Origin of the sequence: Algoriphagus sp. (assembly GCF_024305035.1) — a bacterium.
In the GTDB taxonomy this organism is placed as follows: domain Bacteria; phylum Bacteroidota; class Bacteroidia; order Cytophagales; family Cyclobacteriaceae; genus Algoriphagus.
On the sequence record NZ_JAMWZB010000003.1, the window covers coordinates 115,343 to 208,342 of the forward strand.

94 protein-coding genes and 1 pseudogene (1 of these 95 running past the window's edge) are annotated in these 93,000 nt (G+C 42.1%); 56 read left to right on the plus strand and 39 right to left on the minus strand.

Annotated features, from left to right (window positions below; translation table 11 throughout):
- Positions 1–1,161, plus strand: the 3' portion of a protein-coding gene (locus Q0L00_RS02325) for a TolC family protein (RefSeq protein WP_297335253.1). It extends 168 nt beyond the left edge of the window; only the last 1,161 of its 1,329 coding nucleotides appear in the window; the start codon falls outside the window, past its left edge; its stop codon occupies positions 1,159–1,161.
- A gap of 16 nt (positions 1,162–1,177) precedes the next feature.
- Here Q0L00_RS02325 and egtD read toward each other — a convergent pair whose 3' ends face one another.
- From egtD to Q0L00_RS02345, 4 genes are read right to left on the minus strand one after another with little or no spacing between them, the layout of a single operon-like run.
- Entirely contained in the window at positions 1,178–2,125 is a 948-nt protein-coding gene (egtD, locus tag Q0L00_RS02330) for an L-histidine N(alpha)-methyltransferase (RefSeq protein ID WP_297335254.1), read from the minus strand.
- 1 nt (position 2,126) lies between these two features.
- The gene (gene egtB, locus Q0L00_RS02335) at positions 2,127–3,281 is read right to left on the minus strand and encodes an ergothioneine biosynthesis protein EgtB (protein WP_297335255.1); all 1,155 of its coding nucleotides are present in this window, start codon (positions 3,279–3,281) and stop codon (positions 2,127–2,129) included.
- Positions 3,268–4,761, minus strand: a complete 1,494-nt coding sequence (locus Q0L00_RS02340) for a BCCT family transporter (RefSeq protein ID WP_363318495.1) — start codon at positions 4,759–4,761, stop codon at positions 3,268–3,270. Before Q0L00_RS02340 ends, egtB begins: the two co-directional genes overlap by 14 nt.
- A 9-nt stretch (positions 4,762–4,770) precedes the next feature.
- Positions 4,771–5,055, minus strand: a complete 285-nt coding sequence (locus Q0L00_RS02345; protein ID WP_297335256.1) for a DUF427 domain-containing protein — start codon at positions 5,053–5,055, stop codon at positions 4,771–4,773.
- Positions 5,056–5,242: 187 nt separating this feature from the next.
- Between Q0L00_RS02345 and Q0L00_RS02350 the strand changes: the two genes are divergently transcribed.
- The 4 genes and pseudogenes from Q0L00_RS02350 (at position 5,243) to arsB (ending at position 7,853) form a co-directional block, all read left to right on the plus strand.
- The gene (locus tag Q0L00_RS02350) at positions 5,243–5,575 is read left to right on the plus strand and encodes a metalloregulator ArsR/SmtB family transcription factor (RefSeq protein WP_297335257.1); all 333 of its coding nucleotides are present in this window, start codon (positions 5,243–5,245) and stop codon (positions 5,573–5,575) included.
- Positions 5,576–5,614: 39 nt separating this feature from the next.
- Positions 5,615–6,079, plus strand: a complete 465-nt coding sequence (locus Q0L00_RS02355) for a DUF6428 family protein (protein WP_297335258.1) — start codon at positions 5,615–5,617, stop codon at positions 6,077–6,079.
- Between the two features lie 115 nt (positions 6,080–6,194).
- On the plus strand, positions 6,195–6,806 hold the full coding sequence (locus tag Q0L00_RS02360; RefSeq protein ID WP_297335259.1) for a protein-tyrosine-phosphatase: 612 nt from the start codon (positions 6,195–6,197) through the stop codon (positions 6,804–6,806).
- A 1-nt stretch (position 6,807) separates the two neighbouring features.
- A pseudogene (gene arsB, locus Q0L00_RS02365) lies at positions 6,808–7,853 on the plus strand (ACR3 family arsenite efflux transporter).
- Between the two features lie 41 nt (positions 7,854–7,894).
- Here arsB and Q0L00_RS02370 read toward each other — a convergent pair.
- The gene (locus Q0L00_RS02370) at positions 7,895–8,320 is read right to left on the minus strand and encodes a response regulator (RefSeq protein WP_297335260.1); all 426 of its coding nucleotides are present in this window, start codon (positions 8,318–8,320) and stop codon (positions 7,895–7,897) included.
- Positions 8,321–8,816: 496 nt separating this feature from the next.
- Between Q0L00_RS02370 and Q0L00_RS02375 the strand changes: the two genes are divergently transcribed.
- The 7 genes from Q0L00_RS02375 (at position 8,817) to Q0L00_RS02405 (ending at position 14,288) form a co-directional block, all read left to right on the plus strand.
- Positions 8,817–9,653 carry an alpha/beta hydrolase gene (locus Q0L00_RS02375; RefSeq protein WP_297335261.1) on the plus strand — a complete coding sequence of 279 codons (837 nt, stop codon included), beginning with the start codon at positions 8,817–8,819 and terminating at the stop codon, positions 9,651–9,653.
- A 218-nt stretch (positions 9,654–9,871) separates the two neighbouring features.
- Positions 9,872–10,567 carry a ferritin-like domain-containing protein gene (locus Q0L00_RS02380; protein WP_297335262.1) on the plus strand — a complete coding sequence of 232 codons (696 nt, stop codon included), beginning with the start codon at positions 9,872–9,874 and terminating at the stop codon, positions 10,565–10,567.
- Between the two features lie 24 nt (positions 10,568–10,591).
- Entirely contained in the window at positions 10,592–11,410 is an 819-nt protein-coding gene (locus Q0L00_RS02385) for a ferritin-like domain-containing protein (RefSeq protein ID WP_297335263.1), read from the plus strand.
- Between the two features lie 192 nt (positions 11,411–11,602).
- On the plus strand, positions 11,603–12,451 hold the full coding sequence (locus Q0L00_RS02390) for an ABC transporter ATP-binding protein (RefSeq protein WP_297335264.1): 849 nt from the start codon (positions 11,603–11,605) through the stop codon (positions 12,449–12,451).
- Positions 12,448–13,293 (plus strand): hypothetical protein, encoded by an 846-nt coding sequence (locus Q0L00_RS02395; RefSeq protein WP_297335265.1) that lies wholly within the window; start codon positions 12,448–12,450, stop codon positions 13,291–13,293. Before Q0L00_RS02390 ends, Q0L00_RS02395 begins: the two co-directional genes overlap by 4 nt.
- A gap of 1 nt (position 13,294) precedes the next feature.
- Positions 13,295–13,681 carry a GntR family transcriptional regulator gene (locus tag Q0L00_RS02400; protein ID WP_297335266.1) on the plus strand — a complete coding sequence of 129 codons (387 nt, stop codon included), beginning with the start codon at positions 13,295–13,297 and terminating at the stop codon, positions 13,679–13,681.
- The gene (locus Q0L00_RS02405; protein ID WP_297335267.1) at positions 13,665–14,288 is read left to right on the plus strand and encodes a hypothetical protein; all 624 of its coding nucleotides are present in this window, start codon (positions 13,665–13,667) and stop codon (positions 14,286–14,288) included. The genes Q0L00_RS02400 and Q0L00_RS02405 overlap by 17 nt, the downstream gene beginning before the upstream one ends.
- Positions 14,289–14,359: 71 nt before the next feature.
- On the opposite strand, the gene dinB (Q0L00_RS02410) is transcribed toward Q0L00_RS02405, so the two are convergent.
- The gene (gene dinB / locus Q0L00_RS02410) at positions 14,360–15,550 is read right to left on the minus strand and encodes a DNA polymerase IV (RefSeq protein WP_297335268.1); all 1,191 of its coding nucleotides are present in this window, start codon (positions 15,548–15,550) and stop codon (positions 14,360–14,362) included.
- Between the two features lie 218 nt (positions 15,551–15,768).
- Between dinB (Q0L00_RS02410) and Q0L00_RS02415 the strand changes: the two genes are divergently transcribed.
- The 9 genes from Q0L00_RS02415 to Q0L00_RS02455 all read left to right on the plus strand — a co-directional run bounded on the left by Q0L00_RS02415 (position 15,769) and on the right by Q0L00_RS02455 (position 25,452).
- Positions 15,769–16,467: a LexA family transcriptional regulator gene (locus Q0L00_RS02415; protein ID WP_297335344.1), complete on the plus strand. Its 699-nt coding sequence runs from the start codon at positions 15,769–15,771 to the stop codon at positions 16,465–16,467.
- A gap of 97 nt (positions 16,468–16,564) precedes the next feature.
- Positions 16,565–19,222, plus strand: a complete 2,658-nt coding sequence (locus Q0L00_RS02420; protein ID WP_297335269.1) for a PQQ-dependent sugar dehydrogenase — start codon at positions 16,565–16,567, stop codon at positions 19,220–19,222.
- A gap of 58 nt (positions 19,223–19,280) precedes the next feature.
- Positions 19,281–19,889 carry a class I SAM-dependent methyltransferase gene (locus tag Q0L00_RS02425; RefSeq protein ID WP_297335270.1) on the plus strand — a complete coding sequence of 203 codons (609 nt, stop codon included), beginning with the start codon at positions 19,281–19,283 and terminating at the stop codon, positions 19,887–19,889.
- Positions 19,890–19,958: 69 nt separating this feature from the next.
- Entirely contained in the window at positions 19,959–20,321 is a 363-nt protein-coding gene (locus Q0L00_RS02430) for a DUF2116 family Zn-ribbon domain-containing protein (RefSeq protein ID WP_297335271.1), read from the plus strand.
- A gap of 24 nt (positions 20,322–20,345) precedes the next feature.
- On the plus strand, positions 20,346–20,765 hold the full coding sequence (locus tag Q0L00_RS02435; RefSeq protein ID WP_297335272.1) for a VOC family protein: 420 nt from the start codon (positions 20,346–20,348) through the stop codon (positions 20,763–20,765).
- Positions 20,765–21,049, plus strand: a complete 285-nt coding sequence (locus Q0L00_RS02440; protein WP_297335273.1) for a GNAT family N-acetyltransferase — start codon at positions 20,765–20,767, stop codon at positions 21,047–21,049. Before Q0L00_RS02435 ends, Q0L00_RS02440 begins: the two co-directional genes overlap by 1 nt.
- Before the next feature lie 446 nt (positions 21,050–21,495).
- On the plus strand, positions 21,496–22,773 hold the full coding sequence (locus Q0L00_RS02445) for an amidohydrolase family protein (RefSeq protein ID WP_297335274.1): 1,278 nt from the start codon (positions 21,496–21,498) through the stop codon (positions 22,771–22,773).
- Between the two features lie 54 nt (positions 22,774–22,827).
- Entirely contained in the window at positions 22,828–24,336 is a 1,509-nt protein-coding gene (locus tag Q0L00_RS02450) for a carboxypeptidase (protein ID WP_297335275.1), read from the plus strand.
- Positions 24,337–24,348: 12 nt separating this feature from the next.
- Positions 24,349–25,452 (plus strand): serine hydrolase domain-containing protein, encoded by a 1,104-nt coding sequence (locus Q0L00_RS02455; RefSeq protein ID WP_297335276.1) that lies wholly within the window; start codon positions 24,349–24,351, stop codon positions 25,450–25,452.
- A gap of 4 nt (positions 25,453–25,456) precedes the next feature.
- On the opposite strand, the gene Q0L00_RS02460 is transcribed toward Q0L00_RS02455, so the two are convergent.
- From Q0L00_RS02460 to Q0L00_RS02470, 3 genes are all read right to left on the minus strand, one after another.
- The gene (locus tag Q0L00_RS02460) at positions 25,457–25,846 is read right to left on the minus strand and encodes a response regulator (protein WP_297335277.1); all 390 of its coding nucleotides are present in this window, start codon (positions 25,844–25,846) and stop codon (positions 25,457–25,459) included.
- A gap of 164 nt (positions 25,847–26,010) precedes the next feature.
- Positions 26,011–27,642: a chaperonin GroEL gene (gene groL / locus Q0L00_RS02465; RefSeq protein ID WP_297335278.1), complete on the minus strand. Its 1,632-nt coding sequence runs from the start codon at positions 27,640–27,642 to the stop codon at positions 26,011–26,013.
- A gap of 39 nt (positions 27,643–27,681) precedes the next feature.
- Positions 27,682–27,960 carry a co-chaperone GroES gene (locus Q0L00_RS02470; RefSeq protein ID WP_092790829.1) on the minus strand — a complete coding sequence of 93 codons (279 nt, stop codon included), beginning with the start codon at positions 27,958–27,960 and terminating at the stop codon, positions 27,682–27,684.
- 224 nt (positions 27,961–28,184) lie between these two features.
- On the opposite strand from Q0L00_RS02470, the gene Q0L00_RS02475 reads away from it, so the two are divergent.
- Entirely contained in the window at positions 28,185–28,892 is a 708-nt protein-coding gene (locus Q0L00_RS02475; protein ID WP_297335279.1) for a hypothetical protein, read from the plus strand.
- 17 nt (positions 28,893–28,909) lie between these two features.
- On the opposite strand, the gene Q0L00_RS02480 is transcribed toward Q0L00_RS02475, so the two are convergent.
- From Q0L00_RS02480 to Q0L00_RS02520, 9 genes are all read right to left on the minus strand, one after another.
- A complete protein-coding gene (locus Q0L00_RS02480) occupies positions 28,910–29,851 on the minus strand; it encodes a sterol desaturase family protein (protein WP_297335280.1) in 942 nt (313 codons plus the stop codon).
- Positions 29,852–30,007: 156 nt separating this feature from the next.
- On the minus strand, positions 30,008–30,379 hold the full coding sequence (secG, locus tag Q0L00_RS02485; RefSeq protein WP_297335281.1) for a preprotein translocase subunit SecG: 372 nt from the start codon (positions 30,377–30,379) through the stop codon (positions 30,008–30,010).
- A 4-nt stretch (positions 30,380–30,383) separates the two neighbouring features.
- Positions 30,384–31,136 (minus strand): hypothetical protein, encoded by a 753-nt coding sequence (locus Q0L00_RS02490; protein ID WP_297335282.1) that lies wholly within the window; start codon positions 31,134–31,136, stop codon positions 30,384–30,386.
- Between the two features lie 29 nt (positions 31,137–31,165).
- Entirely contained in the window at positions 31,166–31,705 is a 540-nt protein-coding gene (gene lptE, locus Q0L00_RS02495) for an LPS assembly lipoprotein LptE (protein WP_297335283.1), read from the minus strand.
- On the minus strand, positions 31,689–32,981 hold the full coding sequence (locus tag Q0L00_RS02500; protein WP_297335284.1) for a sigma-54 dependent transcriptional regulator: 1,293 nt from the start codon (positions 32,979–32,981) through the stop codon (positions 31,689–31,691). The genes lptE and Q0L00_RS02500 overlap by 17 nt, the downstream gene beginning before the upstream one ends.
- Positions 32,978–34,456: a tRNA (N6-isopentenyl adenosine(37)-C2)-methylthiotransferase MiaB gene (gene miaB / locus Q0L00_RS02505; RefSeq protein ID WP_297335285.1), complete on the minus strand. Its 1,479-nt coding sequence runs from the start codon at positions 34,454–34,456 to the stop codon at positions 32,978–32,980. Before miaB ends, Q0L00_RS02500 begins: the two co-directional genes overlap by 4 nt.
- A gap of 68 nt (positions 34,457–34,524) precedes the next feature.
- Complete coding sequence (dinB, locus tag Q0L00_RS02510; protein WP_297335286.1) at positions 34,525–35,625, minus strand: DNA polymerase IV; 1,101 nt, start codon at positions 35,623–35,625, stop codon at positions 34,525–34,527.
- The gene (locus Q0L00_RS02515) at positions 35,609–36,850 is read right to left on the minus strand and encodes an anthranilate synthase component I family protein (protein ID WP_297335287.1); all 1,242 of its coding nucleotides are present in this window, start codon (positions 36,848–36,850) and stop codon (positions 35,609–35,611) included. Before Q0L00_RS02515 ends, dinB (Q0L00_RS02510) begins: the two co-directional genes overlap by 17 nt.
- A 63-nt stretch (positions 36,851–36,913) precedes the next feature.
- Complete coding sequence (locus Q0L00_RS02520; RefSeq protein WP_297335288.1) at positions 36,914–37,636, minus strand: YceI family protein; 723 nt, start codon at positions 37,634–37,636, stop codon at positions 36,914–36,916.
- A 114-nt stretch (positions 37,637–37,750) separates the two neighbouring features.
- Between Q0L00_RS02520 and Q0L00_RS02525 the strand changes: the two genes are divergently transcribed.
- From Q0L00_RS02525 to Q0L00_RS02555, 7 genes are all read left to right on the plus strand, one after another.
- Positions 37,751–38,266 (plus strand): gamma carbonic anhydrase family protein, encoded by a 516-nt coding sequence (locus tag Q0L00_RS02525; protein WP_297335289.1) that lies wholly within the window; start codon positions 37,751–37,753, stop codon positions 38,264–38,266.
- Between the two features lie 78 nt (positions 38,267–38,344).
- Entirely contained in the window at positions 38,345–38,866 is a 522-nt protein-coding gene (locus tag Q0L00_RS02530; RefSeq protein WP_297335290.1) for a hypothetical protein, read from the plus strand.
- Between the two features lie 101 nt (positions 38,867–38,967).
- Positions 38,968–39,681, plus strand: a complete 714-nt coding sequence (locus Q0L00_RS02535) for an alpha/beta hydrolase-fold protein (protein WP_297335291.1) — start codon at positions 38,968–38,970, stop codon at positions 39,679–39,681.
- Between the two features lie 22 nt (positions 39,682–39,703).
- Entirely contained in the window at positions 39,704–40,660 is a 957-nt protein-coding gene (locus tag Q0L00_RS02540) for a hypothetical protein (protein WP_297335292.1), read from the plus strand.
- An 18-nt stretch (positions 40,661–40,678) separates the two neighbouring features.
- Positions 40,679–41,797 carry a carboxylate-amine ligase gene (locus tag Q0L00_RS02545; protein ID WP_297335293.1) on the plus strand — a complete coding sequence of 373 codons (1,119 nt, stop codon included), beginning with the start codon at positions 40,679–40,681 and terminating at the stop codon, positions 41,795–41,797.
- A gap of 43 nt (positions 41,798–41,840) precedes the next feature.
- Positions 41,841–42,671 (plus strand): GMP synthase, encoded by an 831-nt coding sequence (locus Q0L00_RS02550; RefSeq protein ID WP_363318496.1) that lies wholly within the window; start codon positions 41,841–41,843, stop codon positions 42,669–42,671.
- 5 nt (positions 42,672–42,676) lie between these two features.
- On the plus strand, positions 42,677–43,870 hold the full coding sequence (locus Q0L00_RS02555) for a hypothetical protein (RefSeq protein WP_297335294.1): 1,194 nt from the start codon (positions 42,677–42,679) through the stop codon (positions 43,868–43,870).
- Between the two features lie 270 nt (positions 43,871–44,140).
- Here Q0L00_RS02555 and pyrE read toward each other — a convergent pair whose 3' ends face one another.
- Positions 44,141–44,785 (minus strand): orotate phosphoribosyltransferase, encoded by a 645-nt coding sequence (pyrE, locus tag Q0L00_RS02560; RefSeq protein WP_297335295.1) that lies wholly within the window; start codon positions 44,783–44,785, stop codon positions 44,141–44,143.
- 91 nt (positions 44,786–44,876) lie between these two features.
- On the opposite strand from pyrE, the gene Q0L00_RS02565 reads away from it, so the two are divergent.
- Positions 44,877–45,545, plus strand: a complete 669-nt coding sequence (locus tag Q0L00_RS02565) for an NUDIX hydrolase (protein ID WP_297335296.1) — start codon at positions 44,877–44,879, stop codon at positions 45,543–45,545.
- On the opposite strand, the gene coaD is transcribed toward Q0L00_RS02565, so the two are convergent.
- From coaD to Q0L00_RS02585, 4 genes are all read right to left on the minus strand, one after another.
- On the minus strand, positions 45,546–46,001 hold the full coding sequence (gene coaD / locus Q0L00_RS02570; RefSeq protein WP_297335297.1) for a pantetheine-phosphate adenylyltransferase: 456 nt from the start codon (positions 45,999–46,001) through the stop codon (positions 45,546–45,548).
- Positions 46,002–46,274: 273 nt separating this feature from the next.
- Complete coding sequence (locus tag Q0L00_RS02575; RefSeq protein ID WP_297335298.1) at positions 46,275–47,093, minus strand: DUF3822 family protein; 819 nt, start codon at positions 47,091–47,093, stop codon at positions 46,275–46,277.
- Positions 47,094–47,106: 13 nt separating this feature from the next.
- Positions 47,107–47,688 carry a hypothetical protein gene (locus tag Q0L00_RS02580; protein ID WP_297335299.1) on the minus strand — a complete coding sequence of 194 codons (582 nt, stop codon included), beginning with the start codon at positions 47,686–47,688 and terminating at the stop codon, positions 47,107–47,109.
- Between the two features lie 49 nt (positions 47,689–47,737).
- The gene (locus tag Q0L00_RS02585) at positions 47,738–48,247 is read right to left on the minus strand and encodes an NUDIX domain-containing protein (protein ID WP_297335300.1); all 510 of its coding nucleotides are present in this window, start codon (positions 48,245–48,247) and stop codon (positions 47,738–47,740) included.
- A 56-nt stretch (positions 48,248–48,303) separates the two neighbouring features.
- Here Q0L00_RS02585 and Q0L00_RS02590 point away from each other — a divergent pair, with 56 nt between their 5' ends.
- The 5 genes from Q0L00_RS02590 (at position 48,304) to Q0L00_RS02610 (ending at position 53,456) form a co-directional block, all read left to right on the plus strand.
- A complete protein-coding gene (locus tag Q0L00_RS02590) occupies positions 48,304–49,686 on the plus strand; it encodes an AAA family ATPase (protein ID WP_297335301.1) in 1,383 nt (460 codons plus the stop codon).
- A gap of 151 nt (positions 49,687–49,837) precedes the next feature.
- A complete protein-coding gene (locus tag Q0L00_RS02595; protein WP_297335302.1) occupies positions 49,838–50,233 on the plus strand; it encodes a DUF1573 domain-containing protein in 396 nt (131 codons plus the stop codon).
- 76 nt (positions 50,234–50,309) lie between these two features.
- On the plus strand, positions 50,310–51,056 hold the full coding sequence (locus Q0L00_RS02600) for a TerC family protein (RefSeq protein WP_297335303.1): 747 nt from the start codon (positions 50,310–50,312) through the stop codon (positions 51,054–51,056).
- A gap of 47 nt (positions 51,057–51,103) precedes the next feature.
- The gene (locus tag Q0L00_RS02605) at positions 51,104–52,849 is read left to right on the plus strand and encodes an ABC transporter ATP-binding protein (protein ID WP_297335304.1); all 1,746 of its coding nucleotides are present in this window, start codon (positions 51,104–51,106) and stop codon (positions 52,847–52,849) included.
- Between the two features lie 91 nt (positions 52,850–52,940).
- Entirely contained in the window at positions 52,941–53,456 is a 516-nt protein-coding gene (locus tag Q0L00_RS02610; RefSeq protein ID WP_297335305.1) for a UpxY family transcription antiterminator, read from the plus strand.
- A gap of 48 nt (positions 53,457–53,504) precedes the next feature.
- On the opposite strand, the gene Q0L00_RS02615 is transcribed toward Q0L00_RS02610, so the two are convergent.
- The 5 genes from Q0L00_RS02615 to ligA all read right to left on the minus strand — a co-directional run bounded on the left by Q0L00_RS02615 (position 53,505) and on the right by ligA (position 59,532).
- Positions 53,505–54,209 (minus strand): hypothetical protein, encoded by a 705-nt coding sequence (locus tag Q0L00_RS02615; protein ID WP_297335306.1) that lies wholly within the window; start codon positions 54,207–54,209, stop codon positions 53,505–53,507.
- A gap of 217 nt (positions 54,210–54,426) precedes the next feature.
- Positions 54,427–54,615: an exodeoxyribonuclease VII small subunit gene (gene xseB, locus Q0L00_RS02620; protein ID WP_297335307.1), complete on the minus strand. Its 189-nt coding sequence runs from the start codon at positions 54,613–54,615 to the stop codon at positions 54,427–54,429.
- Positions 54,612–55,922, minus strand: coding sequence for an exodeoxyribonuclease VII large subunit (gene xseA, locus Q0L00_RS02625; RefSeq protein WP_297335308.1), 1,311 nt, complete (start codon positions 55,920–55,922; stop codon positions 54,612–54,614). The genes xseB and xseA overlap by 4 nt, the downstream gene beginning before the upstream one ends.
- A 3-nt stretch (positions 55,923–55,925) precedes the next feature.
- The gene (gene dapA / locus Q0L00_RS02630) at positions 55,926–56,789 is read right to left on the minus strand and encodes a 4-hydroxy-tetrahydrodipicolinate synthase (RefSeq protein ID WP_297335309.1); all 864 of its coding nucleotides are present in this window, start codon (positions 56,787–56,789) and stop codon (positions 55,926–55,928) included.
- Between the two features lie 274 nt (positions 56,790–57,063).
- Positions 57,064–59,532 (minus strand): NAD-dependent DNA ligase LigA, encoded by a 2,469-nt coding sequence (gene ligA, locus Q0L00_RS02635; RefSeq protein WP_297335310.1) that lies wholly within the window; start codon positions 59,530–59,532, stop codon positions 57,064–57,066.
- A 129-nt stretch (positions 59,533–59,661) separates the two neighbouring features.
- On the opposite strand from ligA, the gene Q0L00_RS02640 reads away from it, so the two are divergent.
- The 4 genes from Q0L00_RS02640 to Q0L00_RS02655 all read left to right on the plus strand — a co-directional run bounded on the left by Q0L00_RS02640 (position 59,662) and on the right by Q0L00_RS02655 (position 64,867).
- Entirely contained in the window at positions 59,662–60,294 is a 633-nt protein-coding gene (locus Q0L00_RS02640) for a TetR/AcrR family transcriptional regulator (protein ID WP_297335311.1), read from the plus strand.
- Between the two features lie 63 nt (positions 60,295–60,357).
- Positions 60,358–62,418, plus strand: a complete 2,061-nt coding sequence (gene metG, locus Q0L00_RS02645) for a methionine--tRNA ligase (protein WP_297335312.1) — start codon at positions 60,358–60,360, stop codon at positions 62,416–62,418.
- Between the two features lie 390 nt (positions 62,419–62,808).
- Positions 62,809–64,299, plus strand: coding sequence for a PAS domain S-box protein (locus Q0L00_RS02650; RefSeq protein ID WP_297335313.1), 1,491 nt, complete (start codon positions 62,809–62,811; stop codon positions 64,297–64,299).
- Between the two features lie 157 nt (positions 64,300–64,456).
- Positions 64,457–64,867 carry a response regulator gene (locus tag Q0L00_RS02655; RefSeq protein WP_297335314.1) on the plus strand — a complete coding sequence of 137 codons (411 nt, stop codon included), beginning with the start codon at positions 64,457–64,459 and terminating at the stop codon, positions 64,865–64,867.
- A 19-nt stretch (positions 64,868–64,886) separates the two neighbouring features.
- On the opposite strand, the gene Q0L00_RS02660 is transcribed toward Q0L00_RS02655, so the two are convergent.
- Positions 64,887–65,789, minus strand: coding sequence for a YitT family protein (locus Q0L00_RS02660; protein WP_297335315.1), 903 nt, complete (start codon positions 65,787–65,789; stop codon positions 64,887–64,889).
- 241 nt (positions 65,790–66,030) lie between these two features.
- Between Q0L00_RS02660 and Q0L00_RS02665 the strand changes: the two genes are divergently transcribed.
- From Q0L00_RS02665 to Q0L00_RS02680, 4 genes are read left to right on the plus strand one after another with little or no spacing between them, the layout of a single operon-like run.
- Positions 66,031–67,458 (plus strand): circularly permuted type 2 ATP-grasp protein, encoded by a 1,428-nt coding sequence (locus Q0L00_RS02665; protein ID WP_297335316.1) that lies wholly within the window; start codon positions 66,031–66,033, stop codon positions 67,456–67,458.
- A gap of 10 nt (positions 67,459–67,468) precedes the next feature.
- On the plus strand, positions 67,469–68,449 hold the full coding sequence (locus Q0L00_RS02670; protein ID WP_297335317.1) for an alpha-E domain-containing protein: 981 nt from the start codon (positions 67,469–67,471) through the stop codon (positions 68,447–68,449).
- Positions 68,446–69,192 (plus strand): peptidase, encoded by a 747-nt coding sequence (locus Q0L00_RS02675; RefSeq protein WP_297335318.1) that lies wholly within the window; start codon positions 68,446–68,448, stop codon positions 69,190–69,192. Before Q0L00_RS02670 ends, Q0L00_RS02675 begins: the two co-directional genes overlap by 4 nt.
- Positions 69,193–70,050, plus strand: coding sequence for a transglutaminase family protein (locus tag Q0L00_RS02680; protein ID WP_297335319.1), 858 nt, complete (start codon positions 69,193–69,195; stop codon positions 70,048–70,050). It begins immediately after the preceding gene.
- A gap of 6 nt (positions 70,051–70,056) precedes the next feature.
- Here Q0L00_RS02680 and Q0L00_RS02685 read toward each other — a convergent pair whose 3' ends face one another.
- Positions 70,057–70,830, minus strand: a complete 774-nt coding sequence (locus tag Q0L00_RS02685; protein WP_297335320.1) for a hypothetical protein — start codon at positions 70,828–70,830, stop codon at positions 70,057–70,059.
- Between the two features lie 163 nt (positions 70,831–70,993).
- Between Q0L00_RS02685 and Q0L00_RS02690 the strand changes: the two genes are divergently transcribed.
- The 6 genes from Q0L00_RS02690 (at position 70,994) to Q0L00_RS02715 (ending at position 81,008) form a co-directional block, all read left to right on the plus strand.
- Entirely contained in the window at positions 70,994–72,220 is a 1,227-nt protein-coding gene (locus Q0L00_RS02690) for a PepSY-associated TM helix domain-containing protein (RefSeq protein ID WP_297335321.1), read from the plus strand.
- Positions 72,221–72,432: 212 nt separating this feature from the next.
- On the plus strand, positions 72,433–73,032 hold the full coding sequence (locus Q0L00_RS02695) for a diheme cytochrome c-553 (protein ID WP_297335322.1): 600 nt from the start codon (positions 72,433–72,435) through the stop codon (positions 73,030–73,032).
- Positions 73,033–73,422: 390 nt separating this feature from the next.
- Entirely contained in the window at positions 73,423–74,091 is a 669-nt protein-coding gene (locus Q0L00_RS02700) for a response regulator transcription factor (RefSeq protein WP_297335323.1), read from the plus strand.
- Positions 74,088–75,470: an ATP-binding protein gene (locus Q0L00_RS02705; RefSeq protein ID WP_297335324.1), complete on the plus strand. Its 1,383-nt coding sequence runs from the start codon at positions 74,088–74,090 to the stop codon at positions 75,468–75,470. Before Q0L00_RS02700 ends, Q0L00_RS02705 begins: the two co-directional genes overlap by 4 nt.
- 70 nt (positions 75,471–75,540) lie before the next feature.
- Positions 75,541–79,857: a CusA/CzcA family heavy metal efflux RND transporter gene (locus Q0L00_RS02710; RefSeq protein WP_297335325.1), complete on the plus strand. Its 4,317-nt coding sequence runs from the start codon at positions 75,541–75,543 to the stop codon at positions 79,855–79,857.
- Entirely contained in the window at positions 79,857–81,008 is a 1,152-nt protein-coding gene (locus Q0L00_RS02715) for an efflux RND transporter periplasmic adaptor subunit (protein ID WP_297335326.1), read from the plus strand. Before Q0L00_RS02710 ends, Q0L00_RS02715 begins: the two co-directional genes overlap by 1 nt.
- A 49-nt stretch (positions 81,009–81,057) precedes the next feature.
- Here Q0L00_RS02715 and ssb read toward each other — a convergent pair whose 3' ends face one another.
- Entirely contained in the window at positions 81,058–81,399 is a 342-nt protein-coding gene (ssb, locus tag Q0L00_RS02720; RefSeq protein WP_297335327.1) for a single-stranded DNA-binding protein, read from the minus strand.
- 283 nt (positions 81,400–81,682) lie between these two features.
- Between ssb and Q0L00_RS02725 the strand changes: the two genes are divergently transcribed.
- From Q0L00_RS02725 to Q0L00_RS02755, 7 genes are all read left to right on the plus strand, one after another.
- Positions 81,683–83,005 carry a polysaccharide deacetylase family protein gene (locus Q0L00_RS02725; RefSeq protein ID WP_297335328.1) on the plus strand — a complete coding sequence of 441 codons (1,323 nt, stop codon included), beginning with the start codon at positions 81,683–81,685 and terminating at the stop codon, positions 83,003–83,005.
- A gap of 131 nt (positions 83,006–83,136) precedes the next feature.
- Positions 83,137–83,394, plus strand: coding sequence for a hypothetical protein (locus Q0L00_RS02730; protein ID WP_297335329.1), 258 nt, complete (start codon positions 83,137–83,139; stop codon positions 83,392–83,394).
- A 47-nt stretch (positions 83,395–83,441) separates the two neighbouring features.
- Positions 83,442–83,639, plus strand: coding sequence for a hypothetical protein (locus Q0L00_RS02735; protein WP_297335330.1), 198 nt, complete (start codon positions 83,442–83,444; stop codon positions 83,637–83,639).
- 343 nt (positions 83,640–83,982) lie between these two features.
- The gene (locus Q0L00_RS02740; RefSeq protein WP_297335331.1) at positions 83,983–84,432 is read left to right on the plus strand and encodes a hydrogenase; all 450 of its coding nucleotides are present in this window, start codon (positions 83,983–83,985) and stop codon (positions 84,430–84,432) included.
- 106 nt (positions 84,433–84,538) lie between these two features.
- Positions 84,539–85,090 (plus strand): DUF4287 domain-containing protein, encoded by a 552-nt coding sequence (locus Q0L00_RS02745; RefSeq protein WP_297335332.1) that lies wholly within the window; start codon positions 84,539–84,541, stop codon positions 85,088–85,090.
- 1 nt (position 85,091) lies between these two features.
- A complete protein-coding gene (locus Q0L00_RS02750) occupies positions 85,092–85,571 on the plus strand; it encodes an effector binding domain-containing protein (RefSeq protein ID WP_297335333.1) in 480 nt (159 codons plus the stop codon).
- A 4-nt stretch (positions 85,572–85,575) separates the two neighbouring features.
- Positions 85,576–86,127, plus strand: a complete 552-nt coding sequence (locus tag Q0L00_RS02755) for a DUF4256 domain-containing protein (protein WP_297335334.1) — start codon at positions 85,576–85,578, stop codon at positions 86,125–86,127.
- 88 nt (positions 86,128–86,215) lie between these two features.
- Here Q0L00_RS02755 and Q0L00_RS02760 read toward each other — a convergent pair whose 3' ends face one another.
- The 8 genes from Q0L00_RS02760 to Q0L00_RS02795 form a co-directional block, all read right to left on the minus strand.
- Positions 86,216–86,908, minus strand: coding sequence for an HAD family hydrolase (locus Q0L00_RS02760; RefSeq protein ID WP_297335335.1), 693 nt, complete (start codon positions 86,906–86,908; stop codon positions 86,216–86,218).
- Positions 86,909–87,823 carry an alpha/beta hydrolase gene (locus Q0L00_RS02765; protein WP_297335336.1) on the minus strand — a complete coding sequence of 305 codons (915 nt, stop codon included), beginning with the start codon at positions 87,821–87,823 and terminating at the stop codon, positions 86,909–86,911. It lies immediately after the preceding gene.
- A gap of 147 nt (positions 87,824–87,970) precedes the next feature.
- The gene (locus Q0L00_RS02770) at positions 87,971–88,321 is read right to left on the minus strand and encodes an L-rhamnose mutarotase (protein ID WP_297335337.1); all 351 of its coding nucleotides are present in this window, start codon (positions 88,319–88,321) and stop codon (positions 87,971–87,973) included.
- A 3-nt stretch (positions 88,322–88,324) separates the two neighbouring features.
- Positions 88,325–89,638, minus strand: coding sequence for an L-fucose:H+ symporter permease (fucP, locus tag Q0L00_RS02775; protein ID WP_297335338.1), 1,314 nt, complete (start codon positions 89,636–89,638; stop codon positions 88,325–88,327).
- A complete protein-coding gene (locus tag Q0L00_RS02780; protein WP_297335339.1) occupies positions 89,635–90,399 on the minus strand; it encodes an SDR family oxidoreductase in 765 nt (254 codons plus the stop codon). The genes fucP and Q0L00_RS02780 overlap by 4 nt, the downstream gene beginning before the upstream one ends.
- Positions 90,377–91,240 carry an amidohydrolase family protein gene (locus Q0L00_RS02785; protein ID WP_297335340.1) on the minus strand — a complete coding sequence of 288 codons (864 nt, stop codon included), beginning with the start codon at positions 91,238–91,240 and terminating at the stop codon, positions 90,377–90,379. The genes Q0L00_RS02780 and Q0L00_RS02785 overlap by 23 nt, the downstream gene beginning before the upstream one ends.
- On the minus strand, positions 91,237–92,100 hold the full coding sequence (locus Q0L00_RS02790) for a fumarylacetoacetate hydrolase family protein (protein ID WP_297335341.1): 864 nt from the start codon (positions 92,098–92,100) through the stop codon (positions 91,237–91,239). Before Q0L00_RS02790 ends, Q0L00_RS02785 begins: the two co-directional genes overlap by 4 nt.
- A 26-nt stretch (positions 92,101–92,126) precedes the next feature.
- Positions 92,127–92,885, minus strand: coding sequence for an SDR family oxidoreductase (locus Q0L00_RS02795; RefSeq protein ID WP_297335342.1), 759 nt, complete (start codon positions 92,883–92,885; stop codon positions 92,127–92,129).
- Between the last annotated feature and the right edge of the window lie 115 nt (positions 92,886–93,000).

Here is a 93,000-nt window from a genome sequence, read left to right on the forward strand (position 1 = left end):
AAAGCTGCCCTCTTCGCACGTTTTCCCTCTGCGAATATCAATTCCAATTTTGCCCGACAAAATGGACAGCAATTTCAGCAGGTAGAAGGTGAAATCGTTGTGACCAATGTGACCAATGAAATTATTTCCGGCGGATTGAGCATGAATGTACCTGTATTCAATTCAGGAAGAAGAATTCTGGAGACACAGGCAGCAAAATTGGCACTACAGGCTGGAGAGAATGGATTGAAACGAGCCAGACAACAGGTGGTTTTTGATGTTGCTCAGCGTTATTTACAAGTTCTCTTGGATCAAGAATTGGTCAGAATAGCCACTGAAAATTTAGAAAACCAAAAGCAACAACTCCTGCAAATCGAGGGATTTGTCGATGCGGGAATACGGACCATTTCCGACCTCTATAATCAGCAGTCGGAAGTGGCTCGGCTGGAATCGGTATTGGTAGATGCGAAAGTCACCCTGGAGAACGATCGTTGGGCGTTCACAGAATACCTTCAGCTGGAGACGGGGACGATTCCTGAGTTGGAATCTGTGGCATTTGGGGATTCAGATGGATTTATTTTCGCAGAAGAAAGTTTCTCAGAATTAGTAGGGATGGCTGTAGAAAATCGGGTTGACCTCGATCAGCAAGCACTTTTGGTTCAAGCTGCTAAGAAATCCATTCAGGCATCCAAGGCGATGTATTATCCTCGGTTGAATGCGTACTTTAATTACAACACTTTCTTTACTTCCTTAGATGACAGAAGTCCCAGTGAACAACTCTTACAGATCTATCCCCAAAATACCATTGGGATTAGTCTTTCGATCCCAATTTTCAATAATTGGCAGACCAAACTCTCGGTTGTTCGAGCCCGCGTAACTTATCAAAATGAAAGTTTGCGAGAAGAGGCGTTGGACCGGCGGGTTTTCCAAGACGTTAAATTGGCTCACCAAAATTACCAAGCTGCACTTGAAAAGTATAGAAATGCAGCGGTTCAAGTCCACGCCGCTGAGGAAGCTTACCTAGCTGTGAATGAGCGATTTCGTCTTGGATTGTCTACCTTTGTGGATTTGGCTACTGCCAACCAGCAGCGGGTTTCGGCAAAGTCAGATCAGGCCCAAGCGGTATATTCGCTTTACTTTCAAGAAACCTTGATGCGCTTTGCCTTGGGAATAATGGAGTAAAAGGAAGAAGGAACGATTAATTCTGTGTGACTTTCATCAGAACCCAAGCGAATTGCTTTTCTGAATCGGTTACGATCGTGTCCATTTGATATCCAGATTCCACGGCTAGGTTTTCCAGCATGGGTAGATCGTATTTTTGGGAAATTTCAGTTTGGATCACTTCATCTTTTTCAAAGGAAATCTGTTCTCCATGGATGGTTACGGTTTGCTTTTCAAGACTAATTAAAAAGCTCTCAGAGGCTCCGGTAATGGGATGGTAAGTGGCATAATGGTCAAAAGACTTTAGCTCAAAGTTTCCATCAAGTTCCCGATTGATTCTTTTTAACAAATTCAGGTTGAATCGTTTGGTGATTCCACCTGGGTCATCATAGGCACCTCGGATGATGCGGGGGTGTTTTTTGAGGTCTACACCGAGCAAAAAATAATCCCCCATTTGTAAATGTTCCCCTACGAATTTTAAGAATTCGATTGCTTTTTCTTTTCTGAAATTGCCAATGTTACTTCCAGCGAAGAGGACAACTCGAGTATGGGTTCTGTCTTTAATCTCGGGTAGCGTTTGGAAGAAATCTCCGGGTAAAGGCTTGACCAATATACCTGGAATTTCTTGCTCAAAAAGTTGCTTATTCACTTTTAAAATACTTTCAGAAATGTCCAACGGCCAATAGGTCAGCTCACTGGTTTTAGCTTGGAGCTTTTTAACGAAATGAACCATTTTTCGACCATCTCCAGCCCCTAGTTCGATTAGATCCACAGGCTTATCTCGGAATAATTCGGCAATAGCCAGTGATTGAGTCTGAATGATGTTGAGTTCCGCCCGGGGTAGGTAATAACTGGGCATATCCATGATTTCCTGAAAAATTTTAGAGCCTTCTTCATCATAGAAATATTTTGAGGATAGGGTTTTTGGGTTCTGATGAAGTCCAGAGAGAACTTCGTTTAGGAAAGTCTGTGTCGTTGAAATCATTTTATTTGGCTAATCGGATTCCTGAAAATATCCATCGTGCTGCAGGATGGAAAAAATTACGATAAGTGGGGCGGGAATGGCCCTTTGCGGTGGCGACTGAAGCACCACGAAGCACCTGTTGATTGACCATAAATTTGCCATTGTATTCCCCCAGGGCACCAGGGGCTTTGGAAAATCTTGGATAGGGCAGATAAGCGCTTCCCGTCCACTCCCAAAGCTTCCCCCAATCGAATTTTTCCGAAGCTACTTCCCATTCAAATTCGCTGGGCAATCTACACCCTTTCCAAGCAGCAAAAGCCTGAGCTTCATAGTAGCTGATATGCTGTACAGGTAGATTTGGGTTTATTTTTTGAAGGCCGGAGAGGGTATAATGTTGCCATTCTCCTTGGATCAAATGCCAATAAAGTGGTGCTCTGATCGTTTCATTTCGAATAAAACTTAGTCCTTCATCCAGCCAATAATCAAAATTTTCGTACCCACCAGCTTGAATAAATTCCAAATATTCTCCATTGGTTACCAGTTGGTCGGAAATTTCAAAGGCTTCTAAAAAAACGCGATGACGTCCATGTTCATTGTCATACGAAAATCCCGAACCCTCAAAACCTACTGAGTACAATCCCTCAGGTATTTTTAAAAAACCACCTATTGAGGATTCGTTAGTTTGAAAGGCATCCCCATATATTGGAAAAGTGGGTTGGTATCCCAAAATGTATTTGAGGTCATAAATTAGTAATTCTTGATGCTGCTGTTCGTGGTTGATTCCCAATTCCAGTCGTTGGAGTATAGCTGGATTTTTAATGTCTTGGTCAAGCATTTTTTCAATAGCCTGACTGACGTAACGGCGATACTTCATGACTTCTCTCACCGGAGGCCTACTCATTAATCCGCGGTTAGGCCGAAGAACTCGTTTGCCAGCATGATTGTAATAGCTATTGAAAAGGAACGCAAAATCCTGGTGATAAATTTGATAGCCTTCAACAAAGGGAACAAGGATAAATTGCTCAAAAAACCAGGTGGTATGACCTAAGTGCCATTTGGGAGGCGAGACATCAGGGATAGGTTGAGGAATGAAATCCTCAGTTTCTAACGGCTCGCAGATCTCTTCGGTATGCTTTCTGGTGAGCTGAAATTGGTGGAGCAAATCAGCTGTTGTCATGAGAAGTTGAATTTAAGTTTTTAAATAAAAAGAAAAGAAGTGGTAAGAAAACCACTGCAAAAGGTAAAGAACTTAATATAAGAATAGTACTGATAGAAAGGAGCAATTGTTCGCTTCCATTCCATAAAACTAAGGCAGTCAGGACGAAAAATGCTATTCCCCAAAAGAAGCGAAATCGTTTTTTAGGTTCTCTTTTGCCTGAATCAAGGTACATGCTGAGGACAAATATGGCCGAGTCAATGGAGGTAATTAGAAAAGTAGCCAAGAAAAAAGAACTAAGAAACTGGGTTATTTTTGAAAAGGGCAATGCTCCAAAAAACATAAAAATGGAACGGTACACCGACTCCAAATCTTTTGCTGTGAGCGATTGATTTGCGATTAAGTCAAAGGCATGATTTCCAAAAATGGAAAACCAAAGAAAGGTGCCCACTGAAGGAATGAAGAGCGTGCCTAAAAGTACCTCCCGAATACTCCTACCTTGTGAAATTCGAGCTATAAAAATCCCGGTAAAAGGTGCCCAAGCCAGCCAAAATGCCCAATAAAAAACGGTCCAATTTTTCAGAAAGTCATTTGAAACAGACCATTGACCTAGGTTTAGACTCATGGGTAACCATTCGAGTAAATAATACCCAAGGCTTTGAGAAAATATTCTCAGTGTATCCAAGATCGGGCCTTGAATCCATGCAAAAGCTAAAAGGAGAATCCCACCGGCTATGTTGAGATTAGATAGTCTTTTAATTCCCTGTTTGATACCAAGCAAGGCCGAGAATGTAGCGGCAATACAAAGGAAAGCAAGCGGAATAAAAGCCCATTTGGCATCCCAAGTGGGACCAGCCCAAAATTGACCTGAGGCCAACAGTTGACGGCTTCCAAGACCAATTGAAGCCAAGGCACCAAAAAATGTGGTAACGATTATGAGAAAATTGATAACATCCCCTCCCCATTTATTTTTGAAGGAATAGCCAAGGAGAAGTTCAGAAAATAAGAAGCTTTTTTTTCCGCGATAATAAAACCAACCGACGAGTATTGCAGTCAATCCATAAAATGCCCAAGGAGTCAAACCCCAATGGAAGAAAGTGTACTCCAAGGCGAAAACCTCAGCAGAATGCCCGGAGACCCTTGGAGGATTATGAAGAAAAAAGACGGGTTCTTGAACTGCTCTGAGGAGTAAACCTGAACCCATTCCAGTGCTGTAAAGCATGGCGATCCAAGACCACAATCCATACTGGGGTTTGCCTTCACCAAGCTTCTTTTTACTGATAGGATGAATTGATAGAATAATTCCGATTACTACAGCTAAGAATCCCAATATCAAGTAGAGTGGACCAAAAATATCCATCAAATTAGATGTGCTCTCATTGATAAATTGAAAAAAACCAGGTCCCGCCCAACTAAAGGTGATGGCAACAACGAACAAAAACAAAACTACCCATGTAGCTAATCTTGGGGGTGGGGTACTTAAAATTTTTTGAAAATCCAATGGATCGTATTAGGATTGACTGACAGATACACCTTTCCAAAAGGCAATGTAATTTTTAATTTGCGCTGCAGCTGGTTTTGGGGAAGGGTAATACCAAGCTGCATCGGGGTTGACCTTGCCGTCTACCTGGATTTCATAGTAAGATGCCTCACCTTTCCAGGGACAGCTGGTTTGGGTATCCGATTTTTTAAAAAATTCGCGTTTGATCGAATCAGGGGGAAAATAATGATTGCCTTCGATGATGATGGTTTGTTCACTTTCGGCTAAGATTTGATTATTCCAGGTAGCTTTCATAAAGAATAAATAAGGATCAAGAAAAGAAAGAAGGAAAGGTTAAACGATCCGTGGAGATACAAGGTAAAAAAATCCTTTGGTAAATGGAACCTGTCTTTGGTTTTCAGACTGAATTAAAAAAAATGGGATCAGAGTTGGTTTTAAAAATTTTATCATCGTAATATTGCAATAAATATTTAGAAAGAAAATGGGAGTGACCCAAACACATCTTTTTACCGCCGAGCAAAATCAACTCGCCCTTATGGCAAAGGCAATTGCACATCCGGCAAGAATTGCCATTCTGCAGCATTTGGTCAAAACCCAATCCTGTGTCAATGGAGATTTGGTTTTGGAAATAGGTCTTGCCCAGGCGACCATCAGTCAGCACCTACGTGAGCTCAAAGATGCTGGGATTATTCAAGGGAGCATAGAAGGAACCCGCGTCAATTATTGCATCAATCCTGAAAATTGGAATGCTTTGAAATCCCTCTTTCAGGATTTCTTTGAAAGTTATCAGGCTTGCTGTGGGAATAACTGCTAAAAAAATTTGTATTCAATCATCGTAATAAAGCAATAAATCATGAGACTTTCCGAAGCAAAACAAATTCTGAATCAATCCGAAACGATCGCTTTCGAGCTACCCAATGGAGAATTGGTTCCCAGCCATTTTCACGTGACCGAAGTTGGCTTGATCAATAAGCACTTTATCGACTGTGGGGGGACTGTTCGTGAAGAACAAAAAGTCAATTTTCAACTTTGGAACGCTGACGATTACGATCACCGATTGCATCCCGAAAAATTGATAAAAATCATTGAGCTTTCCGAGCGAATAGTAGGAATTCCCGATTTGGAAATCGAAGTGGAATATCAAGGGGATACCATCGGCAAATATGGTTTGGATCACAATGGAGCCAACTTCCAGTTGACGACCAAAATGACCGATTGTTTGGCAAAAGACAACTGTGGGATTCCTGCTGAGAAGCCCAAAGTGAGACTTTCCCAATTGCAGGCTTCTAGCTGTGCACCGGGTTCGGGTTGTTGTTAATGTTTTTTACTCCATACCTGGGACTTGAAATCGAGCATGATTAATTAGTCACCCATTGCGATGACTGTCAACCCTGCGAGATTCCCTGTGACCATTGAAAAACAATTATATACTGATGAAACTATTTCCCCAACTGTCTGAGACGGTCCACCAAGCACTTGAACTGCCAATTGCGCAAGATCGAAAACTGCTTTTAAGCGTTTTGATTACCTATATCCAAGAGAAAATCAATCAAGGAGAACAGGTGAATTTGAATTTTATCTGTACACATAATTCTCGGCGCAGCCAATTTTCGCAGATCTGGGCTCAGACCGCAGCAGATTATTTTGGTATTCCCTCCAACTGCTATTCAGGTGGCGTGGAGGTCACCGCTTTTAATGTGCGAGCGGTGGAGTCCATAAAGCGAGCCGGATTTGAAGTGGTTCAATCAGATGAAACTGACAATCCGCACTTTCAGATTTTTTATTCCGAGAACAGCAAACCCATTTTGGCTTTTTCTAAAACCTATGATGATCCGGCAAACGAGGCGAAAAAATTTGCTGCTGTCATGACCTGTGATCATGCCGATGAAAACTGCCCTTATATCCCCGGGACAGAGCAGCGAATTCCCCTTCGTTATGAAGATCCAAAGGCGTTTGATGGGACAGAGGTAGAAGCTGACAAATACGATGAACGATCCTTACAGATTGCCTCTGAGTTGTTTTACGTTTTTTCTAAGATCCAATAAAATGAGCGAGTCTAAACGGTTGAGCTTTTTGGATTCCTACCTGACGGTATGGATTTTTATGGCTATGGGAGTAGGAGTTGGGTTGGGTTACTGGTTTCCGAGTACAGCTTTGGCCATCGAGTCTTTGAGCAGTGGAAGTACCAATATCCCCATAGCAATAGGTTTGATTGCGATGATGTATCCGCCATTGGCAAAAGTTGATTATCGTTTACTTCCGAAGGTGTTTCGAAACATTAAGATTCTGAGTATTTCTTTGGTTCTTAATTGGATTATTGGCCCTGTTCTGATGTTCGCCTTGGCTTTGATTTTTCTCCAGGATTATCCGGAATATATGGTTGGTTTGATCTTAATTGGATTGGCTCGCTGTATTGCCATGGTGTTGGTTTGGAATGATCTAGCGGATGGAAGCCGGGAGTATGGGGCGGGTTTGGTTGCCTTGAATAGCATCTTTCAAGTATTCTTCTATAGTTTTTATGCATGGATTTTCATCACGGTATTGCCTCCCTATTTTGGATTTAAAGGAGCAATAGTTGCTATTTCCATCGGCACAATTGCAGAGAGTGTTGCAATTTATTTGGGGATTCCTTTTTTGATGGGATTGCTTAGTCGCTTGATCCTGGTCAATATCAAAGGAGAGAAATGGTATACCCATTATTTTATTCAACCATTGCACCGATTACGTTGATAGCCTTACTTTTTACTATTCTGGTGATGTTTTCACTGAAAGGGGAATTGATCGTTGAGATTCCGGGCGATGTGTTGAGAATAGTCGTTCCCTTATTGATTTATTTTGCGCTGATGTTTTTGATTGGGTTTTTCCTGAGTAAATTATTCGGTGCAGCATATGATAAAAACGCAGCCATCGCATTTACCGCGGTTGGGAATAATTTTGAATTGGCCATAGCAGTTGCCATAGCCGTATTTGGTCTGAATTCAGGACAAGCTTTTGCAGGCGTAGTAGGTCCCCTTGTTGAGGTGCCAGCTTTGATTTTACTAGTCAAAGTTTCCTTTTGGCTAAGAGATAAGTATTATCCCATGGTAAATTAAAGGAATTAAAAGAGCCATTTTATAGGTAGAAAAAGGCTCTTTTATTCAATAGCCAGGTTACAATAGGTTAAAATTTTAGTGTAGTCGGCCACCAAAAGAGGTTTGGAATAGTAGTTTTTTACCCCTGGGTAGGTCAGTGCGCGCTCTCGATCAGATTTGTTGATCGAGCTACTGACAATAAAGATGGTGTAATGATTTTGAATGGATTTGGGTAGATTATGGAATAAATCCAAGAATCCCCAGCCATCCAAAATAGGCATAGTCAAATCCAACAATATTACAGATTTATAAAGTCGGGTATCTTCATCCATCGGATCGCGAACATATTCGATGGCATCCAGACCATCAAAAAAAGAATGGATGGTCAAATTTGGGTCCAAGGCGGTAAAAGTTTTTTTAAGGATCATTTGAAAGGAATGATCATCCTCAATAATTAATATTTCTTTTTTGATGTTTACTAAAGGCATGTTGGGGTGAAGCTGTGGGTGTCCGTTTAAAAATTTTGTTTTGAACTATTAATTTACTAGCTAAAAATTAAAATCCAATAGCAACTATTCCGAGAAGCGAGATGGAAGGCAAGAGTTCGATCAAAAAAAGACAGGAAACCCTAAGGGGTTTCCTGCTACAATGTCGGATCAACTAAACTAGAGAAAAGCCTTACTCTCCGTATGAGCAGTAAAACAATTTTCTTGACATTGTTAGCCTACTATACCGTAGGATGAAGGGGAAGGTTCCAACAATGAGGGGATTTATGATTTTAGGGCTATTTTCGGTTCAATCGGTCTATTTTCGGGATTAATAAAAACGTTCGTTTTGGCACAAAAACCCACTTTGAACGCATTTGAGGCGGTTTTTTCAAAATCGAACAGCACTTGTTTTTGCTAGGTTTGATTCTTCATTTGGGGACTTAGCTCGGGATTAAAATATTCTTTTGTTATTTTCAGTTTCAAAGGAAGAATTGCCATGAATCATTTAGAAACAAACTATGTAAGTCCCGATGGAGTTGAACTATTCCTTCAAGCCTGGATACCTGAAAAACCCAAGGCATCTTTGCTATTGATTCACGGTTTAGGCGAGCATAGTGGACGATATGAAAAGTTGGTCTCAGGACTATCAGATCTTGGGTTGGCGGTTTTCACCTTTGATGGCCGAGGACATGGCAAGTCCGACTTACCAACTCCTAGCGCCTATTTCACCTCTTATGAGTTGTACTTAAGTGACATTCATGCGCTTTTCGGAAAAGTAAAATCGTATGTTCCCGATGTGCCTGCTTTTATTTTTGGTCACAGTATGGGAGGAGGTATGGCTGCTGCCTATGCGCTTAAATTCCGTCCACAAACAAATGGGCTGATTCTTTCTGCACCGGCAATTCAAGAGGCAGAGGGTACTTCGGCGCTGTTGATGCTGCTTTCAGGGATTTTAAACCGGATTTCACCTCGACTCAAAGCCTTGGCATTGGATACCCTGGGTGTCTCTAGAATTCCCCAAGAGGTGGAGAAATATAAAAATGATCCCTTGGTCTATCAGGATAAGATTCCAGTGAGAACCGGCTATGAGCTGCTACAGATGATGCGTTACATTCAATCCAATGCCCGAAAAGTTGATTTTCCTTTTTTGATTATGCACGGGACTGCTGATCGACTGACTAATCCGAAAGGGTCCCAGTTGCTTTTTGATCAATCTGATTCTCAAGATAAAACGATTCGATTGTTTGAGGGGGCTTATCATGAGTTGCTCAATGATTTGGATCGAAATGAGGTTTTGGATTTGATTCTGAACTGGTTGAAGGTTCGGGTGTAAAAAGCTGCTAAGGATTTCTCTTTAGGTACCGGCAAAGTGTCTTTTCTACTTTTTTTAAGGCTTGCTTTCAATGTTCATAAATGGATTTTTCTGCAACTCAATCCAAGTGGACTCTTTTGTTCGTAATTCCTTATCAATCGACCTGCTTGGTAGATGCATGCACACTTAATTTTTGATGAACGTCAGAAGCAAAATCTTGTAACCTAAACACCAAAAAAATGAAAAATGAATTGATCAAATCACCGGGACTGGTGAAAAATGCAAATCGGCGCCAATTTCTTAAAAGGGGCACACTCTCAGTAGCAGCAGCTGGGCTATTATTGGTTGGCTGTAATGATGAAGATGATCCTATCCCGATGAATCCAGGGGTGAATTTGGGTTCGGGAGATATCGGGATTTTGAACTATGCCTATGCCTTAGAGCAGTTGGAGGCGGCATTTTACGCCGCAGTTTTGGAAGGCGGATATTTTGCCAATGCCAGTGCAGAAGAGAAGACCATTATGGGTGACTTGGAAAAACACGAACGTGCCCATCGGGAATTTTTCAAGGCAGCTTTAGGGAGTAACGCAATCGAAAGTTTGGAGGTGAATTTTTCTTCCATCGACTTCAATAGTCGAAATTCAGTTTTAGCCACGGCACGAACATTTGAAGATTTGGGTGTGGCCGCTTACAATGGTGCAGGCCAGTTTCTGGAAAGTCCTGATTTCCTATTGATCGCTGGAAAGATCGTTTCTGTGGAGGCGCGTCATGCAGCAGCTATTCGAGATCTGATCAATCCGGGGTCGGCGGATTTTGCCGGCGATGATTTGATTGATAGCAATGGATTGGAACGCACTCTTTCTTTCTCCGAAGTGTTGACCGCGGCGAGTTCCTTTGTGACGACACCGATCGATTTTAGCCAGTTGCCAAGTTAATTTTCACCGAAACAAAACACAGTTATGAACTTAATTAAATTATTAGATAAAATGTGTCCGGATACTCAAAATTCGGAACAAAAAGATATGTTTTTCACCAGAAGAGAGGCATTTAGACAGTTTGGTGATTTTGGAAAGAAAGTCGCACTCGCTGCGGTACCCTTGTCCATTCTATCTGCGATTCCTCGGGTAGCTAAAGCGGATACAGAAAGCTTGATTGGGGTATTGAATTATGCGTTGACTTTGGAGCATTTGGAATATCGATACTATCAATTGGGATTGGATTCAGGAGTGATCGAAGGGGGAGATTTGGCCATTTTTACCAAAATTCGGGATCATGAATTAGCTCATGTACTATTTCTGCAGGAAGTGATTAGTAATGTATTGGGAGGTGATCCTGTAGCAGAGCCTGAGTTTGATTTTACTGCGGGAGGGAACTTCTCTCCGTTTACTGATTACCCTACATTCTTGGCGCTATCTCAAGCATTTGAGGATACTGGGGTAAGGGCATATAAAGGGCAGGCGGCTAACGTGATGGAAAGCGATGTGGTGTTGACGGCCGCTTTGTCCATACACTCTGTGGAGGCACGTCATGCTTCTATGGTAAGGAGATTACGAACCAAAAAAGGACAGGATGATATTAAGGGGTGGATTACCAATGCATCAATTGGTTCGCTTCCGGCAGCTACACAAGCCATCTATGCCGGAGAGGATAACCTGACTCATGGTGGCGTGAATGTAGCCAGTCTCACGGGGATCGATTCGGCGGCAGTGGCTGAAGGGTGGGATGAGCCCTTGAGTATGAATGAGGTTTTGGGAATTGCTTCCTTATTTCTTGCCTAAGACTAGAATAAGTTGAGTTGGAGGTTTGGGATGTCATCTTTACTGGAGGTGGCATCCTTTTTTGTTGATACTCTTGCACAGTTTGTTCCTGTGGATTTGATTTTTTCAAAAATAAGTAGCGGAAAATTTTGGATGCTAAATTTTTAATAATATGTTAGTGTCATAATACACTATGACACTAATACATCAACTATGATCCGGATAGAAAATTTACATTTTAGATATCCTAAAAAATCGCCCTTGTTTTCAGCCTTGAGCTGGGAAATTCCCACAGGGAATATCGTGGGGCTCTTGGGAAAAAATGGGGCCGGCAAGTCCAGTTTTTTGAGAGTGATTTCTGGTCTTCTTTTCCCTCAAAAGGGAGCTGTTATTGTGGAGGAGTATAGTCCTAAAGAACGTCAGCCGGAATTTTTAAAGGAGGTGTTCTTTGTTCCAGATGAATGCTACTTGCCAGCCAGTCTGACACCCTTAAATTATGAAAAAATAACAGCTCCTTTTTACCCGCGCTTTGATTCGGACCGATTTAAGAGTTTGTTGGGTTTATTTGAAGTGGGGGCCAAAATCAAGATAAAGGATTTATCTTTTGGTCAGCAGAAAAAAGTTGTTCTAGCTTTTGCCTTAAGCTCAGGTTGCTCCTTGATTTTATTGGATGAGCCGACCAATGGCTTGGATATTTCATCCAAAGCTACTTTTAGGAAAGAGTTGGTTTCTGTAATCAGAGAAGATCAGACCGTGGTGATCGGGACTCATTTGGTCAAGGACCTGGAGAATATCCTGGATCGGGTGGTGATATTGGATCAAGGTAGAATCAAGCTGGATGCGAATCTTTCAGACCTGGCTGATGGCTATTATTTCGGGATAGCGCCACAAGCTCCCCGTGAAGCTATTTTTGTGCAATCTACTACTTTGGGTGTACAATACATTGAGCCAAGAGAGTCGCAATCCCATTCTTCGGTTAATCTAGAATTGCTTTTTCAAGCGGTCATCAAGGGAAGCGATTTCCCCCTTCTTTCTTCATACTCTAATTCTTTTTCCCTATGAGCAGTCCACTATTTGAGTTGAAATTTTCCCGCATATTCTCCTTGCTGAGGTATGATTGGACGGTATACAAATGGATTTATAGCACGCTGATAGCAACGACAATTGCTATTTTGGTGATTTTATATTTGGTGGTTCTTTACGCAAATAGTGGCTACATGACCCTAGAGTCAGGGTTTGTTCAGGGGCTCTTTTTCTCTGGATTCTTTGTGCTTAGTTTGCTTTGGACGGGAAATAGCTTTTGGCCTTTACGGAATAGTCGCAGAGCAAGATCATATTTACTGCTTCCCGCCTCCAATTTGGAAAAGTATCTTTCCGAGTTTGTGATTAAAGTTTTTGGATTGGGGATAGTCTATCCCTTGGTGTTTTGGGTAGCTTCCAATATGGGTTTAGGCTTATTCCGAGCATTGGGTCCAATGACTTTACCAGGGATTCAACTGAACTATATAGGCTTTTTATCCTTCACGGAATTTTGGGTCATCAGGGATCTTGGTAGCCAATTGAATACCGTCAAAGTAATCGTAATTGGGCTACTTGCCATGATTCCTTCTTTAATGTGGGTGGGGAGTCTGATTTTTGGAAAATATAATTTACTGGGGATGCCTTTGGTTTTGTTTATTTCCTATTTGATTTTAACGGGTACATCCCTTGGACTTTCCTGGATGATGAATCCTGGCACTTTGATCAGAAATGGTCAGTCGACAGTAGAAATGCTGAAATTTGATCAACCGGAGATTTTTGCAGAAACTCCGCTATTTCTTTTGATGTGCGCCATTTGGATTTGGATGGCGGTTATTCTGTCCTATATCGTGGGCTATGTGAAACTGACCGAAAAGCAGGTATAAAATGAATTTTAGCGAACATAAAAATATCTTCCTGCAGATTCGGGATTGGATGGTCGATCAGATCCTTACCGGTAAACTATTGCCCGGAGATAAAATCCCTTCCGTGCGTGAACTTGCCGCTGATATCGAAGTCAATCGCAATACGGTCATGCGTAGCTATGCGCTAATGGAGGAGGAGGGGATTCTGGAAAACAAGCGGGGGATCGGCTTTTTCGTGTCTTTAGATGCCAAGTCAACACTTTTGAATATTCAACGCAAAGAATTCTTTACAGAAACGTTGCCCCCCATCCTTCATCAGATTCAAGTTTTACGCCTCGACTCAACAGATCTTAAATCACTACTAGCAGTTATCCATTTTAATGACAATAAACATGAAGAAGAGCAATAAATTGATTTTTGGTTACCTCGGTTTTTTGTGGGTTTCCTTGGCACTTACCCTAGTGGTGTCCTTCACTTTAACTCCTCAATTTTCCTTTGTAGACGAGGTTCGATCGAAAAAATTTCAATTATCAGAAGAGTTTTCGGCGGTGAAAATTCAAAACACGAGTTACCTGAAAATTGAACTATCAGATTCTACGTATCTGGAATACATCTCCATCCATGGAGGTGATGTAAAACCACCAAAAACAGATCCTATCAAAAACTATCGAGTCAGCAATGACACCTTGTATATCGATCAGCTGCAGCAGGGCGAAAATGGAAGTTTTGCACTGCATGTTAAAAATCTGAGTCAGATTCTGGTCTCTGATAAAAGTAGGGTTTATCTAACTGATCTGACCTTGGACTCATTGTCTTTTGAAAGCCCTGATCATGAACTGCGCCTAGCCAGTCTAGATAGCGGGACGATAGACTATCGCTCCGGCCAACTTTTTCTCAAAGGCAGTATTGGGGAGTTGACCGGAAGACTCAAAGATCAGGCATGGCTGAATATTCCCAGTAAAATCGGAAAGCTTGACATTGACAAAAGTGAAAGCGCTTCAATTTGGGTGGATTGATGGATTGTGTTCGGATGGGTGGAAGAGGTGGGAGTAGGGTTTTGTTCCATATCTTTAGACTTCCGACTTGCTTACACCTCCATCCCATTAAAGGGGTTAAATCGTCTTCTTCCTACGCCCATGGCCACGGCTCGGCAGACGGTTTTGTCACCATATTTGACATTAAGTCGGTCTAGCGCTTGGTAAAGGTTGATTTGCTCTTGGCTGTCTTCGAAAAGTTTGATCTGGTAGTTGCCATAGACCAGGCTACTAAAGCGCACGCCGATCAGACGGATGAGCATACGTCGGCTGTAGAGCTTGCGAAAGAGTTCCTTCACCACGGGCAGGATCGTATGATCCGCAGAAGTGTAGGGGATGCGCTGCTGCATGGTATGTGTCTCAAAGTCCGAATAACGAATCTTCACACTCACACAGGCGGTGAGTTGGCCTTTCTGACGAAGCTTGGAGGCGAGTTGCTCGGTCATCGCCACCAGCGTGGCTTCCAGCATTTTCACGTCAATGGTATCTTCTTCGAAGGTATTTTCGGAGGATACCGATTTGGCCTCAGAGTAGGGGATCACTGGATTTCGGTCAATGCCGTTGGCTTTCTCCCAAATCATCTTTCCGTTTTTTCCAAAGGTCGCTTCCAAGAGTTGGGAAGGCATCTGCTGGAGTGTGTGGACTTTTTTGACGCCCATGTTGTAAAGGGTTTGGGAAGTTTTTTCTCCGATCATAGGGATTTTTCGTACCGAGAGTGGAGCCAGAAATGGTTTTTCTTGTCCCTTGGGTACTTGTTTTTCGTTGTTAGGCTTGGCCTCTCCGGTAGCCACTTTGGAGACGGTTTTGTTTTCGGACAACCCCATGGAGATATTCAGTCCACTCTCTTTGATAATTCGCTGTCGGAGTTCATGGGCAAGCTTGAAGCAACCGAAAAAGCGGTCCATACCCGTCAGATCCATGTAGAATTCGTCGATGGAGGATTTCTCGAAAAGGGGGACGGATTCTTTGATGATCTCGGTGACCTCATGTGATTTTTGGCTGTATTTTTCAAAATCTCCTTTGACGATGATTGCCTCAGGACAAAGCTGCCTTGCCGTTCGCATCGGCATGGCCGAGTGTACGCCGAATTTTCGCGCCTCGTAACTGCAGGAAGCTACCACACCCCGGTCACTCGAACCTCCGATCAGGATGGGTTTCCCATCGAGCCGGCTGTCAAAAAGCCGCTCCACCGACACAAAAAACGTATCCAAATCCATATGCGCAATACTCCGCTTCCCTTCCATTGCTTTTTGTTAATTATTTTGACATTTTAATGTTTATAATTTAATCAAAAAGATTAGATTTGGAGAAGGATTATTGATGGAAGTGGCGCAAGTTGTCATGATAAAAAAGATAGGATTTCGTTAAGATGCCCTTCACCTCGCTCAGGCGATAGGTTATCTGCTCGCCGAGCTGTCTAAAAAAAATATTAAAGCCATTCACTCAAAAGTGTTACAAAATGATGTGTCTCAATTTGAATATTAAATTCCTCCGAAAACGGAAAAATCTCACCCAAGAATCCCTCGCCCAAGCATTGGGTATCTCCCGATCCAAGCTCGCGGGATATGAGTCAAACATTAATCCTCCGATCGAGACTTTGGTTAAGCTCTCCGATTACCTTGGGATATCACTTGACATTTTGCTCAAAGAAGAGCTCAGCAGCTACTCAGAATACAAGCTCCGCGAACTGCTTGAAACGGATCAGTTTTTAAGAGGGCGGAAACTTCGAATTTTGTCCACTACGGTTGATGAGCAGGGACGCGAACTCATCGAAGTGGTTTCCCAGCGGGCGAAAGCGAGTTACTTGGCAGGATTTTCCGATCCGGAGTTTATCTCAGAACTGCCTCGTTTTTCATTGCCTTTTCTCCCCATGGATAAAAAGCATCGGGTCTTCCAGGTAGACGGAGACTCTATGCTGCCGATTCCCGATGGTGCTTGGATCATTTGCGAATATGTGGATGACTGGATGGCGATCAAAGACGGGGAGCGCTACGTGATCGTCACCGAGCAGGATGGAGTCACCTTCAAAATCGCGTATAATCGCATTAAGGATCAGGAAAAATTATTGCTCTGCTCCTCCAACCCGATTTATCCCCCCTTCGAAGTAGCGATTGAGCAGCTGAGAGAAGTGTGGCGGTATCGCTTGGCGATGAGTGAATGATTTTACGGAATCGTTTCCATTCAATTCCACTATCGGTTCATGACTTTTGCTTCAGCATGTATATCTTGAAGGCTAAATAAACCTAAAACTTGCTTTCATGAATTTTGGTCGATTTTCAGGATTTTTTGTCCTGCTCGGATTGCTTTGGAATTGCTCCCCAAAAGAGGTTGATCCCTTTGCTACCATCAAACCCGACGAGACTCGCTTTACCAAAGTGACTTTGGTCGAAAAGCTCAACGAACCCATGGAGCTCGAAGTCCTCGATAACGGGGATGTGCTTTTTATTGAACGTGCTGGTAAACTTAAATTATACGAAGCCGAAACAGGGGAAACCACAGTAGTTGGCGAACTGGAAGTCTATCTGGAGCATGAGGATGGGCTTTTGGGCCTAGCTAAGGATCCTGATTTTGAAAAGAACCGCTGGATTTATCTTTATTATGCTCCTTTGGATTATTCTCCAGATGTTAACCGACTTTCCCGATTTGAATTTGTGGATAATAGGCTAGATCTCACCTCGGAGAAAGTGATCTTGGAAATCCCCGTTTTTAGAGGTTGTTGTCATTCCGGCGGTTCGATTGAGTTTGATGCCGATGGATTACTTTTTCTTTCTACCGGAGATGATACCACGCCATTTGAATCGGATAATTACAACCCAATTGATGAGCGGCAAGACCGTCCTGCCAATGTGGATGCACAAAAGACCTCGGCAAATACCAATGATCTGAGAGGAAAGATCATTCGGATCAAACCTGAAGCCGATGGATCCTACAGTATTCCTGAAGGCAATCTCTTTCCCCCAGGTACTCCCAATACCCGGCCGGAAATCTATGTGATGGGCAATCGAAACCCTTTCCGCATTTCTATCGATCAGCATACTGGCAATCTATTTTGGGGAGAAGTGGGGCCCGATGCGTCAGTGGATTCGTTAAAAAGAGGTCCCAAAGGTCATGACGAAATTAATTTGGCTCAAAATCCGGGCTTTTATGGGTGGCCTTATTTTGTGGGGAACAACAAATCGTATTGGAAATATGATTTTGATACCCAGGAGAGCTTGTTTGAATTTGATCCTGGTGCACCGGTGAATACCAGTCCCAATACCACTGGATTGGAAAAATTACCACCTGCTCAATCCGCATTGATTTGGTATCCTTACGATGAGTCGGAAGAGTTTCCCATGCTGGCTACAGGAGGTCGAAATGCCATGGCCGGGCCGGTCTATCATCGTGAGGATTTTGAGCAATCACCAGTTCGCTTTCCAGGCTATTACAATGATAAACTTTTCATCTATGACTGGATGAGAAACTGGATTTTCACTGTTTCCCTGACGGAAAATTACGAATACGATACGATGGAGCGTTTTATGCCCGCGACTGTTTTTGACAAGCCTGTGGATATGCAATTTGCTAAGGATGGGTCACTTTACGTGTTGGAGTACGGGACCTACTGGCGTGCCCAAAATGATGATTCGGGTCTTTACCGGATTGAATTTGCTCCAGGCAATCGTCAGCCGGTTGCTCGGGTCTCTGCCAATAACCGAACAGGTGCAGCACCACTGACCGTAGAGTTTTCATCCGAGGGTTCAATGGATTTTGATCCTTCCGACAGTCTTTCTTATTCTTGGGATTTTGGCGATGCCAATGCGAGCAGTCAGGATGCTAACCCCACTCACACCTTTGAGAAACCGGGTACCTACACTGTGACATTGACCGTCACAGATCTAGAAGGGGAAAAAGCAACGGCCTCGGTCGAAATTCAAGTCGGAAATGAACGCCCTCAAGTATTTATCGAGTGGGCGGGAAATAGTAGCTTCTATTTTGAAAATGAATCAGTGAATTACTCTGTGCAGGTTTTGGACCGGGAAGATGGGGAAATTGATCCAGAAAAGGTGGATTTCTCTATTGATTACATTGCGGGAGGATATGATCTCATTCAAGCAGGTCACCAGGAGGAGCAGGTTTCGGTTGGGGAAAATTTCATCACCCAAGCGGGCTGCAAGGCCTGTCATGCCATCGCCAATGAATCTGTGGGACCGACTTATGAGGAAGTTTCCGCCAAATACAAAGGTCAAACCGATGCCAAAGATTATCTAATCGGAAAGATCCGAAATGGTGGTGGTGGAGTGTGGAGCGATGAGCGCATCATGCCCGGTCATACCCATTTACCGGAAGATCAGGTAGGAGAGATGGTTGATTTTATTTTAGCGCTGAAAGATCCAGCGTATGGCAGGGAAGTTTTGCCTTTAGAAGGTGAGTTCATCGCCGATCAAAAAGAGAAACCGGAAGGTTACTATTTGATTCAGGCAAGTTATACCGATCAGGGGGCAAACCAAATTGGCTCGCTTCGAGGAAATGTCCAATTGCTGCTTCGGCATCCGGAAGTCAAGGCTGTGACCGCCGATCGCTTTGAAAACACGGCTAAAGCTAATGCGGACGGACTCAATTTTGTGAAATTTACCGAAAAAGGGTCTTGGATTGCTTTTGATCAGTTGGATTTAAAAGGAATCAAAGAATTGGAATTGATGGTGAATCCTGCTGGGATTAAAGGAGTAATTGAAATTCGTGAGGGAGGACCTAAGGGAACTTTACTTGGTCAGACCGAGGAATTGACTCAAGGCAATCGAAAAGGCTATTTTCCGGTAAAAGTGCCAGTAGAGACTAGGGGAGATTTCATGGATCTTTATTTTGTTTTGAGAACCGAATCCGGAGTTTCCATTTGGAATACCTTTAACCTGGATCGGGTGAAGTTTGTAAAATAGGATAACAGGGAACTTTCGAGTTCCCTTTTTTAGTTTTCATCCGACTAATCTAGAAATCATGAAAGCGTTTTGGGATGAGCGATACGCCGCAGTGGAATATGCATACGGGAAGGAAGCCAACTTGTTTTTGCAGGCCGAATTATCTGAATTAAGCCCTGGGAAAGCACTTTTTGCAGCAGAGGGAGAGGGGAGAAATGCCGTGTTTGCAGCCACTCTCGGATGGGATGTCACTGCTTTTGACATCAGTGAGTTTGCCAAAGGCAAAGCAGATCGATTGGCAAAAGAGAAAGGTGTGGGTCTTGATTACCGGGTGGGTACTCTGGATGAGCTGGGTTTTGAGGAAAATTCATTTGACTTATTGGTATTGATTTTTGCCCATTTTCCAGTGAGTTTCCGCGCTGAAATCCATCAAAAGTTGGTCAGCTTATTGAAGCCTGGGGGCTTGGTGATTTTGGAGGCCTTTTCTAAAAAACACATCCAATTTAATTCCAAAAATCCAAAAGCAGGAGGTCCTAAAGAGGTGAGCATGCTTTTTTCCCAAAAGGAATTGGAAGGGGATTTTAAAGGGCTGAGTCAATTGGCTTTTGAAGAGAAAGAATTGTATCTGGAGGAAGGCAACTATCATGTGGGGCAGTCTGCGGTGATTCGTTTGCTGGGGAAAAAGTAAGATTTTCGGGCTTTTTCTTGATTTTTTAAACTAATACTCTAAATTTAATTCAAACTTTTTTGTACAGCCATGGAAAGAAAACTTTGTCTCAATTGTGGAGAACCAATTCAGGGCAGGATTGATAAGAAATTCTGCGATGATCAGTGCCGCAATACTTACAATTATCAGCAGTACGCCGCTTCAACTAATCTCATTCGTCGTGTCAATCATTCCTTAAAAAAGAATCGAAATATTTTAGAGGCAATGATTCCCGAAGGCGAAGAAATGGGTAAAACGACCAAAGAGCGGCTCCTTGAAGCGGGTTTTCAGTTTAAATACCAAACACACACCTACGAAACCAAAAAGGGAAGTATTTATCACTTTTGCTACGATTATGGCTATTTGCCTTTGGATGGGGATTGGTTTTTGGTAGTAAAAGGAAAAGATGCGTAATTTAAAAGTAAACGAGCTTAATCAATGAGTAGAAAAGTCACCGGAATCGGAGGAATATTTTTTAAGGTAAAGGATCCTGATGCGACCAAAAGCTGGTATGCCCAAAATCTGGGATTAAATGTGGACCGCTACGGTACGGCATTTGAATGGAGGAGCACGGAAAATCCTGATCAAAAAGGCTTTAGTCAATGGTCTCCGATGAAGGAGGATACGAGCTATTTCGAGCCCTCGACCAAGGATTTTATGGTCAACTATCGGGTAGAGAATTTACCTAAACTCCTGGAAGAATTAAAACGGAATGGTGTTCGGATTTTGGATGAAATCCAAGAATTTGAATACGGCAAATTTGTCCATATCCTCGATCCTGACGGGCATGCAATAGAACTCTGGGAGCCCAATGATGAGGTTTACGATCAATTAACAGAAGGAAGAACAAAAAGCTAATGACAGTCATTCAACATCAGTCCGATGGAAAAAGAGGATCCTTTTTTATCGAAGAGGGGGCAAAACGATTTGCCGAAATGGTCTATGTGATGGCCGGTGCCCGAAAAATGATCATCGAACATACCGAAGTAGACCCTTCGCTGACCGGTCAGGGAATCGGTGCGGATCTATTGGAGGAGTTGGTGACTTTTGTCCGTGAAAAAGACATCAAAGTCATCCCTCTTTGCCCTTTTGCCAAGGCGATGTTTAAAAAGCGAAAAGATCTTCAGGATGTGCTTAATTGACAAATAGCCAGATTAAACAAGCCATCAGTAGAACAAAAATTAACCAAGAAAGAACATTCTTTTTTAGGTAACTTCTTTGCCTTTGTTCTTGGTGCAAATGGAAAGCAAGGGAAAGATCTTTTTTAGAGGCGTTTTTACCACTTCGTGATTTTTCCTCCATTTTCAATTGGGGTCTAACTTTCCCCAGAGAGTGATTGTCCTGAAAGGACTGCATACTTGATCTACTAAATCCCGCTCCTCCAGTCATGGATTGATTTTGTTTAAATTTCAAGATAGTAAAAAATGGGATTCAAATCAGCAATTTTGACTATGATTTTAATTTAATCGCCGTTGATTATTTTATTTAACTTAGGATAAGCCTATTCGATACTCCAAAAGTACTTGAAGATTTGATTTGCCTAAACCAATTTTTAACTATATTTCTCCTTCTAAAAATATCACCACCTATGAAGAAAATAGCGCTAGCTTCTTTAGGGTTTTTTATGACCCTTTCAGTTTTTGCCCAAAAAATCTATATCCAAGCCGGAAAACTGATTGATGTTCGGGAAATGAAAGTCCTGACCGAGCAAACAATCATTATCGAAGAAAATAAGATTTTGGAAGTTAAATCGGGCTATCATACGGGTAGCGGCGAAGACCAATTGATTGACTTGAAAAGTAAAACCGTCATGCCGGGCTTGATGGATATGCATGTTCATATTGAAGGACAGACCAGTCCGACCCGCTATGTGGATGGGTTTCGTGACAACGAAGCAGATGTGGCCTACAAAGCCTTGCCCTATGCTAAAATTACATTAATGGCCGGTTTTACTACCGTCAGAGATTTGGGTGGGTCAGGTGTAAATATCGCTTTGCGAAATGCAATCAACAATGGCTTGGTTGAAGGTCCACGCATCTATACCGCCGGAAAATCTATCGCCCCAACGGGTGGCCATGCTGATCCGACTAATGGGGTGAAGCGTGACTTGATGGGGGATCCTGGACCGGACGAGGGAGTTATCAACGGGCCATACGATGCTCGAAAGGCCGTTCGGCAAGCGGTAAAATACGGTTCTGATGTCATCAAAATCACCGCAACTGGCGGAGTGCTTTCTGTGGCACGTGATGGTTCTGCTCCACAATTCCAACAAGATGAAATCGATGCCATTGTTGAAACAGCCAAAGATTTTGGGATTCATGTCGCAGCGCATGCACATGGAGATGAAGGAATGAGAAGAGCCGTGAAAGCAGGTATTCACTCGATTGAGCACGGGACCTTGATGGAGGAGGAGACTATGGATCAAATGCGAGAAGCAGGAACTTGGTACGTTCCCACCGTCACCGCAGGGATGTCCGCTGCCGAATATGCCAAAATTCCAGGATATTATCCACCTGTGGTTCGAGACAAAGCAATGCGAATTGGTGCTCAGATTCAGGATACTTTTGGCAAGGCCTATAGAAGAGGAGTCAAAATTGCATTCGGAACTGATGCAGGTGTTTTTCCCCATGGGGAGAATTATCGTGAATTTTTGTACATGACCGAGGTAGGAATGCCTAATCTGGAAGCTATCCAATCGGCAACGCTCAATGGAGCTTTATTACTTGGGGTCGAGGATAAATTAGGAACGATCGAGCCGGGAAAATTAGCAGATATTATTGCCGTGGATGGGGATCCGTCCAAAAACATTGAAGTGATGAAGGAGGTGGTTTTTGTGATGAAAGAAGGGAAAATATACAAACAATAAGCTCCGGTCAGGTTCATCAAGGGTTAGTTATCAATACCGTAAAACAGCAAGATCATGAAGTTTAATTTGACCGTTCTATTATTCTTAATTTCTGCCGTCTCTTTCGCTCAGGAAGAAAAGGAATCTGGGAAAACCCAGGTTCCCAAAGCTGAAGTTTTCGAATCCTCCATTTCCGTCACTATTGATGGGAAAGTGACCGACTTAGAAACCAAGGCCGGTACCCTGGAACTAAACGATGAAAACAATGAGCCAATTGCGCTTTTTGGCTTCACGGCTTATTTCAAAGAAAACGGGGGCAAAGAACGTCCAATCATTTTCGCCTACAATGGGGGGCCAGGATCCTCTTCCTATTGGCTTCACATGGGAATTATGGGGCCGCGTCGAATCGTCGTCGATGACCCTAACTACAACCAAGCCGCTCCGTATGAAGTGGTCAATAATGAGTTTTCTATCCTTGATGTAGCAGATGTGGTAATGATGGACCCGGTGGGCACAGGGCTTTCTGTGCCGATCGGAAAAGCCACAGGAAAGGATTTTTGGGGAGTGGATCAGGATATTCGGACGGTGAGTTTATTTATTATGCAGTTTCTAAAAGCTCACGATCGGCTCAATTCTCCGAAATATATTTTGGGAGAAAGTTATGGTACTTTTCGAAATGCCGGAGTAATGAATTATCTGCTTAATGCGGGTTATGCACTGAATGGGGTAGTGATGGTTTCTTCCGTTTTTGATCTTAGAACGCTATTTTTTGCTCCCAATGAGGACCTTTCGTATATCGTTTATTTGCCGACTATGGCAGCTACTGCCTGGTATCACGACAAAATCTCCACTAAGCCAGCGAGCCTGGAAGAGTTTGTAGATGAGGTTAGGGATTTTACCGAGAACAGCTATGCTCCGGCACTCTTTAAAGGCAACAGAATCTCTGTTGAAGAAAAATCAGCGTTAGCCCAAGCCTTGGAGTCCTTAACCGGGGTTGAAGCTGAAATTTGGGAGCGTGCTGACTTGAAACTCAAAGCTGGGGAGTTTTTTCAGGAATTGCTCCGGGATGAAAAAAATACAGTTGGCAGACTGGATTCCAGGTATAAAGGGATGAACCTGGATCCGCTAGCCATGGATTCGTTTACCGATCCCCAAAGTGACGCGATTTCTCCTGCTTACACCATGGGATTTTTGGATTATTTTCACGGACAGTTAGGAGTTAGTAAGGATTGGAATTATGCCACCTCAGCGTACTCCAAAGAAGGTTTCGAGTGGGACTGGAAGCATCAGGGCAACAACTTCTGGGGGGCGGATGCAGCGGTTACCACTCTTCCGGACATGGCTGAGGCGATGAGCAAAGATCCCCATGTGAAAGTTTTGATTATGAATGGCTACTACGATTTAGCGACTGTTTTTTATGGGGTAGAACATAGCATTTCCCACTTAGATTTACCCCGGTCTGCACTGGATAGGATCATTATGACGTACTATGAGGCAGGGCATATGATGTATACGGATCTCCCCTCTGCTCAGAAATTCAGAGATGATCTGAAAGATTTTATAGAATCCACTTTACGGAAATAATTTTAGCTCAACATGTCTAGCCGGTATCCATCTTATTTTATAGCCCTGATTTTCATTGGGGCTTTTTTGTCTCATTCCCTGTCTTTGGCTCAAGAAGTGGCTAAAACTGATTTGTATTTCCCCCCAAACAGTTCTTCTGAATGGGAAAAGATGAGTTTAACTGAGGCGGGGTTTGATCAGGAAAATAGTGGAGAATTTTTGGATTGGCTCTCCACGACCAATACCCGGTCATTTATCGTGATCAAGGATGGAAAACTGGTCATTGAGGAATATTGGGGCAATAAGCTGACCGGAATGGGAGCGATGGATCAAGAATCCTTTTGGTATTGGGCCTCTGCGGGCAAAACCATAACTGCGGCTATGATTGGAATAGCTGAACAGGAAAAGATCCTCAAATTGAATCATAGCAGTCAGAAGTATTTGGGAAAAGGCTGGACGGCCATGACCCATTCCCAAGAGCGAAAAATTAAAATCATTCATCACCTGAGTATGACTACGGGTTTGGATGATCAGGTTGCCAATCCAACTAGTACTGTCTCTGAGGATCTTAGGTTTAAAGCCAAGCCAGGGATTCGTTGGAGTTATCATAATGCACCTTATATTATATTGGATCGAGTCCTGGAATCTGCAAGTGAAATGAGTTTTGCCGATTATTTTAAATCAAAAATAGGCGATCCCCTAGGTATGCAGGGATTTTGGCAAAAAAATGGACGGAATACTGTTTTTTATAGTACCCCCCGTTCCATGGCTAGATTTGGCTTGTTTTTGTTGGCTAAGGGGAATTGGAATGGCGTTCAAATCGGATCAGCGGATTTTTTTAATTCCATGATTGAGCCCAGTCAAAACTTAAATCCCAGCTATGGATACCTCACTTGGCTCAATGGACAAAATTCCTATCTGCTTCCTGGTCTTCAACGAGCATTTGAGGGTTCATTAGTTCCATCAGCCCCTTCGGATATGTATCAGGCGATGGGCTTGAACGGGCAATTTTTGATGGTGATTCCTTCGAAAAATATGGTCATCATTCGAATGGGCTCCAGCCCAAATTCTTCGGAGATTCCTTTTACGTTGATTCGAGAGATTTGGGACAGAATGGCTCCGCTGCTCCTGGATTAAAAATCTATTCGAGGTACTTTTTCATTTGGAATTCGATTTTTTCTAAGGTCAGTGGCTTTTCTAAAAATCCACTGACAATGTGATATCCCATGGCTCGCTGGCGATCCTGAAAATCAATTGAACTGGAAAGGATCACAATTTTATCTTTCCGATTTTCGAACTGAGACAAATATTCATTTAAAAATTCCCATCCGTTCATTACTGGCATATTGATGTCTAGAAATACCATGATGGAGTCAGTAGGAGGGAGAGCAGCGATATTTTCCAATGCCTTTTCAGCTTCCAAAAACTCATAGATATTCTCCGAAAAGTTCATTTTTTTGAGTAGACGTTTATTAATCAGATTGTTAATCGGATCGTCATCTACCAGAAAAATTGCATCGAAATAAATCATTGATTATTCAAAAGTCAAAAACTGTTTCTCTTTAGGCCAAAATACGATTATTCCGATTGCAAGTAAAACCATTGTAAAGCTTTTTTTTAACAGATTTCAAAGCTGGAGCGATTGGTATAAAAAAAGGAGGCTAGTAGCCTCCTTTTTATGAGTATGAAACGGGATTACATCATGCCGCCCATTCCTCCTCCGCCACCCATAGGAGGCATCGCAGGTCCGTCCTCTTTCACGTCGGCTACCACACATTCGGTAGTCAACAGAAGGGCCGCAATAGAAGCTGCATTTTCCAAAGCCAATCGAGTTACCTTGGTAGGATCGATTACACCAGCCTCGAAAAGATCTTCGTATTGATCTGTGCGGGCATTGAATCCAAAGTTTCCTTTATTTTCGCGGATTTTGTTGATCACCACTGAAGGTTCTCCACCAGCATTAAGGATGATGGTTCGCAATGGAGACTCAATCGCCTGTCTGATAATGTTGATTCCAGTGTCTTGATCTTCATTGTCACCTTTAAGATCGTTTAGGGCTTCAGCTGCTCTAACCAGAGCTACACCACCACCTACGACTACACCTTCTTGTACAGCCGCTCTTGTCGCGTGTAATGCATCATCTACCCGGTCTTTCTTTTCTTTCATCTCTACCTCAGTAGCGGCTCCGATGTAAAGGATGGCTACTCCACCAGAAAGTTTTGCAAGTCTTTCCTGCAATTTCTCTCTGTCGTAGTCAGAGGTAGTTTTTTCAATTTGAGCTTTGATTTCAGAAATCCGTCCCTTGATCGCATTTGCATCACCAGAGCCATTGACGATGGTCGTGTTGTCTTTGTCGATATTGACCTTTTCTGCTCTACCAAGCATGTCAATAGTGGCATTTTCCAATTTGAAACCTCTTTCTTCAGAGATTACGGTACCACCAGTCAAAATAGCGATGTCTTCCAACATAGCTTTTCTTCGGTCACCGAAGCCAGGTGCTTTTACAGCTGCTACTTTCAGTGCACCTCGAATTTTATTTACGACTAATGTAGCCAAAGCTTCTCCATCAACATCTTCAGAAATGATGACCAAAGGCTTTCCAGACTGAGCTACTGGCTCCAATACAGGAAGTAATTCCTTCATCGAAGAAATCTTCTTGTCATAGATCAAAATGTAAGGAGACTCAAGCTCAGCTTCCATTTTTTCTGTATTGGTTACAAAGTAGGGAGAAAGGTATCCTCTGTCAAACTGCATACCTTCCACAGTTTTAACTTCAGTCTCTGTACCTTTTGCTTCTTCTACAGTAATCACACCGTCTTTACCTACCTTATCCATCGCATCAGAAATCATTTTACCGATTTCCTCATCGTTGTTGGCAGATACAGTAGCTACTTGAGCGATCTCTTTAGAGGTGGAAATAGCCTTCGAATTAGTTCTCAACTGAGAAACTACAGCAGCAACAGCTTTATCAATACCTCTTTTGAGGTCCATGGGGTTTGCACCCGCTGCCACGTTTTTAATCCCTACATTGAAAATAGACTGCGCCAATACTGTGGCAGTGGTAGTACCGTCACCCGCATTGTCTGCAGTTTTCGATGCTACTTCTTTCACAAGTTGTGCACCCATGTTTTCAATGGGCTCCTCCAATTCAATTTCTTTTGCTACAGATACTCCATCTTTAGTAATGGTAGGAGCTCCGAATTTCTTATCGATAATAACATTTCGACCTTTTGGTCCTAGTGTTACTTTTACTGCATCAGCTAGCGCGTCGACACCCTTTTTCAGTCTGTCTCTAGCGTCAGTGTCGAAAAATAGTTCTTTAGCCATAATTCTTAAATTTTTGTTTTAAATGTTCTTGGTGATTAATTAAAGGATCGCGAAGATATCAGACTCACGCATGATCAGGTAGTCCGAACCGTCTACATTTAGCTCTGTACCGGAATATTTACCGTACAAAACTGTGTCTCCCACTTTCACAGTCAAGGGCTCATCTTTTTTACCATTGCCAATCGCAACTACAGTACCTTTTTGAGGTTTTTCTTTGGCAGTGTCCGGAATGTAAAGTCCGGAGGCGGTTTTCTCTTCGGCTGCAGCAGGCTGTACTAGCACTCGGTCTGCAAGAGGCTTGATGTTCACTTTTGACATAATATGAAATCGTTTAAAGGTTAGATTAAAATGCTAATGCTCCATTTGCGAGATCTGTGCCAAGGATTTTTTTAGCAAAAAGGCTGACAAATAGTCGTAAATCTGCACGGTTTAGCGCATTTTTTACCGGTAATTCTTCCTGTTTTGTCTGCCAAAATTTCGTTTGGAACTGGAAATCCTGTCATATTTTGTTTAAATTTTTATCGGAAATTTCACGAACACCTATGAAAACATTATCGAAAAACTGGATGACAGAAGGGTTAATTGATTTTGAGTATAAAAAATATCAATTACTCGCCTATTTGCAGGATACTGAAAAGCAATTTCAGGCCGTAAAGCTCTACCCCTCCTTGAGTGATTTGATCGAGCATCATCGGAACTTGGATGCCTTTCATTCTGGAAAATGTAAATTGGCAGATTTGTTTCCTAAGGCTATTTCACATTTTGATCTCAAAAATAGTCAAGTACACTATCATCCTCTGGAGTCAGACCACGAAGTGCTGGAAGAAATTACTCAAATTACAGACTTTGCCCTACCTAAATTAGAAAAAAAGATTCGGCAGGGACGTGAGATCTATAATTTTGTAGAGAATCAACTGGAACTGGAGCCTGTCGGCATACAGCCACTTTATACCAAAGAGGGGTTTGTTTTTTTGACTCGGGAACAGTCTGCTGATGTCATGGCCTATCGATACCGTTCTGGACTCTTGCAGCTGGCTGGAGAGCGATTTAAAAGCATATCCATGTGGTTTCTGGGATTGTTTAAAAAGACGATTACTAGAACCTTTCAATCTTTAAAACTTGAATTGATCCAGGAGGTAAAGGAACTCCCCAATCCTGCCACCTGGAGGCTTCATAGTAGGCATGATATCCCACTAAATGAGACCTTGATTCCCCTGAGCAAAAGGCTTTTGCTACAACGAGTACATTAATTTAAAAAAAAAGGAGGCTAAATTGCCTCCAATATTTTTTCTTCCTTTTTTGAATCCGAAGAATCGGTTGATTTGGATAGGTTTTCGGATTTGATTCGATTTGCAATTACTTCTGCTCCAGGTTTGTCAAATAGAATTCTCCAAACTTCTTTCAGACTCTTGGCTTTAGTCAAGTCCCTGACGATATCCCGCCATTCATGAAAAACCAGATATACTGGATTGTAGGAGGTCACCGGTTTAGTAATGCCATAATTTGGTCGCTCTCCCTCCGGCATAAATGTACCAAACATCCGATCCCAAATAATAAAGGTGGAACCATAATTTTTGTCCAAATAATGTGCGTCGCTGGCATGATGTACCCGGTGATGTGATGGGGTGGTAAAAATGTATTCGATCACAGGATGAAGCTTGGTAATGTATTCTGTATGGATCCAAAATTGGTATAAAACTGCAATCTGATGACAGATAAAAAACACAAATGGATCAAATCCCATAAACATTACAGGGAAGAAGAAAATGATCTTGATGTGCTGTGTCCAGCCTAGTCGAAAGGAAACTGAGAAGTTGTACTTGGCTGAATTGTGATGTGTAATATGGGTTGCCCACCAAAATCGCTGCTCATGAGCGATGCGGTGTGCCCAATAGCGTGCAAAGTCAATGGCTATGAAACAAAGAACAAAAGACCACCAAGTGGCCGGAATCGTAAAGGGTGAAATATTGTAGAAAAATAAGGCTGCTCCAAATATGATCAATTTAATGAGGGCACTGATGCCCACATTGACAAAACCAATGGTGGCTGCAGCAAAGAAATCTTTGGCATCGTAAGTATCCTTTTTTTGGTACCAACTGATACCCCATTCAATGAATACCAACAAAAACATAATTGGGGCGGCCCAAAGAATAAGGTTTGGCCAGGATTCCAGGTTTAAATCTTCTAGGCTTAAAGGCTTTTTGTCCATAAAATTTTAGTTGATTGCTTGGTTGTTTTCAATTACTTTTAACTAGAACGTAGATCGTTTCCTTTGTAATCTACCTATCCTCCTAAAATAAATAAAAAAGTCCGCCTGTCTAGGGCGGACTACTATATTATTTATTTATTTTTCTTCAGCAATGAATTATTCGTTTTCAGTGGTGTCCGGAATGACTGTTTCACTTTCTGGATCTGCCGGCAACATTCCCTCTTCTTGATTTTCACCAAAAGCAGGGGCCACTACTTGTTGTTTGGCACTTTCGATATTTGGTGAAGAAAATTGATTGGGTTGACTGTTGGTGTAAAACGCAGAAGAAACCAAGGAAAGCACCAAAATAGATACCGCTAAAACCCAGGTAGCTTTTTCCAGCACATTTCCGGTACGAGTAACACCCATGATTTGAGAGGCACTTCCGCCAAATGCAGCACCCACTCCTCCTTTGGAGTTTTGTCCTAAAATCACCAATATAAGCAATACGGCAAGAACTAAAATGATGCTGATTAATAGAGTAAACATACTGTTATTTATTAGAATTTTTCAGATTTTCAATCAAGTCCGCAAAGTAAGCCCTTTTATCTGGAAACTTCAAACCCAATTTTTTATATATTTCTATCGCTTTGGAGGTTTTTCCCTGCTTGAGTAGCAAATGTGCCAAAGATTCTGAGATTAGGTTATCGTTGATTTGAGTGCTGGATTCAGCTAGGTTCTCATTATTTTGATTGGCCTCAATTTCTTTAATAGTGGCCAATTTGATTTCTTTTTTACTGAATGCTTTAATTAAGTCGATTTGTTCCTTTTTCTTATCATCCAGAATTTCTTTCTTTTCCTTCTTCTTAATCGATTCGATCAGATCTTCTCCAGCTCCGGCTTTTCGGGTTCTTTTTTTCGGCTTTTCCTCCTGTGGGGCAGTTGTTTGGCTCAATTGTTCCCCCCTGAGGTTTTCACTCAGTTTGAGTAAGGATTGAGTTCTGGCGGCTGGATCTGGCTTGAAATTATTTTCTTCAGGTAAAAGATCTTCAGCATTTTTCGATTTCTGTACTTTAAGCGGGGTTTCGATAAGGGTCTTTAAGTAGATCCGATCTGGACTAGTAATGGCCGCCATTCCTAAGCTCATCGGAAGTTCTCCATTTTTTTGGAATTCATATCGCGCATGGAGAATGTGGGGGATATTGAAATAGGGAAAGTTTTCCTGGATTTTCTTCAATTGAAGAATTTCGGTTTTCCCGATGTCTGATTCCCGATTGAGGATGTCTTGAAATTGGCTAGCGTTCACAGTCTGTAGTTTGGGATTAAGATAGGAAATTACCAGTTGGCAACAGTGGCCGTGAAGATGTCTTGAAGGATTTGATCGAAAATTTCGTCAATCAGTCGATTTTCTTCATCGAGAAGTGTGGTAGTACGAGGGTCATAATCACTAAAAAAGGAAAAGGTTTTAGTCAGGTTCTCTTCCTCATTACTTAAATTAATGTATTCAACTTCAATGCCTATGGTCAAACGCATTTGTCCTGCGCGGTCCGGTTGATTCGGATTCCCACTGGACACGGCCGCTTGAGGAGTTAAAGCATAACGCTTTATCGCCCCGGAAAATTGTAAATCACCATTGGTACGAATCAATTCCAACTGTGTATTTCGCTGATAAAATTCTTTAAGTTCTTCGGTAAATCGCTGTTCAATATTAGCTGGGCCGGCCCCGGAATCATTAAAAAAATTGGCTACTGAAAAAGTACTCACCAAATCGTAATTGATATTTGTTCCCGTAAAGCTATAGCTGACTGAACAACCTGAAAAGGCTAAAAGAATCAACCCAAGTGGAAAAAATAACAGTTTATTGATCGATTTCATATTGTTTGATTTTTCGATAAAGGGTGCGTTCTGAAATACCCAAATCGCTGGCAGCATATTTACGTTTATTGTTATGCTTTCGTAGTGCTTTTAGGATCATTTCTTTTTCTTTCTTCTCTAAAGAAAGCGAATTATCATCTTCTTCGTGAATAATATCCTCGATTACTTCCTCTTCATACTCATCGGATCCTTGATTGGAGGGCTTTTGAGACTCTAGCACCAAAGGCATGTAACTTGGATTACTGTCTTGTGATTCAGTTGGGGCCAAATTACTGTCCATGTCTTCGAAAAGCTCACTGTGCTTTTGAATTATGCTCTGATTTAGCCCCCCACTTTTATAAGATTCCAACACCAGTTTTTTGAGCTCATTCATGTCCTTTTTCATATCAAAAAGAACCTTGTATAAAATGTCCCGCTCAGAAAAATCCATGGTTTCCGAAGAGGTATTATTTCCCCCTGTCAAGGCAACTGGAAGCCGGGAATTGTCTGCCGGAAGGTATCGGGAAAGTGTTTGGCCATCCACTTCTCGTTCTTCTTCCAAAAGCGAAATTTGCTCGGCTAGATTTTTAAGCTGTCTGATATTTCCTGGAAAAGGATAGCGCATCAAAACCGACTGGGCCTCTGGAGTCAAACTGATGGGTTTAACATGATATTTCTCTGAAAAATCAGAGGTGAATTTTCGGAAAAGGAGGACCATATCCTCTCCTCTTTCCCGTAAGGGAGGTACAAAAATCGGAACGGTATTCAACCGGTAATAAAGATCTTCCCGAAATTTACCTTTCTCTACTGCCTTGATCAAGTTGACATTAGTGGCCGTAATGACTCGAACATTTGTTTTTTGGACTTTAGAAGAACCTACCTTGATGAATTCACCATTTTCGAGAACTCGAAGTAAGCGGGCTTGGGTTCCTAAAGGCATTTCTCCGATTTCATCCAAAAAAATGGATCCTCCGTCAGTTACCTCAAAATAGCCTTTTCGGGCTTCATGAGCGCCGGTGAATGAGCCTTTTTCGTGTCCAAAGAGCTCAGAATCAATGGTGCCTTCAGGAATTGCCCCACAGTTAATGGCAATGAATTTTCCGTGCTTTCGAAGGGATAGGGAATGGATAATTTTTGAAAAACTCTCTTTTCCACTTCCGCTTTCTCCAGTGATTAGAACCGTCATATCGGTGGGGGAAGCCTGCATGGCAACTTGAATGGCATGATTTAACAAAGGACTGTTTCCGATTATTCCAAATCGCTGTTTGACACTTTGTATTTCCTGTGGGCTAATCATGCTAAAGCAGGGTTGATTTCCAATACCTCTCCGAATAGGGTAGCAGGAGAACAGTCCGTGATTTTCACGGTCACGTAGTCCCCAAGCTTCAGCCCTTCTGCCGAAACGATGACCACCTTATTGGCTGAATTTCTGCCTTTCAATTCTTCTTTGGATTTTTTGGATGTACCCTCGATGAGAATTAATTGTTCTTTGCCAATATCCAGCTTGTTTCGCTCCAGGGAAAGTTGATTTTGTTTTTCGATGATCTCGGCCAAACGTCTTTTTTTGACTTCCAGGGGGATATCATCTTCGTATTTTTTAGCAGCTAAAGTTCCGGGACGCTCAGAATAGAAGAACATGTAGGAAAAGTCATATTTGACTAAATCCATCATAGTCAGCGTATCCTGATGTTCCTCTTCGGTCTCGGTACAGAACCCGGCAATCATATCCGAAGAAATTCCGCATTCCTCTCCCAAAATCTCACGAATTGCCTTCACTCGATTGAGATACCATTCCCGATCGTAGGTGCGGTTCATGAGTTCGAGTACACGGCTGTTTCCTGACTGGACCGGAAGGTGGATGTATTTGCAGATGTTATCGTACGTTTTCATGGTATACAGTACTTCATCTGTAATGTCTTTGGGGTGTGAAGTCGAAAATCGAACGCGCAACAAAGGGCTGATTTTGGCGACTAGTTCCAACAAGTTGGCAAAATTGACTACTGTGGTGACTTCACCTTCTTTTTTATTGAGCCGAGCTTTGTTATTTTCTTCGGGTGACCATTTGTAGGAATCTACGTTTTGACCCAGAAGTGTGACTTCTCGATAACCTCTGTTGAAAAGGTCTTGAGCCTCGGCTACGATGGAATGCGGGTCCCGGCTTCTTTCCCGGCCACGGGTAAATGGCACCACGCAGAAAGAACACATATTGTCGCAACCTCGCATGATGGAAATAAAGGCTGTAACCCCGTTGGAATTTAATCTTACCGGAGCGATATCGGCATAGGTTTCTTCTCGTGAAAGAAAGGTATTGACTCCTTTTCTGCCATCTTCGGCGCCATTGACCAGGTTAGGAAGATCACGGTAAGCATCGGGTCCGACCACGACATCTACAATTTTCTCTTCCTCAAGAAGCTTATCTTTCAATCGCTCAGCCATACAACCCAGGACACCGATGGTCATTTCAGGCTTGTGCTTTTTGACTGCATTAAAGTGATTCAGTCGGTTTCGAACAGTTTGTTCTGCTTTTTCTCGTATCGAGCAAGTATTGAGAAATACCACGTCTGCCTGCTGAAAATCCGAGGTGGTATCATAGCCGTTTTTCTTCATGATCGAGGCGACGATTTCCGAATCCGAAAAATTCATCTGACAGCCATAGCTTTCAATGTATATTTTTTTGGATTTGCCGGTATTTTCTTCCACGGTGGTTTTATAATCCACTGCCTGAGCCTCTTCTCCGGTGAGTATATCTATATCTTTTATTAGGTTGTTCATTCAAGCTAAAATTATCGAGATGCAAAATTACTAAAAATCGGACAAAATGGCAGGGATAAGTCTGTTATTTATTCTGAAAAAGGAATCCTCAATTGCTCCCCAAAATGAGCCTGTTCTTCGATTATATTTAGGTTGGAAAGGCCCAAGCCCAATAGGCGGACAGGTTTGGGGATCTCTTCTTGTCTGAGTAACTCGATCCCAACTTGCCAAATCTGATCTGCATCGGGATATTGCTCCAGGGTTTTACTCCGAGTTTGAAGGGTAAAGTCTGCGTATTTCAATTTCAAGGTTACGGTTCGGCCTTTGATCCCACTTTTTTCGATTCTTCGGATTACTTCTTCAAAAATAGGGTGGAGGCTTTTTTCCATTTCTGCCAAGGTGATTAAATCTTTTTCAAAGGTATTTTCCGCACTGAGGCTTTTTCTGACCCGATGAGGTTGTACTTCAGAAAGGTGGATTCCCCGGACAATATTAAAATAATGAAGGCCGGATTTTCCAAACTTTTTGGTTAGGAACTGAAGGGAAAATTCTTTTAAATCTTTTCCGGTATGTATCCCGAGATTTTGCATTTTTTCAGCTGTCACTTTTCCGATCCCGAAGAATTTTCCGATCGGAAGTTTTTCTAAAAAAGCCTCAGCTTCCTCAGGTAGAATTACGGCCTGGCCATTCGGTTTATTGAGATCAGAGGCAGTTTTGGCGAGAAACTTATTATAGCTAACCCCTGCCGAGGCATTTAGTCCGGTTTTTTCTTTGATTTTTTCTCGGATTTGACGGGCAATCAAAATGGCGGATTTCAGGCCCATTTTATTTTCAGTCACGTCCAGAAAAGCCTCATCCAGGGAAAGCGGCTCTACCAAATCGGTGTATTGGTAAAAAATTTCTCGGATTTGAGCGGAAATTTCCTTGTATCGATCAAATCGGGGTCTGGCAAAAATCAGTTGGGGGCATTTCCGTGCAGCGAGCACAGAGGACATGGCTGAGTGAATGCCGAATTTACGAGCTTCATAGCTGGCCGCTGCCACTACACCTCTGGCCTCATTTCCGCCAACCACCACTGGTTTTCCTCTCCATTCTGGATAATCAAGCTGTTCTACCGAGGCGTAAAATGCATCCATATCCACATGGATGATTTTTCGGATTTCTGGGGTCTCTTCAATTGATTTCTCCACGGAGTGTTTTGAAAATAGCTTCGGCTTTTAGCAGGCATTCCTGGTATTCGGATTCTGCATCTGCATCGATAGTGATCGCACTGCCCACTCCAAAATACAGTTTTTTTACCGCTAAATCGCAGATGATGCTGCGAATAATGACCGAAAAGTCAAAATTTCCATTGGGCTCTACATAACCCAAGGCACCAGAAAACCAACCTCTTTTAAAAGATTCTTGTTCGTCAATAATCTCCATGGTTTTAATTTTTGGAGCCCCGGTCATACTTCCCATAGGGAATGTAGCTTCGATGATGTCTTTGAATGCCAGTTTGGGTTTCAGTTCCGAGGAAACAGTACTGATCATTTGAAATACTTTTGGAAAGGAATATATTCCAAAGAGCTCAGGAACTTGAACAGATCCGGTTTGGGAAACTTTGGATAAATCATTTCGCATCAAATCGGTAATCATCAGGTTTTCGGCTTGCTCTTTTTCAGAGCTTCTCAATTTTTCCCGATTTTGCTGGTCGAGGGTTGGATCCGAGTTTCTTCTTGCTGTTCCTTTGATGGGTTGGGCGATAAGTTGGGGGCCGATTTTTTTTAAAAAGCGTTCAGGTGAAGCAGAAACTACAAATTTTGAATTGGCTTTTACCAGGGCAGAGAAAGGCATGGGTGAAATCGAATTCAAATCCAAATACGCCTGAATAGGGTCAAAATACTCAAATATTCCCACAAATGCCTGACAGAAATTCAACTCGTAGGTATTGCCTTCAATGATTTCTTCTTGGATTTTTGCAAATCGTTTTAGGTAAGTCTCCTGATCTAATTGGGGTAAAAAAGAGACGACATTTTTCTGCTTAATCTCAGGTTCCTTTTCCCAAATCCAATCTGGAATAGGTTGATTGGATTGAATTTGATTCTGTTCTAAGACCAATTCAAGTTCGGCTTCAAAAAAGCTTAAATCGGGTAAGGGAAAAAATTCTGGATTGTTGGATTTGAGTTTTTCGATGTGGTTCTTGAAATCATAGGAAATTATCCCGGCAATAGTTCTGCTGAAATTACCCCAAATTTCGCGCTGGGGTATCTCCCGGTTTCCAGCTAAAAGCTGCGTTCGGAAACTTCCCATCGGATAATCATAGGTATTTCCATCACTCCAGAAAAAATGACTATAGGTTTGATTAACCCAGTGAAGAAGATTGGTTTTCCAGCCAGAAGTCAGGGGGTGGTAGGTGTACCGGGAAATTTCCATGAGTGCAAAAATAAAAAGAGGAATCCGAATGAATTCCTCTTTCTAAATTAAGTTTGGAAATACTTAGTTTGCTTTGACGTTGAGTTGTAAAGAAACGGTATTATAAATGAACTGATCTTTGGCTTTGTCTACCGCATCGGATTCGTCTCCGTAAGAAAGTCCCCAAGCAGTTCTGTCGATATTAAAACCTGCCATAGCTGTCACGGTGCCATCTTCGATACTTACTGTAGCAGGGAATTTGATGTTTTTAGTGGTTCCTCTCATGGTCAAATTTCCACTGATCCAATGCGTGGGTGCTTGAGGAGAAAGCTCACTGTCTGCAGCTGGGGTGTACTCAGTTTCAAATTCTTCTTTGTCAGCAATGACATCATCGGCGCTAAAAGGCTCTGCCCCCGTGATTTCGAAGGTTGCGGTAGGATGATTTGCCGCGTCGAAGAAATCGTCAGACTGCAAATGTCCCCAAAGTTTACCGTAATCTTCACTTCCTTCCTCTAGGTCTTCGATTTTTAGACCGGTGATGTCAAAAGTGAAGGTTCCACCTGTGATCTGGTCTCCCTCTACCGCTAAAGTTCCGGTTGTGGCTGGAATTTTTCCGAAGTGCTTCCCAGCAGGCTTATAGCCAGTCCATGCAATCGTAGTTGCCGCTGGATCTAGGGTTAAGGTCACTCCTGTTGCTTCGGCTACCTCCTGTGCATCAGAAGTTTCTACTGTTTCGGTTGGCGCTCCACATGCAACTAGAAGAAGTGCTGAAGCCAAGAAAAGACCAGTTTGAGTGATCAATTTCATAATTTGTTGTGATTTAGTTTCAATAATAGATGTATATACACGCAAACTGCTTTTTCAGAAAAAAGTTCAGGTAACTCAAAAAAAATATCAAATTTGTTTTCTAGACAAAGAACGATGCAAAGTCCATTAATTATAGAAGTAAGAGGGAATAGACCCAAGCTGGGAGAAAACTGTTGGATCGCCCCCAATGCCACCCTGGTTGGAGATGTATCTCTGGGTAAAAACTGCACGGTTTGGTTCAATGCAGTGATTCGTGGGGATGTCCATGAAATTCGAATTGGAGAGGATACCAATATCCAAGATGGGGCGGTAATCCATTGTACCTATCAAAAAGCTGGAACCTACATTGGGAACCAAGTTTCGATTGCACACAATGCTGTGGTCCATGGTTGTACGATTCATGACCGGGTATTGGTCGGCATGGGAGCAATTATTATGGATGGGGCTGTAGTAAATTCGGGTGCAGTCATTGCTGCAGGAGCGGTTGTGCTGTCTAACACCATTGTAGAGGCAGATTCTATTTATGCCGGAACCCCTGCAAAGCGAATAAAGGCTACGGGAAAGGAAATGGAAGAAGTCATTATTCGGACTGCCAAAAACTATCCAATGTATGCCGAATGGTTTAAATAGGTGCGAAAATACCTTTCAATTTTTTTTCTAAACGACTCACTTTCATTATTTTCGTTCATAACTTTTAAGCTGATTTTTATGAAGAAATTACTAAACTTTGTCTCTCAACCGGTGACCATTTTCACATTGGCTATCTTGTTAATCCTATTTAATGGATTACTGATGTTATCCATGCCAAAGGAATATGCGCTGGATTTGAAATTTGCCTACACGGTCTCGGAGACTATTTTTGCTTTGGAAAGTATGGGGGCCCAATCGAGGATATTTTATCGGATCGGTATTTGGATTTTGGATTTCCCCTATATGGTCGTTTATATGCTCTTTTTTACGGGGGTGATTTTTAAACTTTGGGGAAATAACAAATTCCTACTCGTACCCCTACTAATTGGTTTTTTTGATTTGCTTGAAAATTTCTGTGTCTTGGCACTTCTGGATTCTTTCCCTGACATTTCTCCGATTTTGGCTAAAACTGCTTCAGTTTTCACCACAATCAAGTGGATATTTGTTCTCTTTTTAATGGGGGCCATGGTGACTGGCTTGATCCGAATGATTGTCCAAAGGAAATATTCAACTGAGTCTGCTTCAAGATTTGAAGTTTGATTTTTTCTTTGAATAAGTTCTCGTAATATTCTTTTATTTTTCGAAGGAATTTCATTAGTATTTCAAAGCGATGCGATCCAAAGCTTCCATTCTACTAAACTATGAAAGAGGAATATTTTAAATGGTTTTCCAACCACCTGCAGCGAGAGGTGCAAATGTTAGTTTTTGGGCATGCTGGGTACCCGGTGATTTTATTTCCCACTTCGAAAGGCTCCTTTCATGAAAATAAGGATATGGGTTTGATCGGATCGGCGCATTGGTACCTTCAGCAGGGCTTGATTCAGATTTTTTGTCCAGAAAGCAATGATGCCCAAAGCTTTTATAATAAATCCCTGCATCCTCACCAACGAATTGAGAATCATGTGGCCTACGACAAAATGATTTGTCATGAACTTGTGGAACGGGTTCGTCTAAATACGGGTACAGCCAAAGTTGTGGTCGCCGGTTGTAGTTTTGGCGGATATCATGCAGCCAACTTTGCCTTTCGTCATCCTGGATACGTTAGTCATATGTTCAGCATGTCCGGGGCTTTTGATATTAGGTCATTTATGGATGGCTATATTCATGATGATATTTATTATAACAGTCCATTGGAGTATTTACCGGGCCTACAAGATCGGGAACTCTGGAATATGGATATCGTTTTAGGTACCTCTAATTGGGATATTTGTCTGGATTCCAATCTAAAACTTCACGATTGTCTCACTAAAAAGGAGCTCGCTCATTGGCTGGATGTGAGGCATAATCAACGGCACGATTGGCCGGTTTGGCGAGAAATGTTCCCTCATTACTTAAGTAGAATCAAATTCAATTAATCATCTTTTTACCCCTACAACCATGAAAAAAATAGGAATACTTTTCGGAATGGAGGATACCTTTCCGCAGGCTTTTATTGACCGCGTCAATCAGAAAGCCGAAAAGGGCATCCTTGCGGAAGCTGTCAAAATCGACAAAGTCATTCAAAATGAGTTGACTGAATATGCGGTGATTATAGATCGGATTTCTCAGGATGTACCATTTTACAGAGCCTACCTTAAAAATGCCGCCCTGACTGGTACCGCAGTAATTAATAATCCCTTTTGGTGGAGTGCCGACGATAAATTTTTTAACAATTGCCTTGCGGATCAATTAGGCGTTCCTTTGCCGAAAACCGTGATGTTGCCCTCTGCCGAGCACCCCACTGATACCACATCGAAGTCGTTTCGAAACCTTCAAGCTCCACTGGACTGGGAGGGAATATTTAATTATGTCGGATTTCCGGCATACATGAAGCCTTATGCGGGTGGAGGTTGGAAAAATGTTTATCGCTTGGAAAATAAAGCGGAATTTTTTCAAATCCATCCTCAAACTGGCCAACTCGTCATGCTGCTGCAAGAAGAAATTGTGTTTGATGATTATTTCAGGGTGTATTGCCTGGGAGGTAAAGCCGTACGAGTCATGGCCTATGAACCCCGAAATCCCCATCATCTCCGCTATGTGGTGGATAAGGCTCCCGCTTCAAAAAAGTTACTAGCTACCGTAAAAGATTACACCCTCAGACTTTGCAAAGGCTTGGGTTATGATTTCAATACCGTGGAGTTTGCTGTTCGGAATGGGATTCCTTATGCCATAGACTTTGGTAATCCGGCACCTGATGCAGATGTGAATTCGGTAGGACAAGAAAATTTCGACTGGGTGGTTGAGCAGGCTGCAGATATGGCAATTCGCTATGCAAAAGCTCAAAAGCCCGGCAAAATGAACCTTACCTGGGGGACCTTTATGAAGGAGTCGGTGGAAATGGCAAAACGATTTTGACCCCATTTATAGCTAATTATGTGCGCTTTAATTAAAAAGTTGCCCAACTTCACCTTAGGGGTAGAGGAGGAATATCAAATCATTGATCCAGATACAAGGGATCTTCGCTCCCACATGTCTAAGATCGTCGAGGGTGGTAAAATTCAGCTAAGAGAACAAGTCAAGGCTGAGATGCATCAATCTGTTGTAGAAGTAGGAACCAACATCTGCCAAAATGTAGCAGAAGCAAGAAAAGAAGTAGCTTTCCTGAGAAATAAAATTTCGGAATTGGCCGGTAAACAAAACCTGGTAGTGGGAGCGGCAAGTACCCATCCTTTTGCCAAATGGCAGGATCAGGAAATCACCGACGATCCTCGCTATCACACCATAGTCAACGAGCTTAAAGACATTGCCCGGTCAAATTTAATTTTTGGAATGCATGTACATGTGGGCATTGAAAGCAGGGAAATTGCCTTACAACTGATGAATCAAGCTTGCTATTTTCTTCCCCATATTTATGCGTTGACTACCAATTCCCCCTTTTGGGAAGGTAGAAATACGGGGTTCAAAGCTTTTCGCGCCAAAGTTTTCGCCAAGTTTCCCCGAACAGGTTTGCCAGAATATTTTGATTCTGTTCAGTCCTATGACAATTTTTTGGAGATTTTGGTCAAAACCAATTGCATAGATAATCCCAAAAAAATCTGGTGGGATCTTCGGATGCATCCTTTTTTCAGTACCATTGAGTTTAGAATTTGCGACATGTGTTTGACTGTCAATGAAACGATTTGTGTGGTAGCCTTGATTCAGGCAGTAGTGGCCAAGCTGTATAAACTTTTGATGAGTAATACGAGCTTTAATATTTACCGAATTGCCTTGATCCGAGAAAATAAATTTCGTGCCGCGCGAAATGGCCTAGAAGGAATGTTGATCGATTTTGGGAAAAGAATTGAAGTACCCACGACGGATTTAATCATGGAATTATTGGATTTTGTAGATGATGTAGTTGATGAGTTGGGAAGTCGAGAGGAAATCAATTACGTTCATACCATTCTCAAAAGTGGAACAGGTGCTGATCAGCAACTTATGGTTTTTGACCAGACCAATGATTTAAAGCAAGTGGTGGATTTTATTACCAGTAAGTTTAACGAGGGGATATAGGCAATTGCTTACCTTTGTGCTAGAAAAGTAAATTCAATAGAACGTGGGAAAGAAGAAGTTGCAATTGGCCGTTTTAGACATGTATGACGGGGAGCCTAACCAAGGTATGCGCTGCATTAAAGACATCCTTGAACGCTTTACCCGGGAAATCAGCTATCGCGTCTTTGATGTTCGGGGGAAAGCCGAAATTCCCGAAATCCGTGACTTCGATATTTTTATTTCCACCGGAGGTCCCGGTGACCCTTTGGAAGGGGATGGAAATTGGGATTTGAAATACTTTGACTTTTTGGATCAAGTATGGATATGGAATCAAAATCACTCACGCAAAAAGCAGCTTCTTCTTATATGCCATTCGTTTCAAATGGCATGTAAGCATTTTGGCCTAGGACAGATTACGAAGCGAAAATCCACCTCCTTTGGGGTGATGACTGTCCACAAAACAGTGGAAGGAAAGCAGGATTCTCTTTTTAGAAATTTGGAGAATCCCTTTTGGGCTGTGGATAGCCGAGATTATCAAGTGGTTCAACCGAATAGAAGAAAGTTTAGCTTATTGGGTTCAAAAATCATTGCTTTAGAAAAAATCCGATCACATGTGGAATATGAGCGGGCAATCATGGGGATTCGGTTTTCGGATGAAATCGTCGGAACCCAATTTCATCCCGAGGCGGATCCCGTTTCTTTTTTGGCCCATCTCAAAAAACCAGAGGTGCGGGAGAAAATCATCGCAATAAAGGGAAAAGCAAAATTTAGAACCATGCTCGAAAATCTAGTGGATGAGGAGAAAATCTATAAAACCAACGAGACGCTGATTCCCAATTTTATAGAAAATGCCATCAAAAAAGGACAGGTAGAAACAGTGAAAATGTTGACTTAGAACTCATGATCGAGCGCGTAAGGAGTAAGTTTAATGCAGAATTTTCTCATGAAAAGTATGCACATTTTTTAGAGGATATCGAAAAAGATTTTGGCTATCGGCCGACCTTTCGTATTGCAGAAACTCCCTTTTTTATTCCTAAAAGTTTGGAGCATCAGCTCATCGAAGCTTCCCAGCACCTTATCGAGTTTATCCAGAGACCCGATTTCAAGCAATTAACGCAAAGGGCGTTGAACTTAACTACCCAGGTGCCCAATGAAGACAGTCACACTCAATTTTTGGCCATCGATTTTGGCATTTGTGAAGAAGCGGGAGTCCTTGTTCCCAAGCTGATCGAAGTTCAGGGCTTTGCTTCCATTTTTAATTTTCAGCTTCATCTTTTCCAGAAACTCCAGGCAACGTATCCTTTCTTGACCGAGTGGTCTCCCTACTTGAGCGGCTTGGATGAAAAAGGCTATTTGCAAAAATTGAAACAGGTGGTCCTGAACGGTCATCAACCTGAAGAAGTGGTTTTGTTGGATATTCAGCCCGAAAAACAAAACACCAAAATTGACTTTTATTATTGTCATCAGGATTTAGGAATTCCCATTTGCTGTGTGACCGATATTAGTAAGGAAGGAAAACAGCTGTATTATATCAATCAAAGGGGAGAGAAAATCAACATTAAGCGAATCTACAATCGGGTGATTTTTGATGAACTCGAATCCCGAAAGGATTTGAAATTAAACTTTAGCTTTACTGATGTATTGGAAGTGGAGTGGGCTGGACATCCCAACTGGTACTCTCGGATTTCCAAGTTTATTTTACCCTATTTGAAAGGGCCTTACTTTATCGAAAGCACCTTGTTGAGCGAAGTGAAATCTATTCCGAAAGATCTGGAAAATTACGTATTGAAGCCCTTATTTTCATTTTCAGGATCAGGGGTAGTTTTTAACCTAAGCCCCAGAGACATCGAATTGGTCCGGGAAAAGGATTTATTCATCCTGCAAAAGAAAGTAAACTATTTACCCCTTATTCAATCTCCAGATGGCAAAGTCAAGGTGGAAGTGAGAATCTTGGCTTTGTGGCCTGAGCAGGATGATCAACCCACCCTGGTAGGGAATTTGGTGAGATTGAGTCGCGGAGAAATGATTGGTGTTAAGTTTAACCAAGACAAAGATTGGGTGGGTGGTTCCATTGGTTTGTTTCAAAGACCCTAAAGAAAAATAACCGGACTTGCCGGCTATTTTTGATTTTTAAATTAGGTGGAAGTGAACTACCCATTTGCTAAAGACAAATGTGCTTCGTGCTTCACTGCAACTTACTTACTGCTTCGAAGAGTTAGAAGTCTCACTGTTGCTCCACACGTGTACTGGCAAGTCCCTTACGAGGTTTTAATGTCTTATACTGACAATGCAAATACTAAATTTGTTGCTTACATCCAAACCACTAAAGATGGTTTGGTTTTACGCTCCGTTCTATAAATAGGATTACCTCTTCCAATTCTCAGGATCTTTTCGCCATTCGGTCAGTGAATCCAGGGCAGATTGATTGATGTAATTTCGCTCTACTGCTTTGGGTAACATGGCTTCATAATGGGAAAGGACAATCAATTTTACGTCGGCATTTTTAAAATTCTCCTCAGCCACTGAAAAGCCATAGCTAAAAATGGCCACCATGCCCAAAACCTCAAACCCAGCATTTCGAAGGTCCTCTACAGCTTTCAGGGAGCTTCCGCCGGTGGAAACCAAATCCTCTACAACGACCACTTTTTGACCGGGAACGACCTTTCCTTCAATTCTATTTTCCATCCCATGGTCTTTGGGTTTGGATCGGACATAGATAAAAGGAAGCCCTAGATCATTTGCTAAAAGGGCTCCTTGTGGGATTCCTGCTGTTGCTACTCCCGCAATAGCCGCAACATCAGGGAAGTAATGCTGGATGCTTTTCACCAGATTTTCCTTAATCAGAGTACGAACTTTTGGATAGGAAAGGGAAAGGCGATTGTCGCAATAGATAGGAGATTTCCATCCCGAGGCCCAAGTAAATGGCTTTTCTGGCTGTAAACGAATGGCTTGTATTTCGAGTAACTGATCAGCAATTTCTGCTGCTACACTTTGATCTAAAATTTCCATAATCAAAAATAAGCGATAATGTTTGCCGGAGGTTGCTGTCCCCCGATTTTTTGTGCATTTTTGGCCAAAACCCATCCCACCTGATTCCCTTATGAGAATCTTTATCAACGATAAACCACTGGATTTACTCAGCTATGAGGATGTAAATGCCAGTAAAAAATACGATGCTACTTTTTACGACACCGATGTGCTTCCAGCCATTGGTCGATGGAAAGATGATATTATTTTTTACGAACCGTCTCATGATCTGATCATTCGGATTTTGTACCAATTGCGGACTCGAAAACTGAGGGATTTGGATTCGATTACCTTAGTGTCAGCTGATAAATCTTCGTTAAAACAATTTGTGAAAAGCCGGTTTTCAATTATTAAAGCGGCAGGGGGAATTGTTACCAAAAAAAAACAGATCTTATTGATTTACCGTTTGGGGAAATGGGATTTTCCGAAAGGAAAATTTGATAAAGGAGAAACCCCTTCCCAATGTGCGGTCCGAGAAGTAGAGGAGGAATGTGCGATTAAGGTAAAACTTGGCGATCACCTTTGCAATACTTGGCATACCTATACCCAAAACCGAAAAAGTATTCTCAAAAAGACGTATTGGTATGTAATGGAAAGCGTTTCCGATGATGGCATGAAACCTCAACGGGAGGAGGGAATAGTTGATATCCGGTGGTTTAGGGAAGCTGAGGCAAAAATCGCCCTGATCAATTCCTATCCTTCCATGAGATGGCTATTCAAGCAGTTTTTGAAAACTTTTTGATTAAATTGTGTAAGGCAAAAATTCACTCACATTTCCCCCATATCGGTGAACTTCACGGATCACCGTTGAGCTTATTGCCGCGTAATGAGGGGAAGTGATGAGAAATACCGTTTCCAGATTTTCATTGAGATATCGGTTCATCTGGCTAATCGTGTTTTCGTATTCAAAGTCGGTGGTATTTCGTAAACCTCTGATTAAAAAACCGGCTTCATGCTTTTTTGCCAGTGTGGAGGTCAGTTCATTGTATACAATGACTTTTACTCTAGGCTCTTCAGAATAAACAGATTTGATTTTCTCCACCATCAAGTCGATATCAAAATATCGGTTCTTTTTTGTGGAATTGTAGCCGATACCAATGAGGACTTCATCAAAAATCTCCAGACTTCTCATCACAATATCGTGGTGCCCCATGGTGTAGGGGTCGAATGAACCGGGAAATATTGCCGTTTTTTTCATCTGATTATAATTTGTTCTTCAGCGGTCAGATGGAATCTCGCAATTCTAATCATCCCTCTGTGTGTCGCTTTAGTCATGCTCGATTTCATCTGTATATAATTTGTTCTTCAGCGGTCATATGAAATCTCGCAATTCTAATCATCCCGGTGTGTGACGGGTACGTCGTGCTCGATTTCATAGGTTTATAATTGTTTTTCAGAGGTCAATTGAAATCTCAAAGACTTGATGGTCAACCCCATATTTGAAATTTTTTTTGTCCCAGCCTTTGCTGAATTAGTCAAATTGCCAATAAACTTCAAAAAATCCCAAGTCCTTTAAATGCTTAAATCCATGTGAATAATTTTGATTAGCATGAGGAGTTAGAATACGGAAATTATGAAAGTAAGCTTTCCCCCATTCTTCGGTAATAGCGGATTTAGTGGGGACACCAAAGATCGTAACTCGCACATGGTTTCGATCATAGTTTAATTGCTTGATCAGGATCATCGCGTATTTTAGAATATCTTCTTTCTGATCAATTTCAAAAAGGTTAAAAGTACTCAGCTCCTGGTCTGTGAAGGCGGCAAGGTAGCAGTGGTTTCCGATTAAGTTGATTAAAATTTCCTGTCCAATAAGATTGAAGCGCTCTTTAAATAAATACGATAAAAAGGAACAGGCTCCATGATGAAAGCTTAAATCACTGAACCGGGCTTGCAGGTGCTTTTTGATTTTCTCCTCGACGAAGGAGACGATTTGCAAGTTGTTGCTATCTAATGGGGTATTAAAGTAGTGTGGGTTTTCCGGGAGTTCGGTTGAAAATCGGAGAAAATTTGATTCATTTCCTGCTGAGAAAAGTACTCCGGGAACAAGACTGAATTCCTTTCGATGGAGGTAGATTTTACAGGGTACGTCCACTTTCATGAGCGGGTCTGTAAAAATCATTTCATCGACCACCTGGTTTTTGAATTCAGGGTAAAAATGGATTCCAATGTTTGCCTGATTTTTATCTTTTGCAAAAATGATTAATGAATCGGGATATAAAAAAAGTGATAAGCTCGCTGTATCTTCTACATCAAACTTATCACTTTTAAATACGTTGAGTCGGTTTTCCAAAATCGGAAAGGGGTTATTTCCAGTTACCTTCGGTGGAGGCGTCTGTTCTAGACCCTACTCTCAAGGCCTTCTCATTATTATTCAGTCTTCTTTCAGGATTGATCGGAGAAGGGTCTCTGATTTCGAAAACATTCACCTCATAGCTATTGCGCTCAATTCTATCGGCAAAGAATTCAAACATTTTCCCACCAGAACCGGGGACTACCGCTAATCGCTCCAGATCAAAATCTGGATATTTTCGCTCATTGAAAAGTGAATCAATTACCGAAACCGAACCTAAGGTGTCAAAAGTTACCGTAGTCTCTTCTTTTCCATAATCCAAAAGCTTGGTGGTTTCAAGACGCTCGACTAACCAGATTTCACCTTCTTGAATAAAGTTTTTCAGCGAATCCCAGTTGTCGGCGTATTTTCCATTAGAGGCTTCGTACGCTAGCTGAGCATCTCTAAGCATTTGAAGCTTTTCGATAATGGCACTTTCTATCAATGCAATTCTCTTTTCTTTCTCTACTACATCATCTACACCTTTCCATAGGAAGTAGCCAAGGCCTATTGCGACCAGAAAGAATACAATGGATAATACTTTTGATAAATTCATTTTGTTGGATTTTTTAAATCTGGGTAAGGTTGAAGGTTTTTAAAACGTGCTATTTTAGGTATTTATTTTCAAAATTAAAATATCCTTTCCACATTCCTAAGTCTTCAAAGGAATTTATTCCCCAAAAGATTTGATGAACTGACGCATTTGGCAATGAACGGAGCTCTTCAAGTGACATCCATTTTAGTTCCCGTAATATTTGCTCATTTTTGGTAAACTCCGGATCCCATCCCAAATGAGGTTCACCCACGGACCGTTCCACTTCAAAAAATAGCTCAATGGCATGGAGAGGTGATTCTAAAAATTCATGTACGAACAGGAGTTTGCCTATTTGGATTTCGAGCCCTATTTCCTCTTGAAACTCCCGCTTTAAATTTTGTTTTGCGTTGCTTCCAAATTTCATTCCTCCGCCGGGGACGGACCAAAAATCACTTTGATCACCCATTTGGTGATTGATCATGAGAATTTTCTCCTCCTGAATCAACACTCCGTTTACACGGGTTCGAAGTCGATTACCGAATTTTGCGGCGATTTTATTGCCAATTTTGTCTGGGGACATGTACTTTCGTTGCTATGGGTAAAGATAGGAAGCTCGTCGTGAAGCCGTGTGAATTGATGCGGAAATATTTTCCCTTTCAGCCAACACTCGGTCAATCTACATTTTTTGATCAGATGAATGACTTTTTGGCACTCAAACCTGAAGATAAACCCACTTTTGTATTACGGGGTTATGCCGGTACAGGGAAAACTTCGGTGATTTCTGCTTTGGTTCAGACCTTGCCCAAACTTGACCTTCGATCATTGCTTCTTGCTCCTACAGGCCGTGCAGCTAAAGTAATGAGCAATTACAGCGGGAGAGGAGCCTATACGATTCATAAAATCATCTATAAACCTAAAGGAGATCCAGGGACTTTAGGTGGTGGATTTATTCTTCAACGCAATTACTATAAAAACACCGTTTTTATAATAGATGAATCTTCCATGCTGGCCGATGACGGTGGAATGTCGGGAAATTTGCTAGGAGATGTGATCCAGTTTGTTTTTGGAGGGGAAAATAATAAGCTTTTATTTGTAGGAGATACCGCACAGCTCCCTCCTGTGGGTAGTGAATATAGTCCGGCCTTAGAAGCGGGATATTTGTTGCGGCACTTTCGGCTCAAAGCAGAACAGGTAGAGCTAACCGAGGTGATGCGACAGCGACTGGAGTCTGGAATTCTTTTTAATGCGACAGCACTGAGGTCACTTTTACTTCAGGAAAATCCTAGCATCAAATTTAAAACTGCCGGATTCAACGATGTGTATAAAATGACGGGGGAACGGCTGGAGGATGGTTTGCGCTATGCTTACGATAAATTTGGTACAGATAACACGGTCATTATCACTCGGTCCAATAAGACTGCAGTGCAGTACAACCTCTATATCCGTAGAGTGATTCACTTTTTTGAGGATGAAATCAGTACAGCAGATTTGTTGATGATTGTAAAAAATAACTATACCTACATGGCGGATTCAGAAAAGGTGAATTTCCTTGCCAATGGGGACATGGTGGAGGTGATGAAAATTCGGAATTTTGAAGAGCTCTACGGACTTCGGTTTGCAACCTTGGAACTTCGTCTACTCGATTATCCTCAAGAAGCTCACTTTGAAGCCAAAGTGATATTGGACACGCTGTATTCATCAAGCCCCGCATTGAGCCGTGAGCAGTACCGGAATTTGTATGAGCAAGTCGCTCAGGATTATGCGGATGTAGAGAAAAAGACCGAGCGATTGGAGCTCATTCGGAAAGATCCCTATTTGAATGCCCTTCAGGTTAAATTTGCCTATGCACTCACTTGCCATAAAGCCCAAGGTGGACAGTGGCAGGCAGTTTTTGTAGACCAAGGCTATTTACCGGAAGATCAGCTGGATCGAGATTTTATCCGATGGCTTTACACCGCGGTGACTCGCTCTTCTGAAGAGCTTTATTTGCTCAATTTCTCTCCGCAGTTTTTTGGTTAGGAAGGGTACAGACCTACCTAATTAAAATTTTTGATAAGTTTACCAAGACGAAAAAGTAACCTTGGCAAGGTATTTTCAGTATAGCTACTGAATTTGAGTTTTGAACTTGATTGAAAAAATTCAATATTTGAAATCAGTAACCAACAAGACCATGAAAAAAATAGGATTAATCTTCGGTGTTTTGATGATGATGTTCTCTGTACAGGCTTTTGCCCAGACAGAAAATAGTGCAGAAATCACATTTAAAGAAAAGTCGGTGGACTTTGGAGACATCAAGCAAGGCGATAAGGTATCCCATACCTTTGAATTGACCAATACGGGAAAAGTACCCTTGGTGATTTCCAACGTAGCAGCTACTTGCGGTTGTACGGTGCCGAGCTGGCCAAAGGAGCCCGTCGCTCCTGGAGCGAAAGCTGAAATTCAAGTTTCCTTTAATTCGGCAGGAAAAATGGGTAAGCAAAATTCGGTGGTAAGAATTTATTCCAATGCTTCCGAGCCAATCGAAAAAGTCTCATTGATTTCAAACGTTTTACCCAAAACAAAATAAGTTAAAACAGCATGATATGCGATAAACCTGTCTTAACCTTGGCAGGTTTTTTTTATAACCTAAATTCTTAAATCAGATGGAAATATTTCTCCTTTCAGAAACTTGGATTGCCTTATTGACACTGACCTTTTTAGAGATCGTCCTTGGGGTGGATAATATTATTTTTATTTCGATTGTGTCCAATAAGCTCCCGGAGGTTGAGCAGCCCAAAGCACGAAATTTAGGGTTGGCTTTGGCATTACTATTTAGAATTGGGCTGTTGTTAGGAATTTCCTTCATTGTGAAGTTTACCAATCCCCTGTTTAGCGTTTTTGAACATGATTTTAGCGGAAGGGATTTAATTCTTTTGGTGGGCGGAGTTTTTTTATTGTTTAAGTCCACCTTGGAAATTCACCATAAAATGGAAGGAGATCCGCAGGAGATCAAGGCCAATTCTACCAAAAGTTTTAAATCCGTTATTCTTCAAATCGTTATGTTGGATATCATTTTTTCATTTGACAGTATCCTCACCGCAGTTGGGTTAGTGGATCATGTCCTGATCATGATTATAGCGGTAGTGATTTCTTTGGGAATCATGATGGCTTTTGCAGGTAAAATCAGTCGATTTATCAACCAAAATCCAACTTTGCAGATTTTGGCACTTTCCTTCTTGATCTTGATCGGTTTTATGCTCATGATCGAAGGCTTCCATTTTGAAGTGCCCAAAGGTTACATTTATTTCGCCGTGTTCTTTTCGCTTGCCGTAGAGTTGATCAATATGCGAGTCCGAAAGAAATCTGCCCATCCGGTGGAATTAAAACCAAGAATAAAGGAAGAAGATTAAAATTGAACCCCGGGTTAGTATTCGGGGTTTTTTCATTTTTAAGACTTATGGAAAAAAGAAAAGAAGGAAAAGTAAGCATAGGCCAAGTTTTCCAGACGATTATCTGGCCTAGGCGAAAGCAATTATTGCTTGGATTGTTTTTGATCATCATCAGCCGCATGGCGGGGTTAATTTTGCCTGGAGCCAGTAAATATTTGGTAGATGATGTCATTCCCTCCAATGATCTGGATTTACTCAAATGGCTGATACTTGCTGTGGTTTTGGCTATCGTGATTCAATCGGTTACCTCGTATGCTCTGACTCAGATTCTTTCTGTGGAGGCTCAAAATCTTATTGCCAAGCTTCGTTCTCGGGTTCAAAGTCACATCATCAAGCTTCCAATTCGGTTTTTTGATAATACCAAGACCGGGGAGTTGGTTTCAAGGATCATGACAGATGTGGAGGGAGTTCGGAATTTGGTGGGGACAGGGTTTGCTCAAATGATTGGAGGAATTATAACGGCGGTGATTTCTTTGGTTTTGTTGATCAGTATTAGTCCGATGATGACGCTGTACGTGTTGGTACCGGTGGCAATTTTTGGATTGGTTTCACTCAAAGCCTTTGGGAAAATTCGGCCCATCTTTCGTGAGCGCGGAAAAATCAATGCGCAAGTGACCGGAAGATTGACCGAGACCTTGGGGGGGATTCGCGTTATCAAAGGATTCAATGCGGAGGATCAAGAGATCAAAACTTTTGAGAAAGGAGTCGATGAGCTTTTCCAAAATGTCAAATCAAGTTTGACAGCTACCTCTTTTGTAACCTCGGCAGGTACACTGCTGCTGGGATTGGCATCGGCCGGCATCATGGGCATCGGCGGCTGGATGATTATGCGTGGTGAAATGACCTTTGGGGATTTTTTGGCCTTTACGCTTTATTTAGGTTTTATGATTGCTCCCATCGTCCAAATGTCGAATATCGGTTCTCAACTCACCGAGGCTTTTGCCGGTCTGGACCGAACAGAAGAAATTATGAATACGCCGCTCGAATCCGATGACCGGGAGCGAAGCATAGAGTTGCGGGAGATTAAGGGGGCAATCAAATTTGATCAAGTATCCTTTGCCTACGAATCTGGAAAGGAGGTAATTCGTGAAGTGAGTTTTGAAGCTCCTGCCGGCTCGGTGACTGCTTTGGTTGGGACCTCAGGGTCGGGAAAGACGACGATTGCTGGACTAGCAGCTACCTTTTTAAATCCAGATTCGGGCCAAATTACCCTTGATGGTATTGATCTTCAAAAAGTTACCTTAGAGTCCTTTCGGGCTCAGTTAGGAGTAGTGTTGCAGGATGACTTTCTTTTTGAGGGAACGATTCGCGAGAATATTTTATTTCCACGTCCTAATGCTGGCGAGGAGCTATTGCAGCAAGCGGTACACGCAGCTCACGTCCAAGAGTTTACCGATCGGTTTGAAGATGGACTGGATACGCTGATTGGAGAGCGAGGGGTAAAACTCTCAGGGGGACAGCGGCAACGAATAGCCATTGCACGGGCGATTCTAGCAGATCCTCGGATATTGATTTTAGATGAGGCTACCTCTAATTTGGATACGGAGTCCGAAACGTTGATTCAGGCAAGTTTGAAAGAGCTAATGAAAGGGCGAACTACCTTTGTCATCGCTCACCGCTTAAGTACCATTAGACAGGCTGATCAGATTTTGGTTATTGAACAGGGGAAGGTCGTTGAAAGAGGCAAGCACGAAGACCTCATTGCCAAGCAGGGGCGGTATTTTCAATTGTATACCTATCAAGCTCGTATCTAAGGACTTGAAAGTTTTGGAAAGCAAATTGGCTTTATCCACCAATTTTGGTGTAGGATTTGTAATTTTAATGTCCCAAATATAAAAATGGAGCATGAGTGAATTGAAATGGTACGTGATGTACACTTCATCTAGATCTGAGAAGAAAGTAGCCAAACGATTGAAGGAAAAAGGCTGGGAGGTTTATCTTCCATTGGTCACAGAACTTCGTCAATGGTCGGATCGCAAAAAGAAAGTGGAACGTCCACTATTTAATGGATATGTGTTTGTTAAAACTCAACGTAATCAACTCTGGGAGTGCCTTCAAGAACCTGGAGCAGTTAAGTTTGTTCACTTTTCTGGCCAACATGCGACCGTCCGAGAGGAAGATTTGGATACCATAAAGCGTATTGTAGAAACAGGGGTGGCCGTAGAAACTGACGGGAGTGAAATCGAGCCAGGAGAATTTGTAAAAGTGATTGGTGGACCTTTACAAAACATGGAAGGTGAGGTGATTGAAAAAGGAAACAAAGATTACTTTATGATCCGTATTCCGGGAATCTATCAAAATATGCTAATGAGCATTCCCAGGAAATTTTTGGAAGTCTTTCCCAATAAGGTGGAGCCTTGAAAATTGCATCAAAACTATCCCCTATTCACTTCTGTATCGGGGATAGTTTTATTGGTTCGACTTAGGAGCTAAAAATTTTCGAATGACGATTTGAGCTTGGGCCAGGTGGTCTCCATAGCGATTGAAACCTATATTTCCATCCAAATTATCACTAAAAGTCAGCAGCATGGTTCCTTCTCCTGCAATATCCAAATAAGGACCGATCCGATAACTCAAGCCTGCACGAATGGGCACATAGCCAGTAACTGTGTTATTTTTGATTGGAGTTTCTTCTGAATTAAACGATTTGGTCTGTTTGGTATTGACCCGCATAACCCCAAGTCCAAATCCCCCATAAATATTAAATCGGGTACGGTGCATGTGATTAGAAAATGGGATTAAATTCATGCTGGGCATCAGGTCTATATAAGCCGCATTCCCTTTTGCGGTAAATGAGGCATTTTCTGCAAACCAGGCATCTTGAAGGAGCGGACCGGGATCTCCCCCACTTTGAATCCATTGTACTCCAGTAGTGGCGCGCAGGTCAACCCTCGAACTGAGCCGCTTGGTCATGGAAAGGGAAAAAGAGGGCTTAATTTCAAAGTTGAACGAACGGTATTGTCCACCATTGTCTAAATAGGCAAAAGAAGGCCCAAGACCCAACGAAACAAGATGATCTCTTGATATTCGCTCTTTGTAAAAGTTCTGCGAAAATGAGGAAAAACTGACTAAAAGAGCGCCAAGAATCATAGAAAATGGAAGGAGATTTTTCATAGTTTTCAGCTTTATTACTGTTGAAATTCGGAATATGAAATCAAACAAGATTAAAAAGTCACACACTGCGATGAGTATCAACCCTTCCAGACTCCATGTGACCTGTGAAAATCAATTATAGACGCATGAAAATTTGCAACAAGCATGCCAAGGAGTCTGGTATTCTGAATATAAAAACTTTAAAAGGTTAAAAATAAATGTTTTAATAGTTTTATAATCAGCTAGTTTCAAAAACTTTTTGAATGCTTGCTTCGGTGTTCTTTAATTTTTCACGACATATATTAACCAATTCTGAAGCTTCATTAACTAATTGAGAAAGTTCATCCACGCTCTTTTTTCCTTCTTCGAGTTGGGTGACGATCAGTTCTAGTCGCTGCATGGCATCGGTATAATTTAATTCCTTCATAGCGTTTCGATTTCAGTAATTTTGCTTTTGATTTTTTGGCTTTGGCTGTAGGTGATCATATCGTCTTGAAGCTTTGGATTAGCGAGTTGAATCGGTTTTCCGCCGATTTCACTGCGGGTGTAGCCTCGAGATAGAATGGCGTGCGGATTGAGTTGTTCCAGTTGTTTTTCTAAAAAATCAAGCTGAGAACTAGAGTTTTTCAAAACTGACATGGAAGCTCGAACCAAACGCTGATTAAATTGATTCAATTTTTCATGTTGATTTTGGAGGTTATAGTTACTGCTTTGTAAAACTCGGTGCTGCTGAGATTTTAGTTTTTCAGTTTCTATATTCAATTTTGATTGAACCGCACTTTTTAAGCGGAGGTGGATTTGGGAAAGTTCTTCGGCTGTAGTTTTAAGTTGCTGCTGACTGAGTCGCTCAATTCGATTAATCAATAACTTGATATTTTCCTCAAAAATCCGAAATGCAGAGAGTAGAAACTCAGCGACGGCCGTTGGGGTCTTCAGACGAGTGTGTGCTACCAGATCTGCTATTGTTTCATCCCGCTCATGTCCTATTCCTGTCAATACTGGGAGGGATGCTTGGGCTATTTTTGCAGCTAATCGATAATCATCAAAGCAATCTAAATCCAGCTGCGCTCCACCTCCCCGGATTAAAACAATGGCTTCAAACCCCATTTTGGTTTGATCTTTTTCAATAGCTTCGAAAGCTTTGATTAGACCATTTACAGCTTCATTTCCCTGCATTGGCGCAGCATACAAACGATGGTAAACTTTATACCCAGCAGCGTTTTGTTCCAGCTGATGGATGAAGTCTCCGTAACCCGCGGCAGTTGGGCTGGAAATAATAGCGATTTTTTGGATGATCTGAGGAAAAGGCCGGCTTGCATTCATTCGAAGTAAACCTTCCCTTGTCAATTGGTCCACCGTCTCTTGTCGAACTCTTGCCCGTTCCCCCAAAGAAAAAGAGGCATCAACATCCTTGATGGTTAAGCTAAATCCATAAATGGGATGAAAAGTAGCTTGAACTTGAGCGAGGATTTTCATGCCGTTTTTCAATCCCGAACCGGTGATACTTTCAAACCTGGAAGCAATCCCCCGAAAGGTGAATTGCCAACAGTTGGATCGCATTTTGGCTAGAACTTGGTTGCCTTGCTTCTCGACTAATTCAAAGTAAGCATGGCCCTGAGGAGCTTGCCTAAAATCGGCAATTTCTCCAATTACCCAATAGTTCGGCTCTAGCTCATTTTCAAAGGTAAGTTTGATCAGTTCGCCCAGTTGGGATATGGAATAGGCATTTTCCACCTTTTAATTCATTTTTTTGTGAACTTCCTGGATTTGTAAATTCAGGTCAATACTTGCTCTGAGCATGGGTAGGCGGACTTGATCACCACAAATTCCTAAGTGGGAAAGCAAGTTCTTGATTCCTACCGGATTTCCTTCGACATACATTAAATCATTGTAAGGAATTAAGGAAAAAGCGGAAATTAAACGCTCTTCTTCAGACCCATGGCATAAATCGCGGAAATTGGAGGGTAGCGCATTTGCCAGGACAGAAATCACTCCGACTCCTCCAATGCTCAAAATTGATTTGGTCAAAATATCATCTCCGGAGATCAATAAAAAATCTTTTGGCTTATTGGCAGCAATTCGCATACATTGTTCTAAATTCCCGCTGGCTTCTTTCATTCCTATAATGTTGGGATGCTGGGCAAGGGCCAGTGTGGTATCCGCTGTCATATTAGACATGGTACGACCGGGAACATTATAAAGAATGACCGGAACAGGACAGGCATCTGCAATGGCTCTGTAATGAGCGATGATTCCGGCCTGACTAGGTTTGTTGTAATAAGGGCTGACCGATAGAATTGCGTCGATTCCTTTGAAATCCGTTTGAGCAATTTGATCTAATACGGCTTGTGTATTATTTCCGCCAATTCCATAGACCAGCGGAACTCTTCCTCTGTTATGTTCAATGCAGGTGTTCAGTACCAGTTTCTTTTCAGCTGGAGAGAGGGTGGCTGACTCACCCGTAGTTCCCAAGACTACCAAATAATCAACTCCCCCTGCCAAGGTGAAATCAATCAGTCTTTTTAAGGATTGAAAATCGATGCTATAATCGTCATGAAATGGAGTTACTAGCGCCACTCCCGTACCCGTAAATGGATTCATTCGTTAAGTTAATTGTGGGATTCAAAGATAAAGCCTTCCAGTCGGAAAGTCAGGTGATGTATGTTATTTCGTACAAATCTGGGTTGGAAATAGCAGGATGAAAGTGAACCTAATGATTGGTCCACTTTACTTTTTTATGGGTTGGATTCAAGCAAATGAACAAGCCTCCTGCATTTTACCAGCAGATTTTTTTGAACAGAGCTATTCAAATAAGTCTAAATTCATGCTTTTAGTTTCTTAAACTAGCGATTTTTAGCCACTGCTGGATGACTGATCATGGGGCTGATCCTTCCTCCTGCACTAGTTTTAGAAATTCCGCTTCTGAAATCAAGGGGATTTCTAGTTTCTGCGCTTTTTCTTTCTTACTGGGGCCCATTCCCTCGCCTTCAATAATGAAATCAAGATTTTTAGATACCGAGGAAAGGTATTGCCCCCCATGCAATTGAACGAAATCCACAATCTCATCCCGTTTGAAATTCATCAATTTTCCCGAGGCAAGAATTTTCTTTCCAGCCAATGCTTGACTTTTCAATTGATGGTTAGGTTGCTCGATTTCAAATTTTAACCCATGAGATTGAAGCTGTGAAATGATGTTGAGGTTTTCTTCTTTTGCAAAAAATTCCTGAATACTTTGAACCAATGTTTCACCGATGCCATTGATTTCTAATAATTCTTCCGAACTGGCATTCCTTAATTTTTGAATACTTCCGAAATGTCTTGCGAGCAATTGAGCGGTATTCTCTCCAATATTTCGAATACCCAAAGCAAATAACACTTTTTCAAAGGGTTGATTTTTGGAGGCTTTAATTCCTTCCAACATATTGGATATGACTCCTTCTTGGAAGGTGTTTGCCTTAAGTTTTTTGATTCGATCCCGAAGTTCATCTGGCAAATCCAACTGAAAATGACGAAGAATGCCGTGAACAGTTCCCGCTTGTTTGCTGGCTTCCAATAAAGCCTCAAATTCGACTCTTTGGCCTAAAAACAAATTCAAAATCACAGCTGTTGGGATGTAATCCTCTAGCTGAGGGAGTTCTTTGTGTGCTTTAAGCCCCGAAATCAGTCGGTCGACCATACCTACATTTGCGGGTACTTTTTTCTTCCATTTGCGAATTTGATCTTGAAACTTTTGGAGGGTTTCCACCATCGGAAATTCAGCCGCATCGATCAAAAATTCTTGAATCTGCTTAAAAGAAATTCCTTCTGTTAAGGCAAATAGTGCTTTTTCCAGGGAAATATAAAGCAAACCACTTCCTTCTTTTTCGTATTGATCTTGGCTCATTTCCAAGCCAAGCAGTTCATTTTCTTGGGTGGCTAAGGTATAAATATCTGCGTAAGTTCGAATAAATTTCTGATCGATTAAGGCTCGAATCCGCTCGGTTCCCAGCGTATCAATATCCATAGCACGTTTATGAACGAAGTGCTCGATCCTGCCCAATACCTGGGGAGGGCAGGATTCCACATTGGGACAAAAATGCTTGGCTTCGCCTTCTTTTCTGTCGAGTTTGGAGCCACATTCTGGACAGTGGGAAATGTATTGAATGGGTGTTGCGTCGGGTTTGCGTTTGGCTGTGTTGACGGCGGTAATTTTGGGAATAATCTCACCACCTTTTTCTACAAATACCACATCCCCTTGGTGAAGATCCAGGCGTTCGATTTCATTTGCATTGTGTAGGGAAGCCCGTTTTACAGTAGTTCCAGCTAAGCTTACCGGAGATAAATTTGCCACCGGAGTGATTGCTCCAGTTCTGCCGACTTGATAAGTGATGGATAGGAGTTCAGTTTCGGCACTTTCGGCTTTGTATTTATAGGCAATGGCCCAACGGGGATTTTTGGCAGTGAATCCGAGTTCCTCCCGCTGATCGTAATCATTAATTTTAAGAACAACCCCATCTGTGTCTAGGGGAAGTTGATGACGTTTTTCGCGCCAGTCTTCAATGTATTGAATCACTTCTTGAATGCTCTGGGCTTTTTTGTAGCTTGGTGAAACGTTAAATCCCCAATTTTCAATCAGATGAATCGCTTCCGAATGGGTGTTAACACTCAGATTTTCTCCCAGAAGTTGATAAAAATAGCAATTCAGCCTTCGTTTTGCGACCACGCTGCTATCCTGCATTTTAAGAGTTCCTGAAGCTGCATTCCGGGGATTGGCCAAGAGCGGTTCCCCATTTTTTGCCCGCTCAGCATTGATTTTTTCAAACTCTTTGAGTGGAAGAAAAATTTCTCCTCGAACTTCAAATTTTTCGGGAATTCCGGATCCAACTACCGAGAGTGGAATATTTCGAATGGTTCTGACATTGGCGGTTACATCGTCGCCTTTGGTTCCATCTCCCCGAGTGACAGCACGAATAAGTTTTCCGTTTTCGTAGACCAAACTGATTGCAACGCCATCAAACTTCATTTCGCAGAAATACGTGTAATCGCGACTGCCCAATCCTTTAGCTACCCGTTGGTCAAAAGCAATCAGCTCCTCCAGCGTATAGGTATTGCCAAGCGAAAGCATGCGGTATTCATGCGCTACGGTTTTAAACTCTTTGGTGATTGTACCTCCGACTCGTTGACTGGGACTGTCTGGATCCAGTAAGTCGGGAAACTGAGTCTCCAGTCCAATGAGCTCTTCCAATAATTGGTCGAACTCATAATCAGAAATCTCAATCCTGTCTTCCTGATAATAGAGGTGATTGTGATAATTGATTTCTCGGCTGAGTTGAGCGATTCGATCGGCAGCTTCCTGATGCGTCATGTCAGATAGATTCAAAAGTTTGAACGGTAAAAATACCCAAGGATTTTGGCTTCACAAGTACAAAAAGGACAAACAAAAATCAGCGACTGCATAGGATTCCTTGGTTATATTTGTTTTAAAAATTAATTAATGGGATCTAAAGCCACCACTGAGAATAAGATTTTAGACGTTGCCCTCCATTTTTTTTTGAAAAAGGGCTTCCGCAAAACTACTATGGAGGAAATAGCTCAGGATTTGGGAATGAGTAAAAAGACCTTGTATAAATTTTACCCTGGCAAACTTGATCTTCTTTCAGCAGCATTTGAAAGGTTGAAAACCAGACTGACGGCTAAAACAGAAGCAATTCTAGATAATCGCTACATCAGTTTTCCCCTCAAACTCAAGTCTACCCTCTCAGTAGTTGCAACCTATTTGGCACCGATCAGTCCAGAGCTGTTCGATGATTTAAAAACCCTTGCCCCTGAGGTTTGGGAAGATTTGCGAAGCTACATCAATGAATCTGCGTATTTGCGATTTCAAAAACTAATTGCCGAAGGAGTCGAACTAGGCTTGGTCAAGGCCAATCTAAATGTCAGCTTGGTGGTTATGCTCTATGCGGCGGCGGTCCAGTGCTTACTTGACCCCAACTATCGCTCGCAGTTTCCGGAAAGTATTCAGAAGGGAGTGGACATCCCGGCATCGGATATTTACGATCAGGCGATTTCAATCTTGTATGAAGGCATTTTGACCGAAGAAGCCCGAAATGAATTTACCAACGCATAAAGCTAGCTTCTGTTGATTTCCTTATCTTTGCCCTTTGTAATTTTCTAGAAAAATCGATCCTCCATGACGAGCAAAAATTTCAAACGCTATACCATTACTTCTGCCTTACCTTATGCCAATGGGCCGCTTCACATCGGTCATTTGGCGGGTTGTTATATTCCATCAGATATTTATGTGCGATACCTTCGCTCGTTGAAAAAAGACGTGCTCTATGTCTGTGGCTCCGATGAACATGGGGTAGCCATTACCATCAAAGCACGAAAGGAAGGTAAAAGCCCTCAGGAAGTGGTCGATTTTTATCATGGATTGATGAAGCAAAGCTTTGAGAAATTCGGGATTAGTTTTGATCATTATTCCCGTACTTCAGCTCAAATTCATCATGAAACTGCTCAGGGATTTTTTAAAGATTTGTACGAAAAAGGCGAGTTTTTGGAGCAGCGAAATGATCAATATTACGATGAAGAGGCAGGGCAGTTTTTGGCCGATCGATACATTGAAGGGACTTGCCCAAAATGCGGTTTTGAACATGCTTATGGGGATCAATGCGAAAAATGCGGGTCCTCGCTCAGTCCTTCAGAGCTAATTAACCCCCGGTCTAAACTTAGTGGAAGAACACCGGTATTGAAAGAAACCAAACACTGGTTTTTAGATTTGGCTCGTTACCAGGATTTTCTCAAAAAGTGGATACTGGAAGAGCATGCTGCCGATTGGAAAAATAATGTGCTTGGGCAGTGTCGCTCTTGGCTTGAAGCAGGAGATGGGCTTCAAGCTCGATCGATGACCAGAGATTTGGATTGGGGCATCCCAGTCCCACTTCAGGATGCAGAAGGGAAGGTGCTTTACGTGTGGTTTGATGCACCGATTGGATATATCTCTTCAACCAAAGAATGGGCAGCAGCTCACCGAAAAGATTGGAGGCCGTACTGGCAAAGTGAAGATACGAAGTTGGTTCACTTTATCGGAAAGGATAATATTGTATTTCATTGTATCATTTTCCCGGCAATTTTAAAGACTCACGGTGGATATGTACTCCCAGACAATGTGCCTGCTAATGAATTTTTAAATTTGGAAGGCGAGAAAATCTCGACCTCACGAAATTGGGCCGTTTGGCTTCACGAATACCTGGAGGAGTTTCCAGGAAAAGAGGATGTTCTTCGGTACGTATTGACTGCCAATGCTCCCGAAACTAAAGATAATGACTTTAGTTGGAAAGATTTTCAAGCGAGAAATAATTCCGAATTGGTGGCTATTTATGGCAATTTTGTCAATCGAGCCGTCGTCTTGACCCATAAATATTACGAGGGCAAAATTCCAGAAAAAGGAGCACTCACGGGCTATGATCAAGAGATTTTAGGTGTTTTATTGGACTTTCCAGCTAAAATTTCCGCTTCACTTGAGCGATACCGATTTCGTGAAGCACTGGGCTTCATGATGGATTTAGCTCGCTTGGGTAACAAATATCTGGCAGATACTGAACCATGGAAAATGATCAAAACCGATCCTGTTCGGACCGCCACGATCATGAATATCGCCTTGAATATTGCTGCTAGCTTGGCGATTGTTTCTGAACCATTTTTGCCCTTTACCGCCCGAAAACTATTCGATTTGTTTGGAATGAAGGATAATGAATGGAAACAGGCTGGCCAGGCGGATTTGCTTCAGGAAGGAAAGTTTATTGGTCAGTTGGGACTTCTTTTTGAAAAAATCGAAGATGAGCTCGTAGAAAATCAAGTACAAAAATTACTCCATGCAAAAAAAATGAATGAAGCTGCTAATCTCCCCATCACTCCGATGAAAGAGCTCATCAGTTACGATGACTTTGCAAAATTGGATATGCGAGTTGTGACTGTTTTGGAAGCTGAAAAAATGCCAAAGTCAAAAAAATTGCTCAAGTTGAAAATCGATGCGGGTGTGGGAGAGCGAACCGTGCTTAGTGGGGTTTCTGAGCATTTCGAGCCCGAATATTTGATCGGCAAGCAGGTGGTCATGTTGATCAACCTGGCTCCACGGAAAATGATGGGAATAGATTCAGAAGGTATGATTTTGATGGCCGAAGATAAAGATGGAAAACTGAAATTGCTGCAGCCTCACGAGGTGACTGCAGCAGGATCAACTATTAGTTGAACTGTTAGGGTCGAATTCAAAAAGAAAAACCCTTTTCCTATAAAAAAACCTGTTAAATAAAGATTTGACAGGTTTTTTTTATGGAGTATTATTAGTAGCCTAAGCCGACGGACCTTGTACTTTCAAGTTGAATTTCAACAATTTATTTGCTGGTCAGACTGCAGGGAATCAGGTAAGATTTCTAGTTCAAAAGCACTGAATTGTGACAAAAGTCACCGAGGAATAATGCCTATTAGATTAAATTAATGTTAATTTGAAATTGCTTGTAATTCGGTCTTATCACCCATTATCCAAAAGCCGAATAGGTCTAGTCAGCGCTTAACGTATTCAGAAGGCTTGTCTCACCGATACAGCTTCCAGTAACACCCACACACACCCAAAATAATTTCCATGGCAAAGAAGCTAATGGCCGTAAAAGAGGTTAAGCAGACCATTGAATTAAATTCTGAATTTGGAAATACCTTTCAATTTGCCGCTATCGGCATGGCCTTGGTAAATCAAGAAGGTCGATGGATCGCAGTGAATAAGAGCTTGTGTAAAATCCTGGGCTTTACCGAGGAAGAGCTCCAGTCCTTGAGTTTTCAAGATATTACCCATCCAGAGGACTTAGAAAAAGATTTGGAGTTTACTTCACAGCTATTTAATCGGAAAATTGAATCCTTTCAAATAGACAAGCGATACATCAAAAAATCAGGTGAACCGATTTGGATTACTTTGACCGGATCGGCTATCTGGAATGATGACGGGAGTTTTCGGTACTTCATCGCCCAAATTCAGGATATTTCCCTGCGGAAAGAAGCCCTTGAACGCTTGGCTGATCGGGAGCGACTCTTTCGAAGTATTTTTAATTCTACCTTTCAATTTATTGGGTTTTTGGACAAGAATGGGATTTTACAAGAAGCCAACCAAACTGCACTTGATTTTGCAGGCATCAAGTTGGAGGATGTGGGCGGAAAATATTTTTGGGATTGCTACTGGTGGCAGATTTCCCCGGAAACGCAACAGAAGCTGAAATCCAGCGTGGCAAGAGCTGCCCGGGGGGAATTTGTGGCGTATGAAGTGGAAGTCTGGGGAAGAGATCAAATCCCCTCCACGATTGTTTTTAACCTAAAGCCGGTTTTCAATACCAATAATCAAGTTTTGGCCTTGATTGCAGAAGGAAGATTGATTCAGGACATTGTAGAGGCAAGAAATGAGTTGATCCAAAAAAATCAGGAATTGGAGCAATTTACCTCCATTGCTTCCCATGACTTGCGTGAGCCTTTGCGCATGGTAAAAAGTTTTGGGGAATTGTTGCAGCGTAATTATTCCCAAAAGGTAGATGAAAAGGGAAAGAAATACATTGAGTTGATGGTCAGCGCTTCACAAAGAATGGGGAATTTGATCGAGGATTTACTCCGCTACAGCAGGGTAGGCAATGATCTGACCCCTGTGGAGGAGATCTCCTTAGCCGAATTGCTAGGTGAAATTAAAGGCCTTTTTGCAGAATTAATCGATGAAAAAAAAGCCAGGCTGCGTTTCAAAAAGCTACCTGTAATTCGGGCTAGAAAAGTTCCACTTCAATTGCTGTTTCAGAATCTTATTGGAAATGCACTAAAATATCAAGCTCCGGGTAACTTTCCTGTAATTTCTTTAGAAGTTGAAGATGTGGGGAGTTTTTGGAAATTCCGTATTACAGATAATGGAATAGGAATAGAGAAAAAATACCTGGAGGATGTTTTTAGTCTCTTTAAGAGGTTGCACACCAATCAGGAATACCCCGGTACTGGACTGGGGCTTTCCTTATGTAAAAAAATTATTCAACAGCATGGTGGAAACATTTGGATTGAATCCGAGTTGGGCAAGGGGTCTACGGTTTATTTTACAATTAAAAAAAATTGAAAATTTCTTAGAAAAGGTTACTTTCCAGTGGTGATTTAGTTTCTTTACCTGAAAAAAGGCACAAAAAGTAAGAAAAATTGCTTGGTTAAAGTGAGGCGATGATGCCAACTAAGGGAAGGGCAGAAGGTGATGCTCCCATAATTCGTAATGACATAAAATGAAAACCTATACTTTTCTTTTGGTGGAGGATAATGAAGGAGATGTACTTTTACTTTCGGAAGCTTTGGAGGATTCGGGTATTCCATTTCAATTGATGGCCCTACAAACTGGGCAAGAGGCTATCGATAAAATCAAGGAATTTAATCAGGATGAATTGCCTGATTTGGTGATTCTTGATATCAATCTCCCGGTAAAAAACGGGTTTGAGGTGATGAAGGAAATCCGAAAGAATCCCAAAACTGCGGATTTGCCGGTGATGATTCTTTCGACTTCCTCCACTATGGAGGATAGGCGAAAAGCTGATCCATTTCAGCCTAAACTTTTTTACACCAAACCTTCAGATTTTGGTGAATTTCCGGCTTTAGTCGAGGCGATTTTTGCTATTTTATCCACTGATTTTGAGAAATAGGGGATAGCTCATGGATTAATTAATGTAGGGGACGCTTTTTAATCATGCCGCCTTTGGTGTCTTTGATGGGGTATTGAATGACAAAAGCCTTGGGATCGATTTTATCGATTTCGGTTTGGATTTTAGTAATTTCCAGACGGGTAATCACACAAAAAAGGACATTGCGATCAGGGTTTTTAGCTTTCTCTCCAAACCCTCCATCGGCTTTAAACGCAGTTACCCCACGGCCTAAGTCGTAGGTAATTTTGGTTTTGATTTCATCTGAATAATTGGAAATAATCATCACACCGATGTATTCTTCCACGCCATTGATCAGGAAATCTACCATTTTTGATGCCGAGAAATAGGTTAGCATAGAATACATCGCAGTTTCTAAATTCACAAAAATGGCGGCTACGATAAAAAGCAACACGTTGAAAACGGTTATAAAATCACCTACGGTGAGACTGGATTTCCGAGAAACCTGAATCGCCAAAACCTCAGTTCCGTCAATAACCGCTCCTCCTCGGATCGCAAAGCCAATTCCACTTCCTAAGAAGAATCCTCCAAAAACGGCAATCAACAATTTGTCAGCAGTGATCGCGGGGATTTCGATGTAGTGGACCAGCAGTGCCAAGGCAAAAATGGCTAAGGTGCTTTTGATCGCAAACCAAAGCGAAACTTGTCGGTATCCTAAGTAAATAAAAGGTAAATTGACTAAAATAATCAATACGGATAAATTGAGTGGGGTGAGGATTTCCAATAAAAGAGAAACCCCCATGGCACCCCCGTCAAAAAAACCGTTAGGCAATAGAAACCCTTTTAATCCAATACTTGCCATGACAACACCGATGCCAATAAAAATCACATCTTTGACCTGTCTCCATACCGTCACTCGCTGTGCCCAAGCCGCATCTGGAATAGTTAATATTCGTTTTACCATAGCTCAAAAATACGATTTCTTAGTTTAGAAGTGGTTTCAATTTTTGTTAGTGGGAAATTCATTTGCTGTAGGGGTGAAATAGCAGGTAAAAAACCATTCCTTAACTGGGAATAAAGGGTTTTGAGCTTTTTATTGAAAAACGTTTATTGAGTTTGTTTTGAACCTAAATAAACCATTTTCTCAAAAAAATTTGAAATCCAAGTTAATTTTTTATCTTAAAGATGATTTTTAATTAAAAAATATGAAGACAGAAGGGTATTTGAACGGTGAGCACTTTGATGAGATGTTTAGCTCAGAAGGAAAAGCAAGACCGCATTATCAGGAGTATTATAATTACCTTAAAAAAGCCTCTAGTAAAAAAATGAGGCAGCTGCAGCACGCTGCAAATAAGGCGCAGAAGGCGATGGGGATGACCTTTAATGTTTATCATGACAATCAGGGGGTGGAGAAAATCCTCCACCTAGACATTGTCCCCCGCATCATTTCCAATACCGAATGGAAGAAACTCGAGGCAGGGTTGAAGCAACGAATCCATGCACTTAATCTTTTTTTACAGGACATTTACAATGAGCAAAAGATTCTAAAAGATGGAGTTGTCCCGTCCGAATTGATTTTAGGTTCGAAGGACTTTTTGAAACCCTGCATCGGATTGACACCCCCAAAAGGGATTTGGTGTCATATAACTGGGACAGATTTGATTCGGGATAAAAATGGGGAGTACTACATTTTAGAGGATAATCTTCGTTGTCCGTCAGGTGTTTCTTACATGCTAGAGAGTCGGGAAATCATTAAGCGAGCCTATCCTCAACTGTTCAATGATGAAGGTGTTATGCCTGTTTCTGATTATCCCGCTAAGCTTCTTAGGATGCTTCAATACTTGTCAGACAAGCCCAAACCCGTGGTAGGTGTATTAACTCCGGGAATTTATAACTCAGCTTATTTTGAACATTCCTACTTGGCTCTTCAAATGGGGGTAGAGTTGGTCAATGGGGTGGATTTGATTGTTAAGGACAAAATTGTCTACATGCAGACCACTAAAGGTCTGGAACAGATAGACGTACTCTATCGCAGGATTGATGACTCATTTTTGGATCCCTTAGCCTTCAATCCCGAATCGATGCTGGGGATTCCGGGAATTTTTGAGGCATATCAGGCTGGAAATATTGCTTTTGCCAATGCCCCGGGCACGGGAGTAGCTGACGACAAAGCTGTCTATGCCTACGTGCCAAGAATTATCAAGTATTATTTGGGTGAAGAGCCGATTTTAAATAATGTACCCACTTATCTCTGCCGAGAAGAAGAGGACAGAACGTATGTTTTGGATCATATGGAGGAATTGGTGGTTAAACAGACCAATGCAGCAGGTGGATACGGGATGCTGATCGGCCCAAAATCAACTCCAGCCGAGCACGAGAAATTCCGTCAACTGATTATGGATAATCCAAATAACTACATCGCTCAACCGACTTTATCGCTCTCGACCGTACCCTGTCTCACTGAGGATGGAATCGATGGAAGACATGTCGATTTGAGACCCTATATTTTGTATGGGAATGAAATCGAAGTGATCCCCGGCGCCCTTACCCGAGTGGCGTTGAAAAAGGGGTCTTTGGTGGTGAATAGTTCTCAAGGCGGAGGAAGTAAAGATACTTGGGTATTATATAATTAATTTAACCAACATGCTGAGTAGAGTAGCAAGTCATATTTATTGGCTAGGAAGGTATCTGGAAAGAGCCGAAAACTATGCCCGATTCATCGATGTCAATTTTAACCTCATGCAGGACCTTCCTGCCGGTCTTAAGGAGCAATGGGAGCCTTTGGTCATGGCAACGGGAGATTTGGAATTGTACCAAAAAAATTATGAAGGCTTTGAGCGGCATCAAGTGATGTTTTTTTTAACGTTTGATGCGAACAATCCCAATTCCATGCTTTCGGCAGTTACCCATGCGCGGGAAAATGCTCGAATTATACGTGAAAACCTAAGTAAAGAAACCTGGGAAAAAGCCAATGAACTGTACTACATGCTCCAATCGGGCTTGGAAAGGAAAATTTGGAAAAAGGAGGACCCTAGAGAATTTTATGAGCAAGTAAAAAACCAAATACTCTTACTTTATGGGTTAGCCGATGCGACCGTGGCCCGAACCGAAGGTTGGTATTTTAGGCAATTGGGACAGTTGCTGGAGCGTGCAGATAAGACTTCCCGGATCCTTGATGTCAAGTACCATATCTTATTGCCCTCAGTTTTTGAAGTAGGAACCCCGATGGATTTTTTGCATTGGATGGCTTTGCTTAAATCGGTTACGGGATTCAATACCTACCGCAGGTTGTACGGCAATATTGATCCCTCCGGGGTGGTCGAGTTTTTGATGCTCAATAAATATTTTCCAAGGTCCATTTTCTTTTGCATCAAAGAAGCCGAGCGTTGCCTTCATTGTATTTCAGGGAGCAGCTCTGAGGGATTTAACAATTCAGCAGAGAAAGCCATGGGCGAACTTCGCTCCCGATTGGAATATTCGGAGGTCGATGAAATAATTTCTGTGGGGCTCCATGAATATTTAGATAAACTTCAGCTAAAAATCAACCATATTTCAGATCTCATTGACATCAATTACTTCCGAATTAAGGATAATTACGTCTCACAATCTCAATCTCAATCATGACTTTCTGTCTCGGAATTAAGACCAAATATGGTCTCATTGGCTTATCTGACACTCGGATTACCTCTGGAAGTGAAACTACCACGTCCAAAAAAGTATACGTAGTCAACAAGCAAAAACATTCTTTTTTTATCATGACTTCCGGTCTTAGGTCCGTCCGTGACAAGGCGATCACCTATTTCTCTGAAGTAATTGAGCGAAAAGATGATTCTTTTTCAAAGTTGTATCAGGCCGTGAATGAATTTGGAAATCAAGTAAAAATCGTCGCTCAAGAAGACAAGGTTCATTTGGAAGAGGCGGGATTGAATTTCAATCTCTACTCCATCATCGGAGGACAGCTCAATGAGGATGCTGAACCCAAATTGTATTTACTTTATCCCCAGGGCAACTGGATTGAAATCCGGAGAGGAACTCCATTTGTGATTATCGGAAACTCGGGTTTCGGCAATCCCGTATTAAGGCGTTCCCTTCAATTTGACGATTCGATGGAATACGCTTTAAAATGTGCCTTTTTAGCTTTTGATGCAACTCGGATTTCTGCAAATGATGTGGATTTTCCTATAGATACGGTCATTTTAAGAAATGATGACTATCACCTTAAAGAAAAGCGATTCGAACAAAAAGAGCTGGAACATGTGTCCGCTTTTTGGAATGAGCGGTTAAAAAGCGCCATTGCCGAGCTTCCTTCTGATGTATTGAGTAGTGCTTTGGTGGAGGATTTGCCTAGTTATTCTAAGGAAAATTAAATGATACGCGTTCAGGTAAGCCATCTTAGTCTTTACGAATACAGCACCGAAGTCCAGCTTGGAATACATCACCTTTTCCTCTTGCCTCAAGACAGACCCTATTTACATTTGGAGAAGGAGAATTGGCATATATCTCCCCTGACCCAGGGTCAAAATTATAGGCAGGACCTGTTTGGAAATTGGTTTAAACAAGTTTGGTTTTCTATTCCCACCCGAACATTAGAAATCGAAACCGATTGGGTATTCTCGCTTCATCCCTATAATCCCTTTGGATTTATTATCGAGCCCAATTTTGAAAAAATAGGTTGGGAAGGTCTTGATTTTCAATATTCCTATCTGGAGAATCCCAGTTTTTTGGCTCCATTTTTAGCGGTGCCGAACCCAATGATTTACCAGTCTTTTCTTTTGGGGATTCAGGAAAGATCAACTGGATTGACAGATTTTTTGGTCAATTTGACTCAGGAGATTTATCAAAACTGGACCCATGAAGTTCGGCATGAACAAAACGTTTGGGAAGGAGACTTCACCTTTTCAAGAAAGAGTGGATCCTGTAGGGATCTTTCCCTTATGCAGATGCAGATGTTGGGTTCGGTAGGTCTGGCCACACGTTTTATCAGTGGTTATGCGTTTAATCCGGATTTGGAAGATGGTCATGAACTGCACGCCTGGCTGGAGGTTTTTCTTCCAGGAGCAGGTTGGGTTGGTTTGGATCCTAGTTTGGGGCTGCTGACTGATCATCGATACATTCCTTTGGCCTGCCATCCTAATCCAGCATCCACTTTGCCTGTTCAAGGGACCTTTGGAGGAAAAGCCGACTCAGAATTAAAGACCTTCGTTGATTTGAAGTTATCAAATTAACCCTTTTCAATTGGCTCTGACAGCCGCTTTTTCGGGCATTTCGAAAATATCCTCATCCAATTCATCTTTGGTGAGTGTGACTCCGGCTAAGCTTACCTGATTTTGAACCCGAACCACTGTATCGCCCTCAATTAGATATCCAGTCAACAACCGGGGGAATTTCATGCCATCAGTTTCCCTGTAATCCTCATACTTCATGCCGCTGAGGATTGAATTGGACGGGTTGAAAAAGGTTACTCGATAAAGCACCCATTCAAGTAAGTGAGTCTCCGGATCGATCAATAATTCATAGGAATTTGATGGACTTCGATAGCTGGCTTGGGTGGATTTTGCTTCCAATCGCTCGTATTCTTTTCCATTAAATCTTCGGTTTTTCATCGTGGTGACTTCAATGGATGTATCGGTGAGAATATAAGGCATGCTATAAAAATAAAAATAGAGGTTATGATAATAATCCACTGACTGACCTCCAAATGATTGTCGGTTTGGAGCAACCCAAACCCCTTCTCCATCCTTTCCTACCTGAAAGCTTGCCGCATCAATTCTAGCTTTTCGATCTGTCAAGTTGAAAAAGTGATTTTCCTGCTGAAGGTTACTTTCGTGAAAAAGCGTGTAAGACATACCTTTGGATTCGATCCATTTTTTCCAGTTTCCGTGAGCTTCCAGCAGGTTCAAAAATTCTTGCGGCTGCTCCAATCGCGGATCTGGACCTACTTTTCCACAGGCAATCAAAATCAACAGAAGGAGGGAATAAATGGTGCTTTGGGTTCGGTATTTCATAGCTTAGGTGATTGGCAAGGTTGAAGATAGGAATTGAGATGGGTTTTAAGTGAAATCGCTGTCAACTCGGCTTAAAATTTAGCCGTTCTTGTATTTTTTTAGAATTGATCTTAATAATAAGCATCTTTTCTCTTAATTTTGACCAAGTCTAAATAAGAAGTATATGACCACCCGCTCTTCTGCCTGGAAAATCACACGAAAAGTTTTCGATAAGATTCATTTGTATGCTGGATTGATTTCAGGATTGATTGTAATTGCTGTTTGCTTCAGCGGGACTATCTACGTTTACAATACAGAAATCAAAGAATGGGCGGATTCTGAGCGGTATTTTGTGGAGCCGTCAGGCGCTCGTCTTTCTCTTGATGAATTGAAGAAAACGTTGGAAAAGGATCTTCAAGGGTCGGTAACAGGAATTTTTGTTCCAAACGGGCAGGACCGGTCTGTTCAAATAACTTTGCTTAAGGATGCTGAAAAGGGCAGAGGGACAACTTATTTTGTAAATCCGTATTCCGGAGAACTATTGGCTGACAATTCCGAGCAAACCGCAACCGAAAAATTTATGCGGACACAGTTCTCCCTTCACCGTTGGTTGCTTTTGGATCGAATTGAGGAACCCATTTTTGAAAACATGACCAACATGCAATTGGGAAGGCTGATCAATGGAATAGCTACCTCCTTGTTTTTGCTTGGGGTAATCACGGGTATTGTAATCTGGGTCCCTCAAAAAGCCAAAACATGGAAACAAGGACTTCAAGTTAAATGGTCTGGTAATTGGAAACGGATCAATCATGATTTGCACAATACCATGGCTTTTTATTCTTTGATCGCGCTTTTCTTGATGTCTGCCACGGGTTTATTTTGGTCGTTTGAATGGTATCGAGAGGGCTGGCAAAAAACTTGGGATACCTACCAGGCTCCAAGTGCTAAAAATGAGGTAAAAGAGCAAACTCCTGTTGTCGAGCCAGGTCCTGTCCAAGATTTTTCGTTGGAGGCAGCCCTTGCCAAAGGAAACGAGATTTTGGTTTATCAGGGAAATTGGCGGATTTCTCTTCCAAAGGATGGGGCAAGTCCCATTGGTTTAACCAAATACAGAACCGGTTTTTTTGCCCGATCTGGAGCTGATCAGGTTTCTTTGAACCAAGCGGATCTCTCGGTAGTGGAGACAAAACTTTTTTCGGATTTGTCGGTAAGGCAACAAATCGGCCGCTCGGTCAAAAGTTTACACATGGGGGATATTTTTGGACCATTCACCAAATTCCTTTGGTTTTTGGCTTGCTTGATTGCCACTTCACTTCCCATCACCGGTACCTTGATTTGGTGGAATAAGCGTAAAAAGAAAAAACGTCCTGCTTCATCCAAATTAAAAAGGCGGGTTGCTGAGATAGCTTGATTTAAAAGTAAGGGATGGGTAATCTCATTCCCCAATTCCGGATAATGGATTCGAATCCGGGTATAGGAAAATTACTGAAGGGAATGAGCTCAGCGCGTTGCTTTATTTTCTTCGACACTTAAACACGCATTTTCAACACTTCATTTCAAAAAAATCTGAGCGGCGAATTATTGGTTTAGCTTGAATTCAATTTCAAACTAAAACAAGTGATAATGGGTTTTAATCTTAGATTATTTTCAATTTTGGTGCTTCGTATTTTAGGCTTTTTTAGTATCGGATGCCAAAATCAGGAAAAAGCCGAAACCGTATCAGGCGGCATCGAAAAGCAGCCTTCGCGGAAAGAGCTTGTAGAAAGAGGAAAGTATTTGGTAGAAATAATGGGATGCAATGACTGCCATTCTCCCAAAAGAATGGGAGCGATGGGGCCTGAGATCATCCCAGAACTTGCTTTATCGGGCTTTCCGGCTGACAGACCTATTTTAAAATTCGATGATCCCCTGATTAAAGAAGGTTTTGGAATGATGTATCCCGACTTGACGGGAGCCGCAGGTCCTTGGGGGCTTTCCTTTGCTGCCAATCTTACTCCGCACCAGACCGGATTAGGCAATTGGACCTTAGAGCAGTTTACAATCGCCCTAAAAGAAGGCAAGTCGAAGGGAATTCGATCTAATCGAATGCTTTTGCCTCCGATGCCTTGGCAAAATTATGTCGGAATGTCCGATATGGATATTCGGGTTGTTTTTGAATATCTTCAAAGTATAACCCCAGTGGACAATGTAGTGCCCCGCCCCATTGCACCTGATCAACTGTGATGTAAATGGCAGTCAATAAAGTAGTTTCTTCCCGCTTTCAAAATAAGTCGAAGCTTCTCCTTTCGGCTCGCTGATGGCTCCGTCTTAGCTAGAAACGTGGTGGGGTTCCAATCCTACAACCTAACCTCAGAATTTTACTTTCAATGACCAGTTCGATCCACCTCAACATCCATTGCCTTGCTGCACTTTGTTCAATCATTGTCATCCTGCTATGGCTTGTTGGCTAACGGTTTAATTTTACTCGGCTTGACTGCTTGTTACAAGTGTTAGGGAATTATCCGGGTCTTAGAAAAGCGTTCCCTGAGTGAGGGAAATGGGCTTTTGAAAAAAATAAGAAAGATTTAAGCTTTAATTTTTTTAGCTGTCGCGGAGAAAAGTTTACTTTATTCCATGCGAATTCTAATTGTAGAAGATGAAGTAGGGATTTCTAATTTTCTGAAGCAGGGATTGGAGGAGGAGAACTATGCTGTTGATGTAGAGGAAAATGGTAAATCCGGCCTTGAACTTGCTCTTTCGGGGGAATACGATCTTTTACTTTTGGATTGGATGCTGCCTGGAATCAGTGGAATTGAGCTGACTAGACAATTTCGGGTGAGTTTTCCAGACACCCCAATCATTTTCCTCACCGCAAAAGATACCGTTGATGAGACCGTTTTTGGTTTACAATCCGGTGCCAACGATTACATCAAGAAACCCTTTCATTTCGAAGAATTACTTGAGCGGATTCGCGTCCAACTTAGAAATCGCTCCAAAGAAAATGAGTCCCTTACTTTAGGACCTATTCGGCTGATTCCTCAAAGTTTTCAAGTGTTCAAAAATTCGGAAGAAATTCCGCTTACCCAAAAGGAGTTTGCTTTATTGGAGTTTTTGATTCGAAACAAAAATAAGGTTTGTCGAAGGACTCGAATCATCGAATCGGTTTGGGATATTCATTTTGAATACAACACTGGGGTGATTGACGTTTTTATCAATTCGCTGAGAAAAAAGCTGAACCTTCAAAAGGATGAAGACTATATTCAGACGATCAGAGGAGTGGGCTATATGGCAAAAGAACTATGAATCTTTCCTATAAAGAACGTATTGCACGCCGATTGACCGCAGTGACCGCTCTGATTATTTTGTTGGTTTTTGGAATTATTTACGGAGTGGTGTATTTGACGGTCATTCATGCGATTGATCGTGATCTGAAATTAGAAACCGATAAGCACAGAAATCAGATTTTTTTGGTCGATGGGGAAATTCGATTTGCCCATAAAGACGAATGGGAGGAGCAAGAACACACGCAACTCCAAATCAATCCAATATTTATCGAAATTGTGGACTTGGAGGGCAATAGCATGGACCGCTCACCAAATCTGCAAAACAACCATTTGAGTTTTTATCCGGATCGAGCAGTGAGCGGAGAAGCTTGGACTTTAAAGGCTGGTTCAAGGGAGCTTCGACAAATGCAGATTCCCCTGATCAATCAGGGTGCCAAGGAGGGCTACCTGCTGGTAGCCAAATCCTTTGAAGACCCAAGAAACACTCTTTCCAATCTGCGCAGTACGTTATTGCTGCTTTACCCTCTAATTTTGATTTCGCTTTTTCTGACTATGCGGTATCATGCCGATCAAAGTATTCAACCCATCAGGCGGATCATTCAAAAAGCAAATCAAATTACCCAATCGAATTTAAATGAACGGATCCCTCCAACTGAATTGAACGATGAAATTGGGCAGCTCACCGACTCCATTAATGGACTGTTGAGTCGATTGGAGCAAGCCTTACTCCGCGAGAAACAATTTACTTCTGATGCCTCACATGAATTGCGCACTCCCTTGGCAGTATTGCGGGGAACTTTGGAAGTGCTCATCCGAAAAATGAGAACCCCGGCCGAATATGAAGGCAAAATTCAGGAATCACTCAAGTCCATCGATCGGATGACAGCAATTATCAATCAGCTTTTGGCTTTGGCTCGGACTGAAAATGGAATTAGCCAAATTAAAGAAGAAGTGGAGTTGATTACATTTTGTGAGGAAATCGCAGACGAATTGACCCAACAGAAGGATCGAAAAGTGCGCTTTGAATCAGAGGTCAGTGCACCGATTTTTGTACCATGCAATGAAAAGTCTCTGAGGATGATTGTCCAAAATTTGCTCGAAAACGCCATTAAATATTCTTCCACAGGAACGGATGTGATTTTGAAAATTGCTAATCAAGATGCCGGAGCAGTAATTCAGGTAATTGACCAAGGGGTGGGGATTTCTCCAGAAAATCTGAGTAAAATTTTTGATCCATTCTATAGACAGAAAAGTGCAGTCGAGTCCATGATCCCTGGGTCGGGTTTGGGTTTGGCCATTGTCAAAAAACTCGTAGAAGAAGGAGGTTTAAAAATCACGGTCGAAAGCGCTTTGGGCAAAGGAAGTACCTTTTCAGTTATTTTTCCCCTGAGATCTTAAGGTAATCTTAAGGTAGAACTAAGATGGGTTTAAGACAAGGTTAAGACCTTTGGGCAAAACATCCCCTCTTATGCTTGACCGGATTATCCACTGGAGTATTTCCAATAAACTTATCGTAGGAATTTTCACCTTGATCTGGATAGGATTTGGAATTTATTCCTTGATGAATATCCAGATCGGTGCTGTACCTGATATTACCAATAATCAGGTTCAAGTCATCACCACTTCACGAAATCTGGCTACTGAGGATGTAGAGAAATACTTGACCTACCCAGTTGAATTGGAAATGGCTAACCTTCCTGGAGTCAAAGAAATCAGATCCATTTCAAAATTTGGGCTTTCGGTTGTGACCATTGTTTTTGAGGATGACATGGGGACATATCTGCCCAGGCAGTTAATTGCCGAACGGATCAAAATCGCCGAGGAACGGATTCCTGCCGGATTTGGAAAGCCATTTATGGGGCCCATATCCACAGGTCTTGGAGAAATCTACCAATATATCATTGATGTGGAGCCTGGCTACCAAGACCAATATTCCATTACCGATTTGCGGACTATTCAAGATTGGTTGGTGCGTCGTCAGCTCTCTGGCATTCCAGGGGTAGTAGAGGTCAATACTTGGGGAGGGTTTCTCAAGCAATATGAAGTAGCAATCAATCCAGAGCGACTTCGCGCCATGGAAATCAGTATCCAAGAAGTATATGAAGCACTTCAAAAAAACAATTCTGTAGCAGGGGGTTCCTATATAGAAAAGAGCAAGTTAAGTTATTTTATCCGAGGAGAAGGGCTTGCTGAAAACCTTCAAGATATTGAAAATATAGTAGTCACAAATCGTGCAGGAACTCCTGTTTACATACGGGATATTGCAAAAGTGGGCTTTGGTGCGGCCAATCGGTTTGGGGCCATTACTGCCAATGGGGAAGGTGAAAAAGTCCTAGGTCAAATCATGATGCTTCGGGGGGCAGATTCAAAAAGGACGATAGATGAGGTTCGGGAGCGGATTGCCGAAATCGAAAGTTCGCTCCCAGAGGGAGTTTTTATCAATGGATTTTTGGATCGGTCCGAGTTGATTGGTCGGACCACTTTTACCATTGCTGAGAATTTGATTTTGGGATGTTTAATTGTGGTTTTTGTGGTGGTTTTGCTTTTGGGGAATTTCCGCTCTGGCTTGGTCGTTGCATCGGTCATTCCCTTGAGTTTACTTTTTGCCTTATCGCTCATGTTTATTTTTGGAGTAGATGCCAATCTTATGAGTATGGGAGCTATTGATTTTGGGATTATTATCGATGGGGCGGTAATTATCGTGGAGTTTATAGCCTATCGGTTTGCCAAATCTTCGCAAAGACTCTCTGCGCTTACCCAAACCGAGCGCAAAGAGGAACGAAATAAAATAGCCTTCGAAGGAGCTTCCAAAATGATGCACTCGGCGGTTTTTGGTCAGATTATCATCATCATAGTCTTTATTCCTATTCTTTCCCTTTCGGGAGTGGAAGGAAAGATGTTTCGACCTATGGCTGAGGTATTCAGCTTTGCATTAATTGGAACTATGATATTGGGAATGACCTACGTACCGGTAGTTTCTTCCATTTTTCTCAAATCCACAGTCCCCGGTCCCAAGAATATTTCGGTAAGGATTATCACTACCCTAAACCGTTTTTATGACCCAACGATTCGATGGGCTTTAAAACATGCCAACCTGGTTTTGGGATTTGCTGCCGCTTCTTTGGTGGCAGCCGCTTTGATTTTTTCACAGATGGGATCTGAGTTTGTTCCTACCTTGGATGAAGGTGATTTTGTAATTCAACCGGTCTTAAAAACGGGAACTTCCTTAAGCAGCACGGTAGAAACCATCACACAAATGGAGCAACTTTTATTGGATTTTCCTGAGGTAAAGCAGGTGGTTACTCGTATTGGTGCCGCCGAAATACCCACTGACCCCATGTCTATGGAGGAGAGTGATGTGATTGTCACCTTGCATCCACCTTCGGAATGGACCGTTGGTTCCAAAGATGACTTGGCAGAAAAGTTTAAGGAAGCTTTGGCAGTCATTCCTGGCTTGAATTATGAATTTACGCAGCCTATTGAGATGAGATTTAATGAATTGATTACGGGAGTAAGGGCTGATTTGGCGATTAAGATTTTTGGGGAGGATTTGGATGAGTTACGTCGTTTAGGCGAAGAAGTTAGCGCTGCTATTCAGGGGGTAGAAGGAGCCGCTGATATTATTTTGGAAAAAGTAGATGGGCTTCCTCAAATGAAAATCGAATATGATCGGGTCAAAATCGCAAAATACGGATTGAATACGGCCGATCTTAATGCGATCCTTACGATGGGATTTGCCGGAGAAACCGCCGGAAATATTTTTGAAGGAGAGCGACAGTTTGACTTGGTGGTACGATTTGATAAGCCCTTCAGAGCGGATCTCCAAAGTCTAGAAAATACTTCAGTAAAACTTCCCGGCGGAGGATCTGTTCCTTTTTCGGAGTTGGCTAAAATCAGTTATACCCAAGGTCCAGCTAAAATTTCCCGAGACGATACCCAACGGAGAATTGTGGTGAGTGTCAATGTGAGAAATCGGGACCTTCAGTCAGTAGTAGACGATATTCAGGACATTATTGCCCAGAAAATCAACCTTCCTGAAGGATACCGAGTCGATTACGGTGGCCAATTTGAAAACCTCCGTCAAGCGCGAAACCGACTACTTTTGGCTGTGCCGGTGGCGCTGATTTTGATTTTTGTTCTCTTGTATTTTGCCTTTTCATCTGCTCGGGATGCAGTGATGATTTACTCTGCGATTCCTCTCTCCGCCATTGGTGGAGTCCTATTGCTTTGGATAAGGGGTATGCCTTTTAGTATTTCAGCGGGCGTTGGGTTTATTGCACTTTTTGGGATTGCTGTACTCAATGGGATCGTATTGATTGAACATTTTAAATCCATGGAAAATAAATTTAAGTCGATTCAGGATTTGGTGATTTCCGGTGCCAAAGAACGCTTGAGACCTGTACTTTTGACGGCCTCAGCTGCTGCCTTGGGATTTTTGCCCATGGCCATATCCAGTTCAGCAGGGGCGGAAGTTCAGCGTCCTTTGGCCACCGTGGTCGTAGGTGGATTGATTTCAGCAACCTTATTGACATTGGTGGTTTTGCCGGTCTTGTATGTTTTTTTTCATGATAGAAAGCCAAATACCAAAGGGTTAGGAAAAAAAATGGCACTAGGTCTAGTTTTTTTAGTGTGGGCCTTTCCAGTGAGGGCGCAAAGCTCAAATCCCATTTCACTTTCAGATGCTCTAGTGATTGCCAAGGCGAGAAACTTACAAATTCAATCCGTGGAAAAATCGCTCAAAGCAGCTGAGGAACTCAGAAAATCGGGTTTTGACTTGGAAAAAACTCAGGTGTTTTATGGCTATGATAAAAATGACTTGGCAGAAAACGGTGAATTCAACCGGGTGGTGGGTATCAGGCAAAGCTTTGCTTTTCCATCACTCTACCTGGCCAACCGTGGGGTGTATGCTGCCCAGGCTGAAAAATCTCAAGCTAATTTTCAACTCGCTGCCAGAAATCTGGAAAAAGAGGTCAGTCTTGCCTTTGTAGAAGCAGCCTTCTGGGGAGAATCTCTTCAGAATTTGGAGTTTTTGGATAGTTTGTATGGGGCATTTGCACAGGCAGCTCATCGCAGATTTGAGCTGGGGGAAAGTAATCTTCTGGAAAAATTGACTGCAGAAAGCAAGCAGCGAGAAATTCAACTGCGAAAAAGTGAATCAGAGCAAGAATACCACATTGTCCTACTTCGATTAAAAGAATTACTTAATTGGGAGGGTGAATTGGTCATTTCGTCCGAAGCAATCGAATTGCCTATACCAGAAACAGCGGCCATTCACCCTCTATCACAATGGTATCAGGCAGGAAAAGAGGAAGCTGAACTATTGACCAAACAGGACCGAAGAAAGCTGCTTCCAGATGTTAGTTTGGAGGTTTTTAGAGGGACCAATCCGGGACCAAATGCTCAAGTTTACCCGGGGTTTCAGGTAGGAGTAGGAATTCCTTTGTTTTTTGGAGCGCAAAAAGCAAGAATTTCTTCGGGACAATATCGCCAAGAACAGGTCGCGTTTGAAGCTGATGCTTTTGAGCTGAAACTAGAACGAAAAAAGCTGGAATTAAATAAAAGGCTTGCCCAAAGTCAACAGGTACTCGATTATTATCGCCAAGAGGGGAAGGAGTTAGCAGATCAACTTCAAATTCAGGCTCACCGCTCCTTCAAGGAGGGCGAACTGGATTTTCTCCAATTCGTCCAATTGATCGAAAATGCACGCAACATCACTCTTCACTATTTGAAGAGTAAGTTAGAAAATCAACAAAACCTTCTCGAACTCACTTATCTCACCTTCTAATGAATACTCGATTTATTCCTTTAATACCCTATATTTTCTTTATTCTTGGGCTTGTCTTCTGGTCTGGTTGCGGTGAAGATTCGGAATCAGAGGCAATTGAGGTTTCAGCATCTTCTTTGGAAAATCCCGGGATTTTTTTAACCAAGGGTCAGTTTGAAATCATGGAAATGGAATGGGGAACCTTACAAAAGCGTACATTTTCGGATGAACTTTCAATTCAAGGGACAATACGAGTTCCGGTAGAAGGAATGCAGGATGTTTCTGCATTTTTTGGAGGGAATGTTTCTGGACTTAAATTGATCGAGGGAGAGAAAGTTAGTCGAGGACAGGTGCTCTTTTATTTAGAGAATCCCGAGTTTGTTCGATTGCAACAGGAGTATCTTGAAGTAAAAAGTCAAATTGAATTTTTAAAGGCAGAATTTGAGCGTCAAGAGACTTTGTATTCAGAGCAAATTACTTCCCAAAAGAATTGGCTCAAAACTAAAGCAGATTACCATTCTGCACTTGCTAAGGAAGCCAGTCTTAAGCAGCAGCTGCGAATGATCCACATCAATGCCGAGGAACTCAAGCCGGAAAATATCCGATCTCGAGCTCCCATTGTTGCGCCAATTTCAGGGTTTGTAGAGGAGATTTTTGTGGTGCCAGGTGCCTTTCTTCCCGCCTCCGATCCTGCTCTTTCCTTGCTGAACAAAGATCACCTTCATGTAGAATTTAAGTTATTTGAAAAGGATGCATTAAAAATTCAGGTAGGCCAAACCATCAAAGTGAGAATTCCTGAACAAGTGGAATCCATAGTTGATGCTCAGGTGTATGTGATTGGCCAAGCGGTTAATCCGGACCGGCAGATTTTGGTCCATGCGCATTTGTTGGATCAAGCGGACCAAGAAAAGTTTGTCCCCGGGATGTACGTGGAAGGAAGGCTTCAACTAGCTTCACAAATGGGGATGAGTTTACCCGAATCGGCTGTGCTAAGTGAAGGGGATAAACGTTTTATTTTGATTTTAGCTCAAGAAAATGGAAAGGGATACGAACTTGAAAAAATCGAAGTAAGCGTTGGTCAGACTCAAGAGGGCTATACGCAGGTTTTGCCGAAAAGGGACTTGAAAGCCGATCAAAAAGTTTTGGTAAAAGGAGGGTTTTCATTGATTTGAAAAAGAGTACGACTCATCCCAAAAAAAGAAGGGATGAGCCGTACTAAGTTCAGTCTCTTTTTTTGCCAAGCAGCAGAAAATTGGAAACGACCACTTCAGAGATATAGCGCTTGAGGCCATCTTTGTCTGTGAAGTCTCGATGGGTAAGTTTCCCCTCAATGGCGATTTCAGATCCTTTAGTGGTGTATTTTTCCAGAATTTCGGCATCCTTATTCCAGAGAACAAGGTTGTGCCAGGTGGTTTCTTCCACCTTTTCGCCATTTTTGTTTTTGTAGGTCTCATGGGTGGCCAAGCTAACCCGACCGACTTTTTTGCCCGTGTCAAAGGTGGTGATTTCAATTTTATCACCGAGGTTTCCGATGAGTTGAACTCTGTTTCTTAAAGCATTCATACTAACTAGATTAATGTGAGAAATTGATTTTTGTTTTCTGCTTTTGAAAACGCGATGGTCAAAGTTGAGACTGAGCCTAGGCAACAGTCGGGTACTAGTCGATAGTATCCGATAATAGTCGTTTGCTGTCGGGCAAACCGCCTTCATGTATTTTGAGGGCAAATTTTATCCTTGTTTTTGGGTCGATGGGTATACGTAAAAACTTTAGATGCGAGATTTTTACCAACGGTTCTTCCTTTCGTCTACATTTTGAGGATATTAGAGTCTTAACCATTCACCCAAAATGAAAAATTTGCTCATTATTATTCTCGGTGTCTTGCTGGGAGTTTCCTGTAAGTCAAAAGATCCTCAGATCGGTCAAACCGAAATCATGAAATGGTCTGGAAATAAAACCGGAGCGATTTCCATCACCTTTGATGACGGGATTGTCAATCAGCTGACCATAGCCAAACCGATTTTGGACAGTCTGGATTTACTGGCCACTTTTTATATTATTACCGGTAAAGTTCCGGGTTCTGGGGAAGGGAAATTTATCGGCAGAGATCCTAATGAAATCATCGAGGAAACAGCTGCTGTGCCGACCGATTCCACTAATTTTTTTGAACGGGCATCTCTGATTGCTTTTACGGGTACTTCCGAAGCTGAAAACTATCATGCCCAAGCAGGAGCACTTTTTGAGCAGGGGAGAATAGCGGATGCCTACAGTCTGATAGATGAAGGCTTTGAGAAAATCCGAAACGGGACCATGCGTGATACCGATGAGGTAGTTTTTCACAATAATTTGGAGGATACAACCACGTGGGAACAGTACAAATCGTATGCTGCTCAGGGACATGAAATCGCCTCTCATACGGTAACTCATCCGAGGTTGGCCGTGCTAGATGAAGTAAATATGCGATACGAGCTGGAGCAGAGTAAAGCTGATTTATTGAAATTTATCGGACCAGAATCCACCTTTACTGCTGAAGGACCCTACGGAACCGAGGATGAGCGAGTGATGGAAATTGCTCATCAAATCTATCCTGCGCTTCGAAACCGCATGCCTGAGGCTTGGCTTGAGGAAATTAATCGAGGTAGTGAGATGACTCCGGGAGAGACGAAAAAGGAATATGTGCAGTGGCAACGTGGTCCAGTGACTCGGACCGAAATGGAACGGATGAAAAGTTGGGTAGATACCTTAGGAAATCACGACCATACCTGGTTGGTTTTGGTATTTCATGGGGTTGAAAATTTAGGATGGGAACCCAAAACACGACAGGAGTTGGTTGAATATTTTTCATTTATTAAATCTCAGGAAGATCGGGTTTGGGTAGCTCCTTTTCGCGAAGTGACCAAGTACCTTCGCCAGCGAAAGGGAACTGAAGTAGTAACCGAACTTAACGAAACTCAAATTCAGATTCGGTTCAAATCTGATCTTGATCCCTCAATCTATCAAGTGCCTTTGACCCTTAAAACCTATCTTCCCAACGAATGGGATCAGCCGAAAATCAATCAGGGAGGGGAAAAAATTGAATTTCAAAGAAGCCAGGATGAAAAAGGGGATTTTATTCTGTATGAAGCATTTTTAGGCAAAGGGGAAATTGTAATCAAGGAGGGAGGGGATTAAGAGAATTTCCCTATACGCTCAACCCAAATCGACCCGAAGGAACCTCAGATTTTGGAACTGTAAATAGGAAGATAAAGCGTAACTATATAAATTAGGTTAAACGTTGATGGGAATGGCTAAGTAAAAGGAAGATGGAGCAATCGTATTATCAGAAAAATAAAGAAAAGATCCTCAAACGCATGAAAGAGCGGTATCAGGAGGATAAAGCGTTTCGCAATAAAGCGCAACAAGTCTACCGTGAGCGCTATCAATCCGATCCGGATTACCGAGAAAAAACATTGGAGCGGGCAAAAAGTCGATACCATACTGATGAAAAATATCGGCAGGCAACGATCGATCGGGCAAAATTGAGACATCAAAAATTGAAACAAACTAAAAAGGATAACTAATTCCCAGCGTTCGTAAGCCCCTTAACTGATCGTTATTTTCCTTCAAAATGGAAACGCCTTCTAAAATTCCGCCCCTAGTTAACGCGTATATTTTTAAACTGGAGGAGCCTGCCAAATCCAAAATTTTGGAGCTCCGAACAGTTTTGAAAAGTATCGCGCCCAATGCTTCAGAGTTATTAAAATGGGGAAAGCCGGTTTTTCAATCCACCACAATTTTGTTTGCCTATGCGGCTCATCGCCATTAGTTAAGTTTTGTGCCGACTTCTCCGGCAATTCTTCCATTTTTAGAGGAGTTAGATGGGTTTGTGCTTAAAAAAGATTCCATTCAGTTTCGGTATGATCAAGCATTACCTAGGGAATTAATCAAAAAGATAGCTGCCTATCGGAAAAGGGATGTGGAAAGGAATGGAGCTAAATGGAAGTATTGAGGAGGGACATTTTTTTTCGGAATTGAGTGCTAGCTTCTTTTTTAATTTATTGATTTTCATTATATTAGACTTGATGTGTGGTTGATGGGAGTAGCCTGAACTTGGGTGTCCCTGAATTCTGGTGGAAATAATTTTCGTTTACAAAAATTCACCTTTCCTGATGTCAACTTCCGAGCTCTCATTTCGTCAATCCGATCGGCTGGTGTTTCTGGGCATATTTCTAGTGACACTTGGACTTGTAGTTGGTCTGATCATTCCTTTTTTTGCCAATCCACGCATGGGACTTTCCAGTCATTTGGAGGGGATTATGAACGGAATCTTTTTGGTGATTTTAGGATTAATTTGGCCTAGGGTAAAGCTGTCTAAAAAGTGGATGACCCTAACTTTTTGGCTTGCGGTCTATGGTTCATTTGCCAATTGGTTTGGGGTTCTTCTTGCGGCTATTTTCAATGCTGGAGGACAGCTGACGGTGGCTGCACAAGGGAAAAAAGGATCAGACCTGGCTGAACTGAGTGTTAACTTTTTTCTAGTTACGCTGACGCTGGCTATGCTGTTGGTTTGTACGGTACTCTTAGTGGGATTGTGGCACGGAAGACATCGGTCATTTTAAGGGATTCCGGAGGCCAAAAATTGGGATTTCCACTACTAATTTTAGCTTTGCTTTCTTTGAAATGACTAAATTTAACATTTAGAAACCTTATTTAACCACAACTTCTATGGACGCAGCTACTCAAACGATGATAGCCAATTTGGAGAAAAATACCGGGAAAAATCTTGAGTATTGGATCAAACTGGTGAAAGATCAGAATTTTTCGAAGCACAAGGAAATGATCGATTGGCTGAAACAATCCCATGGCCTGACTTATGGTTTTGCTAACCTGATTGCTCATAAATCCAAAGGAAGTGACGCGGGGTCTGTGGATGATCAAGCGGAATTAATTAAAAAACAATATCAAGGTAAGGAGCATCTCAAGGCCATCTATGATTATTTGATAGTTAAAATCAAGGCTTTTGGAGCCGATGTGGAAATTGCCCCAAAGGTATCCTATGTAAGCCTTCGGCGTAAGAAACAGTTTGCCATGCTTAGCCCAGCGACAAAAACCCGATTTGAGATTGGGTTAAATTTAAAAGGAATTGAGGCAACTGATCGCCTTTTAGCTGAGAAACCCAAGGGAATGTGTTCTCATAAAATTCAGCTTTCCGAACTTAATCAAATTGATGAAGAAGTCTTGAAATGGCTTCAGTTGGCGTACCAAAAGGCAGGATAAAATGTTGGAAGAAAAATTAACGTTGATCGAAACGATTCCCAGCTTTGAGGTGATTGGCTTGAAACTCCCTTTCAAAACTCAAAACCGGAACGGCCAATCCAATCGCGATGGAGGGCAACTTTGGCAGAAATTTGAACAGGAACAAGTGGCCTCCAAAATCCCCAGAAAGTTAAGTGAGGATATTTTTGCCGTTTATTTTGACTATGAAGGAAATCATACAGACCCATTTTCTTACTTTGTAGGTTGCCAGGTAGTGCCAGGTTCACCGATGCCTGAGGGGCTTGATCGATTGATTATTCCTGCACAAACCTACCAGAAAATAAGGGTAAGGGGACCGATGCCTGATTGCATCTCAGGGTTTTGGAGAGAAGTATGGAAGTCCAAGATTCCTCGAGCCTATCGGGTAGACTTTGAACGGTATGGGGAGAAAAGTAAGAACTGGGATTTGGCTGAAATTGAGGTGTTTCTATCCATAAACTAATCTAATGAGTAATTTTAAACTACAAGAAAGCGAACTGATCGCTTTGCTTCGATTTCGTTTTGAGGAAAACAAAACTCATTACGCAGATTTTTCCTGGGATGCAGTTGAAAGAAAATTAGGGAGCCAACCCGAAAAGTTACAAACCCTTCTTTACATGGAAGAATCGGGTGGTGAGCCTGCTATTCTTACCTATGACAAGGTAAATGATACCTTTGATTTTTATGATTGTAGTCCGGAAAGCCCAAAGGGGAGGAGGAGTGTCTGTTATGATCTGGAGGCTCGGGTGAACCGCAAGAAATTTCCGCCCGATCATTCTGCAGAGGAACTAGCCCAAAGATGGGGTGGAAGATTATTGAGTGAAGAGCAATACCAATTCTTGCAGCAATTCGGTGAGTTTGATCTTAAAACATCTTCTTGGCTAAAAACACCCGACTCAATTCGGAAACTTGGCGGAGCACTTTTTGGAGACCGAAGGTTTGGGCGAGTATTCACTTACCACAATGGGGCAGATTCCTACTATGGAGCCAGAGGGTTTCGCATGATGTTAAAACTGTAATTTTTTCTACTTCCCAAGAAGGTGAAAAACGTGAGCTTGATCAAACCCCCATGCAGTTGGTTAATTTGAGTGTTGTGTTGTTATCAGCTTACATTTTTCGAATTAAATCGGCAGCTTGGGTGATATTTTCCACAGAATTAAACCGTTCATGACTGACTTCATGTTGGATTTCCTCGTGTGCCCAGGTAATATGAAAGGGAATATGAATCGCATGTCCCCCAAGCTCAAGTACCGGGAGAATATCGGATTTTAAACTGTTGCCAAGCATCACAAATTTCTCAGGAGCAACATCCAAATGTTGAATTAGCTTTGCAAAATCATCCACCCGCTTTTCACTCATGATTTCGATATGATGAAAATACTGTTCGAGTCCCGATTTTTTGAGCTTTCGCTCCTGGTCGACCAAGTCTCCTTTGGTGGCTAAGACCATCCGATAATCCCCGTTCAGTTTTTGGAGGACTTCTTCAACGCCCGGTAAAAGATCTACTGGTTTTTCGAGCATTTCTTGCCCGATTCCTATGATTTTTTCGATTAAGGAAATCGGAATTTTCTTGTCTGAAACCCGAAGGGCTGTTTCGATCATCGAAAGCATAAATCCTTTAATTCCATACCCATAAAGCTTTAAATTGCTAATTTCGGTATGGTAAAGTTCCTTCATAATGGCATGCGAGGGCATGAAATCTTCCAGTAGTGAAGAGAATTTTTCTTCCGCTTCACGAAAAAAAGGTTCATTGACCCAGAGCGTATCATCGGCATCAAAGGCAATTACTTGGATTGACATTTATTCTAAATTTTTGATCCAGTCTAACACTACTTCAGTCCAGTTTTCTACTGCACCCCGATTTCTTCCAAAAGCGAAGCCATGTCCACCTTTGGGATAAATATGAAGCGAAGCCTTCACTCCAGCGGAATGAAGTGCTTGGTAATAGAATAGGCTGTTTTCAATCGGGACGGCCTGGTCATCTTGGGCATGAACCAGGAAAGTAGGCGGTGTGTTTTCATTCACATTCAATTCATTGGAAAAGCGAGTGACCAAACCTTGTGTTGGATTTTCACCGATCAAGTTTTTCTTTGACCCTTGGTGAGTGATTCTTTCCGAAAAGCTGGTTACCGGATAGACCAATATCGAAAAATCCGGTCTGGCACTGAGCTGATCGATGGGGTCGTTTTCTCGCTCCAGCTCATAATCAAACTGGGTGCTCAAGGTAGAGGCTAAATGACCGCCGGCCGAAAAACCCATAACCCCGATTTGCTTTGGGTCGATATTCCAATTCGCTGCATGATGACGAACCAATCTCATTGCACGCTGTGCATCCAGTAGCGGAACTTCTTTGGGATCTGTCAATGATTTGGAAATCGGAAGACGGTATTTGACGACTATTCCTGCAATCCCTTGTGAGTTGAGCCATTTGGCAAAGTCCGTTCCTTCCCAGTCGTAGGCCAAAATCCCATACCCACCCCCTGGAAATATCAAAACTGCTTGCTGGGTTGCCACTTGGGCAGTGGGAAGAAATACCTCCATTAGGGGTACTTGTACATTCGAAATGCGAAGAATACCTTCCTGTACTGCTTCTTCTTGTAAATTCATTTCTTTTTGAAGTGGAGGTGTGCCGGGCCAAAGGTTTAGCCTATGGTTTTGGGCAAAGCTCAGACTATGGAAACAACACAAGATTGCTATGAATAAAGATTTTTTCATGATCAGCAAGTTTTTAAATTGATGGGGCTGGATTAGGATCTTGCCAAGAAACGATTTTAAAAAAAAGAATCGCATAAATACCTTATAAATTCAACTATTTCTTCATGGAATGATCTCTTTTCCCAGTGACTTGTTTTACAACGTCCATCAGGGTAGATTCTTTTCTGCTTTATATTCAAAGATCTGCTCAGTCAAGGCCCAGCGCCAAGTTGGAGGAGTACCGGGTAAATGGGTTTGAAACTGACCCAGAAACTTTTCCCATTCCTGAACTTTAGGATTGGCGAGATCTAGTTTGGCTTTTTTCTCAAAATTGAATTCGTCGGTGGTATTGATCAACATTGTCAGACGATTTTGCCAGCGATAAATGCTCATGTTGAGTATTCCGCTGACGCGGATACTTTCCAAAATTTCCGGTGACACGTTTCGATGACAAGTTACATAGGCCTCAATTGCCTCGGGTTCATTTTTTAAATCACAGATCAAAACAAATGTTTGCATGGCCTAAGGGGTGTTTTGAGTTTTTGATCTGATCGAAAATAGCCAAACGAAAAAGAAACAAATAAACGGAAGAATAAAAGAAAACTTGACTTCGGACACTCCAAGTATCCTCAAATCGGTATATCCACTTCCGCCCCAATCCAGGATCATGCCCTGTAAAGTCGGCATAATTGCACCACCAACGATGGCCATAACCAAAAAGGCCGCGGCAAATTTCGAATCTTCACCCAACCCCTCGAGCGCCATGCCATAGATGGTCGGAAACATCAAAGACATTGCAAAACTTATTGCCACTAAGCTGTAAAGCCCCAGCATTCCAGGAAGGAAAATAGCTCCCAGGGTAAAGAGCATGGCCAAAACTGAAAAAATCCCCAGTAATCTTGCTGCAAAAACAACTCGAAGGAGTGCAGTACAAACCCATCTCCCGATTAAAAACACAAGTAAGGCAGCATAGCCATAGTTTACCGCAGACACATTATCGATTTGGATTGCTTCGGCATATTGATAAATGTAAGTCCAGACCATGATCTGAGCTCCCACATAAACTAACTGAGCTAGTGTTCCTTCAACAAAATTTCGATTTGAAAAAAGGCGCTTCATGGTTGGTCCAAAGTCAATTTTGCCCGTTTTGTCTTTGCTTTCCGGCATATTGACCCAGGCGATCACCACCATTACCCCGATCACCACTACTCCCAATAGAACATATGGGTTTCGGATGACCATGAGGTCATTGGTTCGGATAAAGGCCTTGGCTGACTCGTCTAAGGAAGCATAGGCCAACCTGCCATTTTCATCGGTGGTGTTGGATTGGAGTGCGTTGAGAATAAATTGTTTGGCTACAAATAAGCCAGCCAAGGCCCCCATAGGGTTGAAAGCTTGGGCTAAATTAAGTCGCTGAGTGGCTGTTTGCTCGGGTCCCATGGACAGGATGTAGGGATTGGCTGTCGTTTCCAAAAAAGCTAGACCAAAAGTCAAAATGTAAAGGGAAGCCAGAAAGAACCCATAGCTTTCCCAAGAAGCTGCAGGGTAAAACAATAAAGCTCCGAAAGCATATAAACCCAGGCCTAAAAGAACGCCTGTTTTGTAAGAATATTTCTTGATAAAAAATGCTGCAGGTAGGGCCATGGTAAAATAGCCTCCGTAAAAGGCTAGCTGAACGAAGGAGGCTTGAACATTATTTAGTTCCAAAACCCGCTTGAAGGCTGCGACCATGGGGTTAGTAATGTCATTGGCGAACCCCCAAAGTGCAAAAAGCGAGGTAATCAACATAAATGGTATCAGTAGCTTTTTGGGTACTATTGGGACCTTTGTTTTCATAGTGCTCGGTCAAGATGAGTGTAGCCACCATCCACAAACAACTGTTGACCAGTGATGTGAGATGCTTTTTCTGAGAGGAGAAAAACAACCATATTTGCGATTTCCTGCGGAGTAGTCATTCGTTTTCCCAGAGGAATCCTATGGGTGATTTCATTTAGTTTTTCTTCAGGTTGTGAGAAAGAATTCAGCCAGTTTTCATATAAAGGAGTAAATACTTCAGCAGGGATTACTGCATTGACCCGGATTTGGTAGGGGAGAAGTTCTGCTGCCCATTCCCGAGTGAGTGCGAGTTGAGCGCCTTTCGCAGCTACGTAGCCAGAGGTCCCCCCTTGGCCCGTTATGGCCGTTTTCGATGAAATATTGACGATGCTTCCTTTGGATTTTTTCAAATATGGAAGGGAAAAATGCGCCAATTCATAATAATGCATCAGGTTTTTTTGAACCGACCGGGCAAAAGCTTCGGGGTTTCCCTGTTCCAAACCTACTCGGTCATTGGTTCCGGCATTATTGACCAATCCATCAATTCGGCCAAAAGTAGAAAAAGCATGATTTACAGCGCTTTCCGAATCTGCAGGTGTTTCAAGACGAAGGGGGATATGAAGACCGCATCCTTTTCCCAAAACTAATTTGCCTACTTCCTTGGAAGGATCGATGATGACCGGAATGGCACCTTCCAGTTGAAGCGTTTCAGAAATAGCCCTGCCGATGCCCTTGGCACCACCGGAAATGAGGAATACTTTATTCTTGAGTGAAAGGTCCATGGCTTGTCCTAAGTGGAGAAATCTGATAAAATTCTTCGGCGCTTTGTCCTAATAGTTGAGCTTTTTCAGCCTTGGAAAGGGAGTTGGTAAAGACTTCTATCGTTTCATAAACCTGCTCATATTCACCCGCCAAAAGACAAACCGGCCAGTCACTCCCAAACATTAATCGATCCGGGCCAAAAAGTTCAAGAGCAATTTCCAGGTAGGGAATGAAGTCTTCAAGGGTCCAGTTTTTCCAATCTGCCTCGGTAACCAACCCGGATAATTTACAGTAAATATATTCTCGTTCAGAAATGGGTTTCAACTGCTTTTTCCATTCCCGCCAGATCCCAGATTTGATTTTGGGCTTGGCCAGATGATCAATCACTATCCGATGTTCTCCACATTGTTTAATTAAGGTTAAGGCATCTTCCAGTTGATGTGCATAAACCAACAAATCATAAGTATAGCCCTTTTTGTAAATGGTTTTTAACCCTTGAATAAACTCCGGTCGGTGAAAGTATTTGGAATCTTTGGATTGAAGAACTTCTCGAAACCCTTTCAATTTTGACTGCTTGGAATAGCGATCCAAAATCAAATCCAACTCAGCAGAAGCCAAGTCTGCCCAACCGACCACGCCAACAATCCAATTGTTTTCCTCAGCCAGCTCCAGTAGGAAATCAGTTTCAGCTAGGCTTTCCTCAGCCTGAACTACCATGCTGCCATCGATTTGACAACCGTCCAGTTTAGGCTTTAGGTCCTGGGGAAGAAAGTCTTTTCGGATTTGTTCCATCCCACTATCAATCCATTCCTGACGTTTGGGGTCATACTTCCAAAAGTGCTGATGGGCGTCGATTTTCATGCCTCCGGATCATTCAAAGCTACCTGTCTGGACATTCCTAAGCCGTCTATTCCTAGCTCGACTACGTCACCGTGCTTGAGGTATCTGGGTTCGGGTTTTAGTCCCATTCCTACACCTGCAGGTGTCCCGGTACTGATGAGATCACCCGGTAGGAGGGTCATGTATTGCGAAACATGGGAAATGAGGGTAGGGATATCAAAAATCATGTCTGAAGTATCACTGTCTTGGAGGAGCTTTCCATTGAGTTTGAGCCAAAGTCGAAGGGCATGCGGGTTTGGGACTTCGTCTTGTGTGACTAAAAAGGGTCCCAAAGGAGCAAAGTGGTCAGCACTTTTTCCTTTGACCCATTGGCCTCCATGGCGGAGTTGAAAATCCCGTTCACTGACATCATTGTGCAGTACGTACCCCGCAACATAATCCATAGCCTGTTCGGTTTTGACATACTTCGCTCGCTTTCCGATCACCACACCGAGTTCTACTTCCCAGTCTGTTTGTTTTGAATCTTTGGGAATAAAAATCGGGTCAAAGGGCCCGCAAAGAGAAGAGGTAGCTTTCATAAAAATAATCGGGACTTCGGGAACTGACATGCCTGCCTCCTGAGCATGTTTGAGGTAATTGAGTCCAATGCAAATGATTTTGGAAGGGCGGACAATGGGGGAGCCAATTCTACTATTTTTCGGAACAGAAGGAAGCTTGGTTTGATTGGCCTGGAGCCAAATTTCAAGTCGCTCCAAGCCCCCTTTTGTAAAAAACTGCTCATCCCAATCTTCTCCAAACGAACTGCAATCGAGCATGTTACCTGTTGAGGTTTGGATTCCGGGTTTTTCTTGGTCTTTTGGACCAAATCGTATTAGTTTCATGATTTTAGGTTTAGGTTTGTGGGGATTTACATTTTTAATCCCATAAATCCACCATCAATGGTGTAATTGGCTCCGGTAATAAATCCACCGGAATCACTGGAAATGAAATAGGCAAGCTCCGCAATTTCCTCAGGACTGCCCATTCGGCCTAGGGGTTGAGTTGCAGCTAGTTTTTCAAACATTTCTTTTTCTTTCCCTGGATAGTTTTTAGCCAAAAACCCATCCACAAAAGGGGTGTGGACTCTTCCGGGAGAAATACAATTACAACGGATGTTTTTGTCTACGTAATCTCGGGCGATACTCAAGCTTAAAGATAAAACCGCTCCTTTGGACATGCTATAGGCAAAGCGGTCTGGTATTCCTATGGTAGCAGCGACCGAACACATGTTGAGGATGGAACCTCCTCCATCAGCAATTAACCGGCCTATGGCTGCCTGGGTGCAGTTGAAGATTCCTTTGACATTTACTCGAAAAATTTTATCAAAATCTTCCTCAGAAGTATGTTCCAAATTACCGATATGGGATATTCCGGCATTATTAATTAGGACATCAAGTTTTCCTGGGATTTGGCTTATCAGACTTTTGATAGCGGCGAAATCAGAAATATCACCAGCTAAAAAGTGTACGGAATTCTCAGTTTGATTTAATTCTTCGGTAATCTGATCGGCAGCTTCTTGATTGGTATCAATGAAGTAAACAGTACTTTTTTCACAGGCAAATTTCCGAACAATTGCAGCACCAATTCCACTGGCACCTCCGGTTACGAGAATGGTTTTGTTTTTCATGAGCTTGATTCTAGTCTAAATTAACCGATTCTCAAATTAAAAAATGATAAGCGGAATCTACAGGGAAATCGCTTTTGAATTTTTTTTAAATCAAATTTTTTTTGGTATTTTAGGT

Coding starts and splice junctions, on each gene's coding strand:
- egtD (WP_297335254.1), bottom strand. CDS start 2,125: ATGATTTCAACGACACAGACTTTCCTAAACGAAGTTCTCTCTGGACTT.
- egtB (WP_297335255.1), bottom strand. CDS start 3,281: ATGACAACAGCTGATTTGCTCCACCAATTTCAGCTCACCAGAAAGCAT.
- Q0L00_RS02345 (WP_297335256.1), bottom strand. CDS start 5,055: ATGAAAGCTACCTGGAATAATCAAATCTTAGCCGAAAGTGAACAAACC.
- Q0L00_RS02350 (WP_297335257.1), top strand. CDS start 5,243: ATGGGAGTGACCCAAACACATCTTTTTACCGCCGAGCAAAATCAACTC.
- Q0L00_RS02355 (WP_297335258.1), top strand. CDS start 5,615: ATGAGACTTTCCGAAGCAAAACAAATTCTGAATCAATCCGAAACGATC.
- Q0L00_RS02360 (WP_297335259.1), top strand. CDS start 6,195: ATGAAACTATTTCCCCAACTGTCTGAGACGGTCCACCAAGCACTTGAA.
- Q0L00_RS02370 (WP_297335260.1), bottom strand. CDS start 8,320: ATGCCTTTAGTAAACATCAAAAAAGAAATATTAATTATTGAGGATGAT.
- Q0L00_RS02375 (WP_297335261.1), top strand. CDS start 8,817: ATGAATCATTTAGAAACAAACTATGTAAGTCCCGATGGAGTTGAACTA.
- Q0L00_RS02380 (WP_297335262.1), top strand. CDS start 9,872: ATGAAAAATGAATTGATCAAATCACCGGGACTGGTGAAAAATGCAAAT.
- Q0L00_RS02385 (WP_297335263.1), top strand. CDS start 10,592: ATGAACTTAATTAAATTATTAGATAAAATGTGTCCGGATACTCAAAAT.
- Q0L00_RS02390 (WP_297335264.1), top strand. CDS start 11,603: ATGATCCGGATAGAAAATTTACATTTTAGATATCCTAAAAAATCGCCC.
- Q0L00_RS02395 (WP_297335265.1), top strand. CDS start 12,448: ATGAGCAGTCCACTATTTGAGTTGAAATTTTCCCGCATATTCTCCTTG.
- Q0L00_RS02400 (WP_297335266.1), top strand. CDS start 13,295: ATGAATTTTAGCGAACATAAAAATATCTTCCTGCAGATTCGGGATTGG.
- Q0L00_RS02405 (WP_297335267.1), top strand. CDS start 13,665: ATGAAGAAGAGCAATAAATTGATTTTTGGTTACCTCGGTTTTTTGTGG.
- dinB (WP_297335268.1), bottom strand. CDS start 15,550: ATGGAAGGGAAGCGGAGTATTGCGCATATGGATTTGGATACGTTTTTT.
- Q0L00_RS02415 (WP_297335344.1), top strand. CDS start 15,769: ATGTGTCTCAATTTGAATATTAAATTCCTCCGAAAACGGAAAAATCTC.
- Q0L00_RS02420 (WP_297335269.1), top strand. CDS start 16,565: ATGAATTTTGGTCGATTTTCAGGATTTTTTGTCCTGCTCGGATTGCTT.
- Q0L00_RS02425 (WP_297335270.1), top strand. CDS start 19,281: ATGAAAGCGTTTTGGGATGAGCGATACGCCGCAGTGGAATATGCATAC.
- Q0L00_RS02430 (WP_297335271.1), top strand. CDS start 19,959: ATGGAAAGAAAACTTTGTCTCAATTGTGGAGAACCAATTCAGGGCAGG.
- Q0L00_RS02435 (WP_297335272.1), top strand. CDS start 20,346: ATGAGTAGAAAAGTCACCGGAATCGGAGGAATATTTTTTAAGGTAAAG.
- Q0L00_RS02440 (WP_297335273.1), top strand. CDS start 20,765: ATGACAGTCATTCAACATCAGTCCGATGGAAAAAGAGGATCCTTTTTT.
- Q0L00_RS02445 (WP_297335274.1), top strand. CDS start 21,496: ATGAAGAAAATAGCGCTAGCTTCTTTAGGGTTTTTTATGACCCTTTCA.
- Q0L00_RS02450 (WP_297335275.1), top strand. CDS start 22,828: ATGAAGTTTAATTTGACCGTTCTATTATTCTTAATTTCTGCCGTCTCT.
- Q0L00_RS02455 (WP_297335276.1), top strand. CDS start 24,349: ATGTCTAGCCGGTATCCATCTTATTTTATAGCCCTGATTTTCATTGGG.
- Q0L00_RS02460 (WP_297335277.1), bottom strand. CDS start 25,846: ATGATTTATTTCGATGCAATTTTTCTGGTAGATGACGATCCGATTAAC.
- groL (WP_297335278.1), bottom strand. CDS start 27,642: ATGGCTAAAGAACTATTTTTCGACACTGACGCTAGAGACAGACTGAAA.
- Q0L00_RS02470 (WP_092790829.1), bottom strand. CDS start 27,960: ATGTCAAAAGTGAACATCAAGCCTCTTGCAGACCGAGTGCTAGTACAG.
- Q0L00_RS02475 (WP_297335279.1), top strand. CDS start 28,185: ATGAAAACATTATCGAAAAACTGGATGACAGAAGGGTTAATTGATTTT.
- Q0L00_RS02480 (WP_297335280.1), bottom strand. CDS start 29,851: ATGGACAAAAAGCCTTTAAGCCTAGAAGATTTAAACCTGGAATCCTGG.
- secG (WP_297335281.1), bottom strand. CDS start 30,379: ATGTTTACTCTATTAATCAGCATCATTTTAGTTCTTGCCGTATTGCTT.
- lptE (WP_297335283.1), bottom strand. CDS start 31,705: ATGAAATCGATCAATAAACTGTTATTTTTTCCACTTGGGTTGATTCTT.
- Q0L00_RS02500 (WP_297335284.1), bottom strand. CDS start 32,981: ATGATTAGCCCACAGGAAATACAAAGTGTCAAACAGCGATTTGGAATA.
- miaB (WP_297335285.1), bottom strand. CDS start 34,456: ATGAACAACCTAATAAAAGATATAGATATACTCACCGGAGAAGAGGCT.
- Q0L00_RS02515 (WP_297335287.1), bottom strand. CDS start 36,850: ATGGAAATTTCCCGGTACACCTACCACCCCCTGACTTCTGGCTGGAAA.
- Q0L00_RS02520 (WP_297335288.1), bottom strand. CDS start 37,636: ATGAAATTGATCACTCAAACTGGTCTTTTCTTGGCTTCAGCACTTCTT.
- Q0L00_RS02525 (WP_297335289.1), top strand. CDS start 37,751: ATGCAAAGTCCATTAATTATAGAAGTAAGAGGGAATAGACCCAAGCTG.
- Q0L00_RS02530 (WP_297335290.1), top strand. CDS start 38,345: ATGAAGAAATTACTAAACTTTGTCTCTCAACCGGTGACCATTTTCACA.
- Q0L00_RS02535 (WP_297335291.1), top strand. CDS start 38,968: ATGAAAGAGGAATATTTTAAATGGTTTTCCAACCACCTGCAGCGAGAG.
- Q0L00_RS02540 (WP_297335292.1), top strand. CDS start 39,704: ATGAAAAAAATAGGAATACTTTTCGGAATGGAGGATACCTTTCCGCAG.
- Q0L00_RS02545 (WP_297335293.1), top strand. CDS start 40,679: ATGTGCGCTTTAATTAAAAAGTTGCCCAACTTCACCTTAGGGGTAGAG.
- Q0L00_RS02555 (WP_297335294.1), top strand. CDS start 42,677: ATGATCGAGCGCGTAAGGAGTAAGTTTAATGCAGAATTTTCTCATGAA.
- pyrE (WP_297335295.1), bottom strand. CDS start 44,785: ATGGAAATTTTAGATCAAAGTGTAGCAGCAGAAATTGCTGATCAGTTA.
- Q0L00_RS02565 (WP_297335296.1), top strand. CDS start 44,877: ATGAGAATCTTTATCAACGATAAACCACTGGATTTACTCAGCTATGAG.
- coaD (WP_297335297.1), bottom strand. CDS start 46,001: ATGAAAAAAACGGCAATATTTCCCGGTTCATTCGACCCCTACACCATG.
- Q0L00_RS02580 (WP_297335299.1), bottom strand. CDS start 47,688: ATGAATTTATCAAAAGTATTATCCATTGTATTCTTTCTGGTCGCAATA.
- Q0L00_RS02585 (WP_297335300.1), bottom strand. CDS start 48,247: ATGTCCCCAGACAAAATTGGCAATAAAATCGCCGCAAAATTCGGTAAT.
- Q0L00_RS02590 (WP_297335301.1), top strand. CDS start 48,304: ATGCGGAAATATTTTCCCTTTCAGCCAACACTCGGTCAATCTACATTT.
- Q0L00_RS02595 (WP_297335302.1), top strand. CDS start 49,838: ATGAAAAAAATAGGATTAATCTTCGGTGTTTTGATGATGATGTTCTCT.
- Q0L00_RS02600 (WP_297335303.1), top strand. CDS start 50,310: ATGGAAATATTTCTCCTTTCAGAAACTTGGATTGCCTTATTGACACTG.
- Q0L00_RS02605 (WP_297335304.1), top strand. CDS start 51,104: ATGGAAAAAAGAAAAGAAGGAAAAGTAAGCATAGGCCAAGTTTTCCAG.
- Q0L00_RS02610 (WP_297335305.1), top strand. CDS start 52,941: ATGAGTGAATTGAAATGGTACGTGATGTACACTTCATCTAGATCTGAG.
- Q0L00_RS02615 (WP_297335306.1), bottom strand. CDS start 54,209: ATGAAAAATCTCCTTCCATTTTCTATGATTCTTGGCGCTCTTTTAGTC.
- xseB (WP_297335307.1), bottom strand. CDS start 54,615: ATGAAGGAATTAAATTATACCGATGCCATGCAGCGACTAGAACTGATC.
- dapA (WP_297335309.1), bottom strand. CDS start 56,789: ATGAATCCATTTACGGGTACGGGAGTGGCGCTAGTAACTCCATTTCAT.
- ligA (WP_297335310.1), bottom strand. CDS start 59,532: ATGACGCATCAGGAAGCTGCCGATCGAATCGCTCAACTCAGCCGAGAA.
- Q0L00_RS02640 (WP_297335311.1), top strand. CDS start 59,662: ATGGGATCTAAAGCCACCACTGAGAATAAGATTTTAGACGTTGCCCTC.
- metG (WP_297335312.1), top strand. CDS start 60,358: ATGACGAGCAAAAATTTCAAACGCTATACCATTACTTCTGCCTTACCT.
- Q0L00_RS02650 (WP_297335313.1), top strand. CDS start 62,809: ATGGCAAAGAAGCTAATGGCCGTAAAAGAGGTTAAGCAGACCATTGAA.
- Q0L00_RS02655 (WP_297335314.1), top strand. CDS start 64,457: ATGAAAACCTATACTTTTCTTTTGGTGGAGGATAATGAAGGAGATGTA.
- Q0L00_RS02660 (WP_297335315.1), bottom strand. CDS start 65,789: ATGGTAAAACGAATATTAACTATTCCAGATGCGGCTTGGGCACAGCGA.
- Q0L00_RS02665 (WP_297335316.1), top strand. CDS start 66,031: ATGAAGACAGAAGGGTATTTGAACGGTGAGCACTTTGATGAGATGTTT.
- Q0L00_RS02670 (WP_297335317.1), top strand. CDS start 67,469: ATGCTGAGTAGAGTAGCAAGTCATATTTATTGGCTAGGAAGGTATCTG.
- Q0L00_RS02675 (WP_297335318.1), top strand. CDS start 68,446: ATGACTTTCTGTCTCGGAATTAAGACCAAATATGGTCTCATTGGCTTA.
- Q0L00_RS02680 (WP_297335319.1), top strand. CDS start 69,193: ATGATACGCGTTCAGGTAAGCCATCTTAGTCTTTACGAATACAGCACC.
- Q0L00_RS02685 (WP_297335320.1), bottom strand. CDS start 70,830: ATGAAATACCGAACCCAAAGCACCATTTATTCCCTCCTTCTGTTGATT.
- Q0L00_RS02690 (WP_297335321.1), top strand. CDS start 70,994: ATGACCACCCGCTCTTCTGCCTGGAAAATCACACGAAAAGTTTTCGAT.
- Q0L00_RS02695 (WP_297335322.1), top strand. CDS start 72,433: ATGGGTTTTAATCTTAGATTATTTTCAATTTTGGTGCTTCGTATTTTA.
- Q0L00_RS02700 (WP_297335323.1), top strand. CDS start 73,423: ATGCGAATTCTAATTGTAGAAGATGAAGTAGGGATTTCTAATTTTCTG.
- Q0L00_RS02705 (WP_297335324.1), top strand. CDS start 74,088: ATGAATCTTTCCTATAAAGAACGTATTGCACGCCGATTGACCGCAGTG.
- Q0L00_RS02710 (WP_297335325.1), top strand. CDS start 75,541: ATGCTTGACCGGATTATCCACTGGAGTATTTCCAATAAACTTATCGTA.
- Q0L00_RS02715 (WP_297335326.1), top strand. CDS start 79,857: ATGAATACTCGATTTATTCCTTTAATACCCTATATTTTCTTTATTCTT.
- ssb (WP_297335327.1), bottom strand. CDS start 81,399: ATGAATGCTTTAAGAAACAGAGTTCAACTCATCGGAAACCTCGGTGAT.
- Q0L00_RS02725 (WP_297335328.1), top strand. CDS start 81,683: ATGAAAAATTTGCTCATTATTATTCTCGGTGTCTTGCTGGGAGTTTCC.
- Q0L00_RS02730 (WP_297335329.1), top strand. CDS start 83,137: ATGGAGCAATCGTATTATCAGAAAAATAAAGAAAAGATCCTCAAACGC.
- Q0L00_RS02735 (WP_297335330.1), top strand. CDS start 83,442: ATGGAAACGCCTTCTAAAATTCCGCCCCTAGTTAACGCGTATATTTTT.
- Q0L00_RS02740 (WP_297335331.1), top strand. CDS start 83,983: ATGTCAACTTCCGAGCTCTCATTTCGTCAATCCGATCGGCTGGTGTTT.
- Q0L00_RS02745 (WP_297335332.1), top strand. CDS start 84,539: ATGGACGCAGCTACTCAAACGATGATAGCCAATTTGGAGAAAAATACC.
- Q0L00_RS02750 (WP_297335333.1), top strand. CDS start 85,092: ATGTTGGAAGAAAAATTAACGTTGATCGAAACGATTCCCAGCTTTGAG.
- Q0L00_RS02755 (WP_297335334.1), top strand. CDS start 85,576: ATGAGTAATTTTAAACTACAAGAAAGCGAACTGATCGCTTTGCTTCGA.
- Q0L00_RS02760 (WP_297335335.1), bottom strand. CDS start 86,908: ATGTCAATCCAAGTAATTGCCTTTGATGCCGATGATACGCTCTGGGTC.
- Q0L00_RS02765 (WP_297335336.1), bottom strand. CDS start 87,823: ATGAAAAAATCTTTATTCATAGCAATCTTGTGTTGTTTCCATAGTCTG.
- Q0L00_RS02770 (WP_297335337.1), bottom strand. CDS start 88,321: ATGCAAACATTTGTTTTGATCTGTGATTTAAAAAATGAACCCGAGGCA.
- fucP (WP_297335338.1), bottom strand. CDS start 89,638: ATGAAAACAAAGGTCCCAATAGTACCCAAAAAGCTACTGATACCATTT.
- Q0L00_RS02780 (WP_297335339.1), bottom strand. CDS start 90,399: ATGGACCTTTCACTCAAGAATAAAGTATTCCTCATTTCCGGTGGTGCC.
- Q0L00_RS02785 (WP_297335340.1), bottom strand. CDS start 91,240: ATGAAAATCGACGCCCATCAGCACTTTTGGAAGTATGACCCCAAACGT.
- Q0L00_RS02790 (WP_297335341.1), bottom strand. CDS start 92,100: ATGAAACTAATACGATTTGGTCCAAAAGACCAAGAAAAACCCGGAATC.
- Q0L00_RS02795 (WP_297335342.1), bottom strand. CDS start 92,885: ATGAAAAACAAAACCATTCTCGTAACCGGAGGTGCCAGTGGAATTGGT.